Raw genomic sequence first — 111,389 nt, forward strand, 5'->3', positions numbered from 1 at the left:
GCGCCGGACTCAGGCCGCGGTCACCGTTACCGGCAGGCCGTTGAGCGCGGCATTGCCGCTCGGCCCGTCCAGCGCCCGGGTGTCGCTGAGATCGTTGTAGCTGGCGCCAGCCAGCGAATCAGCCAGGCCCTGTCGTGTTCCGGGCCGGTCATGGCCGAAGCCGTGCGGTAGGCAAACGACACCGGGCATGACGTCGTCGCTCGCAAGCACGTCGGTTTCGATGCTGCCGACGGCCGAACCCACCCGCACCCGTGCGCCGCTGGCCAGGCTGCGGTCGGCGAGGTCGTGGGGATGCATCAGCAGCTGGTGGCGGGGCTTGCCCTTCACCAGCCGTGGCGCGTTGTGCATCCAGGAGTTGTTGCTGCGCACATGGCGTCGCCCGACCAGGCGCAGGCCGTCGGCGTCGGCGGGCGCGGCGGCCATCTCGGCGAGTGCCGCCATCAGCAGCGGCGGGGCGCACTCGATCGCTGCGCTCTCGGTTTCCAGGCGTGACAGCAGGGACGGACGCAGCGGCCCCAGGTCTAGGCCATGCGGTGCCGCGGCCAGCTGCGCCACGTCCAAGCCGCTGTCGCCCCGCGCCAGTCCGGCTTCGATCATGGCCAGCGGCGGCGGTAGCGCGCGCCAGGGTTTGCCGGCCGCGGCCGCATAGGCCGCGCCCAGTCCGTCCAGGATCTCCCAGTCGGCACGCTCCTCCGCGCTGCGCTCGCGCAGCGGCAGGCTCAGGCGAGCGACCCGGCGCACTGCGAAAGCGTTGAAGTGCAGGTCGTAATGCGGCTGCGTCAGCGGCGAGGCCGGCGGCAGGATCAGGTGCGCGTGGCGGGTGGTTTCATTGAGGTAGACGTCGATCGAGACCATGAAGTCCAGGCTGGCCAGCGCGCGGTCCAGGCCGCGGCCATCGGGCGTGGACAGCACCGGGTTGCCGGCGCAGGTGAGCAGGGCGCGCACTTGCCCTTCGCCGGGCGTCAGGATTTCTTCGGCCAGCACCGACACCGGCAGCTCGCCGGAAAACTCGGGCAGGCCGCGCACGCGGCTGCGCCAGCGGTCGCGATGTCCGGCGGCGGTGCCCGGGCCGGTGACCGGGAAGGCGGGCTCGTTGGGCAGCGAGCCGCCGACCTTGTCGAGGTTGCCGGTGACCAGGTTCAGCAGCTGGATCAGCCACTGGCACAGGCTGCCGTGGGCCTGGGTGGAGACGCCCATGCGGCCGTAGGCCACGGCCGAAGGCGCGGCGCGGAACTCGGCGGCGATGGTGGCGATACGGGCGCGCGATACCCCGGTGCGTGACTCGACCCCGGCGGTGTCGACGGCCTGCAGCGCGCGCAGCGCGTCTTCGAGCCCGCGCAGCTTGCCTTCATAGGCGGCGATCTTCGGCGGCCCCAGGGCCAACAGCGCCTGCAGCAGCGCGATCAGGAACCAGGCGTCAGTGCCGGGCCGGATAAAGACGTGCTCGCTGGCGATTGCCGCGGTCTCGGTGCGGCGCGGGTCAACCACCACCAGCCGGCCGTGTGCCACCAGCGCCTCGAGGCGCTTGGCGATGCCCGGTGCGGTCATCAGGCTGCCGTTGGAAGCCACCGGGTTGGCGCCCAGCATCAGGAAGTAGTCGGTGCGGTCGACGTCGGGAATCGGCAGCAGGAACTGGTGGCCATACATCAGCCAGTCGACCAGCTGGCTCGGCCACTGGTCGACCGAGGACGCGCTGAACAGGTTCCGCGAGCGCAGGCTGCGCAGCAGCGGCGGCAGGTAGGCGATGTGGCCGAAGTGGTGGACGTTGGGATTACCCAGGTAGGCGCCGACGGCGTCGCCGCCGTGCTCGCGCTGGATCGCGGCCAGGCGCTCGCCGGCCTCGGCCAGAGCGTCGTCCCAAGAAACCTCCTCCCAGTCACTGCCGCGCCGGCGCAGCGGGCGACGCAGGCGGTCCGGATCGGCCTCCAGGTCGAGCAGGGCATTGCCCTTGGGACAGATGTGGCCGCGGCTGAAGGGGTCGGCGGCATCGCCGCGGATGGCCACCAGGTCGGCGCCTTCGTACTGCAGCTCGAGGCCGCAGATGGCTTCGCAGAGGGGGCAGGCGCGGAATCGTGAGGTGCGGGCCATGGCAGGGTTCTCTGGGGCAGACCTTGATCTTATGGCATGTCGCACGGGCTTCGGAGCGGCCAAGCCTGTAAACTGTCCGGATGTCTCTGATTACCTTCCAAGGCGTCGACTACTCGGTCGGCGGCCCGCTCCTGCTTGAGTCCGTGAACCTGACGATCGAGCGCAATGAGCGCGTTTGCATCGTCGGCCGCAACGGCGCCGGCAAGTCCACCCTGCTGCGCCTGGTGGGCGGCGAAATCACGCCCGACGACGGCATTGTCAAACGCGAGGGCACGCTTGCCGGGCTGGCCCAGGAAGTGCCCAAGGACCTGTCGGGCAGCGTCTTCGACGTGGTGGCCATGGGCCTGGGTGCACTGGGTGCCGACCTGGCCCGCTACCACCACATGCTGCACGATGGCGACGACATCGACATGGACGAACTGGGCGCCGTGCAGGCCCGGATCGAGGCCGGCAACGGCTGGCAAATCGAACAGCGGGTCGAGCAGGTGATCAGCAAGCTCGACCTGCCCGAGGACGCCGAGTTCTCGGCGCTGTCGGGCGGCATGAAGCGCCGCGTGCTGCTGGCCCAGGCGCTGGTCGCCGCGCCGGACCTGCTGCTGCTCGATGAGCCGACCAACCACCTGGACATCGAATCGATCGCCTGGCTCGAGGAGTTCCTCAAGAACTTTGGTGGCAGCGTGATCTTCGTCACCCATGACCGCGAATTCCTGAAAAACCTCGCCACCCGCATCGTCGAGATCGACCGCGGCCAGGTCACCAGCTGGCCGGGCGACTACGACAACTTCCTGCGCCGCCGCGAGGAGCGCATGCACGCAGAGGCCCAGGCCAACGCGCTGTTTGACAAGAAACTGGCCCAGGAGGAAGTCTGGATCCGCCAGGGCATCAAGGCCCGCCGCACCCGCAACGAGGGTCGCGTAACGGCGCTGAAGGCGCTGCGCCGCGAGCGGGCCGAGCGGCGCGATCAGCAGGGCAGTGTGAAACTGGCTGCCGCCGGCGCCGAGAAGTCCGGTCGCAAGGTGTTCGAAGCCAAGGACATCTCCTTTGCGTTCGGTGAGCGCGTGCTGGTCAGTAATTTCAGCACCGTCATCCAGCGCGGCGACAAGATCGGCCTGATTGGCCCGAACGGTTCCGGCAAGACCACCCTGCTCAAGCTGTTGCTGGGCGACCTGCAGCCGCAGTCGGGCGAAATGCGCGTGGGTACCAATCTCGAGATCGCCTTCTTCGACCAGCTGCGCGGCGCGCTGCGCGAAGACTGGAATGCGCTCGACAACGTCTCCGAAGGCCGCGAGTTCATTGAGATCAACGGCAGCCGCAAGCATGTGATGGGCTATCTGCAGGACTTCCTGTTCAGTCCGGATCGCGCGCTGGCGCCGATCACCAAGCTCAGCGGCGGCGAACGCAACCGGCTGCTGTTGGCCAAGCTGTTCGCCAAGCCCTCGAACGTGCTGGTGATGGACGAACCGACCAACGACCTCGACGTCGAGACCCTCGAACTGCTCGAGGAGCTGCTGATCGACTATCCGGGCACCCTGATCCTGGTCTCGCACGATCGCGCCTTCCTCGACAACGTCGTTACCAGCTCGCTGGTGATGGAGGGCAACGGCCGGGTAGGGGACTACGTCGGCGGCTATACCGACTGGCTGCGCCAGCGGCCAATGGCGGCGCGCATTGCCGCCGCCAACGCCGCCTCGCCCCGGCTCACGCCGCAGGTCGCGCCGACGCCGAAGGCCAGTGCAGCGCCGAAGGCGCCAGCTGTCGCCAAGCGCAAGCTGTCCTACAAGGAACAGCGCGAACTTGAAGAACTGCCGGCGCGGATCGAAACGCTCGACGGCGAGGTCGCGGCCCTGACCACGCAAATCCAGGACCCGGCCTTCTACCGCCAGCCCGCCGACGCCGTCACCGCCGCGAATGCCCGCCTGTCCCAGCTGCAGTCCGAACTCGAGCAGGCCTACGCCCGCTGGCAGGCCCTGGAGTAGCCCTGTAGGAGGGCCTTCAGGCCCGAAGCTCCAGGCCAGGAGCTTCGGGCCTGAAGGCCCTCCTACATGTAAAATATCGGCATCGCGAATCGCACGAAGGCCCGCCGTGACCCAGCCGATCAAGCAGGAAGACTTCATCCAGAGCGTCGCCGACGCACTGCAGTACATCTCGTACTACCACCCGGTGGACTACATCCGGAACCTCGCCGCCGCCTACGAGCGCGAGCAGTCCACCGCGGCCAAGGATGCGATAGCCCAGATACTGATCAACTCGCGCCTGTGCGCTGAGGGCCATCGGCCGATCTGCCAAGACACCGGCATCGTCACCGTATTTCTCGAGATCGGCATGGACGTGCGCTGGGCTGATGCCACGATGGGCGTCGAAGACATGGTCAACGAGGGCGTGCGGCGTGCCTACGGCCACCCCGACAACAAGCTTCGTGCCAGCGTGCTGGCTGATCCGGCGGGCAAGCGCATCAACACCAAGGACAACACCCCGGCCGTGGTGAACATGAAGGTCGTCCCGGGCCATATCGTGGACGTCATCGTTGCGGCCAAGGGCGGCGGCTCCGAGGCCAAGGCCAAGTTCGCCATGCTCAACCCTTCCGACTCGATCGTGGACTGGGTGCTCAAGACCGTGCCGACCATGGGCGCCGGCTGGTGTCCGCCGGGCATGCTCGGCATCGGCATCGGCGGTACCGCCGAGAAGGCGATGCTGCTGGCGAAAGAAGCACTGATGGAACCGATCGACATCACCGACCTTCAGGCTCGCGGCGCCGCCAATCGCGCCGAAGAACTGCGGCTGGAGCTGTATGAGAAGGTCAACGCGCTCGGCATTGGTGCACAGGGACTGGGCGGCCTGACCACGGTGCTCGACGTCAAGGTCAAGGACTATCCCACCCATGCGGCAAACCTGCCGGTGGCGCTGATTCCGAACTGCGCCGCCACTCGGCACGCGCACTTCAGCCTCGACGGCAGCGGTCCCGTGCAGTTGGAGCCACCGTCGCTGGAGGACTGGCCCAAGCTGACTTACGACGCCTCCAAGGGCCGCCGGGTCAACCTCGACACCGTCACCCGCGACGAAGCCGCCAGCTGGAAGCCCGGTGAAGTGCTGCTGCTCAACGGCAAGCTGCTGACCGGTCGCGACGCGGCCCACAAGCGCATGGTGGACATGCTCAACCGCGGCGAGCCCTTGCCGGTGGATCTGCGCGGACGCTTCATCTACTACGTTGGCCCGGTGGATCCGGTGCGCGACGAAGTCGTGGGTCCGGCCGGCCCAACCACTGCCACCCGCATGGACAAATTTACCGAGCAGGTGCTCGACCAGACCGGCTTGATGGGCATGGTCGGCAAAGCCGAGCGCGGCCCGGCCGGCATCGAGGCCATCCGCAAGCACCGCTCGGTCTATCTGATGGCCGTCGGCGGCGCGGCCTACCTGGTGTCCAAGGCCATCAAGGCCTCGCGCGTGGTCGGCTTCGCCGACCTGGGCATGGAAGCGATCTATGAATTCGAGGTCCAGGACATGCCGGTGACGGTGGCCGTGGACTCGACCGGCGAGTCGGTGCATCACACCGGGCCGCGCGAATGGCAATCCCGGATCGGCAAGATTCCGGTGGTCCTGGACTGAGTCGAGCGCGCTCCCAACCTGAATGGAAGGGCAGGCGGCGGCGCCAACTCCTCGAAACCATTGGCATTACTGCTTGGAAACGTGTAAGTTTCGCCCGACTGTGTTTGCGAAGGGTCACTGTGAATCGTGGCCTGATGCGGTAGATCCACCGATCCGCTACATCTTTTCACCTCGCTCTCCTTGCAACCCCAGTCGCGCGGCGGAATGTTTCCGTCAGCGATTAATCCATATGTTCCAAGGAGTGTTTTATGTCGGATCGTCAGATCGGTACCGTTAAGTGGTTCAACGACGCCAAGGGCTTCGGCTTCATCAGCCGCGAGAACGGCGAGGACGTGTTCGTCCATTTCCGTTCCATCCAGGGCACGGGCTTCAAGTCCCTGCAGGAAGGCCAGCAGGTCTCCTTCAAGCTCGTCAAGGGCGAGAAGGGCATGCAGGCTGACGAAGTGCAGCCCATGTAATTTAGTCCGCATGGACTGAGCGAAGCCCCGGGCGCAACCCCGGGGCTTTTCTTTTGTATGCTTCCTGATCCCTCGAGCAAACGGAAGCCTGCATGTACACGCTGTACTACTCCCCCGGTGCCGCCAGCCTCGTCGTCCATTGGCTTTTGATCGAGATCGGCGCCAAACATGAGCTTCGCAGACTCGACCTGCAGGCCGGCGAGCACAAGCGCGCCGACTATCTTCTGCTCAACCCCAACGGGCTGGTGCCGACCCTGCTGGTGCACGGCGAACCGCTGACCGAAGCCGCCGCGCTGGTCCTGCACCTGGCCGACGTGCATCCGTCCTTTGGCCTGGCACCCGAACCAGGCAGCATCGAGCGTGGCCGCTACTACCAGTGGATCGTGCACCTGGCCAATACCCTGCAGCCGGCCTTCCGAACCTGGTTCTACCCGGCCGAGGCCGCGGGCGAGGCCAACGCGCAGGAAGCCAAGGCACGCGCCTGCGAACGCATCGAGGCCTGCTGGGATCACATCGAGGCGCATCTGGCCAAGCGCGGCCCCTATCTGCTGGGGGCGTCCGCCAGCGCCGTAGACTTCCACCTGACCATGCTTATGCGCTGGTCGCGCGGCATGCCGCGCCCGGCCACGGACTGGCCCCAGCTGGGCGCACTGGCGCAGCGCATGAAGGCGCGCCCGTCCTTCCGCACCCTGTACGATCGCGAAGGCCTGAGCGAATGGGCCTGACCGGATGACACCGGTTCACCGCGTCCTGCTCGCTGGCGCCTCCGGCCTGGTTGGAAGCGAAGTGCGGCGCCAACTCCTGGCCTGGCCCGAGGGGCCGGCCGTGGTGTCGCTGCTGCGCCGACCGCTGCCGAAGTCCTCGGATACGCCCCGCGATTTAACCTGGGTGGCGGACCTGTCCGTGGCGGGGCGGGATGGCGATCTCACGCGCGAACTGCGCGCCGTGGCGGGCGACATCGATGCCTGTATTTGTTGCCTGGGCACCACGATCCGGCAGGCCGGATCGCGCGAGGGCTTTCTGGCCGTGGATCGTGACCTGGTGCTTCGGGTTGGCGTCATCGCACGCACGCTGGGTGCGCGCCAGATGGTGCTGGTGTCCTCGGTGGGCGCCAGCGCGCAGTCCAACAATTTCTACCTGCGGGTGAAGGGCGAAACCGAGCGCGCCCTGGCCGACCTGGATTTCCAGCGTCTGGACCTGCTGCGCCCCGGCCTGCTGTTGGGCGAGCGCGCTGAAACACGGCACGCCGAGCAGTGGGGCCAGCGCCTGGCGCCGGTCACCAATGCCTTGATGCGCGGGCCGCTGCGCCGCTACCGCGCCATTGCGGCGACGGACGTGGCGGCGGCCGCCGTCGCCCTGTTGAGGCAGGACGAGGGCGGCCGCCATGTGCACGAAAACGCCGGGTTGCTGGCGCTGGCCGGCGCTTAGTCGGCGTCGGCGAGACCGACACGCAAGAGCTTGCCGTCGGCCGCGTCGGTGACCAGATACAGATAGCCGTCCGGTCCCTGGCGCACGTCCCGGATACGCTCGCCCAGCTCGGTCAGCAGCGCTTCCTCGCGGACCACCTGGTCGCCGTCCAGCTCGAGCCGAACGACGCGCTGGAACGCGAGGGCGCCCACGAACAGGTTGCCCTGCCAGGCCGGGAAGCGGTCGGCGGTATAGAAGGCGAGGCCGCTGGGCGCGATCGAGGGCGTCCACTGGTGCATCGGCTGCTCCATGCCTTCGGCTTCCGTCTTGCCTTCGCCGATCGGCATGCCGTTGTAGTTCACGCCCAGCGTGATCACCGGCCAGCCGTAGTTCTTGCCCGGCTCTGGGATATTGAGCTCGTCGCCGCCGCGAGCGCCGTGCTCGGTCTGCCACAGCGCGCCGGTGACCGGATGCAGGGCCGCGCCTTGGACGTTGCGGTGGCCGTAGGACCAGATGGCCGGCTGGGCACCCTCGCGTCCGACGAAGGGATTGTCGTCCGGGATGCTGCCATCGCGCTCGATCCGGAAGATCTTGCCCTGGCCCTTGTCCAAGGGCTGGACGTTGGGCCAGGTGCCGCGGTCGCCGCTGGTCACATAGAGGCGATTTTCCCGGTCAAACACCAGGCGCGAGCCGAAGTGCTGCCCGGTGTCGAGCTTGGGCGACTGACTGAAGATGACCTCGACGTCCACGAGGGCGTCGTTTTCGAAACGACCGCGGGCCACGGCGGTGCCGCCGCCGCCTTCGCCGGGCTCGCTGAAGCTCAGGTAGACCCAGGGCGTGTTGGCGAAGTCAGGATCCAGCACGACATCCAGCAGGCCGCCCTGGCCTTTGGCGAACACTGCGGGAACGCCAGCCACCGGCGCCGACAGGCTGCCGTCCGGGCTGACGATGCGAAGACGCCCGGGGCGCTCGGTGACCAGGTAGCGACCATCAGGAAGGAAGGTCATGCCCCAGGGATGTTCCAGCCCAGAAGCCACCGTGGTGACCTCCAGCGTTCCCGCCTCGCTCGGGAAGCGGGCGACTTGCGCGGCTCCGGCGGCGGGCGCGGCAGCGCTGGTGGCGCCGGGGTTGGCGCCGGAATCACTGGCGCCGCAGCCGGCGCAGGCCAGCAGCAGTACGGCGGAAAGGGCGGTCTTCATGGACAGGCTCCTGGGTCGGGCGTTACTTCAAAAGAGGTTCCAGCGCGGGCCAGACATGGTCGCGCAGGCGCGGCTGGGCCTCGGCGACGGGATGCAGGTTGTCGGCCTGGAACGCATCGCGGTCGGTGGCAATGGGTTCAAGCAGGAATGGCAGGAGGGCGGCGCCATGTTCGGCGGCCAGTTCAACGTAATTGCGCTCGAAGCCTTGCGTGTACTGAGGGCCGAAGTTGGGCGGCAAGCGCATGCCCAGCAGCAGCACGCGGGCGCCGGCCTGCTGGGACGCCAGGATGATCTTCTCGAGATTGTCGCGGGTTTGTGCCAGCGGCAGGCCGCGCAGGCCATCATTGGCGCCCAGTTCGACCACCACCACCTCCGGCTGGTGCCGTTCAAGCTCTCCGGCAATCCGGCTCGCGCCGCCCGCGGTGGTTTCGCCGCTAACGCTGGCGTTGGCCACGCGCCAGCCCGGGTGGCGGTCACCCAGCTGCTCGGCGGTCAGGGCCACCCAGCCTTGCTGGGGCGCCAGCCCGTAAGCTGCCGACAGCGAATCACCCAGCACCAGCACCGTACGCGTCTGCGCCGCCTGAAGCGGCGCAGCGAGCACGGCAAAAGCGAACACCAGGGCCGTCATGCCCTGTTGAACCCGGGTGCGCCATGCTCCATATGACAGGTACATCTTTTTCAACTCCATTCTCATGAGGATTCCCATGGCCGACAGCCACGATTCGCCCACCGTCGTTCACGCTGCGCTCCGCGTCGACGACCTGGGCAAGCGGGTGCCGCTGCCTTCCGGCGAACTGACGATACTTGATGGGGTTGGTTTTACCATCGCCAAGGGTGAAGCCGTTGCGATTGTCGGAGCCTCCGGTTCAGGCAAGAGCACGCTACTGTCGCTGCTGGCGGGTCTCGACGTACCCAGCCAGGGCGAAGTGAGCCTCGACGGCGAACTGCTGTCGGCGCTGGACGAGGACGGCCGTGCTCGGGTTCGCGGCGAGAAGGTTGGCTTCGTTTTCCAGAGTTTCCAGCTGCTGCCTTCGCTGACGGCGCTCGAGAACGTGATGCTGCCGCTGGAGCTGCGCGGTGACGACGACGCCGAAGGGCCGGCCCGGGCCATTCTGTCCCAGGTCGGCCTGGGCGAGCGCCTGGGCCACTATCCGCGCCAGCTTTCCGGCGGTGAGCAGCAGCGGGTGGCGCTGGCCCGTGCTTTCGTGACGCGGCCGGCGGTGCTGTTCGCGGACGAGCCCACCGGCAACCTCGACACCCAGACCGGCCAGGCCATCGTCGAGCTGCTGTTCAAGCTCAATCGGGAGTCGGGCACGACCCTGGTACTGGTCACCCATGACGAGCGCCTGGCCGCGCGCTGCGGGCGCATCCTGCGGCTCGATGCCGGCCGGCTGGTGTCGGCATGAACTGGATCGCGCTGGCCTGGCGCCAGCTCCGGCGCGACCTGGCGTCGGGCGACGTCCGCATCCTGCTCGCGGCCCTGGTGCTGGCGGTGATGGCGGTGAGCTCAGTGAGCTTCATTACCGACCGTGCCGAGCGCGCGCTGGCGCTGGAGGCCAACCGCCTGCTGGGCGGTGACGCGGTGGTGCGCGGCGATGCCCCCATCGACGGCGCCTTGCGTGACGCAGCGGCGGCGCCGGGTCTTCGGCAAACCGAAACCCTGAGTTTCCCGAGCATGGTGCGGGCCGGTGAGTCGCTGCGCCTTGGCGACATGAAGGCGATGGCCGAGGGTTTCCCCCTGCGCGGCCGCTTCCGCTTGGCCGACCCCGCCACAGGCGGCGAAGTGGATGCCAGCGGAATTCCGGCCCCCGGATCGGTCTGGCTCAGCCGCGCCGGCGCCGATCTTCTGGGCGCCGAAGTCGGCGATGCCATCGGTGTCGGCAACATTGAGCTGACCTTGGCCGCCCTGGTGGTGCAGGAGCCGGATGCCGCCCTCGACTACTTCAACACGGCCCCGCGCGTGTTCCTGAACCTGGCTGACGTGCCCGCCACCGGCCTGGTGCAGGAGGGCAGCCGCATCGGCTATCGCCTGGTGGTTGCGGGCGAAGCCGCTGCCGTGGAGCAGTTCACCACCTTCGCAAGCAACAACCTCGACCGCGGCCAACGCCTGGAAACGGCGGGCGACGCCCGCCCTGAAATCCGCCGCGCACTGGATCGGGCCGATCGCTTCCTGGGCCTGGCGGCCTTGGTGTCGGTGGTGCTGGCCGCGGTTGCCGTGGCCATGGCCGCGCGCCGGCACAGCGCCCGGCACCTGCAGGGTTCGGCGGTGATGCGCTGCCTGGGCGCCAGCCAGCGCACGCTGGTGGCCATCCATGCGGGTGAACTGCTGCTCCTCGGCCTGATGGGCTGCGCAATCGGTGTCGCGCTGGCCTTCGGCCTGCAGTGGGCCGTGGCCGACTGGCTGACCTCGGCCATGAAGCTGTCCATCCCCGGGGCCGGCTGGCGGCCGGTGCTGGAGGGCTTCGGCGTCGGCTTGACCGTGCTGCTGGCCTTCGGCGTGCCGCCGGTGCTGGCGCTGCGCCGGGTGCCGGCCCTGCGCGTGCTGCGCCAGGACCTCGACCCGACCGAGCCCAGCGCGATACTCGCGGCGCTCGCCGGTCTGTCGGGTCTGGCCCTGCTGCTGTGGTGGAAGGCGGGTTCGGCTGAAGTCGGCAGCGCGATGCTGTTGGGCATCCTGGGGACACTGGCGGTGCTGGCCTCGCTGGCCTGGGCACTGATCGCGGTGCTGCGCCGGGTGCGTTCGCGGCTGCGCGGCCCCTGGCGCTACGGTCTGGCGAATGTCAGCCGCCGCGCCGGCGCCAGCATCGCCCAGGTTTCGGCGCTGGGTCTGGGCCTGATGGCGCTGCTGCTGCTCACCTTCGTGCGTACCGACCTGCTCGATCGCTGGCGTAATGCGCTGCCGGCGGACGCACCGAACCGATTCATCGTCAACGTGCAGCCCGACCAGGTGGGGCCGGTGCAGGCCTTCCTGGCCGAGCAGGGCGTCGTGGACCCGGTGCTGTATCCGATGATCCGGGCGCGGCTGCTTGAGGTGAACGGCAAGACGATTACTGCGGACAGTTTCCCGGCTGAGCAGGGACGCGGCCGGCGCATGGCAGAGCGTGAGTTCAACCTTTCCCAGGTAGATGTTCTGCGCGCCGACAACGAGGTGACCTCCGGCAAGTTCTGGACCAGCGCGCCGACTTCTCCGGAACTGTCGGTGGAGGAGGACTTCGCCGCTTCCCTGGGCTGGGTGCTCGGTGACGAAGTGACCTTCGACATCGCCGGCTCGCGCTTCAGCGGCCGCGTGACCAGCCTGCGCAAGATCGACTGGGAGAGTTTCCGCCCCAACTTCTTCGTCGTCGCCTCGCCCGGCGCCTTGGACGGTTTCGCCGGAAGCCACATCACCGCGGTGAACGTGCCGCCGGAACGCACGCGATTCACGTCGGAGCTGGTCACGGCCTACCCGAATCTTTCGGTGGTGGACGTAGATGCGGTGCTCGACCAGGTGCGCGGTACGGTCGAACAAGTCTCGACCGTGGTTGAGGCCGTTTTCTACTTTTCGCTCGCGGCGGGCGTGCTGGTGCTGCTGGCGGCGGTAAGTGCCAGCCAGGACGAGCGTTTGCTCGAGGGCGGCGTGATGCGGGTGCTCGGCGGCAGCCGGCGCCAGTTACGCTGGGCCCAGGTTTCGGAGTTCAGCGCGATCGGCCTGCTGTCGGGCCTGGTGGCCGCGATTGCAGCGACAGTGTTGGCAGGGGTCATCGCCGACCTGGCCTTCGACCTGCCGTGGACGGCCAATCCGAAGCTGGCGGCGACCGGGGCCATCGTTGGCACGCTGGCGGCCTTGGCGGCCGGTCTGTTCGCAACGCGCGGCGTGGTCAATACGCCGCCGTCGGTGACGCTGCGCGAGCTCCAGGGCTAGGCGGCTTAGCCAAGCCAGAGGGCGACGCCGAACACGCCAAGCATCGCAAAGGCGAGGGCGAGCTTCAGGGCCGCCCCGAGCGCCAGGCCAATCCAGGTGCCGAAGCCGATCCGGGAGGCGTCGCGCCACTCTTTGCCGTCCGACATTTCCCCCATCGCCGCGCCCAGGAAGGGTCCGGCGATGAGGCCGGGCAGGCCGAAGAAGATGCCCACGAGACTGCCCAGTCCGGCGCCCCAAAGCGCTTTGTTGGAGGCGCCTACGCGCTTTGCACCGACGATGCCGGACGCCAGGTCCACGGCGATGGAAAGCAGCACCAGGACACCCAGCACCACCAGTGGGGTGACGCCGATGCGTTGGAAGTCGTCCACCCAGGCGGCCAGCAGCATGCCCGCGAACATCACGGGCAAGCCGGGAAGGATCGGAAGCACGGTGCCAAGCAAGCCGATCAGGATCAGCGCGCCGGCGACCAGGTAGTAGGCCGTATGGGTATCCATGCGCCGAGCATACTGCAGTACCGGCTTGAAGCCAGATGCGGCAGGTCCGATGACGCTGCGGCGGAGCATCTTCGATCGGCGCTGGCAAAAAAAAAGCGGCCTGTCATGGACAGGCCGCTCGGCTGACACTGGAGGAGGAATTACTCCGGCAGGATCACGGTATCAATAACGTGGATCACGCCGTTGCTGGCCTTGATGTCGGTCGCCGTGACGTTGGCTTCGTCAATCATGACCTTGCCACCGGTCACGGTCACGTCGGCAACGGCGCCGTTGACGGTGGTGGCGGTGTCGAGCTTGACCACGTCGGCGGCCATCACGTTGCCGGCGACCACGTGGTAGGTGAGGATCGCGACCAGCTGATCCTTGTTCTCCGGCTTGAGCAGGCTCTCGAGCGTGCCGGCGGGAAGCTTGGCGAACGCGTCGTCGGTCGGCGCGAACACGGTGAACGGACCGGGGCCGCTCAGGGTTTCGACGAGACCGGCGGCCTTCACAGCGGCGACCAGAGTTTCGAAGTCCGCGTTGGAGGCAGCGATGTCGACGATGGTGCCGGCCGGCTTGGCCTCACCTTCGTTGTGGTGGCCCGCGAAAGCGGGGGTGGCAACGACAGCGGTCATCATCGCGGCGAGCAGGCTCTTGCGGAAAAAGTTCATCGTGGACTCCATGGAGGGGGTAGGGTGCCTTGGGCACGGACGGAGACTGCGCCGGCGGGTGTGGTGACAGCGTCGCTGGCACGTGCAGGCCAAGTGAGTGCCGGCGGGCACAGACGCCTCCAGGCTGATCGCGCGGTGGTCCGGCCGGTATGCTTGGGCTTTGGCTTCTCCCGGATTCAGGCATGGATATCGAAGAACGTCCCGTCGCCAGTGCCGACGGCCACGTCGCCAGCTTGCGCATACATCGCGCCGGCCCGGGTGCGCCCGGGCTGCTGTGGTTACCGGCCTTGGGCGTGCCGGCGAGCAAGTACGACGACTTCGGCCAGGCGATCGCAGCGCGGGGCATGCACTGTGCCGTGCACGAGTGGCGCGGCAACGCCAGCAGTACGCTGCGCGCCCGCCGCGGCAGCGACTGGGGCTATCGCGAACTGCTGCAGCAGGATCTGCCGGCCAGCATTGGCGCACTGGCCCCGGGCGATTGGTACTTCGGTGGCCACAGCCTCGGCGGACAGTTCGCGGCGATGGCGGCGGCCCGCCAGCCGGACCGCTGCCGGGGCTTGGTGCTGGCGGCGACCGGCGTGCCCGATGCCCGCACCTTCCGCGGTCGCCAGCGCTTGGGCATTGGCCTGTTCGCGCGGGCCATCCCCCTGCTTACGGGGCTGGCTGGCTACTACCCCGGGCACCGCCTGAAGTTCGCCGGTCGCGAGGCGGGGCAGCTGATGCGCGACTGGGCCGCGACCGTACACGGTGGACACTACCGGGACTACGGCGACGGCGAGGCCCTGGACGCGAAACTGGCAAGGCTGGCCCTGCCCACGCTCGCGCTGTGTTTCAGTGAAGATTGGCTGGTTCCCGAGGCCTCGCTCCAGGCGCTGGTGGCGAAGCTGGGCGGGGGCGAGCACCGTTTGGAGCGCTTCGACCAGGCGCGGTTGGGTGCCACACCCGATCATTTCCGCTGGCTGCGCTACCCGCAGGCGCCCGCCGCCGCCGTTGCCGGCTGGGCGGGGCTCAGCCCTTGAAGTCGCGGTGGCAGTCCTGGCAGCCCGAGCCAACGCGATCGATCACGACGCGTGCAGCGGCGCAGTCAGCCGGGGGTGAGGCCAACGCGGCATCCAGCGCCGCCCGCAGCTGGCTGGCGTGGGCGATGAAGCGCTCGTCATCAGCCGTCGGCAGGAAGGCCGGCTCGATGTCGTTGCCCAGGTAGCGCAGGGTCTGCAGGCGCGGCGCCAGATCGGCCGCGGCACAGCGGTTCTGCTTGAGCGACTGGTCCAGGCCTTTCATCTGCGCGCCCATCACCGCCATCACGCCGTTGGGGTAGGCCGTGCCCTGGCGCAGGGTGTTGAGAAGAATCAAGGTGCATAGGGCGCCGACCAACAGGCCGATCACGCCAACGATCAGGGAACGCATGGGCTGCTCCAATGAAAAAGCCGCCGCGAAGATATCACGGCGGCTTTGCCCGGCAGCAGCGGGATCAGCGCAGCGGGGTTACGCGGTTGCCCTCGACCCGGACGTAGGCGCCTTCGCGCAGGTCCGGACCCAGCCGGTTGGCATTGATGACGATGCGACGGCCGTCGTCCATCCGGATGTGGATGTCGAAGGTTTCTTCATTGCGCTTGTTCTCGATCGCGTTGCCGGCGATGGCGCCTGCGACCGCGCCGGCCACCGTGGCGGTGTTTTCCTTGCCGTCGCTGCCGTGCTTGGGAATCTCGCGTGCGGCGACCGCACCAACGATGCCGCCCAGGATGGCGCCGGTGCGGCTGTTTTCGCGGGCGTTGTAGACGGTTTCGATACGTTCCACACGACCGCACTCATAGCAGCGCTGCGGCTGGGAATAGCCATAGTCGCGGTCGTTGTTGCCGTAGCCACTGTTCCGGGGCGCAGTAGAGCAGGCGGCCAGGCCGGCGGTGGCAAGGGTGGCGGCGATCAGCAGGTGGCTCTTCATGGCGGTTTCCTTATAAGAGGGTCATACGGGGCCGACGCTAGCGCCCGACGCCTGAACGGGTCCCGACCCGGCTGCTCTGGGTTGCGGGCCGGTTCATCCGGCCCGCGCTGGCCTAAAATGGCGTCATGACCCCGACCCAACAGCGCTTCGCCGGAATTGACCGCCTTTACGGACGCGGTTCAGCCCTGACTCTTTCCCGCGCCCAGGCCTGCGTTGTCGGCCTGGGCGGCGTCGGCTCCTGGGCGGTCGAGGCGCTGGCGCGCAGTGGCGTGGGCAGGCTGGTGCTGATTGATGCCGACGAGGTTTGCGTCAGCAATACCAATCGTCAGCTGCATGCGCTCGACGGGCAATTCGGTCGCGGCAAGGGCGAGGTGCTGGCCGAACGCTGCCGGGCGATCAACCCGGACATCCAGGTAGACGTGGTGCCTGAATTTCTGCTGCCGGCCAATCTTGAAACTCTGCTCGATCGCGGCCATGACGTGGTTCTCGATGCCTGCGACAGCTTCCGCAGCAAGCTTGAAATGATCGCCTGGTGCCGTCGCCGAAAGCTGCCCATCGTGGTCTGTGGCTCGGCCGGGGGCCGCACCGACTCGACCCTGGTGCGGGTGCGCGACCTCTCGCGCACCGAGCAGGACGCGCTGCTGGCGCTGGTGCGCAAACAGCTGCGCGCCGGCTTCAAATTCCCGCGCAACCCGGACCGCTACTTCGGGGTGCCGGCGGTTTATTCGCTTGAAAACGTCAAATATCCCCAGACCGACGGCAGCGTCTGCGGGGTGCGCCCCAAGCTGGGCGCCGATGCGTCCTTGAAGCTTGATTGCGGTGCCGGGCTGGGCGCGGCGACCCACGTTACCGGCAGCTTTGGTTTCGCGATGGCGGGCAAGGCCATCGAGCTGCTGCTCAAGCCGCGTCCGGCGGCCTGACGAAAAGACGGCGGGCATTGGCGGTCGTGGCGGCCGCGACCGTTTCCGGCGCCTCGCCGCGCAGTGCGGCAACCACCGCCAGCACCTGCGTGAGGTAGGCCGGTTCGTTGCGTTCGCCGCGGTGATCCACGCCAGGCTGGTCGGGCGCATCGGTCTCCAGCAGCAGCCATTCGATCGGCATGTTGGCGACGGTGCGCCGAAGCCGCTGTGCGCGCTCGAAGGTCACTGGCCCGCCGATGCCCAGATGAAATCCAAGATCAAACAGCTGGCGCGCCTGCTCTTCGCTGCCCGACCAACTGTGCACCACACCCCGCAGCCCGCCGGTACGGCGCAGCCGGGTGATCACTTCATCCACCGCGCGCCGGGCGTGCAGTACCACCGGCAGGTCAAAGTCACGGGCCAGCTCGAGCTGGGCCTGGAAGAAAAAGCGCTGGCGGTCGGGATCCAGCCCAGCGACAAAATAGTCGAGCCCGCATTCGCCCACCGCCGCCGGACGTTCGCGCGCCAGCCAGTCGGCCAGCTCGTCGAGATGCTCGTCCCGGTGCTGGTCCAGGAACATCGGATGCAGGCCGTAGGCGGGCAGCAGGCCAGGATCCAGGGCGCAGGCGTCGCGCAGGCCAGGCCACGCGTCCCGGGTCACCGCGGGCACCAGCTGCTCCCGAACGCCGGCGGCCAGGGCGCGGGCCACGACGTCCGGGCGGTCCGGGTCGAACGCAGCCGCGTCGAGATGGCAGTGGCTGTCGTAGAGCTCGATCATTCCCGCTTTGATTCACCCTCGATCGGCTCGCGCGCTGGCGGCGGATCGCTGCGCTTCCAGTTCGCCAGCACCAGCGTGGCCAGCGCCGTGAGGATCTCGTCCATGAAAGGAATGGGATCAGGCACAAGCCAACTCACGAGCATCAGTGCAATCGTGATCTTGAACAGGGTGGGGAAGCGCAATCGGCTGGCGAACCCGACCACGGGCCCGGTCATGGGGTGCGGCATGGTGGACTCCTTTTGACAATCCTTGCCGCGAAATTAACACGTCGGGCGGCCGCTTCCGGCTTCGGCCTGCGTTCAGGCGCCGGAGACCACCCTTGGCACGCAGCGCACGGCTCCCGCCGACGCACAGAGAGGACCAGACCATGAACAAGACCGTATTGGCCGCAGTGGCCGGCATGCTGGCCGCCGGTGGCGCCATCGCCGCCTACCAGACCTTTGCTACGCCTTACGCCGAGGTCCTGTCGTCCACCCCGATCGTGGAAAAGGAGCCGATCTACGGCGACGTCCTGTCCAGCAATGCCGTCACCGAGATGCGCACCGGCTCGCGTCAGGAATGCCAGGACGTCGCGGTTGAGCGACGCCGCGAGGAGCGCTTCGGTGACAAGGACGGCATGGTCGTGGGCGCCGTGGTCGGCGGCCTGCTGGGCAACCAGGTGGGCGGTGGCGATGGCAAGAAGATCGCCACGGTCGCGGGCGCAGTCGGCGGCGCCTTCGCCGGTCGCGAGATCGACCGTCGCCACGTCGGCGGCCAGAAGTACACGGCAACCGAGCAGCAGTGCCGCACGGTCACCGAACCGCGCGAGGAAGTGATCGGCTACGACGTGCAGTACCGCCGTGACGGCGAAGTCTCGACCACGCGGGTGGAGGCCAAGCCCGGCGCGCAGATTCTGCTCGGCGAGCGCGACAAGATCGTCGGCTACGACGTCACCTGGCAGTACGAAGGCCAGACCGGCAACCTCGTGATGGACGAAGACCCGGGCAAGCGGCTGCCGATCGAGGATGGCGTGATCGCCGTGCGAACGAGCGTGGCGCCCCCGGCGGGCTGATTCTTCACCCCGATGAACCCCGAAAGGGCCGGCCATGCCGGCCCTTTCGCGTTTGCGGGCTGCCTATCGGTCGCTGGGCGGGCTAAAATGCGGGCCTTATCCCGCTGACTGCAGAACGCCCCATGGCCCTGAATCCGACCGACCTGTTCGACATCCGCAGCCTGCTCTCCGAAGAGGAGCGCATGATCCAGGACAGCGTCGCCCGCTTCACTGACGAACGCGTGCTGCCGATCATCGGCGACTGCTTCGACCAGGGTCGCTTCCCGGCCGAACTGGTGCCCGAGATCGCCGCCATGGGTCTGTTCGGTTCATCGCTGCCCGAGAAGTACGGCTGCGCCGGTCTCAACGCGGTCAGCTACGGCCTGATCTGCCAGGAGCTCGAGCGCGGTGACTCCGGCATCCGCAGCTTTGTTTCGGTGCAAAGCTCGCTGTGCATGTATCCGATCTTTGCCTACGGCTCGGAAGAGCAGCGCCAGAAGTACCTGCCGGGCATGGCGCGCGGCGAGATCATCGGTTGCTTCGGCCTGACCGAGCCGCACGGCGGCTCCGATCCGGCCAACATGAAGACCACCGCCAAGAAGGACGGCGGCGACTGGGTCATCAACGGCGCCAAGATGTGGATCACCAATGGCTCCATCGCCGACATCGCCATCGTCTGGGCCATGACCGACGAAGGCATCCAGGGTTTCATCATCGAAAAGGGCAGCAAGGGTTTCGAAACCCAGGTCGTGCACAAGAAGATGAGCCTGCGCGCCTCGGTCACCTCGGCCCTGTTCTTCGACGGCGTGCGGGTGCCGGACAGCCAGCGCCTTCCGGACGTGAAGGGCCTCAAGGGACCGCTGGGCTGCCTGAGCCAGGCGCGCTACGGCATCACCTGGGGGCCGATCGGCGCCGCCATCGCCAGCTACACCTCGGCGCTGGAGTATTCCAAGACCCGCATCCTGTTCAACCGTCCGATCGCCGCGACCCAGGCCGTGCAGCTCAAGCTGGCGGACATGGCGCGCCGCATCACCCTGGCGCAGCTGCTGAGCCTGCAGCTCGGTCGGCTCAAGGACGCCGGCAAGCTGCAGCATGCGCAGGTGTCGCTGGCCAAGTGGAACAACTGCCGCATGGCGATCGACATCTCGCGCGAGGCGCGCGACATTCTCGGCGGCGCCGGCATCACCACCGAACATCCGCCGATCCGCCACGCGCTCAACCTCGAGTCGGTCATTACCTACGAGGGCACCGAAACCGTGCATCAGCTGGTGATCGGGCGAGAAGTCACCGGTATCAACGCGTTCTGAGCCCAAGCCGCGCCGCTGAGATACTGATTCGCCACGCCACGGAACCTCCATGTCCACGCCGCTGATCCCCGCTCGTCACAAGGACGTCAATCGCGCCAAGGTCTGCGATGACAATTTCATCGAGTTCGTGTCGCAATGGAGTGGCTGGCCCGAGCCGCGTCCGGCACCGCATGAGCCGGTGCTCGAAGCCAGCGCCTGCACGGCGGAAGACTTCCTGGCCTTGTTCGAATCACAGCTGGTGTCGCGCCACCTTGACCTGATGGCGCGGGTGCTGCGGGTGCAGCAGAAGGTCTTTTACACGATCGGTTCGTCGGGCCATGAAGGCAATGCCATGGTGGCGCGACTGACGCGCCATACCGACCCGGCCTTCCTGCACTATCGTTCCGGCGGCTTCATGGCCGAACGCTTCCGCAAGCTGCCGGGCATGGATCCGATCATGGACTCGGCCCTGAGTTTCGCGGCCAGCAGTGAGGACCCGATTTCCGGTGGTCGCCACAAGGTCTGGGGCAGCAAGCCGCTGTGGGTGTTGCCGCAAACGTCGACGATCGCCTCGCACCTGCCCAAGGCGCTGGGCACTGCGATCGCCATCGAGCAGGCGCGCCGCATCGGCCATGTGCTGCCCATCCCCGCGGACTCGATCGCGATCTGTTCCTTCGGCGACGCTTCGAGCAACCACGCCAGCGCCCAGACCGCCTTCAACACCGCGCAGTGGACGGCCTACCAGAAGCTGCCGGCGCCGGTGCTGTATGTGTGCGAGGACAACGGCATCGGCATCTCGGTGAAGACGCCGGGCGGATGGATCGCCAACGCTTTCCGGCACCGCCTGGGGCTTGATTATTTCTACGCCGATGGACTCGATATCGCCGAAGGCTACGGCCAGGTGCAGGCCGCGGTAGAGCACTGCCGCCGCACGCGTCGCCCGACCTTCCTGCACCTGCGCACCACCCGCATCATGGGCCACGCCGGCACCGACTTCGAGATCGAGTGGCGCAGCTTCGAAGAGTTGATGGCGGTCGAAGCCTCCGACCCGCTGCTGCGTTCCGCGGCGATTGCGCTGCAGTCCGGGCTGATGACCCGGGAGCAGCTGCTGGCGAAGTACGAGGACACCCGGCAGCGCTGTTTCGCGGCCGCCGAAGAGGCCGACCGCCGGCCCAAGCTCGACGACTTGGCCGAGGTGATGCGTCCACTGGCGCCGTACACGCCCAAGGCAGTGATGGCCGAGGCCGCGCGCAGCGACTTCAGCGACAAGCGCCTGGCTGTTTTCGGCAGCGAGGCCAAACTGCCCGAGAACCAGCCGCCGCGCCATCTGGCCATCCAGATCAACAACGCCCTGCACGACCTCTTCTGCAAGTACCCGGAGGCGCTGCTGTTCGGCGAGGACGTGGCGCAGAAGGGCGGCGTGTACACGGTGACCAAGGGCCTGCACAAAACGTTCAAAAACGCCCGCGTGTTCAATACCCTGCTCGACGAGACCATGATCCTGGGCCTGGCCCAGGGCTATGCCAACGTCGGCATGCTGCCGATGCCAGAGATCCAGTACCTGGCGTATTTCCACAACGCCTGCGACCAGATCCGCGGCGAGGCTTGTTCGCTGCAGTTCTTCTCCAATGGCCAGTTCCGCAACCCGATGGTGATGCGGATCGCGTCGCTGGGCTATCAGCGCGGTTTTGGCGGCCACTTCCACAACGACAACTCGATCACCGCGCTGCGCGACATCCCCGGGCTGGTGGTCGGCTGCCCCAGTCGCGGCGACGATGCGGTGACCATGCTGCGTACGATGATGGCGTTGGCCAAGGTTGACGGCCGGGTCTGCGCCTACCTCGAGCCGATCGCGCTCTACATGACGAAAGACCTGTACGCGGCCGGTGACGGCCAGTGGTTGACGTCCTATCCGGCCAACGGCGGGGCGATGGTGTTGGGCGAGGAGCGGGTGTACTTCCCCGAAGCCCGCGACCTGGTCATCTTCAGCTTTGGCAATGGGGTGCCGATGAGCCTGCGCGCGGCTCGAGAGATCGAGCGCCAGCACGGCTGGAAGGTGAGGGTGGTTGACCTGCGCTGGCTGCAGCCCCTCAACGCGGACGCGATCGCCCGCCACGCCGGCGATTGCAGCCGGATCATGGTGGTCGACGAGGGCCGCAAGTCGGCCGGTGTTGGCGAGGGCGTGATCACCGCGGTGGTCGAGTCCGGCCACGGCGGCAAGCCGCTGCGCCGGGTGGTTGGGGCGGATACCTACACCCCGCTGGCGGGCGCCGCCTTGCTGGTCATGCCGAGCGAGGCCGACATCGTGGCGATGGCCGCAGAATTGGCCTGAAGCCGTTTAATCTGGTCATGAATGACGGCTACTGCGGCATCGCCTAGACTCGGGTCATGACTCCGTCCCGGCCCCAGACCATCCTTTTTGCCGATGTCAGCGGCAGCACGCGGTTGTTCGAAACGAAGGGCGACCAAGAGGCGCGCCGGCTGATTGCCGCCGTGCTCGATGCGCTGGCTGAGGTCTGCGCCCAGCATGGCGGCCGGGTCATCAAGACCATCGGCGATGAAATCATGTGCACGTTTCCGGCCCCGCTCAACGGGGTGTTGGCTGCCTGCGACATGCAGCGCCGGATGGGGCACGACATCGAGTTCGTGCGCGACAGCCTGGCCATCAGGATCGGCCTCCACCACGGCGACGCGCTCGAGGAGGACGACGGCGACGTCTACGGCGATGCCGTCAATACGGCGGCGCGCATGGCGTCACTGGCCAAGCGAGAGCAGGTCGTCACCACCGCGGCCACCTACGACAGCCTGTCCGGCAAGGTGCCGGAGGCGCGCGGATTGGGCAAGGCGCGGGTCAGCGGGAAGCTGCTGCCGATCTCGATCGTGGACCTGGTCTGGCAGGAAGACACGTCCGGCATGACCATGGTGCAGTCGGCGGTGCGCAGCGGCGATGCGGGTGTCTCGGGCGTAATGTTGCGCCTGCGCCATCGTGGACAGACCGTTGAACTGCGGCCCGATTCGGAGCCCTTCAGTATGGGCCGCGAGCCGGCCAACCACCTGCAGGTAGAGGCCGACTGGGTCAGCCGCACCCATGCGCTGCTGGAATACAAGCGCGGCCACTTCCTGCTCGCGGACCGCTCCACCAACGGAACCTACGTCCGGATCGGTGAAGACGACGAGCTGAAGGTGCACCGCGACGAGCTGCACCTTCGCAAGTCAGGCACGATCAGCCTGGGGCAGGCGGTCGCACTCAACAGCGGCGACGTCATCCACTACGAGACCGACTAAGGCCGCTCTCGCGGCCTTGCCGCGACGCTTATTCGCCCGCTTCGACCTGGATACCGCCGGTGATCTGCGGTTCCTGGTCTTCAAGCGACGGCGCGGCAGCCCGAGGCATGGGCTTGTAACCGAACACGCCCCGCAGCAGGCTTTCGTTGCCCGCGTACTCGGCGGCGCTGGTTTCGACGAACTGGCTGGCGCCGAGTTCAACCAGCACCTCATACAGCGCGTCGTCCTCGTGCAGCTTCAGCATGGCGTTGGCGACAGCCTCGCGGACATCGCCGGGAACCGTACCGCCGGCGCTGAGTGCACGACCGGTGAATTCGCGCGACTCCGAAACCGACACCAGGTTCGGATACAGCTGGGCGATATAGCTGGGAACCATCGCCGCCTCGGTCTCCTGCGAGAACACCATCTCCACGCCATCGCGCCAGTTAGCCGCCACCGACATGATCTCGGGCTGGGCGATCGGGTTCTTGTACAGGTCGCCCAAGAGCAGGTAACCCATGCTGGGTGCCGGCATGCTGACCACGCGGTAGCCGATCAGCCCCTTGGTGCCGCCGTCGGCAACCGGGCCGTCGGCCAGCAGGGAATAGCGGGTGCTCTCGGTCACGCGCACCAACGGCGTGAAGCCCAGGCGGTTGACGCGATAGTCGGTGAAGTGGGCCTCTTCGAACGCGAAGTCGGTCTTCGAGCCCGAGCGGAGGTCGCGCCAATACACGTGGTAATTGGTCGCGGTCTTGAGCTTGAAGGTGTGGCCGGTGCTGCTGCTGAGGTAGTCAAGCAACGGCTTGTACACCTGTTCGGCCTGGGCCGGCGGATAGTTGGGCTCGACCGCGAGGACGTATTCGGCCGCCGTGGCGGCGGTGGCAGGCATGGCCAAGGCCATCGCCAATAGCAATTTTCCAAGATTCATTATGTTTCTCCCTGTGCCGGCGGTATATCAGACTGAAGGCTGGGGGCCAAGCGGGCCGTCATGGTTTTGCCAACCAGTCCCCACGAATCCGCGGTGGCCTCGATCCCGATCAGCGGGCGAGTCCCGCGCGCAGCGGCAGGACCGCGAGGCGGACGCCGGCGGTCAGCGTCGTACCGGCGTTCAGGTCCGCGGGTAGCACCGCCAGCGCCTTGGCCCCGTCGGCGTGGTTGAGCACGCTGACCAGGGTGCCCAGCTCACGGCCGTCGGCGTCGCAGACCGCGCCACCTTCCGTCAGGTCGGCTTCCGCGACCAGCAGTACCAGTTGGCGCTTGGATTTACCGAGGTAGTGGGTGCGGGCCACGATTTCCTGACCCGGGTAGCAGCCTTTGTTCAGGCTGAAAGCGCCCAGGCGGTCGAGCGAAAGCATCTGCGGCGTCCAGGCCTCACGCTGAGCCGCCGACAGGCGGGGTAAGCCATAGCCCAGGTCCTGGGCGCGCCAATCAGCGTCCCGGGTCGGGCAGGTGGCCGCCAGGGCCTCGTGAGTGAGCGGCAGCAGCCACAGCGTGCGCGGCTGGCCGGCGTCGCCCCAGTCCAGGGCCAAGGCCTGGGGCGGTTCGCCCGCGAATCGATCCGGCGCCGGCGCTGCCTCGATCGGACCCGCCGCTGCCGTCCAGCCGGGCGCATCGTCGATCGTCAACTTGCTGCGAAACACAAAGCGCTGAAGCAAGGCTTTGAAATCCGTCGCGGCAAGGTCTGGCAACACCAGCAGGAACCGGTCATCGGCCAGCCTGAGCAGCGCGAACAGCGCGATCACGCGCCCCTTGGGGGTCAGCCAACCGTTCCATTGCCATTGGCCTGGCGCCAGCGCCGCAACGTCATTCATCAGCTGCGACTGCAGGAAACGGGCTGAATCGGGGCCTGAAATGCCCAGCACGCCGAAGCCGGACAGGGCGGGGCAGGATGCCGGAGGTAGATTTGTCTTGAACGTCATGGGGGTGGGACTTAACATTGCCAGATGCCTGACGAGTCTCGAATCATAGGCGAAACGGCTGCTCCCGCCGCGCCTGGCGCCGCTCCCCCCGATTCCTCCGGGGCACCGGCCCCGTCGCCGCCTGCGGAGATCGGCGGCCGCGACGGCCCCGATCCCACCCGCTACGGTGATTGGGAAAAGAACGGCCGCTGCATCGACTTCTGACGCCGCGCACACGCCGCGGCAAGCACACTCCCTCTCACAACCAAACGAGCGCAGCCCATGGCGACGCAAGAACGTCCTCTGTCCCCGCACCTGCAGGTCTACAAGCCGCAGCTGACCAGCACCATGTCCATCCTGCATCGCGCCACTGGCGTGGTGCTGGCGTTCGGCAGCCTGGTCGTGGTGGCCTGGCTGGTCGCGGCGGCAGGCAGCCCGAACACCTACGCGATGTTCCGCGACGGTATGGCCAGCCTGGTGGGCAAGCTGGCCCTGTTCGTGTTCTCGGCCTGTCTGGTCTATCACTTCCTCAACGGGCTTCGACACCTGTTCTGGGACGCCGGCCGCGGCTACGAGCTGCCCAAGGCCTACGCCAGCGGTTACGCGGTGCTGGTGCTGTCGGTGCTGCTGACCGGCGGGCTCTGGTTCCTGGTTCTGTCGGGAGGTGCGGCATGAGCCTGCGCAACCCGCTCGCCGTGGCCAAGGGCCTGGGCTCGGCCAAAGACGGCACCACCCATTGGTGGCACCAGCGTCTGACCGCGATCGCGCTGGCCCTGTTGACCCCGTGGTTCGTCGTGTTCGCGGTGAACCTGCTGGGTGCCGACCAGGCCGTCGTCCGCGGCGCCATCGCCCATCCGCTGTCCGCCACGCTGCTGGCTGCCTTCGTTCTGTCGCTGCTCTGGCATGCCCGCCTGGGCCTGCAGGTGGTGGTCGAGGACTATGTCCACGGCTGGCTGGAAATGACGCTGCAGATCGCCATCAAGTTCATCTACGCGCTGGCGGCCATCGCCGCCCTGCTGGCCCTTGGCCGCATCGTATTCACTGCCTGAGTCCGCCATGACCACTGCCTATAAAATCCACGAGCACACCTACGACATGGTTGTCGTCGGCGCCGGCGGTGCCGGCCTGCGTGCCACCTTCGGCCTGGCCCAGAAAGGCCTTAAAACCGCCTGCATCTCCAAGGTGTTCCCGACCCGCTCGCACACCGTAGCGGCGCAAGGCGGCATCTCGGCCGCGCTGGGCAACATGGGTGAAGACGACTGGCGCTTCCACTTCTACGACACGATCAAGGGCTCGGATTGGCTGGGTGACCAGGACGCCATCGAGTACATGTGCCGGGAAGCGATCCCGGCCATCATCGAGCTCGAGCATCAAGGCGTGCCGTTCTCGCGCACCGAAGACGGCAAGATCTACCAGCGCCCCTTTGGCGGCATGACGACGAACTACGGTGAGGGCACTGCCCAGCGCACCTGCGCCGCCGCCGACCGCACCGGCCACGCCATCCTGCACACGCTTTACCAGCAGTCGCTGGCGCACCAGGCTGAGTTCTTCATCGAGTACTTCGCGCTTGACCTGATCATGGACGAGGAGGGCGCCTGCCGCGGCGTGCTCGCGCTCGACATGGCCACCGGCGAAATGCATCTGTTCCGTGCCCAGGGCACGGTGCTGGCCACCGGCGGCTATGGCCGCGCCTACTTCAGCGCCACCTCGGCCCACACCTGCACCGGCGACGGCGGCGGCATGGCGCTGCGCGCCGGCCTGCCGCTGCAGGACATGGAGTTCGTGCAGTTCCATCCGACCGGCGTTTACGGCGCCGGCTGCCTGATCACGGAAGGCGTGCGCGGCGAAGGCGGCATCCTGCGCAACTCGGCCGGCGAACGCTTCATGGAGCGCTACGCGCCCAACGCCAAGGACCTGGCCTCACGCGACGTGGTGTCGCGCTCGATGACCATCGAAATCCGCGAAGGCCGCGGCGTGGGCCCGAAGAAGGACCACATCCACCTCGACCTAACCCATCTCAACCCGGCCGACATCCACGAAAAGCTGCCGGGCATCGCCGAGACCGCGAAGATCTTCGCCGGCGTCGACGTCACCAAACAGCCGATCCCCGTGCTTCCGACCGTGCACTACAACATGGGCGGCCTGCAGACGAATTACCACGGCGAAGTGGTCACGCTGAAGAACGGCAATCCGGATACGGTCGTCGAGGGCCTGTACGCCATCGGCGAAGCGGCCTGCGTTTCGGTCCATGGCGCCAACCGCCTGGGTTCGAACTCGCTGCTCGATCTGGTCGTGTTCGGACGGGCAGTGGCCAACCGCTGCGCCGAGACCATCAAGCCGGGCGCGCCCCACAAGTCCATGCCGGCCTCGGCCTGCGACAAGTCCCTGGCCAACCTGGACAAGCTGCGGTACGCCAAGGGCGACACCCCGACCGCACAGATCCGCGACACCATGCAGCAGACGATGCAGAACGACGCCGCGGTGTTCCGCACCGGCGAAACCCTCAAGCAGGGCGTCGACAAGATTCTCGCGGTGGTGGCGTCGTTCGCCGACGTGCGCGTATCCGATCGCTCGCTGGTCTGGAACTCGGACCTGGTCGAGACCCTTGAACTGCAGAACCTGCTCGGCCAGGCCGTCGCCACCCTGGTATCGGCCGAGAACCGGCAGGAATCGCGCGGCGCGCATGCCCGCGAGGACTTCAAGGACCGCGACGACGTCAACTGGCACAAGCACACGCTGTGCTGGGTGGACGAGGCGGGCAAGACGGCCATCGACTACCGCCCGGTGCACATGTACACCCTGAGCAAGGACGTTGACGTCGTCCCGCTCAAGGCCCGCACCTACTGATATGTAGGAGGGCCTTCAGGCCCGAAGCTTCCCGCCAAGGGGCTTCGGGCCTGAAGGCCCTCCTACAAAATGACACCGCGCAGGAACCGAGCACATGGCTGAGTTCACCCTCCCCAAGAATTCCAAGGTCACCAAGGGCAAGCATTTCGCCGCCTCCGGCGCGAAGAACGTGCGCACCTTCAAGATCTACCGTTGGAATCCGGACGACAGCGACAACCCCCGCACCGACACCTACGAAGTCGACATGGATTCGTGCGGTCCGATGGTTTTGGACGCGCTGATCAAGATCAAGAACGAAATCGACCCGACGCTCACCTTCCGGCGCAGCTGCCGCGAAGGCATTTGTGGCTCGTGCGCGATGAACATCGACGGCACCAACACCCTGGCCTGCACCAAGGGCATCGACGAGTGCGGCAAGAAGGAAGTGCCGATCTACCCGCTGCCGCACATGCCGGTGATCAAGGACCTGGTGCCGGACCTGAGCCACTTCTACGCTCAGTACGCCTCGATCAAGCCCTGGCTGCGCACGCAAAGCCCGGCGCCGGCCAAGGAGCGGCTGCAGTCCAAGGAAGACCGCGCCAAGCTCGACGGTCTCTATGAGTGCATCCTTTGCGCCTGCTGCTCGACCGGCTGCCCGAGCTACTGGTGGAACGGCGACCGCTACCTGGGCCCGGCCGTGCTGCTGCAGGCCTACCGCTGGATCATTGATTCGCGCGACGAGGACACCGGTGCGCGCCTGGACGACCTGGAAGACCCGTTCAAGCTCTACCGCTGCCACACGATCATGAACTGCGCCCGCACCTGCCCCAAGGGTCTGAACCCGGCCAAGGCGATCGGCGAGATCAAGAAGCTGATGCTGCAGCGTCGCGGCGCCTGAGGCCCTGGCCATGAGCAGCGCGCATCCGCTGGTCCTGCCGTTGCTGGCGATGGTGGCCCTGACCCTGGCGGTCTGGGTTCGCCTTTATGTGGTGCGCCTGCGGGAAATGCGCAGCGCCCGCATCGATCCGCAGCAGCTGGCCGGCTCTGCCGACAAGCACCTGCTCAAGAACACCCGCGCCAGCGACAATTTCATGAACTTGTTCGAAGTGCCGGTGCTGTTCTACGTGCTGGCGCTGGCGACGATCGCGCTCGGCATGCTGGACGCCTGGCTGCCGGTGCTGGCCTGGGCCTTCGTCGCGTTGCGAACCCTGCACAGCGTGATCCAGTGCAGCTACAACCGGGTAGTGCACCGGTTCACGGCGTATTTGCTGGCGACCCTTTGCCTCTTCGTCTACCTGGGCCGCCTGGTCTGGCTGCTGCTGGCATGAGCGACGATCCCGAGCTGCGCCGTCTGCGCTGGCGCTGCCGTCGCGGCATGCGCGAACTTGACCAGCTGATGCTGCGCTATCTCGACGCCCGCTGGCCGACGGCTTCCGAAGCGGAGCGGGCGGTTTTCCTGCGTCTGCTCGACACCGAGGACGATAAGCTCTGGCGGTGGTTCATGGGCCGGGAACGGCCGGAGGACACCGAACTCGATGGTCTCGTCACCCGCATCCTCGACCTTCCGCCTTGACTGGCGGCCGTCGCGCGTCCTTGCCTTGTCGCTGACCCTGCTTGGCCTGCTGGCCGCCGGCGCGCTGGTCTCAAGCCGGCTGCCGCCGGCAACCCAGCTGCCCGCCGCCTGCTTGGCGCTGGCCGCGGGCCTCAGGCTGGCACGGCGAGAAGCGGGCAGGGCGCCCTGCACCCTGCTCTGGGCCGGCGGTGACGCGCCGGTACGGCTCGGCGACCAGCAGCTCATTGCGCCCCGGCTGCATTTGCGTGGGCCCTTGGCCGTGCTTTCCGGGCGAGATCAGTGCGGCCGCTTGCAGCGTTTTTGCTGGTGGCCCGATACCCTGTCGCCTGGCCTGCGTCGCCAGCTTCGGCTGGCGGTCTCCGTCAGCTCCCGTTCCGGAAACCCGCTGACCCAGCTGTCAGCATAGGACCCCATGTTCCAGCCCCTGCCATTCTCGATCGGCCTTCGCTATCTGCGCGCCAAGCGGCGCAACGGGTTTATTTCCTTTATCTCGATGGCGTCCATTCTGGGCATCATCATCGGCGTGATCGCCCTGATCACCACCATCTCGGTGATGAGCGGCTTCCAGCAGGAGCTCCGCGAGCGAATCCTCGGCATGGTCGCGCACGCCACCGTGTCCGGCGTGGACGGCCCACTGCAGGACTGGCCGCGCGCGGTGGCCCTGGCCGACGCCGATCCCCGGGTGATGGGCGCCGCGCCCTATATCGAAACCGAGGCCCTGCTGCAGGGTCGCCAGCGCCGTGGCGCCATCATTCGCGGCGTCTTGCCTTCGCACGAACCGAAGGTGTCGGAGATCGCCGGCATGATGAAGCAGGGTTCGCTGGACCTGCTGCAGCCGGGTGAGTTCAACATCATCCTGGGTCGGGAGCTGGCGATTCTGCTTGGCGTCGGCCCCGGTGACGCGGTCAACGTTTTCATCTCCGAGTCCACGGTTACGCCGCTGGGCGCGCTGCCCCGGGCCAAGCGATTCAACGTGGTCGGCATTTTCGAGGCCGGCGCCCAGGAATACGACCTCGGCCTGGCCCTGGTGCACCTCAATGACGCCCAGCGCCTGGGCCGGATGGGCGAGGGCGTCACCGGCGTACGCCTGAAGCTGGTGGACCTGTGGGAGGCCTGGCCGGTAGCCCGCGACCTGTCCGACAAGATGGATGGTTTCTATCGGGTGCGCGACTGGATGCGCGACAACGCCAACTTCTTCCGCGCCCTGAAGATGGAAAAGACGGTGATGTTCATCCTGCTTTCGCTGGTGATCGCCATCGCCGCCTTCAACCTGGTCTCCTCGCTGGTAATGCTGGTGCAGGACAAGCAGTCCGACATCGCCATCCTGCGCACGCTGGGCATGTCGCCCGGTGCAGTGATGCGCGTGTTCATCGTGCAGGGGCTGGTGATCGGCGTGGTTGGCATCGCGGTGGGCACCACCGCCGGCGTGCTGTTGGCCAGCAATCTTTCGCACGTGGTGAGCTTCTTCGAAGGCCTGCTGGGCGCCGAACTGATGCCTTCCGACGTGTACTACATCAGTGGCGTGCCGACTCTGGTGCAGGCCTCGGACGTGGCCACGGTGGTGGCGGTTGCCTTCGTGCTGTGCCTGCTGGCCACCCTCTATCCGGCCTGGCGCGCGTCGCGCACCGACCCGGCCACGGCGCTGCGCTATGAATAAGGATCCCGGCATGGACGTCGTCATTCGTTGCGCTCAGCTGGGCAAGACCTACGAAGAAGGCGATCTGCAGACGCACGTCTTCGACGGGCTGGACCTCGAGGTCCGCCGGGGCGAAACCGTCGCGATCGTGGGCGCCTCGGGGGCCGGCAAAAGCACCTTGCTGCACCTGCTCGGCGGCCTCGACCGCGCCAGCGCGGGCGACGTCTACGTCGCCGGCGAACGCATGTTCGCCCTGGGTGAGCGCCAGCGCGGCGAACTGCGCAACCGGGCGCTGGGCTTCGTCTACCAGTTCCACCACCTGCTGCCCGAATTCACCGCGCTGGAAAACGTGATGATGCCGCTGCTGATCCGCGGCGACGCGGTCGAGGCGGCAAGGAAGCCGGCGCAGGCCTTGCTCGATCGCGTCGGACTGGGCCATCGCCTCGGCCACAAGCCGGGCGAGCTGTCGGGCGGTGAACGCCAGCGCGCGGCCGTAGCGCGGGCCCTGGTAACGCGTCCCGCCTGCGTGCTCGGTGACGAACCGACCGGCAACCTCGACGAGAAAACGGCTGCCTCGGTGTTCGACCTGATGTTGGAACTCAATCGTGACCTCGGTACGGCCCTGGTCATGGTTACCCACGATCGCCGCCTGGCGCGACGACTGGATCGGACCCTGGAGCTGACCCGGGGACGACTGCAGCCGCTTGTGGATGATGATTTGAGCTCCCACCCCGCGGCGCCCCTTCGTTCCTGAGTCGCGTTGCACGGCCGGGGGCCGTCGCCGCTGGGTCCTGCGGTCGCCGCCGGCCTGCTGCTGGGTGTGTTGGTGGTCCAGGGTTTTCCCTACTTGCCGCCCGCGCCGGCCTGCCTGCTGGTTCTAGGCTTGGGCCTGGGCGCCTGGCTGCAGCCGCATCGGGTGCGCGTGCTGGGGGCCGCTGCGGTTGGCCTGGCGCTGGCCTGCCTGCAGGGCCAGGCGACGCTGGATGCCCAGTGGCCTGCCGCCAGAACCGGCGACGAAGTGACGGTCGTGGGCCGCGTGCAGGGTCTTCCTGTGGCGGCGGTCGACGCCGTCCGTTTCGAATTCCACGTCGAGCGAGCGATGCCCGGGCTGTCGGCGGGCAGCCGGCTGCGGCTCAGTTGGTTCGCCCGGCCTGGCGAAGACCTGCCCACGATCACGGCCGGCAGCCGCTGGCGCCTGCCGCTGCGGCTGCGGGCGCCACGCGGTTTGCTCAACCCCGGCGGCTTCGACTTCGAGCGTCGGGCGATCGAACAGCGCATCACCGCCACCGGCTACGTCTTCGACGCCGCTGCAGCGCAGCCGCTTTCCCCGGGCAGCGGACTCGACCACCGGCGCGCCCGGCTGGCGGCGCGCATCACTGCGGCCGTGCCTGACCCGTCCTCGCGCTTCGTCACGGCGCTGGCGCTCGGCGATACCCGCGGCCTCGACAATCGCGACTGGGAAATCCTGCGGACCACGGGCCTGACCCATCTGATCGCCATCTCCGGTTTCCACGTGGGCCTGGTGGCCGGCTTCGGGGCCTGGTTGGGGCGGGCGTTCTACTGGCTGCTGCCCTGCTTGGGCCGCTACTGCCCGCGTCCCCAGGGCAGCGCCGCGGCCGCCTTGCTGCTCGCGGCGGCCTACACCGCGCTGGCCGGCTTCGCGCTGCCGACGGTGCGCACCCTGCTGATGATCGCCGCCGTCGTACTCGCACGCTGTCTGCGTCGGCCGCAGACCCTCGCGCAGTCACTGTCGCTGGCCCTGCTGGGCGTGCTGCTGGTGGACCCCGCCAGCGTCCTGGCGCCGGGCTTCTGGCTTAGCTTCCTGGGCGTCGCCTGGCTGGCCTGGTGCCTGCCTTATCGGCCGGGCGAAGGCCTGCTTCGCCCCTTCCTGGCGGCGCAGGCGGTGGCGATGCTGGGCCTGCTGCCGCTCAGCGTCTGGTTCTTCAGCCAGGCCTCGCTTCCCGGGCCTTTGGTGAACCTGGTTGGCATTCCCTGGATCAGCCTGGTGGTAGTGCCGCTGGCGCTGCTGGGGCTGGCCTTCGAACCCGTGCTGCCCGGCTGCGCCGAACGCCTGTGGCAGCTGTCGGCGCTGCTGATGCAGTGGCTTTGGCAGGGCTTGGAGTGGGTGGCGCGCTGGCCGCCGGCGCTGGCCTGGCTGCCCGAACCGGGGCTGTTCGCCACGCTGTTGGCCATGGTCGGCGCGTTCTGGCTGCTGCTGCCGCGAACCGTCCCCGGCAAGGGTTTGGCGGCGCTATTGCTGCTTCCGCTGCTCTGGCCGGCGCTCGATCCACCGCGCCACGGCGACGTCGACCTGCACCTGCTCGACGTCGGCCAAGGCCTGTCGCTGCTGGTGCGCACTCGCCACCATGTATTGCTCTATGACGCCGGCCCCGCGCCGCTGCGTGGGCTTGATCTCGGGGAGGCGGTCGTGGTCCCGGCGCTGCGGGCGCTGGGTGTGGCGCGGGTCGATCGGCTGATGCTCAGCCATGGCGACAACGATCATGCCGGCGGCGCCGACGCCGTCATCCGTGCCTACGCGCCACCCATCGTGATGGCGCCGGAAGGCTGGGCCCGCGATGGCATGCAGGCCTGCCTGGCCGGACAACGCTGGCAGTGGGACGGCGTGGACTTCGAAGTCCTGCACCCGACGCCTCACTTTCCTTATCTGCGCAACGACAGTTCCTGCGTGCTGCGCATCAGTGCCGGCGGTCGCCACGCGCTGTTGGCCGGCGACATCGGCCGCCACGTCGAGGCGCGGCTGGCGAAGCTGCCGGCCGCACGGATCAGTGCCGACCTTTTGTTGGTGCCGCACCACGGCAGCGACACCTCCTCGAGCCTGGACTTCCTGGCCGCGGTCCGGCCGACGGTGGGCCTGCTGGCGGTAGGCGAGGGCAATCGCTTCGGGCTTCCGAAACCGCGGGTGCTTGACCGCTACGATCGCTATACCGTCGCGCTTCACGACAGTGCCGGCAGCGGGGCGATCACGGTCAGGCTGGGCGCCGACGGACCCCGGCTGCGTCAGCGCTTGCGCCAGGACCGCCCGCGCTACTGGCGCCATGCCGCCCCGGGCGGGGCAGGCTATGCTTACGGCAGGCAAGAACCCGAAAGGTGAGGCGTGCTGGAACTGATCAAAGCGGGCGGCTGGGTCATGCTGCCCATCATCCTCCTGGCGGTGTTGGCCCTGGCCATCATCCTGGAGCGATTCTGGAGTCTTCGGCGCAAGGAGGTCCTGCCGCCCGGCCTGGGTGAAGAGGTCCGCGAATGGGCCCGTGGCCGCGCGCTCGACCCGAAGCATATCGACGTGCTGCGCAACAACTCCCCGCTGGGCGAGCTGCTGGCGGCCGGCCTGGACGTACGCCACCGCCCGCGCGAGCTGATCAAGGAGCGCATCGAGGACGTGGGCCGACACGTGGCGCATCGGATGGAGCGCTTCATGAACACGCTGGGCACCATCGCCGCGGTCACGCCGCTGCTGGGCCTGCTGGGCACCGTATTCGGCATGATCGAGATGTTCCTGGACATCCTTACCGCCGGCGTCGGCGACGCCAACCGGCTGGCCGGCGGCATTGGCCAGGCCTTGATCAGCACGGCGGCCGGCCTCTGCGTCGCGATCCCGGCCTTGATGTTCCATCGCTACCTGCGTGGCCGCGTTACCGGCTACGTGGTGGACATGGAGAAGCAGGCCACCGCATTGCTCGACGCGCTCGACGAGGGTTCGGCGCCACCGCCGGCGAAGGCCCCGCGCGCCAAGCGGAGCGAGGCATGAGGCTCAGCACCGGCCGGATGCCCGATGAGCCGGAGATCAATCTGGTCTCCCTGATCGACGTCGTTTTCTGCCTGATCATCTTCCTGGTCGTTACCACCACCTTCGACCAGCGCTCGGCCCTGAAGCTGGTGCTGCCGCAGTCGCAGGCGACGACGGAGATCGAGGCCGGCGAACCGCTGACCCTGCTGGTTGACGCCGAAGGCCGCTTTTTCATCGGCAACGACGAGGTATTGAAGCGCGACGTCGGCTCGCTGCGCGACGCCATCACCCGCGTTGCCGGCAGCGATCGCGAGCGGTCAGTGGTGCTGCGCGCAGATGCCCGCACCCCGCACCAGTCGGTGGTGACGGCGATGGATGCGCTGGGCCAGGCCGGCTTCCGCAAGATTTCGATCGCCACCACGCCCGAGGCCAAGCCTTGAGCAGCGGCGAGACTTCCGCCTGGGCCATCTATCGGCGCTTGCTGGGCCGGGCGCGCCGCTACTACCTGTTCCTGGGTGCGGCCGGAATCGGCATGGTGTTCGAGGCCGCGGCGGCCGCGGCCTTCACCTGGATGATGGAGCCGATGATCAACAGCACCTTCGTCGAGCGTGACCCCGACGTACGCTGGACGCTACCGCTGATCATCATTGGATTGTTCGTAGTGCGCGGCATGGCCACGTTCTGCACCGACTACGGCATGGCCCGCGCCGGCCGCAGCGTCGTTCGCGACCTGCGCGGCGACGTGCTGGAAAAATACCTGCGCCTGCCCAGCTCACGTTTTGACAGCGAGCCGGTGGCCTCCATGGTTTCTCGGCTCAACTACGACACCGAGCAGGTCACCCAGGCCAGCTCGGACGCGATCAAGGTCATCCTGACCGACAGCCTCACCATCCTGGGCCTGCTCGGCGTGATGTTCTATTACAGCCCGCGCGTGACCGTGGTGATGCTGGTGGTCGCACCGCTGATTGCCGGCATCTCGGCCGTAGTCGGCCGGCGCTACCGACAGATCAACCGCGGCATCCAGGACGGCGTGGCCAACATGGCGCAGTCCGCCGAGCAGGCGCTGTCAGCCCAGCAGGAAGTCAAAGTCTACGGCGCACAGGCCTCGGAGCTGGCGCGCTACACGACGCTGATCAATCGCAACCTGGGCCTGAGCATCAAGGTCGAATCCACCCGTGCCGCCGCCTCCTCGGTGGTGCAGGTGCTGGCGGCCGTCGCGCTGGCGGTGATCTTGCTGGTGGCCGGCAACGAGGCCGCGAAAGGCCGCATGAACGCCGGCAGTTTCGTCGCCATGCTTACCTCGATGATGGCGATGCTGCCCTCGCTCAAGCGCATCACCAATGTGCAAAGCCTGGTCCAGCGCGGCGTTGCCGCCGCCGACCGCCTGTTCGGCATCCTCGACGAGCCCGACGAACGCGACAGCGGCACGACGCCATTGCGGCAGGCTCGCGGCGAGATCGAATTCCGCGACGTCACCGTCAGCTATCCGGGCCAGGATGCGCCGGCCCTGTCCAATATCTCGTTCACGGCCCGGCCCGGCACCGTCACCGCCATCGTCGGGCGCTCGGGCAGCGGCAAGTCCACCTTGATTCGCATGCTGCCGCGTTTCTACGAGCCCAGCGACGGGGCCGTTCTGGTGGATGGCATACCGGTTGACCAGTACCGCCTCGCGGACCTGCGCCGGCAGATCGCCATTGTCGGCCAGCGGGTAATGCTCTTCGACGACAGCATCGCGGCCAATATCGCCTACGGCCAGCCGCCGGGCGTTGATCCCGCCCGCGTGCGTGCCGCTGCCGAGTCCGCCAACGCCGCTGAGTTCATTGATCGCATGCCCGAGGGCATGGCCTCGCGCATCGGCGAGAATGGCGGCCTGCTGTCCGGGGGGCAGCGCCAGCGTCTGGCAATCGCCCGCGCCATTCTCAAGGACGCTCCGATCCTGATCCTGGACGAAGCCACGGCCGCACTCGACACCGAATCCGAGCGGCTGGTGCAGGACGCCCTGAACCGATTGATCCCGGAACACACCACCCTGGTGATCGCGCATCGCCTGTCCACCGTTGAACACGCCGACCAGGTGCTGGTCCTCGACGGCGGCCAACTGGTGGAGCAGGGCACCCATGCCGAACTGTTGGCACGCGGCGGCCTGTACGCGCATCTGCACCGTATGCAGTTCCGCGAGTCGGAGGTCGGGTGAAAGCCGCGCTGGCGCGCTGGCTACTTCGCCGCTGGTATGGCGGCGTCGCGCCGGGGCCGTTCCTTGGCGCACTGTCGGGCCTGTACCGGGGGCTGGTGGCGGCACGCACGGCGCTCTATCGCCGCGGCCTGCTGCGTACGCACCGCATCGGCGTGCCGGTGCTCGTGGTTGGCAATCTGGTGGCCGGCGGCAGCGGCAAGACACCGCTCACCATCGCCCTTGCGCGCGGCCTGGCTGAGCGCGGCTGGCGCCCCGGCATCGTCAGCCGCGGCTATGGTCGTCGTTCGCGCGAGCCAGTGGCGGTGACGCCCGACATGTCGGCGGATATCTGCGGCGACGAGCCGCTGCTGATCGCGCGCGAGACCGGTTTGCCCGTGTTCGTGGACCGAGACCGGGTCGCCGCCGCGCATCGGCTGGTGGCCGCGGGCTGCAACCTGATCCTTGCCGACGACGGCCTGCAGCATCTCCGCCTGGGCCGCGACATCGAGATCGAAGTCGTCGATGGCCAGCGCCGGCACGGCAATGGCTGCCTGATCCCGGCCGGGCCTCTGCGCGAACCCGCCGGGCGCCGGGTGGACCATCGCGTCGTCAACGGCGGCCGCGTCCTGGCCGGCGAATGGCCCATGCGGATGGTGCTGGCCGATGCCCAGCCGTTGGCGGGCGGCCCGGCCCGCCCCTTGGCGGACTTTGCCGGCCAACTGTTCCACGCCGTCGCCGGCATCGGCCATCCGGGCCGCTTCTTTGATTCGCTTCGGGCCTGTGGCCTGAATCCGCTTGAGCATCCTTTCCCCGACCACCACGCCTTCACCGCGGCCGATTTCGCCTTCCAGCCGCCGGCGCCGGTGCTGATGACCGACAAGGATGCGGTGAAGTGCGGGGCGCTGGGCCTGGAGGATGCCTACGCCGTACCGGCGCGCGCCGAGCTGCCGGAACCTTTGTTCACGGTCCTGCAGCAGCAGTTGACCGATTGGAGCCCCCGTCATGGATCCGCCTGACTTCATCGTTGCCATCCCGGCCCGCTTTGGCGCCAGTCGGCTGCCGGGCAAGCCGCTGCGCTTGATCGCCGGGCTCCCGATGGTGGTGCACGTGGCCCGCCGGGCGCTGGCGGCCGGCGCCCGCGAAGTCATCGTTGCCACCGACGACGCCCGCATCGCCGAAGCCCTGGCCGGCGAACCGCTGCGCGTTTGCATGACCCGGGCCAGCCATGTCTCGGGCACCGACCGGCTGGCCGAGTGCGCCGATCAACTGGGCTGGGCCGACAGCCAGATCGTGGTGAACCTGCAGGGCGACGAACCCTTCGCACCGCCCGAGGGCATCCGCGCAGTGGCCATGACGCTGGCCGCCTCCGAGGCTGAAATGGCCACGCTGGCTACGCCGGTTGAAGACACGGCGACGCTGTTCGACCCCAATGCCGTCAAGCTGGTGCGGGATGCGCGTGGGCTGGCGCTGTATTTCAGCCGCGCGCCGATCCCTTGGCAGCGCGACCAGTTCGCGCGCGACCGGGTGGATGCCGACGTCTCCGCGGCCCTGCGCCATATCGGCATCTATGCCTACCGGGCCGGTTTCCTGCGCCGCTTCGCGACGCTGCCGCCCGGCCGCCTGGAACAGCTTGAAGCGCTGGAACAGCTGCGCGTGCTCGAGGCCGGTTTCCGAATCGCCGTGGGGCTGACGCCGGTGCCTTTCCCGCCGGGCGTCGATACCGAGGCGGACCTCGCGCGCGCAGAGGCCCGCTTCGAGTCTAATATTTAACTTTAATTAAAATACCTAAGTTATTGAATATATTGTTTGTTTGCCTTGGAAATATCTGCCGTTCGCCCCTGCTCGAGGGCTGGGCGCGGTATGTGTTGACCGAGGCCGGCCACGGCGGGCGGGTCCGGATCGACTCCGCCGGCACCCGCGACTGGCATGTCGGCAAACCGCCTGACTCGCGTGCGATCGCGGCGGCCGCCCGCCACGGCGTCGATATCCGCGGCCAGCGGGCGCGGTCCGTGTCGGCGCAAGACTTCGAAACCTTCGATCTGATCCTGGCGGCCGACCGCGACAACCTGACGTGGCTGCGCCAGCACGCGCCGCCGAATGCCCGCGCCGAGCTGCAGCTTGCCCTGGCCTGGACCGGGGCGTCCGGCGTCGAGGATGTTCCCGATCCCTACTATGGCGACGACGCCGGCTTCGACGCCACCTGCCGCCTCGCCCAAGCGGTGGCGCAAGGCCTGCTGCGCAAACTGCCGCCGCAGGCATAATGCCGGGACCCCCGGAGACCCGCCCCATGTCGCAGGCCAACCAAGCCGCCCCTGAACTGTCGCCGAGCCTGCAGTGGCTCAACGCCGATCGCCAGACGATCGCCGCGCAGCAAGGGCAGGTGCTGGCCGTCGTGTTCTGGAACGCCGCCTCCGCCTATTGCCACAATCTTCTCGACGACCTGATGCGCCTGCAGGCGCGATATCCGGTCGCGCTGTCGATCCTGGCCATTCACCAGCCCAAGTTCGATTCCGAGCTCGACGGCCGGCTCGTGCTCAAGGTCGTCAATCGCCTGGGCGTGAGTTTCCCGGTGGCCAATGACCGCAGCTGGAGCACCTGGCAGCACTATGGCGTGCAGTCCTGGCCCACGGTGGCGCTGGTGGATACCCGCGGCCGCCTGCGCCATGTGCTGGCCGGCGACCAGCAGGGTCCGGCGATCGACGCCGCTATCGCCGCGATGATCGACGAAGTCGGCGGCGCCGTGCGCCAGGCCGACCCACCCCGGCGCAGCGGCGCCGAGGCGCGGCTGCCCCTGGCGTTTCCCTCTGGCCTGGCGGTGGGCGAAAGCCACCTCTACGTCGCGGACACCGGCCACCATCGCATCCTGGAGTGCACGCACTCGGGCCGGGTGCTGCGCGAGTTCGGCACCGGCCACGGCGACTATCTGGACGGTCCGGCCGACATTGCCGCGTTCCGTCAGCCCAGGGGCCTGTGCCTGGTGCGCGAGTCGCTGTACGTGGCCGACGCCGGCAATCACGCGCTTCGCCGCATCCGCCTGCTCGACGGCGCGGTCGAAACCGTCCTGGGCAATGGCCGGCCAGGCGTCGTGCGCGAGGGCCAGCAGGTCGGCGACGCCACCCTGCCGTTGAACCAGCCCTGCGACGTCAGCGGCACCATGGACCGCCTGTACCTGGCGATGGCCGGCAGCAACCAGATCTGGGAATACGACCTGACCCAGGCGCGACTGCGCCTGCTCGCGGGCACCGGTGAACTGGGCATCGTCGACGGTCCGGCCCGCAGCGCGATGTTCGCGCACCCGACCGGACTGGCCCTGGTGCAGCAGACGCTCTACGTCGCCGACTCCGCCACCTCGGCCATCCGCGCCATCCAGGTCACCCAGGGTCAGGTGCTAACGCTGGTGGGGCAGGGCCTGTACGAGTTCGGCGAGCACGACGGCCAGCGCCGCGATGCCCGCCTGCAGCTGCCGATGGCGCTGGCCCTGGACCCTTCGTCGCCGGTGCTCTGGGTGGCCGACTGTTACAACGGCAGCCTGCGCAAGCTGCGCCTGGGTGGCGGCGAGATGACCCACCACGACCTGCCGCAGCCCTTGGACCAGCCGGCGGCCCTGGCCGCCGGAGCAGGCTCGCTCTGGATCGCCAACACCGGCGCGCATGAAGTCCTGCGCCTCGACCTGGGCAGCGGCAAGCTGGGCCGCCTGCCGATCGGCGAATGACGGTCGGAGACACCACGCCCGCCGGTGAGCCGGCGGCTCCGTTCGACGGCAAGGCATTCGTCCGCGACCTGACCCCCGCCCCCGGCGTCTACCGCATGCTCGGCGCTGACGGCGGCGTGCTCTACATCGGCAAGGCCTCCTCGCTGAAGAAGCGTGTCGGCAGCTATTTCCTCAAGGAACTGCCCTCGCGCCGGATCGCGCTGATGGTGGCGCAGATCGCGCGGATCGAAGTCACCGTGACGCGCACCGAAAGCGAGGCGCTCATCCTTGAGAACCAGCTGATCAAGTCGCTGCGCCCGCGTTACAACGTGCTGCTGCGCGACGACAAGAGCTACCCGCACATCCTGCTTACCGACGAGACCTGGCCGAAGCTGGGCTACCACCGGGGCCCGCGCGCCATGGCCGGCCGCTATTTCGGGCCGTATCCAAGTTCAGGTGCCGTACGCGAGACCCTGGACCTGATGTTCAAGCTGTTCAAGTTGCGCAGCTGCGAGGACAGCGTGTTCCGCAACCGCAGCCGGCCCTGCCTGCAGCATCAGATTGGTCGCTGCAGCGCACCCTGCGTCGGCCTGGTGGCGACCCGCGACTATGACGCGACCGTGCGTCGCGCCGTGCTGTTCCTGGAAGGCCGCAGCACCGAGCTGGTGGACGAGCTGGGGCGGGCGATGGAGGAAGCCAGCCAGCGGCTGGAGTTCGAGCAGGCGGCCGGGCTGCGCGACCAGATCGCCGGCATCCGCAAGATCCAGGCCCGCCAGTACGTTGAGGGCGAGCAGGTCGAGATGGACGTGCTGGCACTGGTCATGGACCAGGGCGCGGCCTGCGTGCTGCTGATGGCGTTCCGCAACGGCCTCAACCAAGGCACGCGCAGCTTCTTCCCCCGGCCCAACGGCGCCGAGCGTCCGGAGGAAGTGCTGGGCGCCTTCGTCGCGCAGTACTACCTCGAGCAGCGGCCGCCGCGCGAGATCGTGCTCAGCCACGCCATCGCCGACGAGGACCTGCTGCAGGCGGTGTTCAGCGCCCAGGCCGGACGCAAGGTCGAACTCAAGGCGTCGGTGCGCGGCGAACGCGCCCGCTATCTCGAAATCGCCCGGCAGAACGCCGCGCTGGCCCTGGCCACCGAAGCCGCCAGCAGCGCCAGCCAGCGTGCGCGCCTGCTGTCGCTGCAGGAGATGCTGGGACTGGGCGAAGCGCCCGCGCGCATCGAATGTTTCGATATCAGCCACACCATGGGCGAGGCGACCGTGGCGTCGTGCGTCGTGTTCGACGGGGAAGGCCCGGTGCGCGGCCAGTACCGTCGCTACAACATCACCGGCATCGAGCCGGGCGACGACTACGCGGCGATGCACCAGGCGCTCGAGCGCCGGTTCCGGCGCGGGGTAGAGGAGGGCATCCTTCCCGACCTGCTGCTGATCGATGGTGGCGCCGGCCAGTTGGCCCAGGCACGCAAGGTGCTCGACGAGCTCGGCGTACAGGGCGTGGCCATGGTCGGCGTGGCCAAGGGCGAGGCGAGGCGCGCCGGTCACGAGGCCCTGGTGCTGCCCGACGGGCGCGAACTGCGGCCGGGCGCCGCCTCGCCGGGCCTGCAGCTGGTGCAGCAGGTGCGCGACGAAGCGCATCGTTTCGCCATCACCGGCCATCGCGGCAAGCGCCAGAAAACGCGTGAAACCAGCCGGCTTGAAGACATTCCCGGCATCGGTCCGCGCCGCCGCGCCAGCCTGCTCAAGCATTTCGGCGGGTTGGCGGGGCTCAAGGCGGCCGGCGCGGAGGAAATCGCCCGGGTCGATGGCGTGAACGATGCGCTTGCACAGCGCATCTACGCCGCCCTGCATGGACTTGAGGCACAATCGCCCCGGAACGACCCCTGAGCAGGATGCCGTGACCCTCACTATCCCGACCATGCTGACGTTGATGCGGATCTTGCTGATCCCCGTGCTGGTGGTCGTGTTTTATCTGCCCTTCGGCTGGACCAACCTGGCGGCCGCCGGCATCTTCATTTTCGGCGCGATCACCGACTGGCTCGACGGCTGGATCGCGCGTCGCTACGGCATGTACTCGGCCTTTGGCGCCTTCCTTGACCCCGTGGCCGACAAGCTCACCGTGGCTTTCGCGCTGCTGCTGGTGGTCGAACGCTACCCCAGCCCCTGGATGGCGCTGCTCAGCGCCGTGATCATCGGCCGCGAAATCACCATCTCGGCCCTGCGCGAATGGATGGCACAGATGGGCGCCCACGGTCTGGTCAAGGTGGCCGGACTGGGCAAGCTCAAGACCATCGTGCAGATGGTGGCCATCAGCTGCCTGCTGTTCCAGGAGAGCTTGCTGGGCCTGCCGGTGTTCCAGATCGGCGAATGGCTGCTTGCGATCGCCGCTGCCCTGACCCTGTGGTCGGGGTTCGATTACCTGCACGCAGCCTGGCCGATGATGCGGAAGAAGGGCTGAAGCCAAGAAGCTAAAAAGGGTGTTGACAGTTTTGGGGCCTTCCCCCAAAATGTGCGTCTCTTGCGGGAATAGCTCAGTTGGTAGAGCACGACCTTGCCAAGGTCGGGGTCGCGAGTTCGAGTCTCGTTTCCCGCTCCAAGATCAGGACAAAACCCCGCCCGCCGGGGTTTTGTTTTTTAAGGCGGTGGCAACCGCCGCCGGACGCGCTAAGCTTCCGGCAACGCTTCCCCGGCCGGGTGGCAGAGTGGTTATGCAGCGGACTGCAAATCCGCGTACGCCGGTTCAATTCCGACCTCGGCCTCCAGAATCGAAAGCCCCGCTTCGGCGGGGCTTTCTTTTTTCCGGCAACATCGCGACATGCCCGGGTGGCGAAACTGGTAGACGCATGGGACTTAAAATCCCCCGGCCGCAAGGCCATGTGGGTTCGACCCCCACCCCGGGCACCATGTTGGCGACTTCAGGAGAGTGCTGCGTATGTCGTTCTTTGTCTTTGGCGTGTTGTTTTTCGCAGTGGATGCCGTGGCGATCCTGCTGCTGGCGGCGACCTGGCAGCGCACGCGCATCCTCGGTTTCGCCATCGTAGCGGCCAGCTATCTCACCGGCGTGTTTACCCGCTGGCTTGCGCCCTGGATTTACCAGCTGCTGGACGGTGGCGACGCCACCAATCTGGCCGTACCGGGACTGGTAGTCCAGTTGCTATACCTGGTGATCTCGCTGGTCGCGCTGGCCGGCTTCTGGGATATCTATCGCGCCCTCAAGGCGCGTCCTGCCGCCTGACGCCGGAGTCGACCATGCTGCCTTCTCGTTATTGGCCCTTCGTCACCTGCCTGCTGCTTACGGTGGGCTTCGCCTATGCCGCTACGCTGACGCCGGTGGCCGCCTGGGGCTTGGCGATCTTCGGCGGGCTGTCGCTGCTGGGCATCGCCGACCTGCTGCAGCGCAAGCAGGCGCTGCGGCGCAATTTTCCGATTACTGCGCATTTCCGCTACGGGCTGGAGTCGATCGGCCCCGAGATCCGCCAGTACTTCATTGAGTCGGACACGGTCGAACTGCCGTTCTCGCGCCAGCAGCGCGCCATCGTCTACCAGCGGGCCAAGGACGTGCTGGACAAGCGCCCGTTCGGAACCCAGCGCAATGTCTACGACGACAAATACGAGTGGATGAACCATTCGCTGCAGCCGGCGAAGATTGATTCACACGATTTCCGCATCACCATCGGCGCGGGGCGGGCGCAGCCCTATTCGGCCAGCGTGTTCAATATCTCGGCGATGAGCTTCGGCTCGCTGTCGGCCAATGCGATTCGCGCCTTGAACAAGGGTGCGCAGCTGGGCGGCTTCTACCACGACACCGGCGAAGGCTCGATCTCGCGCTACCACCGCGAACACGGCGGCGACCTGGTCTGGGAGATCGGCTCGGGCTATTTCGGCTGCCGCGACGAACACGGCGGCTTCGACGCCGAAAAGTTCCGCGCCAACGCCTGCGATCCGCAGGTGAAAATGATCGAACTCAAGCTCAGCCAGGGCGCCAAGCCGGGGCAGGGCGGCATCCTGCCCGCAGCCAAGGTCAGCGCCGAGATCGCCGAAGCCCGCGGCGTGCCCGAGGGCGTAGCCTGCCTGTCGCCGGCGGCGCACACGGCCTTTTCGACGCCGATCGAGCTGCTGCAGTTCATCGATCGGCTGCGCGAGCTGTCGGGCGGCAAGCCCACTGGCTTCAAGTTGGCCATCGGACATCCTTGGGAGTGGTTCGCGATCGCCAAGGCGATGAAGCAGACCGGCATCCTGCCCGACTTCATCGTCGTGGACGGCGGCGAGGGGGGCACCGGCGCGGCGCCGCTGGAGTTCACCGATCATGTGGGCGCGCCAATGCGCGAAGCGCTGCTGCTGGTGCACAACACCCTGGTCGGCCTGGACCTGCGTTCGCAGATACGGATCGGCGCGGCCGGCAAAATCGTCACCGGCTTCGACATTGCCCGGGCGCTCGCGCTCGGCGCCGACTGGGTCAACGCCGCCCGCGGCTTCATGTTCGCGCTGGGCTGCATCCAGTCGCAAAGCTGCCACACAGACCGCTGCCCGACCGGCGTCGCCACCCAGGACCCGAACCGGCAGGCGGCCCTGGACCCCGACGACAAGGCGACCCGGGTCAGCAATTTCCACCGCAATACGCTGGTGGCGCTCAAGGAGCTGTTGGCCGCCGCGGGCCTGCGCCATCCGCTGGAGCTTGGGCCGGAGCACATCGTGCGGCGGGTTTCGTCCACCGAAGTCCGTTCGCTGGCCAAGCTGCACTACTTCCTGCCGCAGGGGCAGCTGCTCGAGGCCGTGCCCGAGCATCCGGTGTTCCAGGTGTTCTGGGACCAGGCAAGCGCCGAAACCTTCTCGGCGCCGCCCAAGGCGGCGGAAATGCAGGCCACCAAGCAAAGGTAGTGGGCGTTCTTGACCGCCCCCGGGCCGGCCACGTAAGATTCGCGCTCTCTTCCGGGCGGTTAGCTCAGCGGTAGAGCATCGCTTTCACACGGCGAGGGTCACAGGTTCAAGCCCTGTACCGCCCACCAGCTCCAGGAAATGGCCACCTTCGGGTGGCCATTTTTTTGCCTCTTTTTCTTCCGGTCTGCGCCATACGAGGGAACAGGTTATTCCAGCTGCGCCTTCGCCAACTCCGCGTCCAGCTTTTCCATGGCGTCCTTGGGCTTGAGCTTGCCGGCTTTCTCGTAGGCGGCGACCGCCGCGTCTTCCTTCTTGTCGCCGTGCAGCAGCAGCAACAGATTGCCGTGTTCGAAGTGCGCGATGGGCGAATCGGGCGTGAGCTTGAGCGCGGCGGCCAGATGCTTGTCGGCCTCGCTGGCCTTCGCACCGTAGGTCATGCCGCCGACCAGGGCACCGATCTTGCCGATGATTTCGGCGTGGTATAGGCCCAGCGCCGTATGCGCCTCCGCGTGCTTGGGGGCGAGCGCCAGGGTTGCCTCCAGCGCCTTGCGCACCTTGCCGGCCAGGCCCATCTTCAGCGCCTTGGCGATGGCGATGCCCTGACTGTAGCGACCCATGGCATGCGCGTAGCGGTAGTGGCTATTGGCTTCGCCGGGCAGCGCGGCGATGGCGGCTTCGGCCAATTTGCCGGCCTGTTCAAAGCGCGCGAGTTGTTCGGCCTCATCGTCCACGAGGTGGGTGGCGTGGATCGCCAGCGCCTTGCAGGCCACCGAGGCACCAACCGGTCCCAGCGCCGCGCCGGCATCGAAGGCCTGCTGGAAATCGCCGCGATGGAAGGCGCGCCAGGCATCCTGCAGCGCGTCCGCCAGGTCCGCTGCGGCGATGCCCTTGGGAGCGGCTTGGCCGGCGGCCTTGATCAGGGCGGCGGCGCGCTTGTCGTCGGGAAAAGGTTCACAGTCGCCGGCGTGCAGGGACGGCCAGGCTTTCTTGAGCTTGTCACCGCTCAGGTCGAAGGCCTTGGCCTCGTGCGGGAACTTGGCCCAGGATGATTTCTTCGTGGCCATGGCGACACTCCGTGCAGGGGCGTCCAGCATGTCCCGGCGCTGCACGGCCCGCAAGCGGGCCTGAGTCAGGGATGGGCGCGGCGGGCGGCCTCAAAGGCGGCAAGCTGTTCCGGCGTGGCCTCAGGCTGGTGCCTGGCCTTCCATTCGGCGAAGGGCATGCCGTAGATGGCCTCGCGCGCCGCATCCTTGCCGATCGGCTGGCCGGCGGCCGCCGCGGCTTCCTCGTACCAGGTGGACAGGCAGTTGCGGCAGAAGCCGGCCTGGGTCATCAGGTCGATGTTCTGTACGTCGGTGCGCTGCTGCAGGTGGGCGAGCAGGCGCCGGAAGGCGGCGGCCTCGAAAGCGGTGCGGTCGGACATGATGGGTAGCCGGGCAGGGAAGGGTTCGGGGATAATCGCATTTCGCGACCCGGACCCGCCCACGCGGACCGACCCCACTCCCCACGGAGCGTCATGACCGCCCGCATTCTCGACGGCAAAGGCATCGCCGAAGCCCTGCTCGACGACCTCGCCCGCCGCGTGCAGGCGCGCACCGTCGCCGGCAAACCGGCACCCGGCCTGGCCGTCGTATTGGTGGGGCAGGACCCGGCATCGGCCGTCTACGTGCGCAACAAGCGCCGCGCGGCCAAGAAAGTGGGCATCCGCGCCGTGGACTACGACCTGCCCGCCGACACCGGTGACGCCGAGCTGGCTGCCTTGATTGACCGGCTCAACGCCGACCCCGACATCCACGGCATCCTGGTCCAGCTGCCGCTGCCCGGCAATCGCGATGCCAACTGGCTGATCCATCGCATCGACCCGCGCAAGGACGTGGACGGCTTCCATCCCGAGAACGTCGGCCACCTGGCCCTGCGCCAGTTCGGCCTGCGGCCCTGCACGCCGCGCGGCATCACCACGCTGCTGGCCTATACCGATCGTCCGGTGCGTGGCCAGAGCGCCACCATCGTCGGCGTCAGCAACCACGTGGGACGACCGATGGCGCTGGAGCTGCTGATCGCGGGCTGCACCACCACCAGCTGCCACAAGTTCACGCCGCGCGACGTGTTGGAGCGGCACGTGCGGGAAGCCGACATCCTGGTGGTGGCGGTCGGCCGCCCCGGCCTGGTGCCGGGCGAATGGGTCAAGCCGGGCGCGGTGGTGATTGACGTCGGCATCAACCGCCTCGACGACGGTCGCCTGGTCGGTGACGTCGGTTTCGAGGCGGCCTGCGAACGCGCCGCCTGGATCACGCCCGTGCCCGGCGGCGTCGGACCAATGACCGTGGCCACCCTGATGCAGAACACGCTGGAGGCCGCCGAGGCCTCCGATGTCGCCCTCGCGACCTGATGACGCGGCAGCAAGGACACTGACTCCCATGACTCCGCGACGCACGCCCGCGCTCCTACTCGTGCTGCTGGCCATTCTGGCGGGCTCCGGCTGCGCGGCCCTGGTCAGTCGCGCCAGCAACCAGTTGTCCGCACAGTTGGGCAGCGCCATCACCAACAGCAACGACCCCGCCACGGTGCGCGACGGCCTGCCGGCCTACCTGCTGCTGATGGATGGCCTGGTCGAGGGCCAGACCCCCGGCGACCGCCGCAATGCCGGCCTGCTGTTTGCCGCCGCCGAACTCAATGGCGCCTACGCCGGCAACTTCACCGGCGACGATCGCACCCGTGCCCGTCGCCTGGCCGCCAAGGCCATGGACTACGCGCGCCGCGGCACCTGTGCCCAGGATCCTGACCTGTGCGCGGCGATGGACCAGGACATTGACGGCTTCAACGCCGCACTCGCCGCCGCGCCCGCCGCCAACGTGGCCGGTCACTATGCGCTGGCGGCCGCCTGGGTCGGGTTCCTGCAGCTCAACAGCGAGGACTGGGGCGCGATCGCCGACCTGCCGAAGGTGCAGGCGCTGCTGGACAAGGTCGTTGCCACCGATCCCGCCCACGCGCGCGGCATGCCGCATGTCTACCTCGGCGTGCTGCACTCGCTGCGGCCAGAGGCCATCGGCGGCCAGCCCGAACGCGGGCGCCGGCATTTCGAACAGGCGCTCGCACTGTCCGGCGGCCGCAATCTCTACGCCAAAACCCTGATGGCCGAGTACTACGCCCGCCTGCTGTTCGACCAGCCGCTGCACGACCGGCTGCTGGCGGAAACCCTGGCCGCCGACCCAATCGAGCCCGGCTTTACGTTGATGAATGTGCTGGCCCAGCAACGCGCCGCCGCGCTGGTGGAAAGTGGCAAGGAATACTTCTGAGGATTCGCCCGTGATGCATGCACGTTTTGCTCGATTACTGCTGGCCTTCGGTCTCGCCCTGGGAGTGGCGATGCCGGCTGCCGCGCAGGTCATCAAGATCGCGACGCTGGCGCCGGACGGATCGGCCTGGATGCGCGAACTGCGTGCGGCCGCGGCCGAAGTCAAAGCGGGCACCGACGGCCGGGTCGAGGTGAAGTTCTACCCGGGCGGCGTGATGGGCAACGACGCCGTGGTGCTGCGCAAGATGCGCCTGGGCCAGCTGCAGGGCGGCATTCTCACCTCGAGCGAACTGTCCCTGGTTTATCCCGACGCGCCGATCTACAGCCTGCCGTTCCTGGTGTCGTCCTGGGACGAGGTGGACCGCATGCGAGCCGTCGTGGACCCGATGCTGGCCGAGGGCTTCGAGCAGCGCGGCATTCGCATGCTGGGCGTGTCGGGGCTGGGCTTTGCCTACCTGATGGGCGACCAACCCCTGGGCAGCGCCGGCGACATAGCCGGCCGCAAGCTCTGGGTCCCGCAGAACGACGCCATCGCCGCACGTATTTTCGAGATGGGTGGCGTCAGCACCATTCCGCTGCCGATCGGCGACGTCTTCACCAGCCTTCAGACCGGCCTGGTGGACACCGTCGTGAACACGCCCAGCGGCGCGGTCGTGCTGCAGTGGCACGGCAAGATCAAGCACATGGTGGACCTGCCGCTGACCTTCGTGGTCGGCTTCCTGATAGTCGACGACAAAGCGTGGAAGCGGCTCGCGCCCGCCGACCAGGCCGTGCTGGCCGCTGCCTTCGACGCGGCCGGCAAGCGCATGGACGTCAACACCCGGCGCGATGATGCCGCCGCGCTGGAAGCTATGAAGCAGCAGGGCCTGAAGGTCTCGCCGATGGATCCGGCCGAGGCCCGCCGCTGGCGGACGCTGGGCGCCCAGCTCATCGCCGAGATGGAGGCGCAGGGCAAGATATCGCCCGAAATTCTGGCCGCGGCGCGCCGCGCGCTGTCCGAGCCGACGCCCCCCTGATGCTTTCGCGCTGGCTGGCGCGCCTGCACCGGGCCGAGGACGCGCTGCTGGCAAGCGTGCTCGGCGCGCTTTTGCTGCTGTCGGTGGCGCAGATCGCGCTGCGCCTGCTGTTTGATTCCGGACTGGACTGGGCCGAACCGGTCAGCCGCGCCGGCGTACTTTGGCTGGCGCTGCTGGGCGCGCTGGGGGCCACCCGTACCGGCAAGCACATCGCCATTGATGCGCTTCCGCGCGCGCTGCCGGCGGGCGCGCAACGCTTGCTGTGGATCATCGCCCAGTTGGCAGCCGCGACCATCTCACTTTGGCTGGCGTGGCTGGGCGTGGGCCTGGTCGGGCTGGAGCGCGAGGCGCCGGTGCCCTTCGTCGCGGGCATCCCAAGCTGGGTGCCGATGCTGGCGCTGCCGGTCGGCTTTGGCTTGATGGGGCTTCGTTTCCTGGTCGCGGCCGGACTGCCGCCGCCGGTGCATGCGGTGATGGGCGAGGGCGACGCATGAGCCTGGGCATCGGCCTGGCCGTCATCCTGCTGCTGGCCGCGCTGGGCATGCCGCTGTTTGCGGTGATCGCCGCGATCGCGATGCTGGGCTTCCACGTCGCTGGCTACGACTTGATCGTGGTGGCCGTCGAGTTCTATCGCCTGGGCGACATGCCGGGGCTGATCGCCATCCCGCTGTTTACCCTGGCCGGCTATCTGCTGGGCGAGAGTGGGGCGCCGCGCCGTCTGGTGCGGCTGTCGAATGCGCTGCTGGGCTGGCTGCCGGGCGGCTTGGCGATCGTCGCCATCGTTGCCAGCAGTTTCTTCACCGCCTTTACCGGCGCCTCCGGCGTCACCATCGTGGCACTGGGCGCGCTGCTGTACCCGGCGCTGCGGCAGGCCGGCTACGGCGAACGCTACAGCCTGGGCCTGGTCACCGCCGCCGGTAGCCTGGGCCTGCTGTTCGCGCCCTCGCTGCCGCTGATCCTCTACGGCTTCGTGGCCGGGCAAATGGGCTCGGACCCGCCGGTGACCATCCCCGACCTGTTCCTGGCCGGCCTGCTGCCGGGTCTTTTGATGGTCGCCATGCTTTCGCTGCACGCGGTCTGGGTGGGCTGGGGCATCCCGCAGTCGAGGCACGCGTTCGAAGCGGGCGAGCTGGGGAAGGCCCTGCGCGAGACGCTGTGGGAGCTGCCGCTGCCGGTGATCGTGCTGGGCGGCATCTACAGCGGCGCCATGGCGGCGAGCGAGGCTGCAGCTGTGACGGCACTTTATGTTCTCGTCGTAACTGTATTGATTAAAAAAGAGATTTCACTCTCAAAACTGCCCGGCGTCATGGCCGAATCGATGCGCCTGGTGGGGGCCATCCTGCTGATCCTGGGCGCGGCCCTGGCGATGTCGAACTGGCTGGTGGACCAGGAAGTCCCCGCCACGCTGTTTACCACGCTCAGCGAGCACGTCGAGAGCCCCTGGGTGTTCTTGCTGCTGCTCAATCTCTTCCTGCTGGTGGTGGGCATGCTGCTCGATATCTTCTCCGCGGTGGTGATCCTGACACCGCTGCTGCTGCCGGTAGCCGCCGCCTTCGGCATCCATCCGGTTCATTTGGGCGTGGTGATGCTGGCCAACCTGCAGCTGGGCTATTTCACCCCGCCGGTGGGCATGAACCTGTTCATTGCCGCCTACCGCTTCGGCAAGCCCGTGCTGGTGCTGGTGCGGGCCTGCATACCCTTCTTCCTGGTGCTGGCGGCGGCGGTCGCCCTGATCACCTGGGTGCCGGCGCTGTCGCTGGGCCTGCTCTGACCCCGCCCCCGGTAGGAGGGCCTTCAGGCCCGAAGCTTCTCGCCCAAGAGCTTCGGGCCTGAAGGCCCTCCTACAGTGTTCTGTCCTGGGGAGGGGCTAGCCAGCTATAATTTCGCGCTTCCCATCCCCCGGAGCCGCCCATGCTGCGCATCCAGGCCGAAGCGCTGACCTTCGACGACGTTTCCCTCGTACCCGCGCATTCGGCCGTCCTGCCCAAGGACGTCAGCCTGAGCACCCAGCTCACGCGCGGCATCTCGCTCAATCTTCCGATCGTGTCGGCCGCCATGGACACCGTGACCGAAGCGCGCTTGGCCATCGCCATGGCCCAGCTCGGCGGCATCGGCATCATCCACAAGAACATGTCGGTGCAGCAGCAGGCCGCGCACGTGGCCCAGGTGAAGAACTTCGAGGCCGGCGTCATCCGCGAGCCATTCACCGTCGGCCCGGACACCACCATCGGCGAAGTGATCAAGCTCACCCGCGCCCGCAACATCTCCGGCGTGCCGGTGGTGGACGGCGGCCAGCTGGTGGGCCTGGTGACCAGCCGCGACATGCGCTTCGAGAAGAAGCTCGACGATCCGGTCCGCAACATCATGACCCGCAAGGACAAGCTGGTTACGGTGCGCGAAGGCGCCAGCGACGACGAAGTGCTGCAGCTCATGCACAAGTACCGCATCGAGAAGGTGCTGGTGGTGGACGACCAGTTCGCGTTGCGCGGGCTGATCACCGTCAAGGACATCCAGAAGGCGCGCGATAACCCGTTTTCCGCCAAGGACGCCGACGAGCAGCTGCTGGTCGGTGCTGCGGTCGGGGTCGGCGGCGACACCGAGGCGCGCATCGCCGCGCTGGTGGCCGCCGGCGTGGACGTGGTGGTGGTGGACACGGCGCATGGCCACTCGCAGGGCGTCATCGACCGCGTGGCCTGGGTCAAGAAGAACTTCCCCAACCTGCAGGTGATCGGCGGCAACATCGTCACCGGCGACGCCGCGCTGGCGCTGTTCGACGCCGGCGCCGATGCGGTGAAGGTCGGCGTGGGCCCGGGCTCGATCTGCACCACGCGCATCGTCGCGGGCGTGGGCGTGCCCCAGATCACGGCGGTGGGCATGGTCGCCGAAGCGCTCAAGGGCCGCATTCCCCTGATTGCCGACGGCGGCATCCGCTATTCGGGCGACATCGCCAAGGCCCTGGTGGCCGGCGCCAGCTCGATCATGATCGGCGGCCTGTTTGCCGGCACCGAAGAAGGGCCGGGCGAAGTCGAACTGTTCCAGGGCCGCAGCTACAAGAGCTACCGCGGCATGGGCTCGCTGGGCGCGATGGAGCTGGGCAGCAAGGACCGCTACTTCCAGGACGCGTCCGACGCCGACAAGCTGGTGCCCGAAGGCATCGAGGGCCGCGTGCCCTACCGTGGCCTGCTGCGCAACATCGTGCATCAGCTTTCCGGCGGCATTCGCGCCTCGATGGGCTATGTCGGCTGCGCCACGATTGAAGAGATGCGCACCCGGCCCAAGTTCGTGCGCGTCACCGGCGCCGGCACGCGCGAAGCGCACGTGCACGACGTGCAGATCACCAAGGAACCGCCCAACTACCGGATGGGCTGAGGCCAGGACGCCACCATGACCGATATCCACAGCGACAAGATCCTGATCCTCGACTTCGGCGCGCAGTACACGCAGCTGATCGCCCGCCGCATTCGCCAGCTCGGCGTCTACTGCGAGATATGGGCCTGGGACCACGACCCGGCCGAGATCGCCCGGTACGCGCCCAAGGGCATCATCCTGTCGGGTGGTCCGGAGTCGACGGTCGAGGCCGGCTCGCCGCGCGCACCGAAGGAAGTGTTCGAGGCCGGGGTGCCGATCCTGGGCATCTGCTACGGCATGCAGACCATGGCCGTGCAGCTGGGCGGCCAGGTCGAGGCCGGCCACCATCGCGAATTCGGCTATGCCGAGGTCGAAGTGGTCGCGCCCTGTGGCCTGCTCGACGACCTCAAGGACCATGCCGGCAGCCCGCCGCGCCTGGACGTGTGGATGAGCCACGGCGATCGCGTCACGACGATCCCCGAGGGTTTCCAGGTCACGGCTCGCACCGGATCGGTGCCGATCATCGCCATGGGTGACGACCTGCGCCGCTGGTACGGCGTGCAGTTCCACCCCGAGGTCACCCACACCAAGTCCGGCGAGCAGATGCTGCGTCGGTTTGCCGTGGACGTCTGCGGCTGCGACACGCTGTGGACCGCGGCCAACATCATTGACGACCAGATCGAGCGCGTCCGCGCCCAGATCGGCGAAGGCAACGTGCTGCTGGGTTTGTCCGGCGGCGTCGACTCGTCCGTGGTTGCGGCCCTGCTGCACAAGGCCATTGGCGAGCGCCTGACCTGCGTGTTCGTGGACACCGGCCTGCTGCGCTGGCAGGAAGGCGACCAGGTGATGGCGATGTTCGCCGGTGAGGCGGACCGGGGCGGCATGGGCATCAAGGTCATCCGCGTCAACGCGGCGGACCGCTATTTCGAAGCGCTCAAGGGCGTCGCCGACCCCGAGGCCAAGCGCAAGATCATCGGCCGCCTGTTCATCGAGATCTTCGACGAGGAGTCCGCCAAGCTCGACAACATCAAGTGGCTGGCCCAGGGCACGATCTACCCGGATGTGATCGAGTCGGCCGGCAGCAAGACCGGCAAGGCCCACGTGATCAAGAGCCATCACAACGTTGGTGGCCTGCCCGAGCACATGAAGCTGGGCCTGGTGGAGCCGCTGCGCGAGCTGTTCAAGGACGAGGTCCGCCGCATCGGCGTCGAGCTCGGCCTGCCGCGCGAGATGGTCTACCGGCATCCGTTCCCGGGCCCGGGCCTGGGCGTGCGCATCCTCGGCGAGGTCAAGCGCGAGTACGCCGAGCTGCTGGCCCAGGCCGATGCCATCTTCATTGACGAGCTGCGCAAATCAGGCTGGTACGACAAGACCAGCCAGGCCTTCGCCGTCTTCCTGCCGGTCAAGTCGGTGGGCGTGGTGGGCGATGCGCGCGCTTATGAGTGGGTCATCGCGCTGCGGGCGGTGGAAACCGTGGACTTCATGACGGCGCACTGGGCGCATCTGCCTTACACGCTGCTTGATGATTGTTCCCGTAGGATAATCAATGAGTTGCGCGGTGTTTCTCGTGTAGTTTATGACATCAGCGGCAAGCCGCCCGCCACGATTGAGTGGGAATGAGCGGCGCCGACGAAGACTGGATGCGGCAGGCGCTCGCGCTGGCTGACCAAGCCGAGCGCGAGCACAACGAGGTTCCCGTCGGCGCGCTGGTGGTCGGCCCCGACGGTCAACGGCTCGGCGGCGGCTTTAACCGCAACATCAGCGACCACGACCCCAGCGCACACGCCGAGATCGTCGCCATGCGCGAGGCCGGCCGCCAGCTGGGAAACCACCGGCTGTTGGGCTGCACGCTCTACGTCACGCTCGAGCCCTGCGCCATGTGTGCGATGGCGATGGTGCATGCGCGGGTGGGGCGGGTCGTGTTTGGCGCAAGCGATCCCAAGACCGGCGCCGCCGGCAGCGTGTTCGACCTGCTCGAAGACCCGCGCCATAACCACCGCGTGGTGGTGCAGGGCGGGGTATTGGGCGAAGAGGCCGGCACGCGGCTGACCCAATACTTCCGCCGCAAGCGCGGCAAAGCCTGACTCAGCGTCGGCGACGCGCCAGCTCGGCGTCGAGCTCGCGATCGAAGCTGCGCACCGACAGCACGACTTCGCGGCCCAGGTTCACGCTGGCCACCAGCAGGCCGATTACGCCCACCACCGCCAGACCGGTCGGCAGGTAGGGCAGGCGGAAACCGGCGAGCGCATCGACCGCCAGCGCCAGGCTGGTGCCCACGAATGCTCCCAAACCCAGGTACAGCATCTGGCAGGCCTTGAGCACCAGGTGGGCGCGACGACGGTGGCGCTGGATCTGCTCTTCCAGCTCGGGCCGCGACATGGCGTCGCCGCCGTCGAGCTGGGTGACGATCGCGCGCAGCCGGTCCACGACCCGCGCCAGCCGGTTGTTGGCTGAAATCAGCAGCGAGCCGGTGGCCGCCATCAGCAGCGCCGGCGCCAGCATCGAAGTCAGGATGCGGTAGTGGTCCAGGACGTCCTGCGGGTTCACGGCGTGGTCTCGGGGCGGGCGGGGCTGAAGTATGATGCGGCCATCCCCACTGCCGCCAGCCCCGTCGCGCATGCCAAGCCACGAGCAGAACCTGATTTGGATCGACCTGGAGATGACCGGGCTGGATCCCGACAGCGACTCGGTCCTCGAGATCGCCACCCTGGTCACCGACAGCCAGCTCAATATCCTGGCCGAGGGCCCCGAGCTGGCGATCCGCCATCCGCTGGCGCGGCTCGAGGCGATGGACGACTGGAATCGCAACACGCACAGCCGCTCCGGGCTTTGGCAGCGCGTGCTCGACAGCGAAGTGGACATGGCTCGCGCCGAGGCGCTGACCCTGGACTTCCTCGGCGAGTGGGTGCCGGCCGGCAAGTCGCCGATCTGCGGCAATTCGATCTGCCAGGACCGCCGCTTCCTGGTCCGGCACATGCCGCAGCTCGAGCGCTACTTCCACTACCGCAATCTGGACGTCTCCACCCTCAAAGAACTGGCCCGACGCTGGGCGCCGGACGTGCTGGCCAGCCTGAGCAAGGTGGGCGCGCACACGGCGCTGTCCGATATCCGGGAGTCGGTGAAGGAACTGGCGCACTACCGCCAGCACATGGGCAAGCTGGGCGGACAATGAGCCAGGCTCTCCGCCGCGCCACGTGCCTCCTGGCGGGGCTGTTCGCCCTGCTTTCGCTGCCGGTCCTGGCCTCGGACCAAAAGGCCCTGGACGCCTATGCGCGCGAAGTCTGGACGACGCGCGACGGCCTGCCGCACAACCAGGTCAACTCGATCGCGCAGACGCCCGAGGGCTATCTGTGGTTCGCGACCTGGGAAGGCGTGGTCCGCTACAACGGCCAGGAGTTCCGCAGCTTCGGCCGCAACAACGTGCCGGCACTGCTCGATAGCGGCATCCGGGCCGTCAGCGTCGGACCCACCGGCAACCTGGTAGTGGCGACGTCGCGTGGCGGTGTCAGCGTACTGCGCGGCGAAGAATGGACCACCTACACCACGGCCGAAGGGCTGACCCAGGACGAAACCTTCGCGGCGATCGAGGATCGCGCGGGACGCATCTGGGTAGCCACGGAAAGTCGTGGCATCACCCGCCTGGGTCCGGAAGGAGCGACGGTGTTCGACGTCAACGGCGGTCTGGCGTCCGACGTTGGCTATGCGGTCGTCGAGGACGGTTCTGGTGCGATCTGGGCGGCGACCGGGCTGGGCGTGGCGCGGATCGAAGGCGACCGCGTGCAAACGTTTTCCACCGACGCCGGGCTGCCGGCCGGCGCCGTCTTCAGCCTGGCGCTGGCGCCTGATGGCCAGCTCTACGTGGGCACCGAACAGGGCCTGTATGTCGGCCGCGGCGGTCGTTTCGAGCCGGTCAGCGATGAGGTTCCGGCGGTGGCGGTGGCCAGCCTGCAGGTGGACCAGCAGGGCAGCCTGTGGATCGGCACCGTCAGCCGTGGGCTGTTCCGCCTCGGCGATCGTGGCCTGGAGCATTTCGACGTCGCCGACGGGCTGCCCAACAGCCGGGTCGCCTCGCTGTTCGCCGACCGCGAGGGCAGCCTGTGGGTAGGCACCAATGCCGGCCTGATGCGCTTCGCGGACACGCCCTTCATCACCATCGACAGCCACCAAGGCCTGGCGGACGACTATGTCCGGGCGATGCTGCAAACCCGGGAGGGTGAGCTGCTGATCGGCACCAGCCGCGGCCTGGACCGCTGGCGGGACGAGGTGGTCACCAATACACCGGCGCTGGCCTCCGACTCCGTGCTCAGCCTCGCCCAGGACCGGAACGGCGACATCTGGATCGGAACCTATTCCACCGGCCTGCTGCGCTGGCGCGACGACCAGGTGCTCGAACGCCTGACCAGCACCGACGGCATGTTGCCCTCCAACCAGGTGCGCGCGGTGCACGAAGGGCGCGACGGCACCCTCTGGATAGGCACGGCGCGCGGCCTGATGCGGCGACAGGGCGAACGCAGGGAGGTGCTGGGCGAGAAGGACGGTCTGCCGCGCGCGTTCGTGCTGAGCCTGCTCGAAACGTCCGACGACAGTGTCTGGGTCGGCACGTCCAACGGCGCCGCACGCATTCAGGGCGAGGAAATCACCGCCCTCGACCTGTCGCCGATGGACGGCGCCCAGGACGTGTTCGGCATGCACGAGGATGCGGATGGCACCCTGTGGTTCGCCACCGACCGCGGCCTCGTCCGGCGTCGAAACGGCGAGCTGAGCATGGTCGGCGGCCGACAGGGGCTGCCGGTGGACGCGGTGTTCCAGGTGGTCGTGGACAGCTACGGCAACTTCTGGCTCAGCTCGAACGCAGGCGTGGTTTACGTGCGCCGCGACGACATGGAGTCGGTCGCCAACGGCAGTGGCGCGCGTCTGGACTACCAGCAATTCGCCGAGGCCGACGGCATGGGCAGCGCCCAGTGCAACGGCGGCTCCGGCCCGGCCGCGCTGCGCGCCGACGACGGCAGCATCTGGGTCGCGACCGCCAAGGGCGTGGCGGTCGTCCAGCCCGACCAACTGCCGCGCTACCAGCTGGCGCCGCCGCCGGTGGTCATCGAAGGCCTGCGCGTGGACGACGCCAGTACCAGCGCCACCGGCAGCCTGGTGCTGCCGCCCGGCACCCGCAAGCTCGAGCTCGACTACGTCAGCCTCAGCTACCGCACGCCCGAGCAGATCCGCTATCGCTACCGGCTGGAAGGCTTCGACAATGGCTGGGTCGAACGCAGCACCCGGCGCAACGCTCAGTACACCAACCTGCCGCCGGGGCAGTACCGGTTCCAGGTCAGCGCCGCCCAGCGCGGCAGCGGCTGGAGTCCGGAAACCGCCTCGGTGAACTTCGAAATCCAGCCGCGCCTGTACCAACGCCCCTGGTTCCTGCCGGCGGCGGGTTCGCTGCTGGCGCTGGTGCTTTACGCGGTTTACCGCACGAAGGTGCGCAAGCTGAAGGCGCGCGAGGCCCAGCTCAGCCGGATCGTCGACGAGCGCACCCGCGCGTTGAGCGACAAGAACGGCGAGCTGGAGCTCAAGAACGAGACCATCCGAAAACAGTCCCAGACCTTCGAGCAGCTGTCGCGCACCGACGCACTGACGGGCCTGCCCAATCGCCGCAGCATGGACGAAGCCTTGGCCCATGCTTACCAGGAGGCCGTTGCCCAGGGACAGCCGCTGTGTTTCGGACTGCTCGACATTGATCACTTCAAGCAGATCAACGACGGTTACTCGCATGACGTCGGTGACGAGGCCTTGCGCCGCGTGGCGCAGGTCATGCAGCGCCAGCTGTCCCTCGTCCAGGCCGATAGCGGCACCAGTGTCTTGGGCGTGGCGCGCTGGGGCGGCGAGGAATTCGCGCTGCTGTTCCCGCAGATGGGCATGGATACCGCCGCGCAGTGGGCTGAGCGGCTGCGCGCGGCGATCGAGGCGATTGATTGCGGCGACTTCGCCCCGGGACTTCAGATCACCGCCAGCATCGGCCTGGCCGAACGTACTGGCCTGTCGCACCACGAGCGCCTGGTGTCGCACGCCGACGAGCGCCTGTACGCCGCCAAGCACGCAGGCCGCAATCGGGTCAGTCGCTAGCGCACAGCCCTGGCGTCAGCGCTGCGGAAAGCGCGGTGCCGTGGGCGTCGAGTGCAGTACGCGGACGCTGCCCGACTCCATGGCGTCCGGCGGACGGCCAAGCAGCAGCGATTCCAGTCCCACCGGCCCCAGCGCGGGGCCCGGCGCCAGCCCGACCCAGGCGTTCTTGCCGGCCGCCTTGGCGGCGTACAGCGCCCGATCGGCCAGAGCCACGCTTTGCTCCCAATCGCCGACCACCGCATGCCGGGCGGAGAACGGCCAAGGCGCGAACCCGATCGAACAGGTGATGGAAAGCGACAGGCCCGAGGGCAGGACGAAAGGCTGATCGACGATCACCCGGCGGATGCGTTCGGCCACGGCGGGGGCATCGTGCATATGCAGCTCGCGCAGCATCCACAGGAACTCTTCGCCGCCCCAGCGCACCACCACGTCATGCCCCCGGCTCAGGCTGCTCAGGCGCGCGGCGAAGGCCACCAGCACCTCGTCACCGACCGAATGACCATGGCTGTCGTTCACATGCTTGAAATTGTCGATGTCGATCATGAAGAAGACGATGCCGCCGCGTTCGTCACCGGCGCTGGCGGCCTCGCGCACGATCTGCAGTCCCTCGCGCGCAAGCCACTGCTGCAGGTCGCGACGGTTCGAGACGTGGGTGAGCGGATCGGTGCGGGTGGCGACCTCCAGCTCCCGGTTGTTCGCCTTGAGCTGGTGATTGGCGCGCTCGAGTTCGGCGGTGCGTTCGGCCACCGTCCGGTTGAGCAGGACGATCTGGCGCTCGCGCTCGCGGCTGCGGGCACCGATGCGTGAATAGCCCCAGCCCAGCAGCAGGCAGCCGAACAGGCCATAGGCCAGGTAGGCCAGGGGATGACGCCAGGCTGGCGGCGGCACGGCGATCACCAGCGTGCGGACAAGTCCGAAACGCCCGTCCCGGCCGGCAGCGGCCAGTTCCAGCGGGTAGTCACCGGGCGCCAGGTGGCTTAGCACCACTTCGGCCTGCGGCCCCCGGGTCTGCACCCAGTCCTGGTGGATGCCGCCGATGCGATAGCGCAGTCGCGCCGCGTCAGGGGCCGAGAAGTCGATCGCGACCAGGTCCAAGGCCAGCACGGCGTCGCGCGGATCCATTTGCACGCGATCGGCGTAGAGCGTGTCAAACCGGCGATCGTCCTGCGCCGGCACGCCGCCGCGACGCATGCCGATCACGTGCAGGCCAGACACCACCGGAATCGCGGGCGGGCTGGCGAGGCCGAGCTGCTCGGGGTCGACGACGTCCAGGCCCTCGGTACCGCCAAGGAAGAGCTGGCCATTGGCGTCCACCAGGCCGGCGCCGCTGTTGTATTCGCGGTTGCGCAGACCGTCGCCGGGGCCGAGCGACTGGATGACATCGCTGGCAGGATCGAGCACGTTCAGGCCGTTGTTGGTGCTCAGCCAAAGCCGGCCACGACGGTCGGGGAGTATCCGGTAGATGACGTCGTTCGAGAGCCCGTCGGCGCTGGTGTAGCTGCGCACGGCGTCATCGTCCCGCGCCATCCGCAGCAGGCCGCCGGCGAAGGTGCCGATCCAGTAGGCGTCGGTGCTGGCGTGCAGGGCCCAGATCGAGTTTTGCGGCAGGCGGCCGTTACCCGGCCAGAGGTGTTCGAGCTCGCCGTCGGGCCAGAGGCGGTAGAGCCCGCGTTCGTTGCTGCCGATCCACAGCCTGCCGCGGGAGTCGCGCATCAGGCTGGTCAGGAACTCGCCGTCCAGTTCGGGCGGGACGCCCGCCGTCGTCAGGACGCCGTCGCGCAGCCGCGCGAGTCCGCCGCGGGTCGCGATCCAGACATCGTCTCCCTCCACCAGCAGGTCGGTGACCCGCGGGTCGGGCAGGGGCGACTGCGGCGTCGCCTGGCCCTGGGCATCCATGCGCCACAGGCCGCGATGGGTGCCCAGCCACCAGCCGCCCTTGGCATCGGCCGCGATGGCGCGGATCGAGGTATTGCCCAGTTCGGGAACGGCGCGCCAGGGCGCGTCCGGCGCGGTACGCCAGGCCAGGCCCGCGTCGGTGCCGATCAGTTCAACGCCGCTCTGGCGCCAGATCGAGCGCACGCTTTGCACGGGCCAGGCGCCGAGATCGTCGGCGCTGGCCAGGTCGCGACGGATCGCGGCCGACAGCGGCCGGCCGCGGAACAGGCCGCGGGTGTGGGTGCCGATCCACAGAACGCCGTCGCGATCCTGGCTCAGCACCTGGATGGCGCCGCCGATATCCGGTTCGAACGCCAGGCGGCGGGCGCCGATGTCGCCGCGCACGTCCAACTGGATGACGCTGCCGTCGTCGTGCCCCAGCAGCAGTTCGCCACCCGGTCGCAGCAGCAGTGCGGTCAGGCTGGCTTCGGGCGGGCTGATCTCGGCGCGGTCGAAACGCTTCAGAAGCTGGCCGCCCGGCGACACCAGGGCGACCTCGCCCGACAGGGTTGCCAGCCACAGGCCTTCGGACGAGCCTTGCAGCGCCACGCAGGCGCGGAAGCCTTCGGCCGTGAACGCGATCGGCTCGATCCGGTCCCGATGCAGCTGCCATAGCCCGCAGCGCGCATCCAGTGCAAACGCGTCGCCGCCGGCACGAACCATCGCCACCACCGCCAGTTCCGGTCCGAGATTCCGGGCCGAGGCCAGCGCCGCGTCAACGTAGTCGATGCCGCGCACGGAGCCGACCCAGGCGCCGGCCTCCGCATCAAGGAGCAGCTTGCCAACGGTCAGGTGCGACAGCCCTTGCTCGGCACCGATCCGCAGACGTTCGCCGGAGCGCAGGTCCAGCCGCTCCAGGCCGGCGTCGTTGGTGCCGATCCAAAGCCGCGACTGCCCGTCGTGGGCGAGCGTTTCAACGCTGCTGCTGATCGGCCCGGCGTCCACATCCTGCTGCCGGCGCTGGACCGTGAATCGCTGGCCATCGAAACGGTTCAGGCCTTCCTGCGTTCCGATCCACAGGAAGCCCTGGTCGTCCTGGACGATCGAGGTAACCGACAGCTGGGACAGGCCCTCATCGAGACCGTAGCGTTCCAGGCTAAGGAACGGCGGGTGGTGATCGCTGGCATGCGCAGGCACCAAGGCCAGCACGCTTGCCAGAATCGCCGCCATTCGGTGCCAGCTGCGCATGCGTCCGCCGCCCTCGGGAAGAAGTGAGTGGTCTATGCCCGAGTATGCCCAGCGCGGCAGGCTAGGGCCATCCCGCGGGTTCCGGCGCCCTCAGGGCAGCCGGCTCAGCGCTTGTCGGCGTCTTCCAAGGCCGCCGTGACCTGGGCCAGCGGACGGCCATCGGCGTCGTGGTGGTAAACATGCAGGTCACGCTGTGGGAAGGGAATCGAGACGCCGGCCCGGCCGAAGTCACGATGGATGGCCTCGGTCAAGGCGCTGCGGGTGCCCGCGAAGTCAGGCGTCCTGACCCAGGCACGCAGCACCAGATCGACGCTGCTCTCACCCAAGCCGCTGACCACCACGTCCGATGCCGGCTCTTCGAGTACCTTCTCGTTGGCCTTGGCGATGCCCAGCAGCACTTCGCGCGCCTGGCGGATGTCGTCGCCGTAGCCGATACCCACGCTGACGTCCACGCGGCGCTCCCCGCGCGCGGTGAAATTCACGATCGGCGACGTGGTGACCTCGCTGTTGGGCAGGGTGATGTCATGGTTCTGGAAGGCGCGCAGCACCGTCTGGAATATGCCGACCCGCTCGACGACGCCCTCGCGCCCGGCGATCTCCACGACGTCCCCCGCGCGGAACGGGCGCAGCACGATCAGCATCACGCCCGAGGCGATATTTGACAGCGAGTCTTTCAGGGCCAGGCCAATCGCCAGGCCGGCCGCACCCAGCACCGCCAGCATCGAGGTGGTGGGCACCCCGAGCGCATCGAGCGCCGCCACGAACACGACCACCAGACCGGTGGCGTAGGCGATGTTGCGAAGGAAATCGCGCAGGATCTGCTCGAGCCCGGCGCGCTGCATGCCGCGATCGAGACCGCGTGAGAGCAGGCGGGCCAGCCACATGCCCACGAGGCCGATCAGCAGGGCGACGGCGATTCGCCACAGCCAGTCCGATTGCGCGGCCTGCAGGGCCAGGTCGCGAGCGGTGCCGATCGGGTCGGTGAACAGGGCGGCGATAGCCATCAGCGGGCCTTGAGCTTGGCCAGCCGCAGCCAGGTATCGACCACGGTGTCGGGATTGAGCGACACCGACTCGATGCCCTGCTGCATCAGCCAGTCGGCCAGATCCGGGTGATCGGATGGCCCCTGGCCGCAAATGCCGATGTACTTTCCCTTGGCGCGGGCCGCCGAGATCGCCATGGACAGCAGCTTCTTCACCGCCGGGTCGCGCTCGTCGAACAGCTCGGCGACGATGCCGGAGTCGCGGTCCAGGCCCAGGGTGAGCTGGGTGAGGTCGTTCGAGCCGATCGAGAAGCCGTCGAAGATGTCCAGGAACTCATCGGCCAGCAGCGCATTCGACGGAACCTCGCACATCATGATCACCTTCAGGCCGTTCTCGCCGCGCTTGAGGCCGTTGGCCTCGAGCGTGCGGATGACCGCACGGCCTTCGCCGAGGGTGCGCACGAACGGGATCATGATCCAGCAGTTTTCCAGGCCCATCTGCTCGCGGACTTTCTTCACGGCGCGGCACTCGAGCGCGAAGCAATCGCGGAAGTCCGGATGCACGTAGCGCGAGGCGCCGCGGAAACCGATCATCGGGTTTTCTTCGTGCGGCTCGTAGGCCTTGCCGCCCACCAGGTTGGCGTACTCGTTGGACTTGAAGTCCGACAGCCGCACGATCACCGGATTGGGGGCGAACGCCGCCGTCAGGGTGGCGATGCCTTCCACCAGGCGTTCGACGTAGAAGTCGACCGGGCTGGCGTAGCCGGCGGTGATCTGGTCGATCTGCTTCTTCACGTCGGCCGGCTGCCCGGCGTACTCGAGCAGGGCGCGCGGATGCACGCCGATCTGGCGGGCGATGATGAATTCAAGACGGGCCAGGCCGATGCCCTGGTTGGGAAGCTGGGCGAAGTCGAAAGCGCGCTCGGGGTTGCCGACGTTCATCATTATCTTTAGCGGCGCCGGCGGCATATTGCCCAGGTCGGTGGTGATGACCTCGAAGCCCTGCAGGCCGGAATAGATGAAGCCGGTGTCACCCTCGGCGCAGGACACGGTGACCTCCGCCCCGTCGGGGATGGTGCTCATCGCGTCGCCGGTACCGACCACGGCCGGCACGCCCAGCTCGCGGGCGATGATGGCCGCATGACAGGTGCGGCCGCCGCGGTTGGTGACGATGGCGGCGGCGCGCTTCATGATCGGCTCCCAGTCGGGGTCGGTCATGTCGGCCACCAGCACATCGCCCGCCTGGAACTTGCTCATTTCGGCCAGGCTGCGCACCACGCGCGCCACGCCGGCACCCACCTTGTGGCCGATGGCGCGCCCTTCGGTGAGCACCTCGCCCTTGGACAGCAGGTGGTAGCGCTCGATCTGGGTGGCGCTGGCGCGCGACTTCACCGTTTCCGGGCGCGCCTGCACGATGTAGAGCTTGCCGGTGTTGCCGTCCTTGGCCCACTCGATATCCATCGGCCGGCCGTAGTGCTTCTCGATCACCAGGGATTGGCGCGAGAGCTCCTCGATGTCGGCGTCGTTGATCGAGAACTGGCGGCGCAGCTCGGCCGGCGTGTCCTCGATGCGGACGCGCTCGCCGGGCTGGTCGGAATAGACCATGCGGATGAGCTTGGAGCCGATCGTGCGGCGCAGGATGGCCGGCTTGCCCTGTTCGAGGGTCGGCTTGTAGACGTAGAACTCGTCCGGGTTCACGGCGCCCTGCACGACCATTTCGCCCAGACCGTAGCTGGAGGTGACGAAGACCGCATCGCGGAAGCCGGACTCGGTGTCGAGCGTGAACAGCACGCCGGAGGCGCCGATATCCGAGCGCACCATCAGCTGCACGCCGGCCGACAGGAACACGTCCTCATGCTTGAAACCATGGTGGACGCGGTAGGCGATGGCGCGATCGTTGTAGAGGCTGGCGAAGACCTCCTTGACCTTGCGCACGACGTCGTCTTCGCCGGTGACGTTGAGGTAGGTTTCCTGCTGGCCCGCGAAGCTGGCGTCGGGCAGGTCCTCAGCGGTGGCCGACGAGCGCACGGCTACGGCGATCTCGCCGGCGCCGGCCTCGGTGCACATCCGGCGATAGCCGCTGCGGATGGCCTCGTCGAGTTCGGCCTGCAGCGGCGCGTCGATCACCCAGCCGCGAATCTCGGCGCCGGCGGCCACCAGGGCATCCACGTCCTCGACGTCGAACGCCGCCAGGCGGTCGAAGATGCGCTGGGCCAGATCGTTGTGGGCGATGAAGCGCCGGAACGCGTCGGCGGTTGTGGCGAAGCCCCCCGGCACCGACACGCCCAGATGCGACAACTGGCCGATCATCTCGCCCAGCGAAGAGTTCTTGCCGCCGACCTGGGCCAGATCGGAAAGACGAAGTTCGTGCAGCCAAAGGACGTCGGCGTTCAAGGGGGTCTCCGTGGGCTGGGGAAGGGGGCGGCCAGGCGGTGGGCCCGCTGTAGAAGGGGCCCGAGCTGCGTATGATGCGACCCCGGGGCTACCCCATACAAGCTTGAACTGGCTGGGTAATCATGCGTCGGGCCCCGGCGCGAGGCGCGAGGGCAGGGCATGACGGCAGCAAGACCGGTTTTCTATGTTTCCGACGGCACCGGCATCACCGCCGAAACCATCGGCCATAGCCTGCTGACCCAGTTTTCGGGGGTTGAGTTCCAGACCCGAAGGATTGCCTTCGTCGACAGTGTCGAGAAGGCCGAGGCCGCCGTTGCCGAGATCCGCCGCGCCGGCGCCGACAGCGGCTGCCGGCCGGTCGTGGTCAATACCGTGGTCGATCCCGAGCTCAATCACCTGCTGGCGGAAAGCGGCGCCATGATGCTTGACGTCTTCGCGCCCTTTATCAGCCCGCTTGAGCAGGAGCTGGGCGTCCGCCGCGAGGCAAGAGTGGGACATGCCCACGGCATGTACGACTTCAAGGCCTACGAGCAGCGCATCAACGCCACCAACTACGCGCTGACCCACGACGACGGCATGGACGTGCATTACGACGACGCCGACGTGATCCTGGTCGGCGTGTCGCGTTCGGGCAAGACCCCGACCTGCCTCTACATGGCGCTGCACTACGGCGTGAAGGCGGCGAACTATCCGCTGACCGAGGAAGACCTGGAGGGCAGGGAACTGCCGCGCCGCCTGCGGGCGCACCGACGCAAGCTCTTTGGCCTGACCATCGATCCCGATCGGCTGCAGCAGATTCGCAACGAGCGACGCCCCAACTCCCGCTACGCCACGCTCGAGACCTGCCGGGCCGAGGTGGTCCAGGCCGAGGCGCTGTTCCGTCAGGAAAACATCCCGGCGCTGAGCACCACGCATACCTCGATCGAGGAAATCGCCGGCAAAGTGCTGGCCCAGCAGGGCATTCACCGGCACATGTTCTGAGGCCCAGGGCATCACAAGTCGCGTGCTAGCATCAATCCATGCCGGCGACCGACAACGACCGCAACGCCTTGCCCCGCCTGAGCCGTTTCGCCTGGCTGATGGGCCTGTATGGCGAAAACTTCCAGCGCCTTGACCGCATGTTCAAGCCACAGTTGCTGGCCACGGGAAGCTATCTGTCCTGCGTCCCGGACGGTCTGGACCTGGTCGTGGATGTCCTGCACCAGCACGCCTATACCGTCGAACTGCGCCTGAGCTACCGGATGCAGGACGCCCAGACCGGGCAGCCCGATCCTTCTGCCTACGTCCGCCTTTACCGCGATGCCCGCCAGGCCGAAGTGACTCATTGCTACGTCGGCCGCCACTGGGAAGACGTGCTGGGGCTGCGGCCAAGCGTGCAGGCCATGCTCAGCCACCGGCTGCGGATGAACAGCTTCCTCAACAAGTGGCTGGACTATCTGGATGGCCAGGGGCATGGCCCCGACACCCTGTCGGGACGGGAGCCGGAAGCCGCCGACGAAAAAAACGTCGCTTGCGCTTGACGAGTCACAGACGGATGTCTAAACTTCCGCCTCTTCCTTCGGTGGGGCTATAGCTCAGCTGGGAGAGCGCTACAATGGCATTGTAGAGGTCATCGGTTCGATCCCGATTAGCTCCACCACTTATTCGCAACACGCTTCACCCAGTTCCAAGTCCCCATCGTCTAGAGGCCTAGGACATTACCCTTTCACGGTAGCGACCGGGGTTCGAATCCCCGTGGGGACGCCAGATTACAAAGTGTGCAAAAAAAGCCCGGCCAACGCCGGGCTTTTTTTGCTTCTTCGGCCAGGTGAGGAAAGCGGAAACTTTTTCTTTTTGCTTCCAGCCGCGGGATGATGGCGCCCGGGACGCAGGAGGCGATGGCAATGGATGGACATTTCAGCCTGCTCGGCTGGTCGGGATTCGCCGCGGGCCTGGAGGCCGAGCAAGACTGGCTGGCCTGGGCGCGCCAGCCGACGCTGCCCGTCGGCGCCGCCACCCCGGTCCTTGCCGAAATGCCGGCGATGCAGCGGCGCCGGCTCGAACCGCTCGGACGCATGGCGCTTCAGGTGGCCTGGCGCTGCCAGACCGAGACCGAGCCCGGGCTGCCGATGGTGTTTGCCTCGCGCCATGGCGACGTTGCGCGCACCTACGACATGCTGGCGGGGCAGGCGCGCGGCGAGCCGCTGTCGCCGACCCACTTCGGCCTGTCCACCCACAACGCGATCGCCGCGCAGTATTCGATCGCCCGCGGCCTGACCGACAACTACCTGGCGATATCGGCTGGACTGGAGTCGCCCGAGGCGGCGGTGACCGAAGCGCTGGCCCTGCTGGCGGACGGTGCCCCTGAAGTGCTGGTGGTGGTCTACGACGGCCCGACCCCGGAACCCTACGGCGAATACCGCGATGAACCCGAGGCGGCCTGGGCCTGGGCCTGGCGAATTGGCAGCCCGCGGCCCGGTTCGCCACAGCTTTCGCTGCAGCCCCACGCGGGCGGCGAATTCCGTGCCTCGGCGCTGCCCCATGGCTTGGACGTACTGCGTTTTGCGCTGGCGGGCGAGGGTGAGCTGGTGTCACCGTCCGGCACCCGCTGCTGGCGGCGGCATGGGTGATCGGATCAACTACGCATGGCGTGTGTTCGGCACGGCGTTGTCCTTCGCCGTCTTCGGGCTGGGCGGCGCGTTGTTGGGGCTGGTGTTTTTTCCGCTGCTGCGGTTGCTGGTCCGGGATCCGGCGCGGCTCGAACCGCTGGCCCGCCGCCTGATCCAGCGTAGTTTCGCCGGCCACGTCTGGCTGATGCGGACCCTGGGCGTGATGAGCTGGGAAATCCACGGCGCCGAGCGTCTGCAGCGAAGGGGCCTGCTGGTGCTGGCCAATCATCCGACCCTGATTGACGTCGTCTGCCTGATCGGAATGATCGAGAACGCCGACTGCGTGGTGAAGTCGCGCCTGGCTAGCAACCCCTTCACCCGCGGACCACTGCGCGCGGCCGGCTACATTTTCAACGACAACGGCCCCGGCCTGGTGCAGGACTGCATTGATTCCGTGCGCTCGGGCAAGAACCTCGTGATCTTCCCCGAAGGCACCCGCAGCCCGCGCGGCGCGGCCCTGGGGCCGCTGCAGCGCGGGGCCGCCAATATCGCGGTCAGGGGCGCGCTGGACGTGACCCCGGTGCTGGTTCAGTGCTATCCGCCAACGCTGGGAAAGGGTGAGAAATGGTATCGTGTGCCCTCACGTCGATTTCACATCAGAATAGAGGTCCTGCCGGATATCGCGGTGGCCCCGTTCACTGCTGGAAGCGCCGAGGCCCTGGCGGCCCGCCGGCTGACCGACCACCTGGAAACAACCTTCAAGACGGAGTTGGCTCGTGCTGGCGCTGGAAGCTGAAATCAAGGAACTGATCATCACCACGATGTCGCTCGAGGACATCGTCGCCGACGACATCGACGTCGAGGCACCGCTGTTCAACGAGGGCTTGGGACTGGACTCGATCGACGCCTTGGAGCTCGGGCTGGCGCTGCAGAAACGCTACGGCGTGACGCTTGCCGCCGACTCGGAGGAGACCCGCCAGCACTTCGCCTCGGTTCGCGCGCTCAGCGCCTTCGTGGCGGCCAACCGCAAGCAATAAGGCCACCGGCCGCCGCACCGCATGAGCAATACCATGACCAAGGACCAACTCTTCCAGCGCATCGTCGCCATTCTTCACGACACCTTCGGCATTGATCCGGAGAAGGTGACGCTTGAATCGAAGCTGGGCGAAGACCTCGACATCGACAGCATCGACGCCGTCGACCTGATCGTGCAGCTCAAGCCGCTGCTGGGTGGCAACCTCAAGCCTGAAGCCTTCCGCTCCGTGCGCAGCGTGCAGGACGTGGTCGACGCGCTTCACGCGATGATGCACGGCACCGACGACGCCCTCGCGGGACCCTGATCATGCGTGCGGCGACGGCGCTCGCCGGGCTGGCGACCCTGCTGTACCCGCTGGCGATCTGGCTGGGCCTGGCCCATTTCGAACCGCGTTGGCTGGCGCTGCTGCTGCTGGCGATGGCGCTGCTTCGCGCCGCGGTGTCGCGCGAAGCGGTTTGGCTGGTGGCCGCGGCCTGCGCGGCCGGCCTGGTCCTGGCAAGCATGCTCAGCAACGACGGGCTTCCGCTCAAGCTTTATCCGGTGCTGGTCAACGCCGCCTTCCTGGTCGTGTTCGCCACCAGCCTGCAGCGGCCCCCGACCGTCATCGAGCGCCTGGCGCGCCTGCAGCATCCCGGGCTTCCGCCCGAGGCCATTCCCTACCTGCGCAAGGTCACCGTCGCCTGGTGCCTGTTCTTCTTAGCCAACGGCAGCGTGGCGCTGTACACGGCGCTGTATGCCAGTGACGCCGCATGGGCGCTATACAACGGTCTGATCGCCTACGGCCTGATCGCCGCGATGTTCCTGGGCGAACGCTTGGTGCGACCCCGTCATGGCCACTAGCCGCGAACGTATTCCGCTGGGCCAGCGACTGGCTTGGTCCTTGCCCGATGATGCGCCGGTCGCGACCGACGTCGGCAACGCCGATTTTCTGGCGCGGGTGGGCGCCTGGCAGCAGGCCTACGGCGAGCGCGATGCCCGCGACGTGGCGCTGTATCTCGACGACGGCCTGGAGTTCGCGGCGGCGCTGTTCGGCGCCTGGTTGGCCGGACGCACGCCCTGGCTGCCGGGCGATCGTCTGCCGGCCACCTTGGCCAGCCTCGATGCGCACGTGCAGGCACGCGCTGGTGAGCTGCCGGACGGCTTCCGCGCCGACGCCGCGCCCATCACCCCGACCGGGGCGCTGGGCCTTGACCCTCGGGCCTGCCAGCTCGTCCTGTTCACCTCCGGGTCCAGCGGCGAACCGGGTGCCATCCGCAAGACGCTGCACCAGCTCGACAGCGAAGTGGCGGCGCTGGAAACGGCGTTCGGCGCCACGCTGGGCGCTGCGGTGGTGCAGGGTACGGTGTCGCACCAGCATATCTACGGCCTTTTGTTCCGACTGCTCTGGCCGCTGTCGAGCCAGCGACCGTTTGCGCGCCAGCGCATCGGTTTCAACGAGCAGCTGGTGGCGCTGGGCGAGGCACCGCTGGTCCTGGTGGCGAGCCCGGCTCATCTCAAACGGCTGCCGGAAAACCAGGACTGGAGCGATCTGTCGCAAAGCCTGCGCGCGACGTTCTCGTCCGGCGGCCCGCTTCCGGCCGACGCCGCGCACAGCGTCCGCAGGCTGTGGGGCCAGGCGGCCATCGAGGTGTTCGGCAGTACCGAGACGGGCGGCATCGCCTGGCGCCAGTCCGGCGGGGCGCCCAAGCCCTGGCAGGCGCTGCCGGGGGTGGCGTGGCGGGTGCAGGACGGGGTGCTGGCGATTCGTTCGCCGCATCTTGCCGAGGATGACTGGTACACCACCGCCGATCGCGCCAGGGCAATCCCGGACGGTGGTTTCGAACTGCGTGGCCGCGTCGATCGCATCCTCAAGCTCGAAGAGCGCCGCATCTCGCTGGGCGCCATCGAGCGCCGCCTGCAGGCTTCTCCGCTGCTGGCCGACGTGCGGTTGCTGCCGCTGCCGGGCCACCGCGTCCTGTTGGCCGTCGCGGCGGTGCCCAGCGCCGCGGGGCAGACGCTGCTGGCCGCGGAGGGCAAGGCAAGCTTGGTCGCCGCGTTGCGCGCCTGGCTGGCCGACCATGCCGATGCCATCGCGATCCCACGGCGCTGGCGTTTCCTCGACGCACTACCCGCCGACAGCCTGGGCAAGTCCAGCCAGCGCGCCCTGGCCGCCCTGTTTCGACCCCTGCTGCCCGAGCCCGTCTGGTCGTCGCGCACGCCGGTGGCCGCGAAGGCCCAGCTGGACGTACAGGCGGAGCTGGCCGCGTTCGAAGGCCACTTCCCGGGAATCACCATTCTTCCCGGCGTGGCCATGATTGACTGGGCGGTGCGCCTGGGCCGCGCCGCATTCGGATTCAACGGCCGTTTCCTGCGCATGGAGGCGGTGAAGTTCATGCATCTCGTACGTCCGGGAGCGCAGCTGGAAGTCAGCCTGGACTGGCATCCGGAAACCGGCGTGCTGGGCTTCCGCTTTCATTCCGACACCGGCGTGCATTCGAGCGGGCGCCTGCGCTTCGCCATCGAGGCAGCGGCGTGAGTACGGATTTCAATCCGCTCGTGGTGATCCCGGTGTTCGACCACGAGCACGCGATCGGCAAGGTAGTCGCGCGATTGCGGGCCCACGGCGCGGACTGCCTGTTGGTGGACGATGGCTCGTCAGCGGCCTGCGCGGCGATACTGGACGATCTTGCGACCCAGCCCGGGGTGTCGCTGCTGCGCCTGGCCCGGAACCAGGGCAAGGGCGGGGCGGTCATCGCCGGCCTGCATGAGGCGGCGCGACGCGGCCACAGCCACGCCCTTCAGATTGACGCCGACGGCCAGCACGAGGCCGACGATGTGCCCCGCTTCCTTGCCGAGGCGCGCGCCCATCCCGACGCGGTGATCAACGGCCGACCGCTTTTCGACGCCTCGGTGCCCAAGGCGCGGCTCTACGGCCGCTATGCCACCCATGTCTGGGTATGGATCAACACCCTGTCCTTCCAGATCATCGACTCGATGTGCGGCTTCCGGGTCTATCCCCTGGCGCCGACGCTGGCGCTGCTTGAGCGGGTCCGGATAGGCCGGCGCATGGATTTCGACACTGAGATCCTGGTGCGGCTTTACTGGGAAGGCCTGACCGTGCGCAATCTCGACACCCGGGTCCGCTATCCCAGCGACGGCGTGTCGCACTTCCAGGTCTGGCGCGACAATGCGCTGATCACCGCCATGCACACCCGGCTGTTCTTCGGGATGCTGTGGCGGCTGCCGCGCCTGCTGGCGCGCAAGCGGCCGCGACCATGACGCGGCGGCATTGGGCAGACATCGGCGAGACGACGTTTGTCGGCGGCACCTGGCTGCTATACGGCGTGTATCGGCTGCTCGGCCGGCTGCCGTTCCGCCTGTGCCTGTACCCGGTGGTGCTGGTGTACTGGCTGGGCAGCGGCGTTGCGCGCCGCGCCTCGCGGCAGTACCTGGCGCGGCTGCAGGCGGCCGAGGGCGTGTTCGCGCAGGCGCCGGGCAGGCGCGAGAGCCTCAGGCACTTCTTCATGTTCGCCGAGACGCTGCTCGACAAGATGCTGGCCATCGGCGGCCACTATCCGCGCGAGCGGGTCACCTTCAGCGGGCATGAGGCGATGCTGGCCGCGTCGCAGGCCGGGCAGGGCGGGGTGATCATCACCGCGCACATGGGCTGCCTTGAACTGATGCAGATGGCGGCAAGCTGGCGCGCGGGGCTTAGGGTCACGATTCTGGTGCACACCGCGCACGCGCCGCGCTTCAACCGCATCCTCGAGCGCATCAACCCCGAGGCGAGCGTGCGCCTGATGCAGGTCACCGATTTTTCGCCCAGCACGGCAATGCTGCTGGCCGAGCGCGTGGCGGCGGGCGAGTTCATCGCCATCGCCGGCGACCGCGTACCGGTGCGCGGCGACCGCACCGTGCAGGCCGACTTCCTGGGTCACCCGGCCGCGCTGCCGGCCGGCCCTTATCTGATTGCCGCCGTGCTGCGCTGCCCGGTCTGGCTGCTGTCCTGCCTGCACCATCACGACGGCTACCGGGCGGACATCCTGCCGTTCAGCGAGCGGATCATGCTGGCGCGGGGCGATCGCGAGGCCGGGCTGACTGAACAGGCCGCCCGCTTCGCCGCCTGGATGACCGCCTGCCTGCGACAATCGCCGTATGACTGGTTCAACTTCTTTCCCTTCTGGGATGTCTCTCGATGACCGCCGCACCTGATTCCCCCTGTGTCCTGATCGACGGCCGCCCGCTGCGGATCGAAGACGTCGTCGCAGTGGCTCGCGCCACGGCCCGCGTCGAACTCTCGCGCGATCCGGCCTTCGAAGCCCGCATCAATCGCGGCGCCGACTTCGTCGATCGTCTGATCCTGGAGGACGGCGTGGTCTACGGTGTCAGCACCGGCTACGGCGATTCCTGCACGGTGGCGATACCGCCGGCGCTGGTCGCCGAGCTGCCGCATCATCTTTACGCCTACCACGGCTGTGGACTGGGACGTTTCCTGGATCCGCAGGAGACCCGCGCGGTGCTGCTGGTGCGGCTGCAGTCATTGGCCCAGGGCATGTCGGGCGTCAGCCTGGGCCTGCTGCGCCAACTGCAGGCACTGCTGGCCCACGACATCCTGCCGATGATTCCGGCCGAAGGCTCGGTCGGCGCCAGCGGCGACCTGACGCCGCTGTCCTACGTCGCCGCGGTGCTCTGCGGCGAACGCGAAGCCTGGCACCAAGGCCGGGTGATGCCGGCTGCCGAGGCGCTGGCACTGCACGGACTCAAGCCGCTGCGGCTGCGCCCGAAGGAAGGCCTGGCGATCATGAATGGCACCGCGGTGATGACGGCGCTGGCCTGCCTCGCCTGGCGCCGGGCCGATTACCTGGGCCGCCTGTCCACCCGCATCACCGCGTTCAACGTGCTCGCAAGTGCGGGCAATGCGCATCACTTCGACCAGACCTTGTTCGCCGTGAAACCGCACAAAGGCCAGCAGCGCGTGGCGGCAAGACTGCGCGACGACCTCGCCTCCGACCGCCCGCCGCGCAACGAGCAGCGTCTTCAGGATCGATATTCCCTGCGCTGCGCGCCGCACGTGATCGGCGTGCTCGAGGACGCGCTGCCCTGGCTGCGCAACAACATCGAGGACGAACTGAACTCGGCCAACGACAACCCCATCATCGACGCGGTCGAGGAGCGGGTGCTGCACGGCGGTCATTTTTACGGAGGCCATATCGCCTTCGCGATGGACTCGATGAAGAATGCCGTGGCCAACCTGGCCGACCTGCTGGACCGACAGATGGCGCTGCTGGTGGACGCCCGCTACAGCCACGGCCTGCCGGCGAACCTGTCGGCCGCACAGGGCGAACGCGCCGCGCTGAACCATGGTCTCAAGGCGCTGCAGATCAGCGCCTCGGCCTGGACCGCGGAAGCGCTGAAGCTGACGATGCCGGCCTCGGTGTTCTCGCGCTCCACCGAGTGCCACAACCAGGACAAGGTGAGCATGGGCACCATCGCGGCCCGCGACGCGCTGCGCATCATCGAGCTGACCGAGCAGGTCGTGGTGGCGCTGTTGGTAACCGCGCGCCAGGGCATCGCGCTGCGCGAGCGGGTGTCGGGCGAACTGCAGCTTTCGCCGGCGCTGGCCGCGATGCACGCCGACCTGTCGGCACGCCTGCCGTTGGTCACCGAGGACCGCGCGCTGGATGGCGAGCTGCGCTCACTGCTGGAGGCGGTTCGCACCGAGACATGGGGACTGTATGTCGACGCCTGAGCACAGCCTGGAAGTTGAACTGAGCCCGGGCTTCCACGACCTGGACCCGATGGATATCGTCTGGCACGGCAACTACGTGCGCTACCTGGAGCTGGCGCGCTGCGCCCTGCTGCAGACCATCAACTACGACTACCCGCAGATGCGCGACTCCGGCTACGCCTGGCCGGTGGTGGACCTGCGCTGCAAGTACGTGCGCCCGGTTCGCTACGGGCAGCGGATCGTAATCAGGGCGACGATCACTGAATGGGAAAACCGCCTGCGCATGGACTACCTGGTCCGTGACGCGGCCAGCGATGAGGTCATCCATCGCGCACACACCGTCCAGGTGGCGGTGGACTTGGCCACCGGCGAGATGTGCTACGCCTCGCCGGCGGTGCTGTTCGAGCGCCTGGGGCTGGCGCCGTGACGCGGGTACTGGCGGGACTGCTGGCGCTGCTTCTCGCCTGCCCGGTCTGGGCGGGGCAGGGTGAGGGCATCCGCGTCCGCCTGGCACAGCCGCCGGTGCTGCGCGGGCAGTTCGAACAGAGCAAGCAGCTGCAGGGCTTCCGGCATCCGCTGGTGTCACGCGGCGACTTCCTGCTGCTGCGCGAGCGCGGCGTGGCATGGGATACCCGCGAGCCCTTCGCGTCCACCACGCTGCTTACCCGCGATCGCCTGCTGACTCGCCTGCCGGACGGCAGCCAGCGGGTGCTGCTCGATACCGCCGAATCACCCGGAACGGCGGCGGTGAACGCGCTGCTGATGGCCTTGGTGTCGGGCGATCTGCCGGCCCTCGCAGAGCGCTTCGAGCTTGAAGAACATCTGGACCCGACCGGCGACTGGCGGCTGCTGCTACGGCCGCGGCAGGACGAGCTGAAGCAGGTATTCAGCCTGATCACGCTCCGCGGCGACCGCTTCGTGCGCGAGGTTTTGATCGAGGAGGCGGGCGGCGACGTGACCACGCTGCGCTTCGTGGCCCTGTCCGACGCGCCGGCGACGGCGACTCCCGAGGAGGCGTCGCGGTTTGACTGAGCCGGTGCCTCATCGTCGCTGGAAGATGCTGGCCTGGGGCTGGCTGCTGGTCGTTGCTGGCCTGGGGCTGCATCAGGTCGGATTCTGGCGCGACGCGCGGCTGGACAGCGATGTGCTGGCGCTGTTGCCCGGCGAAACCGACGACGCCTTGCTGCAGGCGGCGAACCAGGCGCTGGCCGGCGGCGCCACGCGCCAGGTGGTGGTGTTGGTCGGCGCGCCCGACTGGTCGCGGACCCGCGTGGCGGCCGACGCCTTTGAAGCCGCCCTGGCGGGCGCCGAATCACCGCTGACGGTCGCGCGAGGCGACGAAGACGCCCTGGCGGGCGCACTCGCGTTCTACGCCGAACACCGGCGCGGCCTGCTGACGCCGGCCCAGCGTGCGGACCTGGATGCACCCCAGGCGGTCGACCTCGCGCTGGCGCGACTTTATGCGCCTGGCGGCGGCGGTTTCGGCGCCTGGCGCGATGATCCGCTCGGACTTTGGCAGGACTGGTGGCAGGCCCGCGCCGGCGGCGAACTTTCGCGCCGCGACGGCCTGCTGGCGGTGCGCGGCGAGTCTCGCGACTGGGCGCTGCTGCGGCTCGAGAGCCGGGCAGCGGCCTTCCAGCTCGACGGCGAACGACACCTGCAGTCCGCGCTGGCCGCCGCGGGCGCCGCGGCACAGGCTGCCGCCGGCGAGGTCGAGATCATCGCCGGTGGCGTTCCCCTCCATGCCGAATCGGCGGCGGTCCAGGCGCGCTCCGAAGTCGGCACCATCGGCCTGGGCTCACTGCTCGCCGTGATCGCGCTGGTTTGGCTGGCCTTCCGCAGCCCACGCCCGATCCTGATGGTGTCGGCCTCGCTGCTGGTGGGCTGCGCGGCCGGTGTATCGGTGACGGCCTGGGTCTTCGGGCAAGTACATCTGCTGACCCTGGTGTTTGGCGCCAGCCTGGTGGGCGTGGCCGAGGACTACGGCATCCACTGGTTCGCCAGCCGCCAGGCCCAGCCTGGGCTAGCGCCGCCGTTGATGATGCGTCGGCTGCTGCCGGCCCTGGCCCTGGCCTTGGTGACCAGCGCGCTGGCCTATCTGGCGCTGGGCATCGCGCCGTTCCCGGGGTTGCGGCAAATGGCGGTGTTCTCGGCCGCCGGCCTGAGCGCGGCGTTCCTGACCGTCGCGCTGTGGTTCCCCTGGCTAGATCGCGACGCCCCGCGACCGAGCGCCTTCGCCTCGGCCGTGGGGCGCAGTCTGGCGCGCTGGCCGCGGCTTTCGAATCGGTGGCCGACCTGGCTGGCGGCGATCCTGGGACTGGCGGTGATCGCCAGTGGCCTGCCGCGGCTGACAGTGAATGACGACTTGCGCAGCCTGCAGTCCTCGCCGCCGGCGCTGCTGGCCCAGGAAGCGAGGCTCGGCCGCGTGCTCGGGCTGCCTAGTCCGGCGCAGTATTTCCTGGTCGAGGGTGACGATGCCGAACAGGTCCGCGTCCACGAAGAAGCCCTGACCGAGCGACTCGCCGCCCTAGTGCAGGCCGATCGCCTGGGCGGCTGGCGCGCCGTCAGCGACTGGCTGCCTTCCTCGGCCCGCCAGCGCGAAGACGCGGGCAGGGTAGTAGCGGCAGAAGGCCGGGTACTGGCGCGCGCGGCCGAGCTGATGAACGAGCCGCCGGCAGCGCCCGTGGGGCTGCCCGAACCGCTCGCGATGCAGGACTGGCTGCAGCATCCGGTGTCGGAACCGCTGCGCCCGCTTTGGCTGGGCCAGGTGGGCGGTCGCTGGGGCAGCCTGGTGCTGCTGGAAGGCCTGGTTCCCGAGCAGCTGACGGACGTCGCCGCCAGCGCCGAGGGGCTGCCCGGCGTGCGCTGGGTGGACCGCAGCGCGACCGTCTCGGGCGTGCTGGCGCACTATCGCCAGCAAATGTCCGGCCTGCTGGTCGCCGGCTATCTGGCGGTCGCCCTGGCGCTATGGCTTCGCTTCGGACGCCGGGCCTGGCGGGCCTGGCTGCCGACCGCGCTGGCGGCCACCCTGAGCCTGGCCTTGCTGGGCTGGCTGGGCGTGCCCCTGCAGCTGTTCGGCGTGCTGGCGCAACTGCTGCTGCTCGGTGTTGGCGTGGACTACGGCATCTTCCTGCTCGAACATCACGACGACCCGGCCAGCTGGCTGGCCGTTTCACTCGGGGCCGCGAGCACGCTGCTGGCCTTCGGCCTGCTGGCGCTATCGGCCACCCCCGCGCTGCACAGCTTCGGCCTCGCGCTGCTGCTGGGCATTGGCCTGGTCTGGCTGATGACACCCTGTTTCCGACCCGCCGCACCCGCGGCGACCTGACAACCCACTTTCCGCGGACGGCACGACATGGACATGCGCACTGAAACCACCGACATCCTGATCATCGGCGCCGGCCCCGCCGGCTCGGTGGCGGCGGCGATGCTGCGCCAGCAGGGTCGCGAGGTGCTGATGCTCGAGAAAGAACAGTTCCCGCGCTTCTCGATCGGCGAAAGCCTGCTGCCCCAGAGCATGGAATACATCGAGGCCGCGGGCATGCTCAAGGCGGTGGTCGAGGCCGGTTTCCAGTACAAGAACGGCGCCGCCTTCGCCTGTGGCGAACGCCGCACGCAGTTCGACTTCAGAGACAAGTTCAGCAAGGGCTGGGGCACCACTTATCAGGTGCAGCGGGCCGATTTCGACAAGGTGCTGGCCGACGAGGCCGCGCGCATGGGCGCCAGCGTCCGCTTCCGGCACGAGGTGCTGGCGGTGGACGTGGACGGCGAACAGCCCTGCGTGACCGTGCGCAGCCCGGAAGGGGAGACCTACCAGGTGCGGGCGCGCTTCCTGCTCGACGCCAGCGGCTTCGCCCGCATCCTGCCGCGCCTGCTCAAGCTCGAACGGCCGTCCAATTTCCCGGCCCGCGGCGCCATCTTCACCCACGTTGCCGATCGCATCGCGCCGGGCTCGGCGGCTTTCGACCGCAACAAGATCCTGATCACCGTCCATCCAAAGCATCAGGATGTTTGGTACTGGACCATTCCGTTCTCGAACGGCCGATGCTCGCTGGGCGTGGTCGCCGAAACCGGCTTCCTGTCGCGCTACGAAGGCACCGAGATCGAGCGCCTGAAGGCGATCGTCGCCGAAGACCCGGGTCTGTCCGAACTCCTGTCTGGCGCCGAATGGGATACCCCGGCCCGCCAGATCGTCGGCTATTCGGCCAACGTGAGTGCGCTATGGGGTCGAAACTATGCGCTGCTGGGCAATGCGGGCGAATTCCTGGACCCGGTGTTTTCCTCCGGCGTCACCATCGCCTTCAAGTCGGCCAGCCTGGCAACGGCCTGCCTCGCGCGCGAGTTCGCCGGCGAAACGATTGACTGGGAAGCCGAATACGGCAAGCCACTGCGCGAAGGCGTGGACACGTTCCGCTGCTTCGTGGAGGCCTGGTATGCCGGCGGCTTCCAGAAAATCATCTTCCATCCCAATCCCAGCCCCGACATTCGCGAAATGATCTGTTCGATTCTCGCCGGCTACGCCTGGGACAAGTCCAACCCCTATGTCGCCGAGCACACGCGCCGGCTAGCCGTGCTGGAGCAGCTGTGCTCCGCCTGATCGCCATCGTGCTCGCGCTGTGCGCGCTGGCGGGCTGCAAGGCGCCGTCAACGCGACCCGCGACTGCCCCGGCATTCCTGTTCGCGCTGCCGGCGTCGGCCTTGCCGGGCGGGCTGGCCGAACAGCAGCGGCTGTCCTTCGAACACGGCGGCCGCCGCGAAACCGTAGACGCCCAAGTCGAGGTGGATGCCGACAGCGTCCGACTGGTGATCCACGGCCAGGGCCAGATTGCGCTTCGAATGACATGGGACGGTCAGCGTCTATCGCAGACGCGCATGGCCTGGCTTCCCGAGTCGCTGGAAGCGGCCCGTGTGCTGTCGGACCTGCAGCTGGTGTTCTGGCCGGTCGAGGCGCTGCGCGAGGCGCTGCCGGACGGCTGGACGCTGGCGACGTCCGGCGACGAGCGCACGCTTTCGGATGCCCACGCTGTCGTTGCCCGGGTGGCGCAACCGGCGCCGAACCAGCGCGTGCTGCGGCAGCTCCGCGAGGGCTACGTGCTGACCATCGAATCGGTGCCCCTGCCGCCATGAAACCGATCTTTCTCAATGACCTGGGCCTTTGCTGCGCCTTGGGCAGGGATTCGGACGCCGTGGCGGCCCGCCTGTTCGCGGCCGACGCCCCGGGCGGGGTCGCCACCACCGACGCCGTGATTCCCGGACGTGCACTGGCTTTGGGCCTGGTCGACGGCGAGCTGCCGGACCTCGGCGAACTGCCGTTGGCGCTGCACGGCCGCAACAATGCGCTGGCGGCGCTGGCCCTGGAACCGATCCGCGCCTCGGTGGAGGCGGCCATCGCCCGCCATGGCGCCGACCGCGTAGCGGTCGTGCTGGGTACCAGCACCTCCGGCGTCGGCGAGAGCGAGCGTGCGCACCGCTTCCACCGCGACGCTGGCCGCTGGCCGCCAGACTTCCACTATTCGCAGCAGGAAATGGGCATGCCGGCCCGCTTCCTGGCGCAGGTGCTCGGCATCCGCGGCCCGGCGCACGTGATCTCGACCGCGTGCTCGTCGAGCGCCAAGGCGCTGGCGTCCGGCGCAAGGATGCTGCGGGCGGGCATGGTAGATGCCGTGGTCGCCGGCGGCGTGGATTCGATCTGTCGGTTCACCATCGCCGGCTTCAGCGCCTTGGGCTCGGTGGCGCAAGCGCGCTGCAATCCATTCTCGCGGCACCGCAACGGCATCAATATCGGCGAGGGCGCGGCGCTGTTCCTGATGACGCGCGAGCCGGGCGCGGTGCGGCTGGCGGGCTGGGGTGAAAGCTCGGATGCCCACCACATGTCCGCGCCGGAACCGGAAGGCCACGGGCCCGAGCGGGCGCTGCGCGAAGCGCTTCGGCGTGCCGGCCTGGCGCCCGCCGACATCGGCTACGTGAACCTGCACGGCACCGCCACGCCGCAGAACGACGCGATGGAAGCCGCCGTGCTCAATCGCGTGTTCGGCGCCGACACCCCGGCCAGCTCCACCAAGCCGCTGACCGGCCACACCCTGGGCGCCGCCGGCGCGATCGAGGCCGGGCTGTGCTGGCTGGCGCTGGCGCGCAATCCCGGTCACGCGTTGCCGCCACACTGGTGGGACGGCGAGCAGGATCCGGCGCTGCCAAGGCTCAATCTGGTCGCGCCGGGGCAGCGCGCGCAAGGTCCGCTGAAGCACGTACTCAGCCAGTCCTTCGCCTTCGGCGGCAGCAATGCTGCGCTCGTGCTCGGGGCCGGCTGATGGACGTGCGCGACGAGGCCATCGAGCGCCTGCTGCCGCACCGCGGCGGCATGCTTTGGATCGACCGGGTGCTGCAGGTCGACGCCGAGAACGTGGTCGCCGAGGCGACCGTGCGCGACGACCATCTGCTGCTCGGGGACAGCGGCGACGCGGTGCCCGCCTGGGTCGGCATCGAATACATGGCCCAGGCCATCGCGGCCTGGGCCGGTGCGCGTGCCCTGGCCCGCGACGAAGCCGTCAAGCCTGGTTTCCTGCTGGGCTCCCGCCGCTACGAGGCGCACTGGCACCAACTGCCGGTCGGCAGCCTGCTGCGGATCGAAGCGCACTGTGAACTGATGGGCGAGAATGGCTTGGGCTTGTTCGCCTGTCGTCTCCTGGTCGGGGAGGCGATTGTCGCCACCGCCAGCGTCTCGGTGTTCGAGCCGCCGGATCCCGACGCCTACCTTGGAACCACCCCCGCATGAACCCACGCAACGTATTGGTCACCGGCGCCAGCCGCGGCATCGGCAAGGCCATCGCCCTGCGCCTGGCCCGCGATGGCTTCGATATCGTCGTCCATTGCCGCAGCCGTCGGGAAGAAGCCGAGGCCGTCGCCGCCGAGATCGGCGCCATGGGCCGCGCGGCACGCGTGCTGTGCTTCGACGTCGCTGACCGGGCTGCCTGCGCCGCCGCGCTCAACGCCGACATCGAGAGCCATGGCGCCTACCACGGCGTGGTTTGCAACGCCGGCATCGCACGTGACAACGCCTTCCCGGCGATGACCGGGGAAGAGTGGGACAGCGTCATCCACACCAACCTCGACGGTTTCTACAACGTGCTGCAGCCGGTGGTCATGCCGATGGTGCGGCGACGGAAGCCCGGTCGCATCGTTACCCTGTCTTCGGTGTCGGGTATCGCCGGCAACCGCGGGCAGACCAATTACAGCGCCGCCAAGGCCGGCATCATCGGCGCCACCAAGGCGTTGGCGCTGGAGCTGGCCAAGCGCGAGATCACGGTGAACTGCGTCGCGCCCGGCCTGGTGGACACCGAGATGCTGCCGGCCGAGGTGGTGGAAGAAGCGATGAAGATGATTCCGCTGCGGCGCGTGGGTCGCCCGGAAGAGGTCGCCGCCGTGGTGTCCTTCCTGATGTCCGACGAAGCCTCCTACGTCACCCGGCAGGTCATTTCGGTAAACGGAGGCATGGTCTGATGCGCCGCGTGGTCATCACTGGCCGCGGCGCGCTGAGCCCGCTGGGTCACGACTGGACCCGCGTACTGGCGCACCTGCGTTCGGGCCGCAACGCGGTTCGCCGCTTCGACGAGTGGGGCGTATACAAAGGCCTGAACACCCGGCTGGGCGTGCCCTGCGCCGACTTCGAGCTGCCTGACCACTACAATCGAAAGACCACGCGCAGCATGGGCCGGGTGGCCATGTTGGCCACGCGCGCCAGCGAACTGGCGCTGATTGACGCAGGACTGCTGGGTGACCCGCTGCTCAAGAGCGGGCAGGTCGGCATTTCCTATGGTTCGTCAGCGGGCGCGCCGTCTTCGATCGCCGACTTCGGACGCATGCTGTCGGAGATGACCACGCAATACATCAATGCCACCACCTACATCCGGATGATGAGCCACACCGCGCCCGTGAACATCGGCGTGTTCTTCGGCATCAACGGCCGCATCATCACCACGTCCAGCGCCTGCACCTCGGGCAGCCAGGGCATCGGCTTCGCCTACGAGACCATCAAGTCGGGCAAGCAGGTGGCGATGCTGGCCGGCGGCTGCGAGGAGCTCGATGTCACCGACGCCACCGTGTTCGACACGCTTTTCGCGACCAGCACGCTCAACGACACGCCGGCGCTGACGCCGCGTCCTTTCGACGCCGACCGCGACGGACTGGTGGTGGGCGAGGGCGCCTGCACCCTCGTGCTGGAAGACCTGGAACATGCCCAGGCGCGCGGCGCCACCATCCACGCCGAGATCGTGGGCTTCGGCACCAACAGCGACGGCCTGCACGTTACCCAACCCAATGCCACCACCATGGCCGTGGCCATGCGCCTGGCTCTGGACGATGCCGGTCTGCCGCCCGAAGCCATCGGCTACGTCAACGCCCACGGCACCGCGACCGATCACGGTGACGTCGCCGAAACCCAGGCCACCCACGCGGTTTTCGGCGAGCGCATGCCGATCAGTTCGCTCAAGAGCTATACCGGCCACACGCTCGGTGCCTGCGGCGCGCTGGAGGCCTGGGTGACGCTGGAGATGATGCGCGAACGCTGGTTCCATCCCACCCTGAACCTGTCCACGGTCGACCCGCGCTGCGGCGCGCTTGACTACGTCACCGGCAGCGGCCGCGAGCTGGACACCGAATTTGCCATGAGCAACAACTTCGCCTTTGGCGGCATCAACACCTCGCTGGTGCTGCGCCGCTGGTCCGCCTGATCCAAGCCTGGAGAACTCCCCCCATGAAACTGCTTCCCTTCCTGATCCTCAGCTTCTCGCTGGCAACACTGGCTGCGGCGCCAGCCCATGCGCGCGACAAGCGCGTGCAGTTCGACATCGCCAGTGCCATTGCTGCCGGCAAGGCCGACGGCAGTCTCGACGGCAGCGTTACGTTTTACTTCGAAGGCCAGGCCACGCCTCGCCTGTTCGCCGAGTTCGGCCCGGCCACGACCAACCGCAAGACCAACGCCGTCGGCAAGTCGGAGCAGGAAGCCTGCCAGTGGGCCATGCTGGGCGCGCTGGTCGCGCTGCAGGAAGCCGCCAAGTCCCGCGGCGCCGACGCGGTGGTGGGCCTGCGCAGCAACTTCAAGCGCGAGGTCTTCAGCAGCCCGACGCACTACGAGTGCGGCGCCGGCCGGCTGATGGCGGGTGTGGCCCTGCTGGGCACCTACGCCAAGGTCGCCGATCGCTGACGTGGCAGCCGAGGCCGACTGCCGCATCGCGCTGGCCTCGCTGGCTGAGGTCGAAGCCAGCATTCCGGGACCCGGCACCGCCTGGCTGACGGCGGGGGAGGACCTGAGGCTGCAGGCGATCACGGCCGCCCTGCGGCGCCGCCAGTACCTGGCCGGCCACTGGCTGCTGCGCTGCTTGGCCAGCGCGACACAGGGCGGCGAAGCGCCCGACTGGCGCTTCGAAACCGACGCAGACCCGCGGCCGCGTTTGCGTCACGCCGATGGCCGCCAACGGTGGGCATCGCTCAGCCACAGCGGTGACCAGCTGGCGGTGGCCGTTGCCACGGCGCCTATCGGACTGGACCTGGAGCGTCCACGCAGGGAACGCGACTATCTGGCGATCGCGAACTATTTGTTCTCGCCGGAGGAGACGGCGCAGGTCGCCGCCGCCGAGCCGGGCCTGGCGCGCGAACGCTGCTTCCACCTGTTCTGGGCGCTGAAGGAGGCCCGCGGCAAGCGTGGCGGCGAAGGCCTGCAGCCCTCGCAGGCGCGGCGGATCACCGCACACATCGCCAATGCCCGGGACGCCGAAGCCTGGCACTGGGACTTGCCCGAAGGCGCCTGTCTGGCGATCGCGGCCTGGCCGGGCGTCCGCTTGAACACGGACCTCGCAGTCGGGCCCACCGGCGGCTGGCGCTACCTGGCGGTGCATTGATCCCGGAGGCTTCAGTCCGCCTGGCCCTGACGGGACCAGACGCTGCTGACGCCTTGGGTGTCGATCAGCTGCACCTCATAGGCCTGTACCCTGCCGTCCGGCGACTCCATGCCGGGCGAACCGATGGGCATGCCGGGAACCACGATGCCGCGCGCCTCGGGCTTCTCGGCCAACAGGCGCTTCACATCGTCGGCCGGCACATGACCTTCGACAAAGTAGCCGTCCACTTCGGCCGTGTGGCATGAAGCTTTTCCGGGCGGTATGCCGACACGCTGCTTCACCGGCGTCATGTTCTCGGTCTCGACCACCTCGACCGTGAAACCGGCGGCCTGCATGTGTTCGACCCATTTCACGCAGCAGCCGCAGTAGGCGCTCTTGTGCACGGTCACCAAGGGCAGGGCAGCGTCCACCGGACCGGTGTCGGGTGTGGCGGCGACAGCCGTCGCGGCGCCGGCCAGCAGCAGGGTGGCCAGCAGGATTTTCATGGTTTTCATTGCGTTTCTCCTTGCTTCAGATTGCGGCGCAGGGGCGCGCCAAAGTCGGGGTGGGTACTGACCCGGCGGGCCACGCTACCGGCCGGATGGCGATACCAGCCCGGGTCGCTGAAATCGCCGGGCGCCAGGTCATCACGAACCTTGACCACGGTGAACATGCCGCCCATCTCGATGTTTCCGAACGGGCCCTTGCCGGCCATCATCGCCAGCGTGTTCTCGGGGCCGGGCATATGGCCGCTGTCCGTGTGCGCCTGGTGTTCCGACATGCCGCCTTCGCCCATCGCCATGTAGCCGGGCAGCATCCGCCGGATCTTCTGCTCGACGCCGGACTGGTCCACGCCCAGGGTGTTGGGGATATCGTGACCCATCGGGCCCATCGTGTGATGCGACATGTGGCAGTGGAAGGCCCAGTCTCCGGGCACGGCCGTGAACTCGATGTCGCGCATCTGGCCGACACCGACGATCTCGGTCACCTCGCGGCGCCACTGCGAGCGCGGCCAGCGCCCACCGTCCGAACCAGTGACTTCGAACTGCACGCCGTGCAGGTGGATCGGGTGGTTCCACATGCTCAAATTGCCCACCCGGATGCGCACCCGTTCACCCGTGCGCGCCACGATCGGGTCGATCGCCGGGAATACCTTGGAGTTGAAAGTCCACAGGTCGAAGTCCTGCATCACCGCCGGGTCGGGACGACGCGTGCCCGGATGGAGCGCGAAATTGTGCAGGATGAACGCGTAGTCGCGATCCACCGGCACCGGCTCGGGCTGCCGGGGATGGATGATGAAAAGCCCCATCATTCCCTGCGCCATCTGCACCATCTCGTCGGCGTGCGGGTGGTACATGTGGGTGCCGTGCTGGCGCAGGGTGAACTCGTAGGCGAAGGTTTCGCCGGGCGCGATGGCCGGCTGGCTCAGGCCGCCGACGCCGTCCATGCCCGAGGGCAGCAGCAGGCCATGCCAATGGATCGTGGTCGCCTCGCGCAGGCGATTGGTCACCAGTATCCGGACACGATCACCCTCGACCGCTTCGATCGTCGGCCCCGGCGTTGAGCCGTTGTAGCCCCAGCAGATCGCCTTCGATCCCGGCGCGAACTCGTGCTCGAACTCCTCGGCCACCAGATGGAATTCCTTGACGCCTTCGTTGATGCGATGGGGCAGGGACCAGCCGTTGAGTGTCCGCACCCGGCCGGCGCGGTGGCCCATGGTCGCGGCAGGCGCGGCGTCCGGCGCAGTGTGACCCTCATGGGCATCCTGCGCGAAGCCACTGGCGGCGCCGGAAGCCACCAGCCCCGCGCCGGTGCCGATCAGCAGGTTGCGGCGGGTGAGCTTCATGGCCTTTCTCCGTGGTCGTGGTGGTGCGCGTCGTCGTTTTCAGGCGCGTCGTCGGCAGCCGGCGCCGGCGTGGAATGATCCATGCCCTCGTGTCCGGCGTGACCGTCCGTCTTGGGTGCAGCCGGTGCGTGCATCGAATGATCCATGCCCTCATGCGTCGAATCCTCGGGCGCCATGCCGCCGTGCTGCGAGTGATCCATCGTCGAGTGGTCCATGCCGGCGTCCGGCGCCAGGATGTCGTTGACGCCAGGCGTGCGTTCGCCGATGCCGGCGTCGCTGGGCAGGCGTTGGCCCACGGCGCGGGCCAGCGCGACCCGGGCCAGCCAATAATCGCGAACCGCCTCGAGATAGGCCTGGTAGGCGTCGTACTCGGCCAGCTTGGCCTGCACCAGTTCGAACACGCCGATCAGCATGAAGTTCTGGCGCTCCTGCTGGCGCGCCACGATCGTCTCGCGCTGTGGCACCAGCGCTTCGCGATGCAGGGCCACCACCTCGCGCAGTGCCGACACCGATTCGCTGCCCAGGCGCACCGCCTGCTCGGCCGAGAGCTCGGCCCGGTCAACCCGCGCCAGTGCCGCGGCCAGCTGCGCCTCGGCGCGCGCCACGCGGGCCTGGCCCTGGTTGAAGATCGGCAGTTCGAGCGCGATTTCAGGCCCTTTCAGGCGGGCCCCGTCGGCCTCGCGTTCGCGCTCGTAGCCGATCTCGCTGCCCCCCAGCCAGCGCAGCGAGCGAGTAAGCCCGAGCGCATCGGCCAGTACCTCGGCTTGCTTGCGCGCCGCGAGCAACTCGGGATTGCCTTCGGCCGCAAGCCGGGCCAGTTCGGCCGGCTCGTCTTCCCGGAGCACCGGCAGCGGCAGATTGTCGCTGGCTTCCCAGTCGGCCTCATCGCCGTGCAGGCCCAGCAACAGGTTCAGCGCCAGGCGCTGGCGAGCGGCGTCGGCACGGGCGCGCAGCGCATCAATGCGGGCCTCGGTGGCGACAGCCTGTTCCTGAGCCAGCTGCAGGTCACTGATGTTGCCGGCGGCGTGGAATCGGTCGGCCAGTTCGGCGGCGGCACCCGCGCCGTCGGCGACGGCCTGGCGCATCGCGGCGACTTGGCGCGCAGCGACGTACTGGTACCAACCCGACTCGACCTCGGCAACTACGCCCAGCACGGCGCCGGTGATTTCATAGGTGGCGCGCGCGTACTCCAGCTTCGCCAGCCGCGTACGCGCGGGCAGCATCAGCAGGTCCACCAGCGGCAGCGACAGGCCGACGCTGCGATTGCTGCCGCCAGCATCGAGCGACATCCGCGACAGCGACAGGGTCGGGTTGGAAATTTCCACCGCCGCCAGCACCTCGGCCCGGGCCAGGCCCTGGTGCGCGTACTCCTCCTGCAGGCGCGGGCTACGCAGCATGGCGACGCGTAGCGCCGCGTCGAGGCTCATGGGCTGTTCGAGCCAGCGGTCGATGGCCGCACGCTCCTGGCGCGGAGCGCCGACGGCGGCCCAGTCAAGCGCGGGACCGCCGCGGGCTGCAAGCAAGGGGGCAAGGTCATCGCTGCGCGGCTGCGGCGAGAGGGTGGTGCAGGCGCCCAGGGCACAGGCAAGGGCCAGCGCCAGGCCGGCGCGCGCCAAAGGAACAGTCATGATCGGAACTCCGAGAACCAGATCCCGGCAGGGCCGGGGAACCCGGCCAAGGCCGGGCGCGTCGCAAGGTGGCGGACCGGGCGTCCGCCGACGGCGCTCAGGCGATGGGAGGTCGGATCTCGGGCGCTGCGCCGGTGGCCGGCAGAACCCTGGCCAACGGAGGCTGGTCCACGCCCAGGACCGCAAGGCGCGGCAGTCGCGGCGCTGTCAGCAGCCCCGCCGGAACCGGGTGCAGGCAGTCGCAGGCGCAGCCGCCGTCATCGCAGCAGTCGGCGGGGGCGGCATCGGCAGGCACATCGCTCGGCGCGTGACAGGGCGATACCCCGCTGGCGTTTTCGATCAGCGCATCGGCGGCCGCTGCACCGGGCGCCAGGCCACCGGCCAGCAAGGCCAGGACCAGGAACAGGTGGGCGAGGGTACGCAGTGCGGGCATGCGCCGATTCTATAACGCCTCGGGCTGGCCCGGCAGGGGCCAGAGCCGTTGAAGAAAACACCGGCCAGGCCACCTTCACATGAGGTTCGGGACCAAGCTGCCACTGTCCGGTGGCCTGCCGGGGACGGGATACGCGTCTCAAAGGATGAGCCTTCAACACGGCAGACTTGCTTTCAGACCCCACCCGACGGAACCCCATGGACGAACGAGACGAGTGGCTGACCCGCCTGCGCAGGATGCGCCTCTCCTGGCCAGTGCGCTGTGCGCGGACCTATACCCCGGAAGACATGAGCCGCCTGACGGAAGGTCTCTGGCCCCTTGGGCTGGAAGACCGCTGGGTGGTCTGGTTCGACCAAGGCCAACTGCGGGTGTGGCGCAGCGGAACCGGCGACTGCATCTACGAGGCCGAACTGGCCGTGGACGAGGGCGGCAGCGGGCACTGTCGCGTGCTGCGCGTCTGCGATGAGCCTGACGTTTACACCCGAAGCCAGGCGGAAGAGGGCGAAATCGATCGCTTCGAGGGCGTGCTGGCCTTGCTTCTGGGACGGCGGCGGGAAGCGGCCGCCTGAGACCCGGGCCGCGAGCCAGTTCCAGGGTCCCTGCGTGGATGGCCTGTGGCAATATGCCTCGGCTTCTGCCGCTCCACCCTTGGCCCCGCTGCCCGAAGGATGCCGTGAATCCCGCGCTGCACTTGCTCGTCGTCGAAGACCAGGCCGATGTCGCCGCGAACCTCTGGGACTTCCTCACCGCCCGCGGCCACCGGGTCGATCATGCCGCGGACGGCGTCAGCGGCCTGCGCATGGCCATGGCCGGCGGCTACGACGTGATCGTGCTCGACCTTGGCCTGCCGCGCCTCGATGGCCTGGTCCTGTGCCGCCGATTGCGCGAAGCCGGCCACGGTGTTCCGGTGATCATGCTTACCGCCCGCGACCAGCTCGACGATAAGCTCAAGGGTTTCGAGGAGGGCGCGGACGACTATCTGGTCAAACCGTTTTCGCTCAAGGAACTTGAGGCGCGGATCGGCGTCTTGTCACGACGCGGCCAGCCGATGGCGGGCGCCATCGTCAGCTGGCAGGGGCTTGAGCTGGATCCGCGTGCGCACACCGCCCGCCGCGAGGGACAACGCATCACGCTGACCAAGGCGCAGACCCGACTGCTGGATTGCCTGATGCGGGAAGCGCCCCGCGTCGTCGACCACGACCGTCTCGCGCGTGCCGTCTGGGGCTCGGAGGGCGGTGAGTCGGCCGCCCTGCACACCCATATCTATGCCCTGCGAGCCGTGCTGGACAAGCCCTTCGACCACCCCATGATCCAGACCGTGCACGGCATCGGCTACCGGCTGGGAGCGCCGGATTGAGCCCGCGCCTGCCGCTGCGCTGGCGGGTCGCCCTGGCCCATGGCCTGATCGGACTGGTGCTGAGCGTCGGCTTCGCGCTGGCCACGACCTTCATCGCCGAAGACTACGAGCACCTGTTGATAGGTGCGCTGCTGGAAGGGCAGGGCCAGGACTACGCGGCGCGCCTGGCCGAAGATCCGCAGGCGGCGCTGCCGACCTCATCGCGATACTCCGCCTACCGGGAGCAGGACGCCCCGGCGGAATTCCGCGGCCAGGCCACGGGCATCCACGAGATCCACCTGCCCGGCCGGAAAGGCCTGCATTTCGCCGTATTCGGCGAGCCGGGCCAGCGACTGGTCATGGTGATTGATGTCGGCGAGATCGAGGCGCTCGAGCGCTACCTCGCGCAGATCATGCTGGCGATCATTGCAGGCGGCACCTTGTTCTCGGGCTGGGTGGGCTGGGTGCTGGCCCGCCGAACGGTCGCACCGGTGGCCCGCCTGGCCGAGGCGGTGCGCGGCCTTCCCGTGCAGGCTGCGCCCACGCACCTGGCCGACGAATTCAGTCCGGATGAACTCGGCCAACTGGCCGCCGCCATCGATGCCTACCAAGGCCGGCTTGCCGACGCGAGCAGCGCCGAGCGGACGTTCTTCTCGAATGCCAACCACGAGCTGCGGACACCGATCACGGTGATCCAGGGCGCCATCGAGGTCATGCGTGATGATGCGGCGCTGGTGGCGTCCCAGCATGTCCGGCTCGATCGGGTGGATCGCGCCGTGATGGAGCTCGGCGTCTTGCTAGAAGCCCTGCTGCTGGCCGCGCGCGGCGTTCCGGCGGAACGCGATTCGATACCCCTGCGGCAAGCGTTCACCGATGCCCTGGCCAAGGTCGAGGGCAGCCATCGCGCCGCCGCGGATCGACTGCAGGTAGTCGTCGAAGGCGAACCAGAGGTCCAGGCACCGCGGCGTTGGCTCGACAGCATCCTGGTCGTGCTGATCCAGCGCGTGCTCAGCCGTGGGCCCGCCAAACGCTGGCAGGCTACGCTTTCAGAGCAGGGAATCATGTTCAACGAGTCAGGTGGAGCAGGGCAGGTCGACCAGCGGGTGGCGCGAAGCGACCTGGGCCTGGGCCTGATGTTCGTCGAGCGTCTTTGCCGCGACCTCGGCTGGCAGCTGCAGCAGGGCGAAGATGCCGACGCCCGCCTTTGCATCGTTTTGCGCACGACGCCCACCCACGCCGCCTGAATCGCCGCAGGCCGGTTTAACGCGCGCCTGAGAATCTACTGAGCCTGGCTTACATCTCCACCTTGCATGCTTCCGGCAGCTGCATTGAGCAGCGGCGTGCCGGAGGACTGGCCATTGGACCAACGTACCTGGTGGACACTGTCCGCCGTCGGAATCGGCCTGCTCGCGCTTGTTTCGCTTCTGGCGCGTCCGCTGATGCCCGTCGATGAAACCCGCTACCTCACGGTCGCCTGGGAGATGTGGGATCGCGGACAGTTCCTGGTGCCGCTGCTCAACGGCGAATCCTACGACCACAAGCCCCCGGCGCTGTTCTGGCTTATCCACTTGGGATGGCTGGCCTTCGGCGTCAACGAGGTTTGGCCGCGCCTGATCGGGCCACTCTCGACCCTGCTCAGCCTGTGGCTGATGCTGCGTTTGGGCGACCGGCTGTGGCCCGATCGCGCCGGGGTGGGCCGGCTGGCCAGCCTGATGTTCCTGTCCTGCTGGTTCATCGCCTTCTACCAAACCGCATTGATGTTCGACATGCCGCTGCTGGCCACGGTGCTGCTGGCCTGGATCACCCTGGTTGATGCCGCGCGGCAGGGGCGAGGGCGCGACTGGATGGCCTTCGCTATTGCACTGGGCCTGGGGCTGCTGGTGAAGGGACCGGTTGCGCTGATTTACACGCTTCCACTAGCCCTTTCACTTCGCTACTGGGCAGCACCCGCCGCGCCGCGCCCTTCGGCGCCGACCGTGCTTGCCGTCATCGTGGTGGCGCTGGCGATCCCCGGCGCCTGGCTTGCCGCGGCGGCCTGGCAGGGCTCGGGCGACTACTTCGCCAAGCTACTGGTCGACCAGACCGTGGAGCGGGTCAACGGCGGCATGGGCCATCCCCGTCCCTGGCATTGGTACTTGCCGGTGCTGTTGCTTCTGCCGTTCCCCTGGACACTCTGGTGGCCGGCCTGGCGCGGCATCGGCGCCGCGCTGAAACAGCGCGAAGATCGCGGCAATCGCTTCATTTTCATTGGGTTCGCAGGAACGCTGGGCATCCTGAGCCTGGTCGCCGGCAAGCAGGTCCACTACCTCGTGCCGGCGTTGGCGCTAATGTCGCTTGCGGTCGCACGCGGGATGCACGAGCGCGCCGACGCGTTCCGGGCCGCCCGCGCCGTGGTGACCGGCAGCCTGCTCTTCTGCGTGCTGGCGATGGCACTCGTGTTCCCGGCCGTACGTCCGTATTTCGATCTTTCGTTGGCTAGCACGTACATCGGCCAGCAACAACGGCAGGGCAGGGCCATGGCCTACGTGGGCAACTACCAGGGAGAGTTCGGCTTCATGGGGCGGCTGCAGTCGCCCGTGATCGAACTTACGCCGAGTGAGGCCAACCAATGGATTCGACGGTTTCCTGAGGGTCTGGTCGTGGTTCGCGAGAAACGGGTGCGGCTGATGGGTTCGCCGCATCCCGAGTTCCGGCAGCGCTATAAATCGGACGCGCTGCTGATGTTCCGCGCCGCCGACCTGGTGGCGAGTGGAAGCAGCCTTCGCGAAGCCACGGCGAACCGCTACTGATCGGTGCTACGGGCGCGTGCGATTTCCAAGAAAAGAAGGCGCCGGGTATTCCCGGCGCCTTCTGGTTGCAAGCAAAAGGAAATCAGCGACCCGGGACGCGGCAGCAGGTGCGTGAGGCCGAAATCGTCCGTTCAACGGCGTCGTTGTTGCGCGCCGAGCAAACTCCGTTCTTGATGAGCACGAAAGGAGCCAGCCAGCTGCTCGCTTCACAATTGGTAGCGGTCTGGGTAAAGCCCGCCGCACACGCCGGCGCAATGGCATTTGCGTTGCTGCCCGAAAGAATGGTCACCGTGGTGTCGGCGGTATTCTGGCACTGCAGCTCAGTAGCCACCGGCGGCGCAAAATAGCCGACGATATCGGCGACGTAGTGTGACTGTGCAAACGTATACACGGTGAAATCAAACGCTGCTACGGGATTGGGAATCTGCACGATCAGTGCGTTGTTGACGATGGCGCCGGCGGTGTAGTTGATGCTGGAGGCGACAGGCCGGGTCGTCCCGAACGGATAGACGGTCGCGAAACCGGCGGTGGCTGGCGTGACGGCCGTGATGTTGACTGCCACGGCCGTGGCGGTCAGCGGATTCACGCCGCAGTCGGTGCCGCTGCCGCCCTGCGAGGTAAAGCCGGTGACGCCGATGGCAACGAAGTTCCGGGTGCCATTGGTGGCGATGGTGCCGGCCGCGACGTTTCGGGTGTCGACGATGCGGCAGGGCGTGACCGGCGTGTACACCAGGTCGTTGCTCAGTGCACCGAGCGCCTGCGGCGTCCCGTCGTCGTCGTTGCCTGCGGCCAGCATTTCAACCACCTTGTCGTCGCTAAGCCGGGCGCCGTCTCCGGCCAGCTCCGCCATCGCGCCCTCGAAGGTGTCGCGCGCCATGGCATTACGCAGGTTGGTGGCGTCAGCCAAGGCGAGGCTGGGCGCCATGCGCTCGATCCAAAGATCGGCCGGCACGCCGTACATGCGCTGGACGTACACGGACCATTTGCTCGTTAGCTCACGCGTCATCCGCTCCTGGTCAAGGCGCGCCGCCGTCTCGGCGCGGGTGGCGTCCAAGGCGCTTACGGGCGACGGCCGGGCCACGTCACCAGGCGCCGCGCGTGCGCCCGCGGCGGTTGAGGCAAAAGTCAGCACCGCAAGGGATGCTGCACAAAGAAGCAAAGATGTGCGTGCCGCCATGAGTTTCTCCAGGGTAGGGTCGTAAGGCGCCGGAAAGGCGGTGCGGCCAACAATACGTTGTGCATGATGCCGAGGGCCAATCCAGTACTTGACATAATATACATTATGCGAACTAAAGCCCGTAACATTGCCAGGGCCGGCTGTTTACCGCAGCGAATCTTGAGCATCTCCTGCGAAGATTCTGTACATCTGTTGCAGAAGTTCCTGCACAACATTGGAGGTGAATTGCCGGTTGGCCGTTGAACGGCCCCCAAGCCGATGCTTTTGCGGGTGCGGGCGGGCGGAACTTTCGTGCAAGGGGAAGGTCAGTCGGCTCTGACTGATAGAGCCCGACTGACCCAAGTCAATCCATCCCGCTCTCGGAGCTGGTAATGTGCCGCCTACGATGGAACGATTCCGCCGCCACCACCCGCGCACACGGTTTTCGCTGCTCGCGATTTTCGTGCTGCTGTGGTCGCAACTGGCGCTGGCCAGCCATCCTGCCTGCACCCTTTCGAGCATGATGTTCGAGCAGGCGCACCCGGTGGTCGAGGCGCCCTGCCACGTAACGGGCGGTGCCGCAGCAGCGGCAGACATGGCGGATGAGCCCGCCTGCGAATCGCACTGCAGCCGCAGCGACCTCAGTCCAGACACGGCTCGCGTTCTTGCCGTGCCGGCCTTGGCCCCGCAGCCGGCGGCACCGGCGATCGCGGTGCAATGCCTTGCCGAGGTCAACTACGTTGGGCCCTCCCCTGCCCCCCTCGGGGCCTGGCACCGACCCACGCTGCATCCTGCGAGCTTGCTTCTGATCTGATCCCCTACCCAGATTCCGGCCGGCGCGTGTAGCCCGGTCGATGAACTGGTGCGCCCGTTGTCGCGGTGTGCATCGCCCTGTCCTGCTGTGAGTCCACGGACCGCAGCCCCGGGAAGGCCCTTCAAATGATCATCTGCTCCAACACGCCGGCCACGTCTGGTCGGCCGCACCCAATCGCTGGCTTGCGCAGCCTTGCCCTGGCCGTCTGCCTCGCCTGGCTACCGCCCGCGATCGCCCAGGACTCGCCGGCCCCGGGTGCGGATGTGGCGTCGATTCGCACCTGGCTGATCGAGCACAATCCCGACCTGCGCGCCCTGCAGGCCGAGGCCGAGGCAGCCGAGGCGCGGGTCTTGCCCGCGGGCGCCCTGCCCGATCCCATGGCTGGCGTGCGCCTGGAGGGTATCGACCCGGACCAGCCAACCCTCGCGCCGGCCAACGTCGGCAACACCACCTGGACGCTGCGCCAGGACATCCCGCTCTGGGGCAAGCGCGGCCTGGCCAGGGACGCCGCCCGGGACGAGGCGCAGGCCGCAAGGCTTGAGCGCGATGCCATGTCCCTGACGATCCTGGCCGACGCCGAGCAGGCCTACGTGGCCTATTGGCAGGCCGAAGAGGCCGTTGCGGTGGTGGACCGCCTCATCGCTCTGCTGGATCAGATGGAGGAAGTGGCGCGAGTGCGCTACAGCCTCGGCGTCGCGGCCCAGCAGGATGCCATCCGCGCCCAGGTGGCGCGAACCCGGATGCAGGCCGAACGCATCGAGCGCCTGGCCGGCCGCCGCGAAGCCGTGGCCATGCTCAACGCTGCGCTGGGTCGCCCGGCGGACGCGGCATTGGCCAACCCGGCGCAGACGCCGATGATCGCGGTGCCGGCAGACAGCCTCGACGCCGCCCTGGCGCAACTGCGCACCGGAGCGCATCCGGCCATTGCTGCCCGGGCCGCGATGGCGTCGGCCGCCAGCCGGGCCACCGAGTTGCAGCGCCGGCAGCGCTACCCCGACCTGAGCGTCGGCCTCGGCGCGATGCAGCGCGGCGATCGCATCGACGGCTACGAACTGATGTTCGAGGTGGGGATCCCGCTGCAGCGGCGCGCGCTGCGAGAGCGCGAGCGCGCCGCGACGCTGGCCGGCGAGGCGGCACAACTGCGCGTTGAAGCTGCGCAAACCACCCTGCAAGGCCAGTTGGGTGGCGCGTGGGCCCAATGGGACAGCGCCCGCGAACGGCGGCGCCTGTTCGAGCAGACCTTGCTGCCGCAATCGCAGGCGAACTTTGAATCGGCATTGGCCAGCTACCGGGTCGGCGACGTCGATTTCGGGACGCTTCTGGAATCATTGGAAGCCTGGCAGGGCGCGGATCTTTCGCGCCTGGACGCCTGGCGGGATGAACTGTCGGGTGCCGCTGTGTTGCGCGCCCTGTTGGGGAGCAAGCAATGAACGCATTGACCAAGACCGCCCTGGCCGTCGCCCTGGCCGCCGCCCTCGGCGGCGCCTGGTGGCTGGGCCGCAGCAGCGCGCCCGCGGCTCCCGCTTCCGGCCCGGCGTCCTCTGCGCCGGCGGAACGCCAGGTGCTGTACTACCGCAATCCCATGGGCCTGGCCGACACCTCGCCCGTGCCCAAGAAGGACAGCATGGGCATGGATTACCTCCCCGTTTACGGGGACGACGTACCCATGGAGCCCGGCACCGTCGCCCTGAGCCCCGAGAGGGTGCAAATGCTCGGCGTGCGCACCGAGGCCGCCGTGCGTGCCGCGCTCGGTGCTACGGTGCGCGCCAGCGCCACGGTCGAAGTCGATGAGACCCGGCAGTTCGTTGTGGCGCCGCGCTTCGAAGGCTGGATCGAAACCCTCTACGCCAACCAGACCGGCATGGCGGTCAAGTGTGGCCAGCCTTTGGCGACGCTCTACAGTCCCGAACTGGTGGCGGCTCTGGAGGAAGCACGCATCGCCGAAACGGCCGCTGCGCGACTGGAACCAACCGATCCAGCCAGCGCCGCCACCATGCGCCGGCTGCGCGATGCCTCGCAGGCGCGCCTGCGCAACTGGCAGGTCAGTGGCGCCCGGCTGGATCGCCAGGGCGGCGGACGCCTAGTGATCACCGCGCCGGCCGATGCCGTAGTGATTGAAAAATCAGTCGTGCAAGGGGATCGCTTCGAACCGGGGCAAACCATCCTGCGGCTGGCAGATCTGTCGCAGGTGTGGGTCGTGGCCGACGTGCCGGGATCCCAGGTGGCCGGACTGGCGATCGGAGACCGCGCGACCTTCGAAACGACCAGCCTGCCCGGCCGCTTGTTCGAGGGCCGCATCGAGTTCCTGCAGCCGGTGCTTGATCGGGCCAGCCGCACCGTCGGAGTGCGGATCACGCTGGCGAACGAGGATGGCGCCCTGCGGCCCGGACTGTATGGCGACGCCGTCCTCACCGGCGCGGCCGGCGAGCCCGCGGTGGTCATTCCACGCTCGGCCGTGATCGATAGCGGCACCCGGCAAGTGGTGCTGGTCGAGGTTGCGACAGGCAGGTTCGAACCGCGCGAGGTGCAGCTCGGCCAGCGTGACGGGGATCGCGTAGCGGTGCGCGCCGGCCTGCGCGAAGGGGAAAGTGTGGTGACCTCAGGCAACTTCCTGCTCGATGCCGAGAGCAATCTTGGGGCGGCGATGCAGGGCATGACCCCCCAAGCGACTTCTCCCACCGATTCCGGCGACGCAACGGACCACAGCGCCCATGCAGCGGCGGAAGCTCCCGGGGCCGGAGAGGCCACGGAGCCAACGAAGGGTTCGGCTGAATCCGAGCCCGATCCCCATGCCGGGCACGCGGAGGACCACTGACCATGCTTGCCCGCCTGATCGAATGGTCGGTCCGCAACGTCTTCCTGGTGCTGGTGCTGAGCCTGGCCGTCACGGCGGCCGGCCTCTGGGCCGTGGCCCGCACCCCGCTCGACGCCCTGCCCGACCTCTCGGACGTGCAGGTCATCGTGTTCACCGAAGTCCCGGGCCAGGCGCCGCAGGTCGTCGAGGACCAGGTCACCTACCCGCTGACCACGGCCATGCTGGCGGTCCCCAAGTCGAAGGTCGTGCGCGGCTTCTCGTTCTTCGGCGCGTCGTTCGTCTACGTGATCTTCGAAGACGGCACCGACATCTACTGGGCCCGCTCGCGCGTGCTCGAGTACCTGAACGTCGCGTCCAAGCAGTTTCCTGAAGGCGTGACGCCCACCCTGGGCCCGGATGCGACTGGCGTGGGCTGGGTCTACCAGTACGTGCTCGAGGGCGAGCAGTGGTCACTCGACCAGCTGCGGGCCATCCAGGACTGGTACGTGCGCTACCAACTGATCACGGCGCCGGGCGTGGCCGAGGTCGCCAGCGTCGGAGGCTTCGTTCGCCAGTATTCAGTCACCGTCGACCCGGGGCGCCTGCGCCAGTACGGCGTGCCGCTGTCGCGCCTCTCGGAAGTCATTGCCGCCAGCAACCGTGACGTCGGCGGTCGCGTGTTGGAAATGGCCGAGACCGAGTACATGATCCGGGGCCGTGGCTACCTGCGCGGCATCGAAGACATCGAGCGCCTGGTGCTCAAGGCCGACGACGGCACGCCGGTGCGCATCGGCGATCTGGCCAGGGTAGAACTGGTGCCCGACGAGCGCCGCGGCGTGGCCGAACTCAATGGCGAAGGCGAAGTAGTTGCCGGCATCGCGGTGGCGCGCTACGGCGAGAACGCCCTGTCGGTGATCGACGGACTGAAACAGAAGATCGCCGAGATAGGGCCCGGCATGCCCGAGGGCGTGTCGATCCGCGCCGTGTACGACCGCTCCGACCTGATCCACCGCGCCATCGCGACCCTTCGCTGGACCCTGATCGAAGAAGCCCTGATCGTCGCCCTGGTCTGCTTCGTGTTCCTGTTCCACGCCCGCAGCGCGCTGGTGGCGATCGTGATGCTGCCGGTCGGCGTGCTGATCGCCTTCTTGGCCATGCACCTGCTGGGCATGAACTCCAACATCATGAGCCTGGGCGGCATCGCCATCGCCATCGGCGCCATGGTGGACGCGGCCATCGTGATGATCGAGAACGCACACAAGCACATCGAGCGAGACGACGGCAGCACGCCCCGGGTGCAACTGATCATCAATGCCTGCCGCGAGGTCGGTCCGGCGCTGTTCTTCAGTCTGTTGATCATCACGGTGTCGTTCCTGCCGGTGTTCGCGCTCGAGGCCCAGGAGGGCCGGCTGTTCCATCCCCTGGCCTTCACCAAGACTTTCGCCATGGCCGGCGGCGCCCTGCTGTCGGTGACCCTGGTGCCGGTGCTGATGCTGTTGTTCGTGCGCGGCAAGATCCTGCCCGAGGCCAGGAACCCGGTGAACCGGATCCTGATCGCCCTGTACCGGCCGGTGATCACCGTGGTCCTCCGGCACAAGCCAGCGACGCTGGTGGCGGCCGCCCTCGTGCTGCTGGTCACGGCCTGGCCTGCCAGCCGGCTGGGCAGCGAGTTCATGCCCACGCTCAACGAGGGCACCCTGCTTTACATGCCCTCGTCGCTGCCGGGGATGTCCGTGACCAAGGCGGCCGAACTGCTGCAGCAGCAGGACCGGATCATCAAGACCTTTCCCGAGGTCGAATCGGTGTTCGGCAAGGCCGGCCGCGCGCTGACTGCGACCGACCCGGCGCCGTTGGAGATGTTCGAGACCGTCATCAACCTCAAGCCCGAGGACCAGTGGCGCGACGGGATGACCGTGGACAAACTCATCGCCGAGATGGACCAGGCGCTGCAGTTCCCGGGCGTGGCGAACTCCTGGACCATGCCGATCAAAGCGCGCACCGACATGCTGGCCACCGGCATCCGCACGCCGATCGGCATCAAGGTGTTCGGCACCGACCTGGATGAAATGGAGCGCGTGGCCCGGCAGATCGAGGCCGCGGTGCGCACCGTCCCGGGCACCACCAGTGCCTACGCCGAACGCCTCACCGGCGGCCTCTACCTCGACATCGAGCCCCGGCTCGACCAGCTGGCCCGCTACAACCTGACGCTGGGCGACGTGCAGGACGTGATCGCGGCGGCCTTGGGCGGTGAGATGATCACTACGACGGTAGAAGGGCGCGAACGCTTCGGCGTGATCGTGCGCTACCCGCGCGAATTGCGCGACAGCCCCGAGGCAATCGCTCGGAACGTGCTGGTGCCGACCATGGACGGCGCGCAGGTGCCGCTGGGCGAGCTGGCCGAACTGAGCATTCGCAAGGGCGCACCCTCGATACGCACCGAGAACGCCCTGCTCTCGGCCTATATCTATGTCGACACACGCGACACAGACTTGGGCGCCTATGTGCGCGCCGCAAAGGAAGCCGTCGCCCGCGACGTGACCTTCCCGCCCGGCTACTACGCCACCTGGAGCGGCCAGTACGAGTACATGCAGCGCGCCATCGCCAAGATGAAGGTCGTGGTGCCGATGACGCTGGCGATCATCTTCATGCTGCTGTACCTGAACTTCCGCCGCGTCACCGAGTCGCTGATCGTCATGCTGTCCGTGCCCTTCGCGCTGGTAGGCGGCGTCTGGCTGATGTGGGCGCTGGACTACAACCTCAGCGTCGCGGTTGCGGTAGGCTTCATTGCACTGGCTGGCGTGGCGGCCGAAACCGGCGTGGTGATGCTGATCTACCTCGACCACGCGCTGAAGACGCGGGCGCTGGCGCGCCAGGCGCGCGGCGAGGATCTCACCCTTGCCGACTTGACCGACGCCATAGTCGAGGGTGCGGTAGAGCGCGTGCGACCGAAGATGATGACCGTGGTCGCGATCATGGCCGGCCTGCTGCCGATCATGTGGAGCACCGGCACCGGCTCGGAGGTGATGCGACGCATCGCAGCGCCCATGGTAGGCGGCATGGTGTCTTCGACCATCCTGACCCTGGCGGTGATACCTGCTATCTATGCCTTGATAAAGAAGCGGGAATTGTCGCGGACCTAGCTCGCAAGCAACAGACACGAGGAAGCAGAAACCATGGGATTCATGAAAAGTGCTTTGGTCATTCTGGGCCTGGGGGCGGCAGCGGTGGCCGGTGGCGTCTACTTTGGCGCCGTCCATCCCGGAGCGGATGAACCGCATTCAACGCCCGTTTTCAGGTTGATTGAAACCGCTCGAGACCGTGCCATTGCGGTGCGATCGCGCGACATCGTCGTCCCCACACTGGGGAGCCAGGAACAGATACGTTCGGGCGCCGGAAACTATGCGGCCATGTGCACCACCTGCCACCTGGCGCCGGGCATGGCGCCGACCGAACTGAGCCAGGGTCTTTATCCGCTGCCACCCGCGCTGACCAGGCTCGGCGCGCCCGATCCGGCACGCGCCTTCTGGGTAATCAAGCACGGCATCAAGGCTTCGGGCATGCCGGCCTGGGGTCGGAGCATGTCCGATGAGTACATCTGGAACATGGTTGCCTTCCTGCAGCAGGCCCCGGTCATGAGCCCAGCGCAGTACCAGGATCTGGTGGCCAGCAGCGACGGACACTCGCACGGCGGCGGCGAGAGCATGCCGCATGACGAAAAGATGCCGGGCATGCCGACCATGACCAGCGACCACCATGGTGGGGTCGACGTCGCGCCCCATGACGACGCCGGGTCGCCACCGCACGACCATGGCGCGCCAACACCGGCGCCAGAAGCCCATGACGATTCCGGGACCGCACCCCACGAGCATGCGCCTGCCACTGAATCCGCGGACGAGCACCACGGACACTGAACCCGACAATGCTCTGGCGATTGATGCGCCGGACGGCGAAGGCCAGCGGCGAACTGGCGTGGGTCGCCAGCGAGAGCGAACTGCACCTGAACAAGGATGGCAAACCCGTCACGATGCTCAGCACCGAAACCATGCTGGTCAGCGCACAGACGCGGGTTGGAAGATCGTGCACATTCATTGGTCTTCGCGCACGAAAACGCCCGACGGTCACCACTGAGGCTCGCCCTCCCGTTGAGGCCACCGAAAGGCCCTTACCGGTCAGGCATGGCCGCTCCATGCCGTTCAGTCCGCACCATCACTGACCCGGAGTCATTGCCATGAGCCAGCACCACAGCCACCCGCCGGTTTCCCCGGCGGCATCGACAGACCAGCCCCGCGACCCGGTTTGCGGCATGGCGGTCTCCGGCCCGCTGTTCGTGATGCACGACGGCATCCGCTACCCGTTCTGCTCTGAACGATGCCGCGAGAAGTTCCTGGCCGAGCCCGCGCGCTATCTGGCGGGCACCTTGCCAAACGCCGCAACAGGCGCCGCGCCGCCCGCGGCGGCCCCTGTCGCAGCGGGCATCAAGTACACCTGCCCGATGCATCCGGAGATCGTCCGGGACGAGCCCGGCGCCTGCCCCATCTGCGGCATGGCACTCGAGCCGATGCAGCCCTCGCTGGACGATGAGGACAACCCCGAACTGGCGGATTTCACGCGCCGGTTCTGGACCACCCTGCCCTTGACGGCGATCGTGCTGGTGCTGGCGATGGTCGGGCACCGTTGGGATTGGCTGGAGAATTCAACGCGCACGTGGATCGAGCTGGTGCTTTCGGCCCCGGTGGTGCTGTGGGCCGGCTGGCCATTCTTCGTGCGGGGCTTGGCCTCGCTGCGGACCGGCCACCTGAACATGTGGACCCTGATCGGCACCGGCGTGGCTGCCGCTTTCGGCTACAGCCTGGCGGCGACGCTGGCGCCGGGATGGTTCCCGGCGTCGTTCCAGGAACACGGCCGGGTGGGCGTGTACTTCGAGGCGGCGGCGGTGATCGTTTCCCTGACCCTGCTGGGCCAGCTGCTCGAACTCAAGGCGCGTTCGCAGACTTCGGCCGCCATCAAGGCGCTGCTGCGGCTTGCGCCCAAGACGGCCCGCCGCATCAACGCCGATGAAAGCGAAGAAGACATCCCGCTGACCCATGTGCACGTGGGCGATCGCCTGCGCGTGCGCCCCGGCGAGAGCGTGCCGACCGATGGCGAAGTCGTGTCGGGCACCTCCAGCGTGGACGAGTCCATGCTCACGGGTGAACCCATGCCGGTGGCCAAGAAGCCGGGCGACCGCGTGATCGGCGCCACGCAGAACGCGTCGGGAAGCCTGGTGATCGTGGCCGACAAGGTCGGCGCCGACACCGTGCTGAGCCAGATCGTGCAGTTGGTCGCAACGGCCCAGCGGTCCCGGGCGCCGATGCAGCGCATGGCCGACACCGTGTCGTTCTGGTTCGTTCTTGCCGTGCTGACGACTGCCCTGGCCACGTTCCTGGTCTGGGGCCTGTTCGGCCCCGAACCGTCCTGGGTGTTCGGTGTGCTCAACGCCGTATCGGTACTGATCATCGCCTGCCCCTGCGCGCTGGGCCTGGCCACGCCGATGTCGATCATGGTCGCCACCGGTCGCGCCGCCAGCGTGGGCGTGCTGTTCCGTGATGCCGAGGCGATCGAGAACCTGCGCAAGATCGATACGCTGATCGTCGACAAGACCGGAACGCTTACGGAGGGCCGCCCCAGCTACCGCGACACCGTGGCGTCGCCGCCCTTCGATGCAAAACAAGTGCTGCGCCTGGCCGCCAGCCTCGACCAGGGCAGCGAGCATCCGCTGGCGGCCGCCATCGTGGCCCAGGCCCGGGATTCGGAACTCGCGCTGTCGACTCCGGAAGCCTTCGAGTCAGCGAGCGGCATCGGCGTGCGCGGCCGCGTGGATGGCCAGGCGCTCGCCTTGGGCAACGGCGCCCTGATGGCCGAAGAAGGTGTCGACGTGGCGGGCCTCAAGTCGGATGCCGAGCGGCTTCGGGCCGAAGGCGCCAGCGTGATGTTCCTGGCTGTCGATGGCCGGGCCGCCGGGCTTCTGGCGGTGGCTGACCGGATCAAGGCATCAACCCCGGAAGCGCTCGATCAACTCCGAGCGGCCGGATTGCGCCTGATCATGGCCACTGGCGACGGGGAAACCACGGCACAGGCCGTAGCCAAGACGCTGGGCATCACCGAGGTGCACGGCGAAGTGCGGCCGCAGGACAAGGTCGACCTGGTGGCGAAGCTGCAGGCCCAGGGACGTCGCGTGGCGATGGCCGGGGACGGCATCAATGATGCGCCGGCGCTGGCGCTTGCCGATGTCGGCATTGCCATGGGCACCGGCACGGACGTGGCGATGTCCAGCGGCCAGGTAACGCTGGTGAAGGGCGACCTGCGCGGCATCGTGCGCGCACGGCAGATATCTCAGTCGACGGTGGCAAACATGAAGCAGAACCTCGGGTTCGCCTTCCTCTACAACGGGCTGGGCGTGCCGATCGCCGCGGGCGTGCTGTACCCGGTGTCCGGATTGCTGCTCAGCCCGATGATTGCGGCGCTGGCGATGAGTCTTAGCTCGGTATCGGTCGTCATCAATGCGCTCCGGTTGCGCACGTCCAAGGTGTAACCCACCTCGGGCAGTCGCTATGACGGAACACTTCGATATGCCCGGCAGCGACGTAAGCAGGCCGCTGCCGGCGCCGGGACGGGCGAACGTCACGACTCGGTAGCCCCGATAAGCTGCCCTAATCAGCCAAGGGAGTGCGACACCGCCGAGCTACATTGGCCGACGTGAATCGTCCCTTGCTTGCAGGGACTCGACCCCGGCTTACTTAAGGCCCAACGCCTTTCTTACCTTGCTTTGGACGGACCAGGACGCCTGACTGTAGGCCAGCAGCATCGCTGCTGAATCCTCGTCTTGGCAGTAGAAGTACGCGACCGGGACCTTCAGGACGCGAGCAAGGGCGACCAGAATGGGAAACGATGGACTGTGCACGCCCCGCTCGTACTGATTGATGCGCGGGCTCGCCACGGAGGGATCCAGGCCCGCCAAGATACCGAGCGCTTTTTGCGACAGGCTGGCCTCGGTTCGGGCGTCCGAGAGCCTTTGAGGCACTGGATTTCGGGGTGGCGAGGCTTTGGAGGGCGGCACGAGCAGACCCAAGAAGGCGCGGTGCTCTAGAGGGTGTTAGCTCCTAACCTGCCTGGATACTAAGAATTCCTTAGACTACCCCTCCCCTACCCCTTTGGCCGGCCATGTCCCCCTCCCGCGCCCATCGACTGGAAGATCTAGACATTGGAGTGTTGATGCGCGACCAAAATTGACCAGCCCTGCGCGTTCAAAATTGACCAGGGCATGGACCGGGGGATTCCAGCCCCGGGGTTGTTCGCAGTGTAGCGTCAGCCGCCGGTTTCGGTAGCCGGTTTCGCATCCTCCTTCGCCTGTTGCGCCCGGGCCTGCTCCCGGGCCTGGATTTTGGTCTTGGCTGTCCGGCTGCTGTGCCGGAAACGGTAAGAATCGTTGCCCGTCTCGACGATGTGGCAGTGGTGGGTCAGCCTATCCAGCAGCGCCGTCGTCATCTTCGCGTCGATGAATACGTTGGCCCACTCGGCGAACAGCAGGTTGGTGGTGATGAGCACGCTGGTGTGTTCGTAGAGCTTGGACAGCAGATGGAACAGCAGCGCCCCGCCGGCCTGGCTGAAGGGCAAATAGCCCAGTTCGTCCAGGATCACCAGGTCCAGGTTCAGCAGCTGGTTGGCCAGGCGGCCGGCCTTGCCGGCCGCCTTCTCTTGCTCCAGCGCGTTCACCAGTTCGATCGTGCTGAAGAACCTCACGCGCTTGCCGTGGCGGCCCACCGCCTCCACGCCCAGCGCCGTGGCCAGGTGCGTCTTTCCCGTGCCGGTGCCGCCGATCAGCACGATGTTCTCGGCCCGCTCGGTAAAGGCCAGCGTCGCAAACTGCTCGATCTGGCGCCGGTCGACCTTGGACTGGTCAAACTCAAAGCCCGCCAGGTCGCGGTGCAGTGGGAACCGCGCTGCGTGCATCTGATAGCGCACCGAACGCAGGGCCCGGTCGGTGGTCTCGGCGTCCAGCAGGTGCCGCACGATCCAGTCGGCGGACGCGACCTCGGGGCCGCCGTTGCTCACCAGTTCGGCGTAGCCGCCGGCCATGCCGTGCAAACGCAGCGCTTTGAAGGCAGCGATCAGCTCAGTCATGGGTCACCTCCTGCCGCAGGCGGTCGTAGCGGGCCGTGTCGGCCAGCGGTGCCGTGGTCACGGTCAGGGCCGTCTCGACCTGGTCCGGTGGCGGCCCCTCGTGCAGCCGCGCCAGCAGGTTCAGCACATGCTCGGCGCTGGGCCGGCCCGATTCCAGCGCCAGTTCGGTAATCCCCCCATTTTTAGCTGACACCAAAAGTGGAGCTAAGCAGCTTGTGCCAGTTTTTGCATCGGCGTGATTCCGCCGAGGCCCATGTTGGGGCGTTCGTGGTTGTACGTCCAGAGCCAGCGGGTGGCTGATTCCTGCACTTCTTCGACGGATTCGAACAGGGTCTGCCCCAGCCAGTCGTAGCGCACGGTGCGGTTGTAGCTTTCGACGTATGCGTTTTGTTGCGGCTTGCCTGGCTGGATGTGTTCGATCCGGATACCGTGTCCCTCGGCCCACGCCAGCAGCGCGCCGCTGATGTACTCCGGCCCGTTGTCGCAGCGAATGGAGGCTGGCTTTCCGCGCCACTCGATGATGTTGTCGAGCGAGCGGATCACACGCGCGGCCGGTAGCGACTGATCGACCTCGATACCCAGTCCTTGGCGATTGAAGTCATCCAGGACGTTGAACAGCCGGATGCTGCGGCCGTCACTGAGCTGATCGTGCATGAAATCCATGGACCAGCTCCGGTTGATGGTGTCTGGCACCGCAAGCGGTTGCGGCTTCTCCCGCACGATGCGGATTTTCGGCTTGATCCGCAGGTTCAGCTCGAGCTCGCGGTATGTCCGGTAAACGCGCTTATGGTTCCAAGGCTGGTGCTTTACGTTGCGCAGGTGCAGGAAGCAAAGGCCAAATCCCCAGTTGCGCTGGTTGTGCGTCAGACGCACCAACCAGTTGGCGATGACTGCGTTCTCGTCCGACAGCTTGGCCTGGTAGCGATAGCAGGTCTGGCTGAGACCAAACGTCTCGCACGCATGCCGAATGCTGACGCGCCGGTCTGCCACTGCCTTTTTGGCCATCTCGCGCCGCTGAGATGGCCTCACCATTTTTTTGCGAGGGCTTCCTTCAGCAGTTCTGCGCTGAGCTGGGAGTCGGCGTAAATTTTCTTGAGCCGCCGGTTCTCGTCCTGCAGCTCCTTGAGCTGGGACATCATCGACGCATCCATGCCGCCGTACTTGCGGCGCCACTTGTAGAAGGTCGCCGAGCTGATGCCGTGCTCGCGGCACAGGTTTGGGACTGGGGTGCCGGCCTCGGCCTGCTTGAGCACGGCCAGGATCTGGCTGTCGGTGAATCGGGACTTTTTCATGGAAATCTCCTCGGGAAAGGTTACGAGAAAATTCCACTTTTGACTTCTGCCAATTTACGGGGGGATTACCCGCTGGGCCGGCGCTGGCTCTCCGGCCGGCCACGTGGAACAATGCCGGGCAGAAGCGGGGGTGCCCAGGCGTCAGCGGGCTGAGAATTACCCTTCGAACCTGATCCGGCTCGCACCGGCGTAGGGAGCTTCGTGGTGCTGGCCCTGCCCGCGCCCCGGCGCCGCCGCTTCGTTCCGCCCCGTCCGGGGCCCAAGAGGACGAATCGCATGAATGCCCTGCCCACCGAACTGCTGCGCCAGGCCCAGCAGCTGTCCGAGTCCGTGACGCGCCCGCTGGCGGGTTCGCGCAAGATCTACGTCGAGGGCTCGCGCCCGGATATCCGGGTGCCGATGCGCGAGATCGCGCTGGACCCGACGCCGCGCATTTACGGCATCCAGGAGCCGAATGCGCCCTTCACCGTCTATGACATGTCCGGCCCCTATAGCGACCCGGACGCCAATATCGATCTGGGCGCCGGCCTGGCCCCGCTGCGGGCGCCATGGATCGCCGAGCGCGGTGACTCCTCGCCGCTGCCGGGCCTGAGCTCGGAGTTCGGCCGCGGCCGCGCCGCCGACGCCAAGCTCGACAGCGTGCGCTTCCCGGCGCTGCGGCCGCCGCACCGTGCCAACGCCGGTGCCAACGTGAGCCAGATGCACTACGCCCGCCGCGGCATCATCACGCCGGAGATGGAGTTCATCGCCATCCGCGAGAACCAGCGCATTGATGCCATCAAGGAAGCCCACCTGCTGCGCCAGCATCCGGGCGAGGCCTTCGGCGCCAGCATCCAGAAGTTCATCACGCCCGAGTTCGTGCGCGACGAGGTGGCCCGCGGCCGCGCGGTGATCCCGGCCAACATCAACCACCCGGAACTCGAGCCGATGATCATCGGCCGCAACTTCCTGACCAAGGTGAACGCGAACATCGGCAACAGCGCCGTCTCGTCGGGTATCGCCGAGGAAGTGGAAAAGCTGGTCTGGTCGATCCGCTGGGGCGCCGACACGGTGATGGACCTGTCCACCGGCAAGAACATCCACGAAACACGCGAGTGGATCCTGCGCAATTCGCCGGTCCCGATCGGCACCGTGCCGATCTACCAGGCGCTGGAGAAAGTCGACGGCAAAGCCGAGGACCTCACCTGGGACATCTTCCGCGACACCCTGATCGAACAGGCCGAGCAGGGCGTGGACTACTTCACCATCCACGCCGGCGTGCTGCTGCGCTACGTGCCCCTGACCGCCAAACGCGTCACCGGCATCGTCAGCCGCGGCGGCAGCATCCTGGCGAAGTGGTGCCTGGCCCACCACAAGGAGAATTTCCTCTACACGCACTTCGAGGAAATCTGCGAAATCATGAAGGCCTACGACGTGACCTTCTCGCTGGGCGATGGCCTGCGCCCGGGCTCGATTGCCGACGCCAACGACGCCGCGCAGTTCGGTGAACTCGAGACCCTGGGCGAGCTGACCAAGATCGCCTGGAAGCACGACGTGCAGACCATGATCGAGGGCCCGGGCCACGTGCCCATGCACCTGATCAAGGAAAACATGGACAAGCAGCTCGCCGTCTGCGGCGAGGCGCCGTTCTACACCCTGGGTCCGCTGACCACCGACATCGCCCCGGGCTACGACCACATCACGTCCGCTATCGGTGCGGCCATGATCGGCTGGTTCGGCACGGCGATGCTTTGCTATGTGACCCCGAAGGAACACCTGGGCCTGCCGGACAAGAACGACGTGCGCGAAGGTCTGATGGCCTACCGCATCGCCGCCCATGCGGCCGATCTCGCCAAGGGCCACCCGGGCGCGCAGGCCCGCGACAACGCGCTGAGCAAGGCCCGCTTCGAGTTCCGCTGGGAGGACCAGTTCAACCTCGGCCTGGACCCGGAGCGCGCCCGCGAGTACCACGACGAAACCCTGCCCAAGGACGCCCACAAGGTCGCCCACTTCTGTTCGATGTGCGGCCCGCACTTCTGCTCGATGAAGATCACCCAGGACGTGCGCGAGTACGCGGCCGCCCAGGGCGTGAAGGACGAGGCCGAGGCGCTGGAAAAGGGCATGGCCGAGAAAGCGGACGAGTTCCGGGCCCAGGGCGCCCAGCTCTACCGCCGGGACTGAAACCGTTGCACCACTCGTCGGCCGCCGCCCGCCGGCGGCCGGCGGTTCCGGGTTCGGCTCAGCCGCGATTCATGCCCCGACCACCGGCCGCATGCTAGGTTGCGAGCATCCAACCGGGAGGTGCGTCATGTCCGTCTCACGCCTTTGGCAGGCTCTGGCCCTGCTTTCCATGATCCTGCTGGCCAGTTGTGCAACGGGCCCGCGCATCAGCACCGACGCCGACCCGTCGGCCGACTTCAACCGTTATCGCAGCTTCGCCTTCTTCAGCCCGCTGGCGGTGGAGACCGAGGGTTATTCCACCCCGTCCAGCAGCCGCATGAAGGCGGCCGTACGCCGTGAGCTCGAATCCCGCGGCTACGTCTACGACGAGGCGTCACCGGACCTGCAGGTCAACATCAACGCCTACGTTGACGAGCGCACCGACGTCTACAACACGCCGCAGATGGAAACCGCGCTGTATTACAGCTACCGGGCCCGTTCCTACGTGGCGGTGCCGTACTGGACCAACCGTACCGACGTCTATCGCTACGCCGAAGGCACCTTGAACGTTGATCTGGTTGATGCCCGCGAGAAGGCCCTGGTCTGGGAAGGCGTGGCCGTTGGCCGCATGTCCCGCCTGAAGCCGGCGGAACGCGCGGCGCGGATTGATTCGACGATTGCCGATATTTTTGCGGAGTATCCGCATCGGGCGGGGGCGCGCTGAGTTTTTCGCTAGCACGGAAAGCAAAAAAGCCGCCCTTGGGGCGGCTTTTTTTTCGGGCCTGAAGGCCCTCCTACAGGGGGTGGAATGTAGGAGGGCCTTCAGGCCCGAAGCTCTTGCTTAGAAATTCAGCTTCTCAGGACTAGCCTCAAACCGCTCCACCGAATCCATGATTTCCCGGCGCGCCGAATCCGCGCCTTCCCAACCGTCGAGCTTCACCCACTTGCCCTTCTCCAGGTCTTTGTAGTGCTCGAAGAAGTGGCCGATGCGCTCGAGCCAGTGCGGGCTCACCTGGCCGATGTCGTGGATGTGGGAGTAGCCGCCGAACACCTTGTCCACCGGCACCGCCAGCAGCTTGGTGTCTTCGCCGGCCTCGTCCTTCATCTTCAGCATGCCCACCGGGCGGCAGCGGATCACCGAGCCGGGGATCAGGGGCAGGGGCAGGATGACCAGCACGTCCACCGGGTCACCGTCGCCGCACAGCGTGTGGGGTACGTAGCCGTAGTTGCAGGGGTAGCGCATCGGGGTCGACAGGATGCGGTCGACGAAGATGGCACCGGTCGCCTTGTCCACCTCGTACTTGACCGGTTCGGCGTCCTTGGGAATCTCGATGACGACGTTGATTTCGTGCGGCACGTCGCGGCCGGTGGGCACCAGGTCAAGGGCCATGGGGTAACTCCTGCTTTGCCCGGGGGAGGGCGGTGAAGTGGGGGCGCAAAGGATACGGGAAAGCCCCAGAGCCCGCACTCAGCCCCGCACCGTGTAGGAGGGCCTTCAGGCCCGAAGCTCTTCGCGAAGGGCTTCGGGCCTGAAGGCCCTCCTACAGGGTGGCGTTGGGCGCGGGGGCTAGGCACGGGTCGAGTCAGCGGCGAGAATGCGGTTTGGTCCATCGGAACCCCCGCCATGGCAGCTGTGCCCCCGCTCGATCCCAAGGCCCTGGAACTGCTGCGCATGCTCGACCGCGACCGGCCGGGTTCGTTCAGCGAGTTCGTGCGTATGTTCGTGCACGAGGCGCCGGACCTGGTGCGCCGGATGGAGCTGGCCTACCAGGCCGGTGACGCCGACGGGCTGGGCAAGGCCGCCCACTACCTGCGGTCGGCCGCCCTGGCCATGGGCGCCAGCGAGCTGGTGGCCGTCTGCCACGGCCTGGAGCGTCTGGACGATGCGCAGCTCGCCGATTCGTCCATGACCGCCCGGTTCAACGAACTGCGGCGCGCGGTGCGCGATGCGCTGATCCTGCTGCTGCAGGAAGTCCCCCAGATCTAACCCTCATGTAGGAGGGCCTTCAGGCCCGAAGCTTTTGGCGAAGAGCTTCGGGCCTGAAGGCCCTCCTACAGAAAGACGAAGCCCCGGTTTCCCGGGGCTTCGTCGTTTCAGGCTATCGA

106 protein-coding genes, 6 tRNA genes, 2 pseudogenes and 1 riboswitch are annotated in these 111,389 nt (G+C 67.8%); of the genes and pseudogenes, 86 read left to right on the forward strand and 28 right to left on the reverse strand.

Going from position 1 to position 111,389, the window contains the following annotated elements; all coding sequences use genetic code 11:
• Positions 1-9: 9 nt before the first annotated feature.
• A complete protein-coding gene (locus ACYVGY_RS10285) occupies positions 10-2,088 on the reverse strand; it encodes a molybdopterin-dependent oxidoreductase (RefSeq protein ID WP_460457405.1) in 2,079 nt (692 codons plus the stop codon).
• Between the two features lie 80 nt (positions 2,089-2,168).
• Between ACYVGY_RS10285 and ACYVGY_RS10290 the strand changes: the two genes are divergently transcribed.
• The 5 genes from ACYVGY_RS10290 (at position 2,169) to ACYVGY_RS10310 (ending at position 7,577) form a co-directional block, all read left to right on the forward strand.
• Positions 2,169-4,064, forward strand: coding sequence for an ATP-binding cassette domain-containing protein (locus tag ACYVGY_RS10290; protein WP_460457406.1), 1,896 nt, complete (start codon positions 2,169-2,171; stop codon positions 4,062-4,064).
• A gap of 106 nt (positions 4,065-4,170) precedes the next feature.
• Positions 4,171-5,691, forward strand: a complete 1,521-nt coding sequence (locus ACYVGY_RS10295; protein WP_460457407.1) for a fumarate hydratase — start codon at positions 4,171-4,173, stop codon at positions 5,689-5,691.
• Positions 5,692-5,939: 248 nt separating this feature from the next.
• The gene (locus ACYVGY_RS10300) at positions 5,940-6,149 is read left to right on the forward strand and encodes a cold-shock protein (RefSeq protein ID WP_460457408.1); all 210 of its coding nucleotides are present in this window, start codon (positions 5,940-5,942) and stop codon (positions 6,147-6,149) included.
• A 92-nt stretch (positions 6,150-6,241) separates the two neighbouring features.
• On the forward strand, positions 6,242-6,874 hold the full coding sequence (locus ACYVGY_RS10305) for a glutathione S-transferase family protein (RefSeq protein ID WP_460457409.1): 633 nt from the start codon (positions 6,242-6,244) through the stop codon (positions 6,872-6,874).
• Between the two features lie 4 nt (positions 6,875-6,878).
• On the forward strand, positions 6,879-7,577 hold the full coding sequence (locus tag ACYVGY_RS10310) for an NAD-dependent epimerase/dehydratase family protein (protein WP_460457410.1): 699 nt from the start codon (positions 6,879-6,881) through the stop codon (positions 7,575-7,577).
• Here ACYVGY_RS10310 and ACYVGY_RS10315 read toward each other — a convergent pair.
• A complete protein-coding gene (locus tag ACYVGY_RS10315; protein ID WP_460457411.1) occupies positions 7,574-8,755 on the reverse strand; it encodes a PQQ-dependent sugar dehydrogenase in 1,182 nt (393 codons plus the stop codon). The two genes, ACYVGY_RS10310 and ACYVGY_RS10315, sit on opposite strands and share 4 nt — an antisense overlap.
• 22 nt (positions 8,756-8,777) lie before the next feature.
• Positions 8,778-9,428: an arylesterase gene (locus ACYVGY_RS10320; protein ID WP_460457412.1), complete on the reverse strand. Its 651-nt coding sequence runs from the start codon at positions 9,426-9,428 to the stop codon at positions 8,778-8,780.
• Positions 9,429-9,459: 31 nt separating this feature from the next.
• On the opposite strand from ACYVGY_RS10320, the gene ACYVGY_RS10325 reads away from it, so the two are divergent.
• Together ACYVGY_RS10325 and ACYVGY_RS10330 are read left to right on the forward strand one after the other, a co-directional pair.
• Positions 9,460-10,161 carry an ABC transporter ATP-binding protein gene (locus ACYVGY_RS10325; protein WP_460457413.1) on the forward strand — a complete coding sequence of 234 codons (702 nt, stop codon included), beginning with the start codon at positions 9,460-9,462 and terminating at the stop codon, positions 10,159-10,161.
• Positions 10,158-12,656 (forward strand): ABC transporter permease, encoded by a 2,499-nt coding sequence (locus ACYVGY_RS10330; RefSeq protein ID WP_460457414.1) that lies wholly within the window; start codon positions 10,158-10,160, stop codon positions 12,654-12,656. Before ACYVGY_RS10325 ends, ACYVGY_RS10330 begins: the two co-directional genes overlap by 4 nt.
• Positions 12,657-12,661: 5 nt before the next feature.
• Here ACYVGY_RS10330 and ACYVGY_RS10335 read toward each other — a convergent pair whose 3' ends face one another.
• Both ACYVGY_RS10335 and ACYVGY_RS10340 read right to left on the reverse strand, forming a co-directional pair.
• Positions 12,662-13,150, reverse strand: coding sequence for a DUF456 domain-containing protein (locus tag ACYVGY_RS10335; protein ID WP_460457415.1), 489 nt, complete (start codon positions 13,148-13,150; stop codon positions 12,662-12,664).
• A gap of 140 nt (positions 13,151-13,290) precedes the next feature.
• On the reverse strand, positions 13,291-13,800 hold the full coding sequence (locus tag ACYVGY_RS10340; RefSeq protein ID WP_460457416.1) for a fasciclin domain-containing protein: 510 nt from the start codon (positions 13,798-13,800) through the stop codon (positions 13,291-13,293).
• Between the two features lie 182 nt (positions 13,801-13,982).
• On the opposite strand from ACYVGY_RS10340, the gene ACYVGY_RS10345 reads away from it, so the two are divergent.
• Positions 13,983-14,819 carry an alpha/beta hydrolase family protein gene (locus tag ACYVGY_RS10345; protein ID WP_460457417.1) on the forward strand — a complete coding sequence of 279 codons (837 nt, stop codon included), beginning with the start codon at positions 13,983-13,985 and terminating at the stop codon, positions 14,817-14,819.
• On the opposite strand, the gene ACYVGY_RS10350 is transcribed toward ACYVGY_RS10345, so the two are convergent.
• On the reverse strand, positions 14,809-15,207 hold the full coding sequence (locus ACYVGY_RS10350; protein ID WP_460457418.1) for a hypothetical protein: 399 nt from the start codon (positions 15,205-15,207) through the stop codon (positions 14,809-14,811). The genes ACYVGY_RS10345 and ACYVGY_RS10350 overlap by 11 nt on opposite strands.
• Positions 15,208-15,271: 64 nt before the next feature.
• A complete protein-coding gene (locus ACYVGY_RS10355) occupies positions 15,272-15,742 on the reverse strand; it encodes a glycine zipper 2TM domain-containing protein (protein WP_460457419.1) in 471 nt (156 codons plus the stop codon).
• A 125-nt stretch (positions 15,743-15,867) separates the two neighbouring features.
• Between ACYVGY_RS10355 and ACYVGY_RS10360 the strand changes: the two genes are divergently transcribed.
• Positions 15,868-16,662, forward strand: coding sequence for a tRNA threonylcarbamoyladenosine dehydratase (locus tag ACYVGY_RS10360; RefSeq protein WP_460457420.1), 795 nt, complete (start codon positions 15,868-15,870; stop codon positions 16,660-16,662).
• Here ACYVGY_RS10360 and ACYVGY_RS10365 read toward each other — a convergent pair.
• Together ACYVGY_RS10365 and ACYVGY_RS10370 are read right to left on the reverse strand one after the other, a co-directional pair.
• Positions 16,640-17,416 carry a TatD family hydrolase gene (locus ACYVGY_RS10365; protein WP_460457519.1) on the reverse strand — a complete coding sequence of 259 codons (777 nt, stop codon included), beginning with the start codon at positions 17,414-17,416 and terminating at the stop codon, positions 16,640-16,642. The genes ACYVGY_RS10360 and ACYVGY_RS10365 overlap by 23 nt on opposite strands.
• Positions 17,416-17,646, reverse strand: coding sequence for a DUF6116 family protein (locus tag ACYVGY_RS10370; RefSeq protein ID WP_460457421.1), 231 nt, complete (start codon positions 17,644-17,646; stop codon positions 17,416-17,418). Before ACYVGY_RS10370 ends, ACYVGY_RS10365 begins: the two co-directional genes overlap by 1 nt.
• A gap of 140 nt (positions 17,647-17,786) precedes the next feature.
• Between ACYVGY_RS10370 and ACYVGY_RS10375 the strand changes: the two genes are divergently transcribed.
• The 4 genes from ACYVGY_RS10375 to ACYVGY_RS10390 all read left to right on the forward strand — a co-directional run bounded on the left by ACYVGY_RS10375 (position 17,787) and on the right by ACYVGY_RS10390 (position 23,020).
• The gene (locus ACYVGY_RS10375) at positions 17,787-18,470 is read left to right on the forward strand and encodes a glycine zipper 2TM domain-containing protein (RefSeq protein WP_460457422.1); all 684 of its coding nucleotides are present in this window, start codon (positions 17,787-17,789) and stop codon (positions 18,468-18,470) included.
• Positions 18,471-18,592: 122 nt separating this feature from the next.
• Positions 18,593-19,756: an acyl-CoA dehydrogenase family protein gene (locus ACYVGY_RS10380; RefSeq protein WP_460457423.1), complete on the forward strand. Its 1,164-nt coding sequence runs from the start codon at positions 18,593-18,595 to the stop codon at positions 19,754-19,756.
• Between the two features lie 49 nt (positions 19,757-19,805).
• Complete coding sequence (locus tag ACYVGY_RS10385) at positions 19,806-22,067, forward strand: thiamine pyrophosphate-dependent enzyme (RefSeq protein ID WP_460457424.1); 2,262 nt, start codon at positions 19,806-19,808, stop codon at positions 22,065-22,067.
• A gap of 56 nt (positions 22,068-22,123) precedes the next feature.
• Positions 22,124-23,020 carry an adenylate/guanylate cyclase domain-containing protein gene (locus ACYVGY_RS10390; RefSeq protein WP_460457425.1) on the forward strand — a complete coding sequence of 299 codons (897 nt, stop codon included), beginning with the start codon at positions 22,124-22,126 and terminating at the stop codon, positions 23,018-23,020.
• Positions 23,021-23,048: 28 nt separating this feature from the next.
• Here the strand turns inward: ACYVGY_RS10390 and ACYVGY_RS10395 are convergent, their stop codons facing one another.
• Positions 23,049-23,927 carry a phosphate/phosphite/phosphonate ABC transporter substrate-binding protein gene (locus ACYVGY_RS10395; protein ID WP_460457426.1) on the reverse strand — a complete coding sequence of 293 codons (879 nt, stop codon included), beginning with the start codon at positions 23,925-23,927 and terminating at the stop codon, positions 23,049-23,051.
• Positions 23,928-24,036: 109 nt separating this feature from the next.
• A complete protein-coding gene (gene ygfZ / locus ACYVGY_RS10400) occupies positions 24,037-24,918 on the reverse strand; it encodes a CAF17-like 4Fe-4S cluster assembly/insertion protein YgfZ (protein WP_460457427.1) in 882 nt (293 codons plus the stop codon).
• 24 nt (positions 24,919-24,942) lie between these two features.
• On the opposite strand from ygfZ, the gene ACYVGY_RS10405 reads away from it, so the two are divergent.
• The 26 genes from ACYVGY_RS10405 to ACYVGY_RS10530 all read left to right on the forward strand — a co-directional run bounded on the left by ACYVGY_RS10405 (position 24,943) and on the right by ACYVGY_RS10530 (position 45,546).
• A complete protein-coding gene (locus ACYVGY_RS10405) occupies positions 24,943-25,122 on the forward strand; it encodes a DUF1674 domain-containing protein (RefSeq protein ID WP_460457428.1) in 180 nt (59 codons plus the stop codon).
• A gap of 57 nt (positions 25,123-25,179) precedes the next feature.
• Entirely contained in the window at positions 25,180-25,572 is a 393-nt protein-coding gene (gene sdhC, locus ACYVGY_RS10410) for a succinate dehydrogenase, cytochrome b556 subunit (RefSeq protein WP_460457429.1), read from the forward strand.
• Positions 25,569-25,946 (forward strand): succinate dehydrogenase, hydrophobic membrane anchor protein, encoded by a 378-nt coding sequence (sdhD, locus tag ACYVGY_RS10415; protein ID WP_460457430.1) that lies wholly within the window; start codon positions 25,569-25,571, stop codon positions 25,944-25,946. The genes sdhC and sdhD overlap by 4 nt, the downstream gene beginning before the upstream one ends.
• Before the next feature lie 7 nt (positions 25,947-25,953).
• Entirely contained in the window at positions 25,954-27,744 is a 1,791-nt protein-coding gene (gene sdhA, locus ACYVGY_RS10420; RefSeq protein ID WP_460457431.1) for a succinate dehydrogenase flavoprotein subunit, read from the forward strand.
• Between the two features lie 94 nt (positions 27,745-27,838).
• Positions 27,839-28,621, forward strand: coding sequence for a succinate dehydrogenase iron-sulfur subunit (locus ACYVGY_RS10425; protein WP_460457432.1), 783 nt, complete (start codon positions 27,839-27,841; stop codon positions 28,619-28,621).
• Between the two features lie 10 nt (positions 28,622-28,631).
• Entirely contained in the window at positions 28,632-29,051 is a 420-nt protein-coding gene (locus ACYVGY_RS10430) for an MAPEG family protein (protein ID WP_460457433.1), read from the forward strand.
• Positions 29,048-29,296 (forward strand): FAD assembly factor SdhE, encoded by a 249-nt coding sequence (locus tag ACYVGY_RS10435; protein ID WP_460457434.1) that lies wholly within the window; start codon positions 29,048-29,050, stop codon positions 29,294-29,296. The genes ACYVGY_RS10430 and ACYVGY_RS10435 overlap by 4 nt, the downstream gene beginning before the upstream one ends.
• A gap of 25 nt (positions 29,297-29,321) precedes the next feature.
• Positions 29,322-29,702: a hypothetical protein gene (locus ACYVGY_RS10440; RefSeq protein ID WP_460457435.1), complete on the forward strand. Its 381-nt coding sequence runs from the start codon at positions 29,322-29,324 to the stop codon at positions 29,700-29,702.
• 6 nt (positions 29,703-29,708) lie between these two features.
• Complete coding sequence (locus ACYVGY_RS10445; protein WP_460457436.1) at positions 29,709-30,953, forward strand: lipoprotein-releasing ABC transporter permease subunit; 1,245 nt, start codon at positions 29,709-29,711, stop codon at positions 30,951-30,953.
• Complete coding sequence (lolD, locus tag ACYVGY_RS10450; protein ID WP_460457437.1) at positions 30,946-31,686, forward strand: lipoprotein-releasing ABC transporter ATP-binding protein LolD; 741 nt, start codon at positions 30,946-30,948, stop codon at positions 31,684-31,686. Before ACYVGY_RS10445 ends, lolD begins: the two co-directional genes overlap by 8 nt.
• Before the next feature lie 6 nt (positions 31,687-31,692).
• Positions 31,693-34,044: a DNA internalization-related competence protein ComEC/Rec2 gene (locus tag ACYVGY_RS10455; protein ID WP_460457438.1), complete on the forward strand. Its 2,352-nt coding sequence runs from the start codon at positions 31,693-31,695 to the stop codon at positions 34,042-34,044.
• A 3-nt stretch (positions 34,045-34,047) separates the two neighbouring features.
• Positions 34,048-34,698 carry a MotA/TolQ/ExbB proton channel family protein gene (locus ACYVGY_RS10460; protein ID WP_460457439.1) on the forward strand — a complete coding sequence of 217 codons (651 nt, stop codon included), beginning with the start codon at positions 34,048-34,050 and terminating at the stop codon, positions 34,696-34,698.
• On the forward strand, positions 34,695-35,117 hold the full coding sequence (locus ACYVGY_RS10465; RefSeq protein WP_460457440.1) for an ExbD/TolR family protein: 423 nt from the start codon (positions 34,695-34,697) through the stop codon (positions 35,115-35,117). The genes ACYVGY_RS10460 and ACYVGY_RS10465 overlap by 4 nt, the downstream gene beginning before the upstream one ends.
• The gene (gene msbA, locus ACYVGY_RS10470; protein ID WP_460457441.1) at positions 35,114-36,871 is read left to right on the forward strand and encodes a lipid A export permease/ATP-binding protein MsbA; all 1,758 of its coding nucleotides are present in this window, start codon (positions 35,114-35,116) and stop codon (positions 36,869-36,871) included. Before ACYVGY_RS10465 ends, msbA begins: the two co-directional genes overlap by 4 nt.
• Entirely contained in the window at positions 36,868-37,866 is a 999-nt protein-coding gene (gene lpxK, locus ACYVGY_RS10475; protein WP_460457442.1) for a tetraacyldisaccharide 4'-kinase, read from the forward strand. The genes msbA and lpxK overlap by 4 nt, the downstream gene beginning before the upstream one ends.
• Entirely contained in the window at positions 37,853-38,620 is a 768-nt protein-coding gene (gene kdsB / locus ACYVGY_RS10480; RefSeq protein ID WP_460457443.1) for a 3-deoxy-manno-octulosonate cytidylyltransferase, read from the forward strand. The genes lpxK and kdsB overlap by 14 nt, the downstream gene beginning before the upstream one ends.
• 32 nt (positions 38,621-38,652) lie before the next feature.
• Complete coding sequence (locus ACYVGY_RS10485; protein WP_460457444.1) at positions 38,653-39,111, forward strand: low molecular weight protein-tyrosine-phosphatase; 459 nt, start codon at positions 38,653-38,655, stop codon at positions 39,109-39,111.
• Between the two features lie 26 nt (positions 39,112-39,137).
• Positions 39,138-40,562, forward strand: a complete 1,425-nt coding sequence (locus ACYVGY_RS10490) for a hypothetical protein (RefSeq protein ID WP_460457445.1) — start codon at positions 39,138-39,140, stop codon at positions 40,560-40,562.
• Entirely contained in the window at positions 40,559-42,427 is a 1,869-nt protein-coding gene (gene uvrC / locus ACYVGY_RS10495; RefSeq protein WP_460457446.1) for an excinuclease ABC subunit UvrC, read from the forward strand. The genes ACYVGY_RS10490 and uvrC overlap by 4 nt, the downstream gene beginning before the upstream one ends.
• Positions 42,428-42,437: 10 nt before the next feature.
• On the forward strand, positions 42,438-42,998 hold the full coding sequence (gene pgsA / locus ACYVGY_RS10500) for a CDP-diacylglycerol--glycerol-3-phosphate 3-phosphatidyltransferase (RefSeq protein ID WP_460457447.1): 561 nt from the start codon (positions 42,438-42,440) through the stop codon (positions 42,996-42,998).
• 62 nt (positions 42,999-43,060) lie between these two features.
• Positions 43,061-43,136, forward strand: a tRNA-Gly gene (locus ACYVGY_RS10505).
• Between the two features lie 92 nt (positions 43,137-43,228).
• A tRNA-Cys gene (locus tag ACYVGY_RS10510) sits at positions 43,229-43,302 on the forward strand.
• A gap of 55 nt (positions 43,303-43,357) precedes the next feature.
• Positions 43,358-43,444 (forward strand) — tRNA-Leu (locus ACYVGY_RS10515).
• A gap of 28 nt (positions 43,445-43,472) precedes the next feature.
• Positions 43,473-43,775, forward strand: coding sequence for a hypothetical protein (locus ACYVGY_RS10520; RefSeq protein ID WP_460457448.1), 303 nt, complete (start codon positions 43,473-43,475; stop codon positions 43,773-43,775).
• Positions 43,776-43,789: 14 nt separating this feature from the next.
• A complete protein-coding gene (locus ACYVGY_RS10525; RefSeq protein WP_460457449.1) occupies positions 43,790-45,418 on the forward strand; it encodes an FMN-binding glutamate synthase family protein in 1,629 nt (542 codons plus the stop codon).
• Positions 45,419-45,471: 53 nt separating this feature from the next.
• Positions 45,472-45,546 (forward strand) — tRNA-Val (locus ACYVGY_RS10530).
• A gap of 78 nt (positions 45,547-45,624) precedes the next feature.
• Here the strand turns inward: ACYVGY_RS10530 and ACYVGY_RS10535 are convergent.
• Both ACYVGY_RS10535 and ACYVGY_RS10540 read right to left on the reverse strand, forming a co-directional pair.
• Positions 45,625-46,482, reverse strand: a complete 858-nt coding sequence (locus ACYVGY_RS10535; protein WP_460457450.1) for a hypothetical protein — start codon at positions 46,480-46,482, stop codon at positions 45,625-45,627.
• Positions 46,483-46,547: 65 nt separating this feature from the next.
• On the reverse strand, positions 46,548-46,841 hold the full coding sequence (locus ACYVGY_RS10540) for a DUF1244 domain-containing protein (RefSeq protein ID WP_460457451.1): 294 nt from the start codon (positions 46,839-46,841) through the stop codon (positions 46,548-46,550).
• Positions 46,842-46,934: 93 nt separating this feature from the next.
• Here ACYVGY_RS10540 and folD point away from each other — a divergent pair, with 93 nt between their 5' ends.
• The 8 genes from folD (at position 46,935) to tadA (ending at position 55,161) form a co-directional block, all read left to right on the forward strand.
• Positions 46,935-47,807 carry a bifunctional methylenetetrahydrofolate dehydrogenase/methenyltetrahydrofolate cyclohydrolase FolD gene (folD, locus tag ACYVGY_RS10545; protein ID WP_460457452.1) on the forward strand — a complete coding sequence of 291 codons (873 nt, stop codon included), beginning with the start codon at positions 46,935-46,937 and terminating at the stop codon, positions 47,805-47,807.
• 28 nt (positions 47,808-47,835) lie between these two features.
• Positions 47,836-48,714: a TRAP transporter TatT component family protein gene (locus ACYVGY_RS10550; RefSeq protein WP_460457453.1), complete on the forward strand. Its 879-nt coding sequence runs from the start codon at positions 47,836-47,838 to the stop codon at positions 48,712-48,714.
• Between the two features lie 13 nt (positions 48,715-48,727).
• Positions 48,728-49,729: a TRAP transporter substrate-binding protein DctP gene (dctP, locus tag ACYVGY_RS10555; RefSeq protein WP_460457454.1), complete on the forward strand. Its 1,002-nt coding sequence runs from the start codon at positions 48,728-48,730 to the stop codon at positions 49,727-49,729.
• Positions 49,729-50,223, forward strand: a complete 495-nt coding sequence (locus tag ACYVGY_RS10560) for a TRAP transporter small permease (protein ID WP_460457455.1) — start codon at positions 49,729-49,731, stop codon at positions 50,221-50,223. The genes dctP and ACYVGY_RS10560 overlap by 1 nt, the downstream gene beginning before the upstream one ends.
• The gene (locus ACYVGY_RS10565; protein WP_460457456.1) at positions 50,220-51,500 is read left to right on the forward strand and encodes a TRAP transporter large permease; all 1,281 of its coding nucleotides are present in this window, start codon (positions 50,220-50,222) and stop codon (positions 51,498-51,500) included. The genes ACYVGY_RS10560 and ACYVGY_RS10565 overlap by 4 nt, the downstream gene beginning before the upstream one ends.
• Positions 51,501-51,640: 140 nt before the next feature.
• Positions 51,641-53,098 carry an IMP dehydrogenase gene (guaB, locus tag ACYVGY_RS10570; protein ID WP_460457457.1) on the forward strand — a complete coding sequence of 486 codons (1,458 nt, stop codon included), beginning with the start codon at positions 51,641-51,643 and terminating at the stop codon, positions 53,096-53,098.
• A 15-nt stretch (positions 53,099-53,113) separates the two neighbouring features.
• Positions 53,114-54,697, forward strand: coding sequence for a glutamine-hydrolyzing GMP synthase (gene guaA / locus ACYVGY_RS10575; protein ID WP_460457458.1), 1,584 nt, complete (start codon positions 53,114-53,116; stop codon positions 54,695-54,697).
• Complete coding sequence (gene tadA / locus ACYVGY_RS10580; protein WP_460457459.1) at positions 54,694-55,161, forward strand: tRNA adenosine(34) deaminase TadA; 468 nt, start codon at positions 54,694-54,696, stop codon at positions 55,159-55,161. The genes guaA and tadA overlap by 4 nt, the downstream gene beginning before the upstream one ends.
• A 1-nt stretch (position 55,162) precedes the next feature.
• Here tadA and ACYVGY_RS10585 read toward each other — a convergent pair whose 3' ends face one another.
• On the reverse strand, positions 55,163-55,624 hold the full coding sequence (locus ACYVGY_RS10585; protein WP_460457460.1) for a DUF2721 domain-containing protein: 462 nt from the start codon (positions 55,622-55,624) through the stop codon (positions 55,163-55,165).
• Between the two features lie 70 nt (positions 55,625-55,694).
• Between ACYVGY_RS10585 and orn the strand changes: the two genes are divergently transcribed.
• Together orn and ACYVGY_RS10595 are read left to right on the forward strand one after the other, a co-directional pair.
• Positions 55,695-56,249: an oligoribonuclease gene (orn, locus tag ACYVGY_RS10590; protein WP_460457461.1), complete on the forward strand. Its 555-nt coding sequence runs from the start codon at positions 55,695-55,697 to the stop codon at positions 56,247-56,249.
• Complete coding sequence (locus ACYVGY_RS10595) at positions 56,246-59,194, forward strand: two-component regulator propeller domain-containing protein (protein WP_460457462.1); 2,949 nt, start codon at positions 56,246-56,248, stop codon at positions 59,192-59,194. Before orn ends, ACYVGY_RS10595 begins: the two co-directional genes overlap by 4 nt.
• 15 nt (positions 59,195-59,209) lie before the next feature.
• Here ACYVGY_RS10595 and ACYVGY_RS10600 read toward each other — a convergent pair whose 3' ends face one another.
• The 3 genes from ACYVGY_RS10600 to ppsA all read right to left on the reverse strand — a co-directional run bounded on the left by ACYVGY_RS10600 (position 59,210) and on the right by ppsA (position 65,693).
• On the reverse strand, positions 59,210-62,317 hold the full coding sequence (locus ACYVGY_RS10600; RefSeq protein WP_460457463.1) for a diguanylate cyclase: 3,108 nt from the start codon (positions 62,315-62,317) through the stop codon (positions 59,210-59,212).
• Positions 62,318-62,421: 104 nt separating this feature from the next.
• Positions 62,422-63,321 carry a mechanosensitive ion channel family protein gene (locus ACYVGY_RS10605; protein ID WP_460457464.1) on the reverse strand — a complete coding sequence of 300 codons (900 nt, stop codon included), beginning with the start codon at positions 63,319-63,321 and terminating at the stop codon, positions 62,422-62,424.
• Positions 63,321-65,693: a phosphoenolpyruvate synthase gene (gene ppsA, locus ACYVGY_RS10610; protein ID WP_460457465.1), complete on the reverse strand. Its 2,373-nt coding sequence runs from the start codon at positions 65,691-65,693 to the stop codon at positions 63,321-63,323. The genes ACYVGY_RS10605 and ppsA overlap by 1 nt, the downstream gene beginning before the upstream one ends.
• A gap of 159 nt (positions 65,694-65,852) precedes the next feature.
• Here ppsA and ppsR point away from each other — a divergent pair, with 159 nt between their 5' ends.
• The 24 genes from ppsR (at position 65,853) to ACYVGY_RS10730 (ending at position 84,917) form a co-directional block, all read left to right on the forward strand.
• Entirely contained in the window at positions 65,853-66,674 is an 822-nt protein-coding gene (gene ppsR, locus ACYVGY_RS10615; RefSeq protein WP_460457466.1) for a posphoenolpyruvate synthetase regulatory kinase/phosphorylase PpsR, read from the forward strand.
• A 38-nt stretch (positions 66,675-66,712) separates the two neighbouring features.
• Positions 66,713-67,213, forward strand: coding sequence for a DUF1249 domain-containing protein (locus tag ACYVGY_RS10620; protein WP_460457467.1), 501 nt, complete (start codon positions 66,713-66,715; stop codon positions 67,211-67,213).
• Between the two features lie 43 nt (positions 67,214-67,256).
• Positions 67,257-67,332 (forward strand) — tRNA-Ala (locus ACYVGY_RS10625).
• Positions 67,333-67,363: 31 nt separating this feature from the next.
• Positions 67,364-67,439, forward strand: a tRNA-Glu gene (locus tag ACYVGY_RS10630).
• Positions 67,440-67,576: 137 nt separating this feature from the next.
• On the forward strand, positions 67,577-68,302 hold the full coding sequence (locus ACYVGY_RS10635; RefSeq protein ID WP_460457468.1) for a beta-ketoacyl synthase chain length factor: 726 nt from the start codon (positions 67,577-67,579) through the stop codon (positions 68,300-68,302).
• Positions 68,295-69,077, forward strand: coding sequence for a lysophospholipid acyltransferase family protein (locus tag ACYVGY_RS10640; RefSeq protein WP_460457469.1), 783 nt, complete (start codon positions 68,295-68,297; stop codon positions 69,075-69,077). Before ACYVGY_RS10635 ends, ACYVGY_RS10640 begins: the two co-directional genes overlap by 8 nt.
• A gap of 25 nt (positions 69,078-69,102) precedes the next feature.
• Positions 69,103-69,318 (forward strand): phosphopantetheine-binding protein, encoded by a 216-nt coding sequence (locus ACYVGY_RS10645; RefSeq protein WP_460457520.1) that lies wholly within the window; start codon positions 69,103-69,105, stop codon positions 69,316-69,318.
• A gap of 21 nt (positions 69,319-69,339) precedes the next feature.
• Entirely contained in the window at positions 69,340-69,621 is a 282-nt protein-coding gene (locus ACYVGY_RS10650; RefSeq protein WP_460457470.1) for an acyl carrier protein, read from the forward strand.
• A gap of 2 nt (positions 69,622-69,623) precedes the next feature.
• Positions 69,624-70,157: a COG4648 family protein gene (locus ACYVGY_RS10655; protein ID WP_460457471.1), complete on the forward strand. Its 534-nt coding sequence runs from the start codon at positions 69,624-69,626 to the stop codon at positions 70,155-70,157.
• The gene (locus ACYVGY_RS10660) at positions 70,147-71,832 is read left to right on the forward strand and encodes an AMP-binding protein (protein ID WP_460457472.1); all 1,686 of its coding nucleotides are present in this window, start codon (positions 70,147-70,149) and stop codon (positions 71,830-71,832) included. Before ACYVGY_RS10655 ends, ACYVGY_RS10660 begins: the two co-directional genes overlap by 11 nt.
• Positions 71,829-72,575: a glycosyltransferase family 2 protein gene (locus ACYVGY_RS10665; RefSeq protein WP_460457473.1), complete on the forward strand. Its 747-nt coding sequence runs from the start codon at positions 71,829-71,831 to the stop codon at positions 72,573-72,575. The genes ACYVGY_RS10660 and ACYVGY_RS10665 overlap by 4 nt, the downstream gene beginning before the upstream one ends.
• Positions 72,572-73,495: an LpxL/LpxP family acyltransferase gene (locus tag ACYVGY_RS10670; RefSeq protein WP_460457474.1), complete on the forward strand. Its 924-nt coding sequence runs from the start codon at positions 72,572-72,574 to the stop codon at positions 73,493-73,495. The genes ACYVGY_RS10665 and ACYVGY_RS10670 overlap by 4 nt, the downstream gene beginning before the upstream one ends.
• Complete coding sequence (locus ACYVGY_RS10675; RefSeq protein ID WP_460457475.1) at positions 73,492-75,045, forward strand: HAL/PAL/TAL family ammonia-lyase; 1,554 nt, start codon at positions 73,492-73,494, stop codon at positions 75,043-75,045. The genes ACYVGY_RS10670 and ACYVGY_RS10675 overlap by 4 nt, the downstream gene beginning before the upstream one ends.
• Complete coding sequence (locus tag ACYVGY_RS10680; protein ID WP_460457476.1) at positions 75,032-75,451, forward strand: acyl-CoA thioesterase; 420 nt, start codon at positions 75,032-75,034, stop codon at positions 75,449-75,451. Before ACYVGY_RS10675 ends, ACYVGY_RS10680 begins: the two co-directional genes overlap by 14 nt.
• Positions 75,448-76,056, forward strand: coding sequence for an outer membrane lipoprotein carrier protein LolA (locus ACYVGY_RS10685; protein WP_460457477.1), 609 nt, complete (start codon positions 75,448-75,450; stop codon positions 76,054-76,056). Before ACYVGY_RS10680 ends, ACYVGY_RS10685 begins: the two co-directional genes overlap by 4 nt.
• Positions 76,057-76,060: 4 nt before the next feature.
• Complete coding sequence (locus tag ACYVGY_RS10690) at positions 76,061-78,352, forward strand: MMPL family transporter (RefSeq protein ID WP_460457478.1); 2,292 nt, start codon at positions 76,061-76,063, stop codon at positions 78,350-78,352.
• Positions 78,353-78,379: 27 nt separating this feature from the next.
• The gene (locus tag ACYVGY_RS10695; protein ID WP_460457479.1) at positions 78,380-79,621 is read left to right on the forward strand and encodes an NAD(P)/FAD-dependent oxidoreductase; all 1,242 of its coding nucleotides are present in this window, start codon (positions 78,380-78,382) and stop codon (positions 79,619-79,621) included.
• Complete coding sequence (locus ACYVGY_RS10700) at positions 79,609-80,151, forward strand: DUF3261 domain-containing protein (protein WP_460457480.1); 543 nt, start codon at positions 79,609-79,611, stop codon at positions 80,149-80,151. Before ACYVGY_RS10695 ends, ACYVGY_RS10700 begins: the two co-directional genes overlap by 13 nt.
• Positions 80,148-81,332 carry a beta-ketoacyl-[acyl-carrier-protein] synthase family protein gene (locus ACYVGY_RS10705; RefSeq protein WP_460457481.1) on the forward strand — a complete coding sequence of 395 codons (1,185 nt, stop codon included), beginning with the start codon at positions 80,148-80,150 and terminating at the stop codon, positions 81,330-81,332. Before ACYVGY_RS10700 ends, ACYVGY_RS10705 begins: the two co-directional genes overlap by 4 nt.
• On the forward strand, positions 81,332-81,796 hold the full coding sequence (locus tag ACYVGY_RS10710) for an ApeP family dehydratase (protein ID WP_460457482.1): 465 nt from the start codon (positions 81,332-81,334) through the stop codon (positions 81,794-81,796). The genes ACYVGY_RS10705 and ACYVGY_RS10710 overlap by 1 nt, the downstream gene beginning before the upstream one ends.
• On the forward strand, positions 81,793-82,521 hold the full coding sequence (locus tag ACYVGY_RS10715) for a 3-ketoacyl-ACP reductase FabG2 (RefSeq protein WP_460457483.1): 729 nt from the start codon (positions 81,793-81,795) through the stop codon (positions 82,519-82,521). Before ACYVGY_RS10710 ends, ACYVGY_RS10715 begins: the two co-directional genes overlap by 4 nt.
• A complete protein-coding gene (locus tag ACYVGY_RS10720; protein WP_460457484.1) occupies positions 82,521-83,750 on the forward strand; it encodes a beta-ketoacyl-ACP synthase in 1,230 nt (409 codons plus the stop codon). Before ACYVGY_RS10715 ends, ACYVGY_RS10720 begins: the two co-directional genes overlap by 1 nt.
• 23 nt (positions 83,751-83,773) lie before the next feature.
• Complete coding sequence (locus ACYVGY_RS10725; protein ID WP_460457485.1) at positions 83,774-84,223, forward strand: hypothetical protein; 450 nt, start codon at positions 83,774-83,776, stop codon at positions 84,221-84,223.
• A 1-nt stretch (position 84,224) separates the two neighbouring features.
• Positions 84,225-84,917: a 4'-phosphopantetheinyl transferase family protein gene (locus ACYVGY_RS10730; protein WP_460457486.1), complete on the forward strand. Its 693-nt coding sequence runs from the start codon at positions 84,225-84,227 to the stop codon at positions 84,915-84,917.
• Between the two features lie 11 nt (positions 84,918-84,928).
• Here ACYVGY_RS10730 and ACYVGY_RS10735 read toward each other — a convergent pair whose 3' ends face one another.
• The 4 genes from ACYVGY_RS10735 to ACYVGY_RS10750 form a co-directional block, all read right to left on the reverse strand.
• Positions 84,929-85,411, reverse strand: a complete 483-nt coding sequence (locus ACYVGY_RS10735) for a DUF411 domain-containing protein (RefSeq protein WP_460457487.1) — start codon at positions 85,409-85,411, stop codon at positions 84,929-84,931.
• Positions 85,408-86,742, reverse strand: a complete 1,335-nt coding sequence (locus ACYVGY_RS10740) for a multicopper oxidase family protein (protein WP_460457488.1) — start codon at positions 86,740-86,742, stop codon at positions 85,408-85,410. The genes ACYVGY_RS10735 and ACYVGY_RS10740 overlap by 4 nt, the downstream gene beginning before the upstream one ends.
• A complete protein-coding gene (locus tag ACYVGY_RS10745) occupies positions 86,739-88,370 on the reverse strand; it encodes a TolC family protein (protein ID WP_460457489.1) in 1,632 nt (543 codons plus the stop codon). Before ACYVGY_RS10745 ends, ACYVGY_RS10740 begins: the two co-directional genes overlap by 4 nt.
• A 97-nt stretch (positions 88,371-88,467) precedes the next feature.
• Positions 88,468-88,803, reverse strand: coding sequence for a hypothetical protein (locus tag ACYVGY_RS10750; RefSeq protein ID WP_460457490.1), 336 nt, complete (start codon positions 88,801-88,803; stop codon positions 88,468-88,470).
• Positions 88,804-89,000: 197 nt separating this feature from the next.
• Between ACYVGY_RS10750 and ACYVGY_RS10755 the strand changes: the two genes are divergently transcribed.
• The 4 genes from ACYVGY_RS10755 to ACYVGY_RS10770 all read left to right on the forward strand — a co-directional run bounded on the left by ACYVGY_RS10755 (position 89,001) and on the right by ACYVGY_RS10770 (position 92,928).
• Positions 89,001-89,372 carry a hypothetical protein gene (locus ACYVGY_RS10755; RefSeq protein ID WP_460457491.1) on the forward strand — a complete coding sequence of 124 codons (372 nt, stop codon included), beginning with the start codon at positions 89,001-89,003 and terminating at the stop codon, positions 89,370-89,372.
• A gap of 116 nt (positions 89,373-89,488) precedes the next feature.
• Entirely contained in the window at positions 89,489-90,160 is a 672-nt protein-coding gene (locus ACYVGY_RS10760; RefSeq protein WP_460457521.1) for a response regulator transcription factor, read from the forward strand.
• On the forward strand, positions 90,157-91,383 hold the full coding sequence (locus ACYVGY_RS10765) for a sensor histidine kinase (RefSeq protein ID WP_460457492.1): 1,227 nt from the start codon (positions 90,157-90,159) through the stop codon (positions 91,381-91,383). Before ACYVGY_RS10760 ends, ACYVGY_RS10765 begins: the two co-directional genes overlap by 4 nt.
• 114 nt (positions 91,384-91,497) lie before the next feature.
• The gene (locus tag ACYVGY_RS10770; protein WP_460457493.1) at positions 91,498-92,928 is read left to right on the forward strand and encodes an ArnT family glycosyltransferase; all 1,431 of its coding nucleotides are present in this window, start codon (positions 91,498-91,500) and stop codon (positions 92,926-92,928) included.
• An 82-nt stretch (positions 92,929-93,010) separates the two neighbouring features.
• Here ACYVGY_RS10770 and ACYVGY_RS10775 read toward each other — a convergent pair whose 3' ends face one another.
• A complete protein-coding gene (locus ACYVGY_RS10775; protein WP_460457494.1) occupies positions 93,011-93,982 on the reverse strand; it encodes a hypothetical protein in 972 nt (323 codons plus the stop codon).
• Between the two features lie 508 nt (positions 93,983-94,490).
• Between ACYVGY_RS10775 and ACYVGY_RS10780 the strand changes: the two genes are divergently transcribed.
• From ACYVGY_RS10780 to ACYVGY_RS10805, 6 genes are all read left to right on the forward strand, one after another.
• Positions 94,491-94,898 carry a hypothetical protein gene (locus ACYVGY_RS10780; RefSeq protein WP_460457495.1) on the forward strand — a complete coding sequence of 136 codons (408 nt, stop codon included), beginning with the start codon at positions 94,491-94,493 and terminating at the stop codon, positions 94,896-94,898.
• A gap of 125 nt (positions 94,899-95,023) precedes the next feature.
• The gene (locus tag ACYVGY_RS10785; protein ID WP_460457496.1) at positions 95,024-96,328 is read left to right on the forward strand and encodes a TolC family protein; all 1,305 of its coding nucleotides are present in this window, start codon (positions 95,024-95,026) and stop codon (positions 96,326-96,328) included.
• A complete protein-coding gene (locus ACYVGY_RS10790) occupies positions 96,325-97,713 on the forward strand; it encodes an efflux RND transporter periplasmic adaptor subunit (RefSeq protein ID WP_460457497.1) in 1,389 nt (462 codons plus the stop codon). The genes ACYVGY_RS10785 and ACYVGY_RS10790 overlap by 4 nt, the downstream gene beginning before the upstream one ends.
• Before the next feature lie 2 nt (positions 97,714-97,715).
• On the forward strand, positions 97,716-100,832 hold the full coding sequence (locus ACYVGY_RS10795) for an efflux RND transporter permease subunit (protein WP_460457498.1): 3,117 nt from the start codon (positions 97,716-97,718) through the stop codon (positions 100,830-100,832).
• 33 nt (positions 100,833-100,865) lie between these two features.
• The gene (locus tag ACYVGY_RS10800; protein ID WP_460457499.1) at positions 100,866-101,603 is read left to right on the forward strand and encodes a c-type cytochrome; all 738 of its coding nucleotides are present in this window, start codon (positions 100,866-100,868) and stop codon (positions 101,601-101,603) included.
• A 317-nt stretch (positions 101,604-101,920) separates the two neighbouring features.
• Positions 101,921-104,263, forward strand: a complete 2,343-nt coding sequence (locus ACYVGY_RS10805; RefSeq protein WP_460457500.1) for a heavy metal translocating P-type ATPase — start codon at positions 101,921-101,923, stop codon at positions 104,261-104,263.
• Between the two features lie 201 nt (positions 104,264-104,464).
• On the opposite strand, the gene ACYVGY_RS10810 is transcribed toward ACYVGY_RS10805, so the two are convergent.
• From ACYVGY_RS10810 to ACYVGY_RS10830, 5 genes and pseudogenes are all read right to left on the reverse strand, one after another.
• Positions 104,465-104,788, reverse strand: a complete 324-nt coding sequence (locus tag ACYVGY_RS10810) for a helix-turn-helix domain-containing protein (RefSeq protein ID WP_460457522.1) — start codon at positions 104,786-104,788, stop codon at positions 104,465-104,467.
• A 248-nt stretch (positions 104,789-105,036) separates the two neighbouring features.
• Positions 105,037-105,852 carry an IS21-like element helper ATPase IstB gene (gene istB, locus ACYVGY_RS10815; protein WP_460457501.1) on the reverse strand — a complete coding sequence of 272 codons (816 nt, stop codon included), beginning with the start codon at positions 105,850-105,852 and terminating at the stop codon, positions 105,037-105,039.
• A pseudogene (locus ACYVGY_RS10820) lies at positions 105,845-106,018 on the reverse strand (IS21 family transposase); the annotation flags it as partial. The gene istB and the pseudogene ACYVGY_RS10820, both read right to left, overlap by 8 nt.
• Before the next feature lie 38 nt (positions 106,019-106,056).
• A complete protein-coding gene (locus ACYVGY_RS10825) occupies positions 106,057-107,064 on the reverse strand; it encodes an IS3 family transposase (protein WP_460457502.1) in 1,008 nt (335 codons plus the stop codon).
• Positions 106,995-107,144, reverse strand: a pseudogene (locus ACYVGY_RS10830) (transposase); the annotation flags it as partial. The pseudogene ACYVGY_RS10830 and the gene ACYVGY_RS10825, both read right to left, overlap by 70 nt.
• Positions 107,145-107,260: 116 nt before the next feature.
• Positions 107,261-107,357: riboswitch (TPP riboswitch) on the forward strand.
• A 63-nt stretch (positions 107,358-107,420) separates the two neighbouring features.
• Between ACYVGY_RS10830 and thiC the strand changes: the two are divergent.
• Entirely contained in the window at positions 107,421-109,304 is a 1,884-nt protein-coding gene (gene thiC / locus ACYVGY_RS10835; protein ID WP_460457503.1) for a phosphomethylpyrimidine synthase ThiC, read from the forward strand.
• Positions 109,305-109,431: 127 nt separating this feature from the next.
• Positions 109,432-110,007: a DUF4136 domain-containing protein gene (locus ACYVGY_RS10840; RefSeq protein WP_460457504.1), complete on the forward strand. Its 576-nt coding sequence runs from the start codon at positions 109,432-109,434 to the stop codon at positions 110,005-110,007.
• A 117-nt stretch (positions 110,008-110,124) separates the two neighbouring features.
• Here ACYVGY_RS10840 and ppa read toward each other — a convergent pair whose 3' ends face one another.
• On the reverse strand, positions 110,125-110,673 hold the full coding sequence (ppa, locus tag ACYVGY_RS10845; protein ID WP_460457505.1) for an inorganic diphosphatase: 549 nt from the start codon (positions 110,671-110,673) through the stop codon (positions 110,125-110,127).
• 234 nt (positions 110,674-110,907) lie between these two features.
• Here ppa and ACYVGY_RS10850 point away from each other — a divergent pair, with 234 nt between their 5' ends.
• Positions 110,908-111,270: an Hpt domain-containing protein gene (locus tag ACYVGY_RS10850; RefSeq protein WP_460457506.1), complete on the forward strand. Its 363-nt coding sequence runs from the start codon at positions 110,908-110,910 to the stop codon at positions 111,268-111,270.
• The last annotated feature ends 119 nt before the right edge of the window (positions 111,271-111,389 follow it).

Source organism: Arenimonas alkanexedens, assembly GCF_054781355.1.

What these genes read in the sequence shown, in the direction of transcription:
- ACYVGY_RS10285 (WP_460457405.1), bottom strand. Translation starts at nt 2,088, where the DNA reads ATGGCCCGCACCTCACGATTCCGCGCCTGCCCCCTCTGCGAAGCCATC.
- ACYVGY_RS10290 (WP_460457406.1), top strand. Translation starts at nt 2,169, where the DNA reads ATGTCTCTGATTACCTTCCAAGGCGTCGACTACTCGGTCGGCGGCCCG.
- ACYVGY_RS10300 (WP_460457408.1), top strand. Translation starts at nt 5,940, where the DNA reads ATGTCGGATCGTCAGATCGGTACCGTTAAGTGGTTCAACGACGCCAAG.
- ACYVGY_RS10305 (WP_460457409.1), top strand. Translation starts at nt 6,242, where the DNA reads ATGTACACGCTGTACTACTCCCCCGGTGCCGCCAGCCTCGTCGTCCAT.
- ACYVGY_RS10310 (WP_460457410.1), top strand. Translation starts at nt 6,879, where the DNA reads ATGACACCGGTTCACCGCGTCCTGCTCGCTGGCGCCTCCGGCCTGGTT.
- ACYVGY_RS10315 (WP_460457411.1), bottom strand. Translation starts at nt 8,755, where the DNA reads ATGAAGACCGCCCTTTCCGCCGTACTGCTGCTGGCCTGCGCCGGCTGC.
- ACYVGY_RS10320 (WP_460457412.1), bottom strand. Translation starts at nt 9,428, where the DNA reads ATGTACCTGTCATATGGAGCATGGCGCACCCGGGTTCAACAGGGCATG.
- ACYVGY_RS10325 (WP_460457413.1), top strand. Translation starts at nt 9,460, where the DNA reads ATGGCCGACAGCCACGATTCGCCCACCGTCGTTCACGCTGCGCTCCGC.
- ACYVGY_RS10330 (WP_460457414.1), top strand. Translation starts at nt 10,158, where the DNA reads ATGAACTGGATCGCGCTGGCCTGGCGCCAGCTCCGGCGCGACCTGGCG.
- ACYVGY_RS10335 (WP_460457415.1), bottom strand. Translation starts at nt 13,150, where the DNA reads ATGGATACCCATACGGCCTACTACCTGGTCGCCGGCGCGCTGATCCTG.
- ACYVGY_RS10340 (WP_460457416.1), bottom strand. Translation starts at nt 13,800, where the DNA reads ATGAACTTTTTCCGCAAGAGCCTGCTCGCCGCGATGATGACCGCTGTC.
- ACYVGY_RS10345 (WP_460457417.1), top strand. Translation starts at nt 13,983, where the DNA reads ATGGATATCGAAGAACGTCCCGTCGCCAGTGCCGACGGCCACGTCGCC.
- ACYVGY_RS10350 (WP_460457418.1), bottom strand. Translation starts at nt 15,207, where the DNA reads ATGCGTTCCCTGATCGTTGGCGTGATCGGCCTGTTGGTCGGCGCCCTA.
- ACYVGY_RS10355 (WP_460457419.1), bottom strand. Translation starts at nt 15,742, where the DNA reads ATGAAGAGCCACCTGCTGATCGCCGCCACCCTTGCCACCGCCGGCCTG.
- ACYVGY_RS10360 (WP_460457420.1), top strand. Translation starts at nt 15,868, where the DNA reads ATGACCCCGACCCAACAGCGCTTCGCCGGAATTGACCGCCTTTACGGA.
- ACYVGY_RS10370 (WP_460457421.1), bottom strand. Translation starts at nt 17,646, where the DNA reads ATGCCGCACCCCATGACCGGGCCCGTGGTCGGGTTCGCCAGCCGATTG.
- ACYVGY_RS10375 (WP_460457422.1), top strand. Translation starts at nt 17,787, where the DNA reads ATGAACAAGACCGTATTGGCCGCAGTGGCCGGCATGCTGGCCGCCGGT.
- ACYVGY_RS10380 (WP_460457423.1), top strand. Translation starts at nt 18,593, where the DNA reads ATGGCCCTGAATCCGACCGACCTGTTCGACATCCGCAGCCTGCTCTCC.
- ACYVGY_RS10385 (WP_460457424.1), top strand. Translation starts at nt 19,806, where the DNA reads ATGTCCACGCCGCTGATCCCCGCTCGTCACAAGGACGTCAATCGCGCC.
- ACYVGY_RS10390 (WP_460457425.1), top strand. Translation starts at nt 22,124, where the DNA reads ATGACTCCGTCCCGGCCCCAGACCATCCTTTTTGCCGATGTCAGCGGC.
- ACYVGY_RS10395 (WP_460457426.1), bottom strand. Translation starts at nt 23,927, where the DNA reads ATGAATCTTGGAAAATTGCTATTGGCGATGGCCTTGGCCATGCCTGCC.
- ygfZ (WP_460457427.1), bottom strand. Translation starts at nt 24,918, where the DNA reads ATGACGTTCAAGACAAATCTACCTCCGGCATCCTGCCCCGCCCTGTCC.
- ACYVGY_RS10405 (WP_460457428.1), top strand. Translation starts at nt 24,943, where the DNA reads ATGCCTGACGAGTCTCGAATCATAGGCGAAACGGCTGCTCCCGCCGCG.
- sdhC (WP_460457429.1), top strand. Translation starts at nt 25,180, where the DNA reads ATGGCGACGCAAGAACGTCCTCTGTCCCCGCACCTGCAGGTCTACAAG.
- sdhD (WP_460457430.1), top strand. Translation starts at nt 25,569, where the DNA reads ATGAGCCTGCGCAACCCGCTCGCCGTGGCCAAGGGCCTGGGCTCGGCC.
- sdhA (WP_460457431.1), top strand. Translation starts at nt 25,954, where the DNA reads ATGACCACTGCCTATAAAATCCACGAGCACACCTACGACATGGTTGTC.
- ACYVGY_RS10425 (WP_460457432.1), top strand. Translation starts at nt 27,839, where the DNA reads ATGGCTGAGTTCACCCTCCCCAAGAATTCCAAGGTCACCAAGGGCAAG.
- ACYVGY_RS10430 (WP_460457433.1), top strand. Translation starts at nt 28,632, where the DNA reads ATGAGCAGCGCGCATCCGCTGGTCCTGCCGTTGCTGGCGATGGTGGCC.
- ACYVGY_RS10435 (WP_460457434.1), top strand. Translation starts at nt 29,048, where the DNA reads ATGAGCGACGATCCCGAGCTGCGCCGTCTGCGCTGGCGCTGCCGTCGC.
- ACYVGY_RS10445 (WP_460457436.1), top strand. Translation starts at nt 29,709, where the DNA reads ATGTTCCAGCCCCTGCCATTCTCGATCGGCCTTCGCTATCTGCGCGCC.
- lolD (WP_460457437.1), top strand. Translation starts at nt 30,946, where the DNA reads ATGAATAAGGATCCCGGCATGGACGTCGTCATTCGTTGCGCTCAGCTG.
- ACYVGY_RS10465 (WP_460457440.1), top strand. Translation starts at nt 34,695, where the DNA reads ATGAGGCTCAGCACCGGCCGGATGCCCGATGAGCCGGAGATCAATCTG.
- kdsB (WP_460457443.1), top strand. Translation starts at nt 37,853, where the DNA reads ATGGATCCGCCTGACTTCATCGTTGCCATCCCGGCCCGCTTTGGCGCC.
- ACYVGY_RS10490 (WP_460457445.1), top strand. Translation starts at nt 39,138, where the DNA reads ATGTCGCAGGCCAACCAAGCCGCCCCTGAACTGTCGCCGAGCCTGCAG.
- uvrC (WP_460457446.1), top strand. Translation starts at nt 40,559, where the DNA reads ATGACGGTCGGAGACACCACGCCCGCCGGTGAGCCGGCGGCTCCGTTC.
- ACYVGY_RS10520 (WP_460457448.1), top strand. Translation starts at nt 43,473, where the DNA reads ATGTCGTTCTTTGTCTTTGGCGTGTTGTTTTTCGCAGTGGATGCCGTG.
- ACYVGY_RS10525 (WP_460457449.1), top strand. Translation starts at nt 43,790, where the DNA reads ATGCTGCCTTCTCGTTATTGGCCCTTCGTCACCTGCCTGCTGCTTACG.
- ACYVGY_RS10535 (WP_460457450.1), bottom strand. Translation starts at nt 46,482, where the DNA reads ATGGCCACGAAGAAATCATCCTGGGCCAAGTTCCCGCACGAGGCCAAG.
- ACYVGY_RS10540 (WP_460457451.1), bottom strand. Translation starts at nt 46,841, where the DNA reads ATGTCCGACCGCACCGCTTTCGAGGCCGCCGCCTTCCGGCGCCTGCTC.
- folD (WP_460457452.1), top strand. Translation starts at nt 46,935, where the DNA reads ATGACCGCCCGCATTCTCGACGGCAAAGGCATCGCCGAAGCCCTGCTC.
- ACYVGY_RS10550 (WP_460457453.1), top strand. Translation starts at nt 47,836, where the DNA reads ATGACTCCGCGACGCACGCCCGCGCTCCTACTCGTGCTGCTGGCCATT.
- dctP (WP_460457454.1), top strand. Translation starts at nt 48,728, where the DNA reads ATGCATGCACGTTTTGCTCGATTACTGCTGGCCTTCGGTCTCGCCCTG.
- ACYVGY_RS10560 (WP_460457455.1), top strand. Translation starts at nt 49,729, where the DNA reads ATGCTTTCGCGCTGGCTGGCGCGCCTGCACCGGGCCGAGGACGCGCTG.
- ACYVGY_RS10565 (WP_460457456.1), top strand. Translation starts at nt 50,220, where the DNA reads ATGAGCCTGGGCATCGGCCTGGCCGTCATCCTGCTGCTGGCCGCGCTG.
- guaB (WP_460457457.1), top strand. Translation starts at nt 51,641, where the DNA reads ATGCTGCGCATCCAGGCCGAAGCGCTGACCTTCGACGACGTTTCCCTC.
- guaA (WP_460457458.1), top strand. Translation starts at nt 53,114, where the DNA reads ATGACCGATATCCACAGCGACAAGATCCTGATCCTCGACTTCGGCGCG.
- tadA (WP_460457459.1), top strand. Translation starts at nt 54,694, where the DNA reads ATGAGCGGCGCCGACGAAGACTGGATGCGGCAGGCGCTCGCGCTGGCT.
- orn (WP_460457461.1), top strand. Translation starts at nt 55,695, where the DNA reads ATGCCAAGCCACGAGCAGAACCTGATTTGGATCGACCTGGAGATGACC.
- ACYVGY_RS10595 (WP_460457462.1), top strand. Translation starts at nt 56,246, where the DNA reads ATGAGCCAGGCTCTCCGCCGCGCCACGTGCCTCCTGGCGGGGCTGTTC.
- ACYVGY_RS10600 (WP_460457463.1), bottom strand. Translation starts at nt 62,317, where the DNA reads ATGCGCAGCTGGCACCGAATGGCGGCGATTCTGGCAAGCGTGCTGGCC.
- ACYVGY_RS10605 (WP_460457464.1), bottom strand. Translation starts at nt 63,321, where the DNA reads ATGGCTATCGCCGCCCTGTTCACCGACCCGATCGGCACCGCTCGCGAC.
- ppsR (WP_460457466.1), top strand. Translation starts at nt 65,853, where the DNA reads ATGACGGCAGCAAGACCGGTTTTCTATGTTTCCGACGGCACCGGCATC.
- ACYVGY_RS10620 (WP_460457467.1), top strand. Translation starts at nt 66,713, where the DNA reads ATGCCGGCGACCGACAACGACCGCAACGCCTTGCCCCGCCTGAGCCGT.
- ACYVGY_RS10635 (WP_460457468.1), top strand. Translation starts at nt 67,577, where the DNA reads ATGGATGGACATTTCAGCCTGCTCGGCTGGTCGGGATTCGCCGCGGGC.
- ACYVGY_RS10640 (WP_460457469.1), top strand. Translation starts at nt 68,295, where the DNA reads ATGGGTGATCGGATCAACTACGCATGGCGTGTGTTCGGCACGGCGTTG.
- ACYVGY_RS10645 (WP_460457520.1), top strand. Translation starts at nt 69,103, where the DNA reads ATGTCGCTCGAGGACATCGTCGCCGACGACATCGACGTCGAGGCACCG.
- ACYVGY_RS10650 (WP_460457470.1), top strand. Translation starts at nt 69,340, where the DNA reads ATGAGCAATACCATGACCAAGGACCAACTCTTCCAGCGCATCGTCGCC.
- ACYVGY_RS10655 (WP_460457471.1), top strand. Translation starts at nt 69,624, where the DNA reads ATGCGTGCGGCGACGGCGCTCGCCGGGCTGGCGACCCTGCTGTACCCG.
- ACYVGY_RS10660 (WP_460457472.1), top strand. Translation starts at nt 70,147, where the DNA reads ATGGCCACTAGCCGCGAACGTATTCCGCTGGGCCAGCGACTGGCTTGG.
- ACYVGY_RS10670 (WP_460457474.1), top strand. Translation starts at nt 72,572, where the DNA reads ATGACGCGGCGGCATTGGGCAGACATCGGCGAGACGACGTTTGTCGGC.
- ACYVGY_RS10675 (WP_460457475.1), top strand. Translation starts at nt 73,492, where the DNA reads ATGACCGCCGCACCTGATTCCCCCTGTGTCCTGATCGACGGCCGCCCG.
- ACYVGY_RS10680 (WP_460457476.1), top strand. Translation starts at nt 75,032, where the DNA reads ATGTCGACGCCTGAGCACAGCCTGGAAGTTGAACTGAGCCCGGGCTTC.
- ACYVGY_RS10695 (WP_460457479.1), top strand. Translation starts at nt 78,380, where the DNA reads ATGGACATGCGCACTGAAACCACCGACATCCTGATCATCGGCGCCGGC.
- ACYVGY_RS10705 (WP_460457481.1), top strand. Translation starts at nt 80,148, where the DNA reads ATGAAACCGATCTTTCTCAATGACCTGGGCCTTTGCTGCGCCTTGGGC.
- ACYVGY_RS10710 (WP_460457482.1), top strand. Translation starts at nt 81,332, where the DNA reads ATGGACGTGCGCGACGAGGCCATCGAGCGCCTGCTGCCGCACCGCGGC.
- ACYVGY_RS10715 (WP_460457483.1), top strand. Translation starts at nt 81,793, where the DNA reads ATGAACCCACGCAACGTATTGGTCACCGGCGCCAGCCGCGGCATCGGC.
- ACYVGY_RS10720 (WP_460457484.1), top strand. Translation starts at nt 82,521, where the DNA reads ATGCGCCGCGTGGTCATCACTGGCCGCGGCGCGCTGAGCCCGCTGGGT.
- ACYVGY_RS10725 (WP_460457485.1), top strand. Translation starts at nt 83,774, where the DNA reads ATGAAACTGCTTCCCTTCCTGATCCTCAGCTTCTCGCTGGCAACACTG.
- ACYVGY_RS10735 (WP_460457487.1), bottom strand. Translation starts at nt 85,411, where the DNA reads ATGAAAACCATGAAAATCCTGCTGGCCACCCTGCTGCTGGCCGGCGCC.
- ACYVGY_RS10740 (WP_460457488.1), bottom strand. Translation starts at nt 86,742, where the DNA reads ATGAAGCTCACCCGCCGCAACCTGCTGATCGGCACCGGCGCGGGGCTG.
- ACYVGY_RS10745 (WP_460457489.1), bottom strand. Translation starts at nt 88,370, where the DNA reads ATGACTGTTCCTTTGGCGCGCGCCGGCCTGGCGCTGGCCCTTGCCTGT.
- ACYVGY_RS10750 (WP_460457490.1), bottom strand. Translation starts at nt 88,803, where the DNA reads ATGCCCGCACTGCGTACCCTCGCCCACCTGTTCCTGGTCCTGGCCTTG.
- ACYVGY_RS10755 (WP_460457491.1), top strand. Translation starts at nt 89,001, where the DNA reads ATGGACGAACGAGACGAGTGGCTGACCCGCCTGCGCAGGATGCGCCTC.
- ACYVGY_RS10780 (WP_460457495.1), top strand. Translation starts at nt 94,491, where the DNA reads ATGGAACGATTCCGCCGCCACCACCCGCGCACACGGTTTTCGCTGCTC.
- ACYVGY_RS10785 (WP_460457496.1), top strand. Translation starts at nt 95,024, where the DNA reads ATGATCATCTGCTCCAACACGCCGGCCACGTCTGGTCGGCCGCACCCA.
- ACYVGY_RS10790 (WP_460457497.1), top strand. Translation starts at nt 96,325, where the DNA reads ATGAACGCATTGACCAAGACCGCCCTGGCCGTCGCCCTGGCCGCCGCC.
- ACYVGY_RS10795 (WP_460457498.1), top strand. Translation starts at nt 97,716, where the DNA reads ATGCTTGCCCGCCTGATCGAATGGTCGGTCCGCAACGTCTTCCTGGTG.
- ACYVGY_RS10800 (WP_460457499.1), top strand. Translation starts at nt 100,866, where the DNA reads ATGGGATTCATGAAAAGTGCTTTGGTCATTCTGGGCCTGGGGGCGGCA.
- ACYVGY_RS10805 (WP_460457500.1), top strand. Translation starts at nt 101,921, where the DNA reads ATGAGCCAGCACCACAGCCACCCGCCGGTTTCCCCGGCGGCATCGACA.
- istB (WP_460457501.1), bottom strand. Translation starts at nt 105,852, where the DNA reads ATGACTGAGCTGATCGCTGCCTTCAAAGCGCTGCGTTTGCACGGCATG.
- thiC (WP_460457503.1), top strand. Translation starts at nt 107,421, where the DNA reads ATGAATGCCCTGCCCACCGAACTGCTGCGCCAGGCCCAGCAGCTGTCC.
- ACYVGY_RS10840 (WP_460457504.1), top strand. Translation starts at nt 109,432, where the DNA reads ATGTCCGTCTCACGCCTTTGGCAGGCTCTGGCCCTGCTTTCCATGATC.
- ppa (WP_460457505.1), bottom strand. Translation starts at nt 110,673, where the DNA reads ATGGCCCTTGACCTGGTGCCCACCGGCCGCGACGTGCCGCACGAAATC.
- ACYVGY_RS10850 (WP_460457506.1), top strand. Translation starts at nt 110,908, where the DNA reads ATGGCAGCTGTGCCCCCGCTCGATCCCAAGGCCCTGGAACTGCTGCGC.